This is a genomic window from Anabaena sp. PCC 7938 (genome assembly GCF_049315035.1).
In the GTDB taxonomy this organism is placed as follows: domain Bacteria; phylum Cyanobacteriota; class Cyanobacteriia; order Cyanobacteriales; family Nostocaceae; genus Anabaena; species Anabaena cylindrica.
Genome location: NZ_CP186039.1, coordinates 57,672 through 173,014, shown reverse-complemented (window position 1 = coordinate 173,014; position 115,343 = coordinate 57,672). Strand labels below are relative to the sequence as shown.

General features: G+C 38.7%; 105 protein-coding genes, 3 pseudogenes and 2 CRISPR repeat arrays (2 of these 110 cut by a window edge). Of the genes and pseudogenes, 50 read left to right on the top strand and 58 right to left on the bottom strand.

Annotation, left to right across the window (positions count from 1 at the left end):
• Positions 1-680, top strand: partial view of a hypothetical protein gene (locus ACOWPH_RS30770; RefSeq protein WP_015217685.1) — the 3' portion only. The gene continues 175 nt to the left of window position 1, outside the view; the window shows 680 of its 855 coding nt (coding positions 176-855); its start codon lies off the left edge, out of view; its stop codon occupies positions 678-680.
• Positions 681-723: 43 nt separating this feature from the next.
• On the opposite strand, the gene ACOWPH_RS30765 is transcribed toward ACOWPH_RS30770, so the two are convergent.
• From ACOWPH_RS30765 to cas2 (ACOWPH_RS30720), 10 genes are all read right to left on the bottom strand, one after another.
• Positions 724-2,448, bottom strand: a complete 1,725-nt coding sequence (locus ACOWPH_RS30765; RefSeq protein WP_015217684.1) for an RAMP superfamily CRISPR-associated protein — start codon at positions 2,446-2,448, stop codon at positions 724-726.
• A 34-nt stretch (positions 2,449-2,482) separates the two neighbouring features.
• The gene (locus tag ACOWPH_RS30760) at positions 2,483-2,944 is read right to left on the bottom strand and encodes a hypothetical protein (protein ID WP_015217683.1); all 462 of its coding nucleotides are present in this window, start codon (positions 2,942-2,944) and stop codon (positions 2,483-2,485) included.
• Positions 2,945-2,946: 2 nt separating this feature from the next.
• The gene (locus ACOWPH_RS30755; protein WP_015217682.1) at positions 2,947-3,846 is read right to left on the bottom strand and encodes an RAMP superfamily CRISPR-associated protein; all 900 of its coding nucleotides are present in this window, start codon (positions 3,844-3,846) and stop codon (positions 2,947-2,949) included.
• Positions 3,839-5,050, bottom strand: a complete 1,212-nt coding sequence (locus tag ACOWPH_RS30750) for a type III-B CRISPR module-associated Cmr3 family protein (RefSeq protein ID WP_015217681.1) — start codon at positions 5,048-5,050, stop codon at positions 3,839-3,841. Before ACOWPH_RS30750 ends, ACOWPH_RS30755 begins: the two co-directional genes overlap by 8 nt.
• Before the next feature lie 3 nt (positions 5,051-5,053).
• Positions 5,054-8,185 (bottom strand): type III-B CRISPR-associated protein Cas10/Cmr2, encoded by a 3,132-nt coding sequence (locus ACOWPH_RS30745; RefSeq protein ID WP_015217680.1) that lies wholly within the window; start codon positions 8,183-8,185, stop codon positions 5,054-5,056.
• Positions 8,186-8,257: 72 nt separating this feature from the next.
• Positions 8,258-9,049 carry an Rpn family recombination-promoting nuclease/putative transposase gene (locus ACOWPH_RS30740; RefSeq protein WP_042466342.1) on the bottom strand — a complete coding sequence of 264 codons (792 nt, stop codon included), beginning with the start codon at positions 9,047-9,049 and terminating at the stop codon, positions 8,258-8,260.
• A gap of 304 nt (positions 9,050-9,353) precedes the next feature.
• Positions 9,354-9,527 (bottom strand): hypothetical protein, encoded by a 174-nt coding sequence (locus ACOWPH_RS30735; RefSeq protein ID WP_015217678.1) that lies wholly within the window; start codon positions 9,525-9,527, stop codon positions 9,354-9,356.
• Positions 9,528-9,666: 139 nt separating this feature from the next.
• Positions 9,667-9,963: a hypothetical protein gene (locus ACOWPH_RS30730; protein WP_015217677.1), complete on the bottom strand. Its 297-nt coding sequence runs from the start codon at positions 9,961-9,963 to the stop codon at positions 9,667-9,669.
• A 341-nt stretch (positions 9,964-10,304) separates the two neighbouring features.
• Entirely contained in the window at positions 10,305-10,565 is a 261-nt protein-coding gene (locus ACOWPH_RS30725; protein WP_015217676.1) for a hypothetical protein, read from the bottom strand.
• Between the two features lie 182 nt (positions 10,566-10,747).
• Positions 10,748-11,026 (bottom strand): CRISPR-associated endonuclease Cas2, encoded by a 279-nt coding sequence (cas2, locus tag ACOWPH_RS30720; protein WP_015217675.1) that lies wholly within the window; start codon positions 11,024-11,026, stop codon positions 10,748-10,750.
• Between the two features lie 186 nt (positions 11,027-11,212).
• Between cas2 (ACOWPH_RS30720) and ACOWPH_RS30715 the strand changes: the two genes are divergently transcribed.
• On the top strand, positions 11,213-11,560 hold the full coding sequence (locus tag ACOWPH_RS30715) for a four helix bundle protein (protein WP_015217674.1): 348 nt from the start codon (positions 11,213-11,215) through the stop codon (positions 11,558-11,560).
• 226 nt (positions 11,561-11,786) lie between these two features.
• Here ACOWPH_RS30715 and cas1 (ACOWPH_RS30710) read toward each other — a convergent pair whose 3' ends face one another.
• Positions 11,787-12,839: a CRISPR-associated endonuclease Cas1 gene (gene cas1 / locus ACOWPH_RS30710; RefSeq protein ID WP_015217673.1), complete on the bottom strand. Its 1,053-nt coding sequence runs from the start codon at positions 12,837-12,839 to the stop codon at positions 11,787-11,789.
• Positions 12,840-13,111: 272 nt separating this feature from the next.
• A CRISPR array of direct repeats spans positions 13,112-15,324; the repeat unit is 35 nt; unit sequence GTTTCCATTAGTTCAACTTTCTAAGAAGTTAAAAG.
• 210 nt (positions 15,325-15,534) lie between these two features.
• Complete coding sequence (gene cas1 / locus ACOWPH_RS30705; protein WP_015217672.1) at positions 15,535-17,541, bottom strand: CRISPR-associated endonuclease Cas1; 2,007 nt, start codon at positions 17,539-17,541, stop codon at positions 15,535-15,537.
• A gap of 337 nt (positions 17,542-17,878) precedes the next feature.
• On the opposite strand from cas1 (ACOWPH_RS30705), the gene ACOWPH_RS30700 reads away from it, so the two are divergent.
• Both ACOWPH_RS30700 and ACOWPH_RS30695 read left to right on the top strand, forming a co-directional pair.
• A complete protein-coding gene (locus ACOWPH_RS30700) occupies positions 17,879-18,646 on the top strand; it encodes a DUF4384 domain-containing protein (RefSeq protein ID WP_015217671.1) in 768 nt (255 codons plus the stop codon).
• Positions 18,647-18,927: 281 nt separating this feature from the next.
• Positions 18,928-22,701 (top strand): tetratricopeptide repeat protein, encoded by a 3,774-nt coding sequence (locus ACOWPH_RS30695; protein ID WP_015217670.1) that lies wholly within the window; start codon positions 18,928-18,930, stop codon positions 22,699-22,701.
• Positions 22,702-22,972: 271 nt separating this feature from the next.
• Here ACOWPH_RS30695 and ACOWPH_RS30690 read toward each other — a convergent pair.
• Positions 22,973-23,398: pseudogene (locus tag ACOWPH_RS30690) on the bottom strand (YrrC family ATP-dependent DNA helicase); the annotation flags it as partial.
• Between the two features lie 263 nt (positions 23,399-23,661).
• Here ACOWPH_RS30690 and ACOWPH_RS30685 point away from each other — a divergent pair.
• The 4 genes from ACOWPH_RS30685 (at position 23,662) to ACOWPH_RS30670 (ending at position 27,251) form a co-directional block, all read left to right on the top strand.
• A complete protein-coding gene (locus tag ACOWPH_RS30685; RefSeq protein ID WP_015217667.1) occupies positions 23,662-24,453 on the top strand; it encodes a ParA family protein in 792 nt (263 codons plus the stop codon).
• A gap of 2 nt (positions 24,454-24,455) precedes the next feature.
• Positions 24,456-25,577, top strand: coding sequence for a ParB/RepB/Spo0J family partition protein (locus ACOWPH_RS30680; protein WP_015217666.1), 1,122 nt, complete (start codon positions 24,456-24,458; stop codon positions 25,575-25,577).
• A 373-nt stretch (positions 25,578-25,950) separates the two neighbouring features.
• Positions 25,951-26,892: a ParM/StbA family protein gene (locus tag ACOWPH_RS30675; protein ID WP_015217665.1), complete on the top strand. Its 942-nt coding sequence runs from the start codon at positions 25,951-25,953 to the stop codon at positions 26,890-26,892.
• Positions 26,893-26,966: 74 nt separating this feature from the next.
• Complete coding sequence (locus tag ACOWPH_RS30670) at positions 26,967-27,251, top strand: hypothetical protein (RefSeq protein ID WP_015217664.1); 285 nt, start codon at positions 26,967-26,969, stop codon at positions 27,249-27,251.
• Positions 27,252-27,346: 95 nt separating this feature from the next.
• Here the strand turns inward: ACOWPH_RS30670 and ACOWPH_RS30665 are convergent, their stop codons facing one another.
• The 6 genes from ACOWPH_RS30665 to ACOWPH_RS30640 form a co-directional block, all read right to left on the bottom strand.
• Entirely contained in the window at positions 27,347-28,012 is a 666-nt protein-coding gene (locus tag ACOWPH_RS30665) for a hypothetical protein (protein ID WP_015217663.1), read from the bottom strand.
• 2 nt (positions 28,013-28,014) lie between these two features.
• Positions 28,015-28,482 (bottom strand): hypothetical protein, encoded by a 468-nt coding sequence (locus tag ACOWPH_RS30660; RefSeq protein ID WP_015217662.1) that lies wholly within the window; start codon positions 28,480-28,482, stop codon positions 28,015-28,017.
• A 3-nt stretch (positions 28,483-28,485) separates the two neighbouring features.
• A complete protein-coding gene (locus ACOWPH_RS30655; RefSeq protein WP_015217661.1) occupies positions 28,486-29,508 on the bottom strand; it encodes a tyrosine-type recombinase/integrase in 1,023 nt (340 codons plus the stop codon).
• Positions 29,509-29,698: 190 nt separating this feature from the next.
• Positions 29,699-30,112 carry an HNH endonuclease gene (locus ACOWPH_RS30650; RefSeq protein ID WP_015217660.1) on the bottom strand — a complete coding sequence of 138 codons (414 nt, stop codon included), beginning with the start codon at positions 30,110-30,112 and terminating at the stop codon, positions 29,699-29,701.
• Between the two features lie 9 nt (positions 30,113-30,121).
• Positions 30,122-30,508: a hypothetical protein gene (locus ACOWPH_RS30645; protein ID WP_015217659.1), complete on the bottom strand. Its 387-nt coding sequence runs from the start codon at positions 30,506-30,508 to the stop codon at positions 30,122-30,124.
• 121 nt (positions 30,509-30,629) lie between these two features.
• Entirely contained in the window at positions 30,630-32,216 is a 1,587-nt protein-coding gene (locus ACOWPH_RS30640) for an ATP-binding protein (RefSeq protein ID WP_015217658.1), read from the bottom strand.
• Between the two features lie 211 nt (positions 32,217-32,427).
• On the opposite strand from ACOWPH_RS30640, the gene tumA reads away from it, so the two are divergent.
• Positions 32,428-32,658, top strand: coding sequence for an antitoxin TumA (tumA, locus tag ACOWPH_RS30635; RefSeq protein WP_015217657.1), 231 nt, complete (start codon positions 32,428-32,430; stop codon positions 32,656-32,658).
• A 386-nt stretch (positions 32,659-33,044) separates the two neighbouring features.
• Here the strand turns inward: tumA and ACOWPH_RS30630 are convergent, their stop codons facing one another.
• The 10 genes from ACOWPH_RS30630 to ACOWPH_RS30585 all read right to left on the bottom strand — a co-directional run bounded on the left by ACOWPH_RS30630 (position 33,045) and on the right by ACOWPH_RS30585 (position 41,334).
• Entirely contained in the window at positions 33,045-34,712 is a 1,668-nt protein-coding gene (locus ACOWPH_RS30630) for an IS1634 family transposase (protein WP_015217656.1), read from the bottom strand.
• Positions 34,713-34,942: 230 nt separating this feature from the next.
• Positions 34,943-35,056 (bottom strand): DUF86 domain-containing protein, encoded by a 114-nt coding sequence (locus ACOWPH_RS30625; RefSeq protein WP_250973254.1) that lies wholly within the window; start codon positions 35,054-35,056, stop codon positions 34,943-34,945.
• 160 nt (positions 35,057-35,216) lie between these two features.
• Positions 35,217-36,431: an RNA-guided endonuclease InsQ/TnpB family protein gene (locus ACOWPH_RS30620; protein ID WP_015217654.1), complete on the bottom strand. Its 1,215-nt coding sequence runs from the start codon at positions 36,429-36,431 to the stop codon at positions 35,217-35,219.
• Between the two features lie 120 nt (positions 36,432-36,551).
• Positions 36,552-36,818, bottom strand: a complete 267-nt coding sequence (locus ACOWPH_RS30615) for an HNH endonuclease (RefSeq protein ID WP_015217653.1) — start codon at positions 36,816-36,818, stop codon at positions 36,552-36,554.
• Positions 36,819-36,961: 143 nt separating this feature from the next.
• On the bottom strand, positions 36,962-38,245 hold the full coding sequence (iscB, locus tag ACOWPH_RS30610) for an RNA-guided endonuclease IscB (protein WP_015217651.1): 1,284 nt from the start codon (positions 38,243-38,245) through the stop codon (positions 36,962-36,964).
• A 207-nt stretch (positions 38,246-38,452) separates the two neighbouring features.
• A complete protein-coding gene (locus ACOWPH_RS30605) occupies positions 38,453-38,860 on the bottom strand; it encodes a hypothetical protein (RefSeq protein ID WP_015217650.1) in 408 nt (135 codons plus the stop codon).
• Between the two features lie 25 nt (positions 38,861-38,885).
• Complete coding sequence (locus tag ACOWPH_RS30600) at positions 38,886-39,176, bottom strand: nucleotidyltransferase family protein (RefSeq protein WP_042466298.1); 291 nt, start codon at positions 39,174-39,176, stop codon at positions 38,886-38,888.
• A gap of 87 nt (positions 39,177-39,263) precedes the next feature.
• Positions 39,264-39,404 (bottom strand): hypothetical protein, encoded by a 141-nt coding sequence (locus ACOWPH_RS30595; RefSeq protein WP_250855223.1) that lies wholly within the window; start codon positions 39,402-39,404, stop codon positions 39,264-39,266.
• 93 nt (positions 39,405-39,497) lie between these two features.
• On the bottom strand, positions 39,498-39,980 hold the full coding sequence (locus ACOWPH_RS30590) for a hypothetical protein (protein WP_015217647.1): 483 nt from the start codon (positions 39,978-39,980) through the stop codon (positions 39,498-39,500).
• Positions 39,973-41,334, bottom strand: coding sequence for an AAA family ATPase (locus ACOWPH_RS30585; RefSeq protein ID WP_171815841.1), 1,362 nt, complete (start codon positions 41,332-41,334; stop codon positions 39,973-39,975). Before ACOWPH_RS30585 ends, ACOWPH_RS30590 begins: the two co-directional genes overlap by 8 nt.
• 527 nt (positions 41,335-41,861) lie before the next feature.
• Here ACOWPH_RS30585 and ACOWPH_RS30580 point away from each other — a divergent pair.
• The 3 genes from ACOWPH_RS30580 (at position 41,862) to ACOWPH_RS30570 (ending at position 44,074) form a co-directional block, all read left to right on the top strand.
• A complete protein-coding gene (locus ACOWPH_RS30580; protein ID WP_015217645.1) occupies positions 41,862-42,485 on the top strand; it encodes a hypothetical protein in 624 nt (207 codons plus the stop codon).
• Between the two features lie 587 nt (positions 42,486-43,072).
• Positions 43,073-43,498 (top strand): hypothetical protein, encoded by a 426-nt coding sequence (locus ACOWPH_RS30575; protein ID WP_015217644.1) that lies wholly within the window; start codon positions 43,073-43,075, stop codon positions 43,496-43,498.
• A gap of 186 nt (positions 43,499-43,684) precedes the next feature.
• Positions 43,685-44,074, top strand: a complete 390-nt coding sequence (locus ACOWPH_RS30570) for a hypothetical protein (RefSeq protein ID WP_015217643.1) — start codon at positions 43,685-43,687, stop codon at positions 44,072-44,074.
• A 254-nt stretch (positions 44,075-44,328) separates the two neighbouring features.
• Here ACOWPH_RS30570 and ACOWPH_RS30565 read toward each other — a convergent pair whose 3' ends face one another.
• The 5 genes from ACOWPH_RS30565 to ACOWPH_RS30545 all read right to left on the bottom strand — a co-directional run bounded on the left by ACOWPH_RS30565 (position 44,329) and on the right by ACOWPH_RS30545 (position 48,768).
• Entirely contained in the window at positions 44,329-44,877 is a 549-nt protein-coding gene (locus ACOWPH_RS30565; RefSeq protein ID WP_015217642.1) for a hypothetical protein, read from the bottom strand.
• A 229-nt stretch (positions 44,878-45,106) separates the two neighbouring features.
• Positions 45,107-45,889, bottom strand: coding sequence for a DUF6753 family protein (locus ACOWPH_RS30560; RefSeq protein WP_015217641.1), 783 nt, complete (start codon positions 45,887-45,889; stop codon positions 45,107-45,109).
• A 296-nt stretch (positions 45,890-46,185) separates the two neighbouring features.
• Positions 46,186-46,965, bottom strand: a complete 780-nt coding sequence (locus tag ACOWPH_RS30555; RefSeq protein ID WP_015217640.1) for a mobilization protein MobD — start codon at positions 46,963-46,965, stop codon at positions 46,186-46,188.
• Between the two features lie 46 nt (positions 46,966-47,011).
• The gene (locus ACOWPH_RS30550) at positions 47,012-47,623 is read right to left on the bottom strand and encodes a hypothetical protein (protein WP_015217639.1); all 612 of its coding nucleotides are present in this window, start codon (positions 47,621-47,623) and stop codon (positions 47,012-47,014) included.
• A complete protein-coding gene (locus ACOWPH_RS30545) occupies positions 47,620-48,768 on the bottom strand; it encodes a ParM/StbA family protein (protein ID WP_015217638.1) in 1,149 nt (382 codons plus the stop codon). Before ACOWPH_RS30545 ends, ACOWPH_RS30550 begins: the two co-directional genes overlap by 4 nt.
• 694 nt (positions 48,769-49,462) lie before the next feature.
• Between ACOWPH_RS30545 and ACOWPH_RS30540 the strand changes: the two genes are divergently transcribed.
• The 6 genes from ACOWPH_RS30540 to glpK all read left to right on the top strand — a co-directional run bounded on the left by ACOWPH_RS30540 (position 49,463) and on the right by glpK (position 59,599).
• A complete protein-coding gene (locus ACOWPH_RS30540; RefSeq protein WP_015217637.1) occupies positions 49,463-49,822 on the top strand; it encodes a plasmid mobilization protein in 360 nt (119 codons plus the stop codon).
• A 160-nt stretch (positions 49,823-49,982) separates the two neighbouring features.
• Positions 49,983-51,725, top strand: a complete 1,743-nt coding sequence (locus ACOWPH_RS30535) for a relaxase/mobilization nuclease domain-containing protein (RefSeq protein WP_015217636.1) — start codon at positions 49,983-49,985, stop codon at positions 51,723-51,725.
• Between the two features lie 98 nt (positions 51,726-51,823).
• The gene (locus ACOWPH_RS30530; RefSeq protein ID WP_015217635.1) at positions 51,824-52,333 is read left to right on the top strand and encodes a hypothetical protein; all 510 of its coding nucleotides are present in this window, start codon (positions 51,824-51,826) and stop codon (positions 52,331-52,333) included.
• A gap of 322 nt (positions 52,334-52,655) precedes the next feature.
• Positions 52,656-53,378 carry a hypothetical protein gene (locus ACOWPH_RS30525; protein ID WP_015217634.1) on the top strand — a complete coding sequence of 241 codons (723 nt, stop codon included), beginning with the start codon at positions 52,656-52,658 and terminating at the stop codon, positions 53,376-53,378.
• Between the two features lie 522 nt (positions 53,379-53,900).
• Complete coding sequence (locus ACOWPH_RS30520) at positions 53,901-57,917, top strand: PriCT-2 domain-containing protein (protein ID WP_015217633.1); 4,017 nt, start codon at positions 53,901-53,903, stop codon at positions 57,915-57,917.
• Between the two features lie 188 nt (positions 57,918-58,105).
• Entirely contained in the window at positions 58,106-59,599 is a 1,494-nt protein-coding gene (gene glpK, locus ACOWPH_RS30515) for a glycerol kinase GlpK (RefSeq protein ID WP_015217632.1), read from the top strand.
• Between the two features lie 87 nt (positions 59,600-59,686).
• On the opposite strand, the gene ACOWPH_RS30510 is transcribed toward glpK, so the two are convergent.
• Together ACOWPH_RS30510 and ACOWPH_RS30505 are read right to left on the bottom strand one after the other, a co-directional pair.
• Positions 59,687-59,986 carry a type II toxin-antitoxin system RelE/ParE family toxin gene (locus ACOWPH_RS30510; protein WP_081593766.1) on the bottom strand — a complete coding sequence of 100 codons (300 nt, stop codon included), beginning with the start codon at positions 59,984-59,986 and terminating at the stop codon, positions 59,687-59,689.
• Positions 59,971-60,210, bottom strand: a complete 240-nt coding sequence (locus tag ACOWPH_RS30505; RefSeq protein ID WP_015217630.1) for an addiction module protein — start codon at positions 60,208-60,210, stop codon at positions 59,971-59,973. Before ACOWPH_RS30505 ends, ACOWPH_RS30510 begins: the two co-directional genes overlap by 16 nt.
• A gap of 149 nt (positions 60,211-60,359) precedes the next feature.
• Between ACOWPH_RS30505 and ACOWPH_RS30500 the strand changes: the two genes are divergently transcribed.
• The 7 genes from ACOWPH_RS30500 to ACOWPH_RS30470 all read left to right on the top strand — a co-directional run bounded on the left by ACOWPH_RS30500 (position 60,360) and on the right by ACOWPH_RS30470 (position 62,853).
• A complete protein-coding gene (locus tag ACOWPH_RS30500; RefSeq protein WP_015217629.1) occupies positions 60,360-60,623 on the top strand; it encodes a hypothetical protein in 264 nt (87 codons plus the stop codon).
• Between the two features lie 12 nt (positions 60,624-60,635).
• Positions 60,636-61,016, top strand: coding sequence for a PIN domain-containing protein (locus ACOWPH_RS30495; RefSeq protein ID WP_015217628.1), 381 nt, complete (start codon positions 60,636-60,638; stop codon positions 61,014-61,016).
• Positions 61,017-61,260: 244 nt separating this feature from the next.
• On the top strand, positions 61,261-61,455 hold the full coding sequence (locus tag ACOWPH_RS30490) for a putative toxin-antitoxin system toxin component, PIN family (protein ID WP_081593765.1): 195 nt from the start codon (positions 61,261-61,263) through the stop codon (positions 61,453-61,455).
• Between the two features lie 202 nt (positions 61,456-61,657).
• Positions 61,658-61,861, top strand: coding sequence for a type II toxin-antitoxin system HicB family antitoxin (locus ACOWPH_RS30485; protein WP_015217627.1), 204 nt, complete (start codon positions 61,658-61,660; stop codon positions 61,859-61,861).
• Entirely contained in the window at positions 61,858-62,082 is a 225-nt protein-coding gene (locus ACOWPH_RS30480) for a type II toxin-antitoxin system HicA family toxin (protein WP_015217626.1), read from the top strand. Before ACOWPH_RS30485 ends, ACOWPH_RS30480 begins: the two co-directional genes overlap by 4 nt.
• A gap of 217 nt (positions 62,083-62,299) precedes the next feature.
• Entirely contained in the window at positions 62,300-62,524 is a 225-nt protein-coding gene (locus tag ACOWPH_RS30475; protein WP_015217625.1) for a DUF433 domain-containing protein, read from the top strand.
• On the top strand, positions 62,521-62,853 hold the full coding sequence (locus ACOWPH_RS30470) for a DUF5615 family PIN-like protein (protein ID WP_015217624.1): 333 nt from the start codon (positions 62,521-62,523) through the stop codon (positions 62,851-62,853). Before ACOWPH_RS30475 ends, ACOWPH_RS30470 begins: the two co-directional genes overlap by 4 nt.
• 61 nt (positions 62,854-62,914) lie before the next feature.
• Here ACOWPH_RS30470 and ACOWPH_RS30465 read toward each other — a convergent pair whose 3' ends face one another.
• Both ACOWPH_RS30465 and ACOWPH_RS30460 read right to left on the bottom strand, forming a co-directional pair.
• Entirely contained in the window at positions 62,915-64,453 is a 1,539-nt protein-coding gene (locus ACOWPH_RS30465) for a phytoene desaturase family protein (protein ID WP_015217623.1), read from the bottom strand.
• Positions 64,454-64,561: 108 nt separating this feature from the next.
• Positions 64,562-66,883 (bottom strand): tetratricopeptide repeat protein, encoded by a 2,322-nt coding sequence (locus ACOWPH_RS30460; RefSeq protein ID WP_015217622.1) that lies wholly within the window; start codon positions 66,881-66,883, stop codon positions 64,562-64,564.
• A gap of 233 nt (positions 66,884-67,116) precedes the next feature.
• On the opposite strand from ACOWPH_RS30460, the gene ACOWPH_RS30455 reads away from it, so the two are divergent.
• Positions 67,117-67,590: a peptidoglycan-binding domain-containing protein gene (locus ACOWPH_RS30455; protein ID WP_150111128.1), complete on the top strand. Its 474-nt coding sequence runs from the start codon at positions 67,117-67,119 to the stop codon at positions 67,588-67,590.
• The gene (locus ACOWPH_RS30450) at positions 67,509-67,961 is read left to right on the top strand and encodes a peptidoglycan-binding domain-containing protein (RefSeq protein WP_150111127.1); all 453 of its coding nucleotides are present in this window, start codon (positions 67,509-67,511) and stop codon (positions 67,959-67,961) included. The genes ACOWPH_RS30455 and ACOWPH_RS30450 overlap by 82 nt, the downstream gene beginning before the upstream one ends.
• Positions 67,962-68,048: 87 nt before the next feature.
• Here ACOWPH_RS30450 and ACOWPH_RS30445 read toward each other — a convergent pair whose 3' ends face one another.
• Positions 68,049-68,669: a hypothetical protein gene (locus ACOWPH_RS30445; RefSeq protein WP_015217621.1), complete on the bottom strand. Its 621-nt coding sequence runs from the start codon at positions 68,667-68,669 to the stop codon at positions 68,049-68,051.
• A 62-nt stretch (positions 68,670-68,731) separates the two neighbouring features.
• Positions 68,732-68,914, bottom strand: coding sequence for a hypothetical protein (locus ACOWPH_RS30440; protein WP_311381501.1), 183 nt, complete (start codon positions 68,912-68,914; stop codon positions 68,732-68,734).
• A 287-nt stretch (positions 68,915-69,201) separates the two neighbouring features.
• Between ACOWPH_RS30440 and ACOWPH_RS30435 the strand changes: the two genes are divergently transcribed.
• Together ACOWPH_RS30435 and ACOWPH_RS30430 are read left to right on the top strand one after the other, a co-directional pair.
• Positions 69,202-69,405 (top strand): hypothetical protein, encoded by a 204-nt coding sequence (locus ACOWPH_RS30435; RefSeq protein WP_015217620.1) that lies wholly within the window; start codon positions 69,202-69,204, stop codon positions 69,403-69,405.
• Positions 69,406-69,407: 2 nt separating this feature from the next.
• Positions 69,408-69,986, top strand: coding sequence for a siphovirus Gp157 family protein (locus ACOWPH_RS30430; protein WP_015217619.1), 579 nt, complete (start codon positions 69,408-69,410; stop codon positions 69,984-69,986).
• A 183-nt stretch (positions 69,987-70,169) separates the two neighbouring features.
• Here ACOWPH_RS30430 and ACOWPH_RS30425 read toward each other — a convergent pair whose 3' ends face one another.
• Positions 70,170-70,895 (bottom strand): response regulator, encoded by a 726-nt coding sequence (locus tag ACOWPH_RS30425; RefSeq protein WP_015217618.1) that lies wholly within the window; start codon positions 70,893-70,895, stop codon positions 70,170-70,172.
• Positions 70,896-71,243: 348 nt separating this feature from the next.
• Here ACOWPH_RS30425 and ACOWPH_RS30420 point away from each other — a divergent pair, with 348 nt between their 5' ends.
• On the top strand, positions 71,244-72,404 hold the full coding sequence (locus ACOWPH_RS30420) for a hybrid sensor histidine kinase/response regulator (protein WP_015217617.1): 1,161 nt from the start codon (positions 71,244-71,246) through the stop codon (positions 72,402-72,404).
• A 95-nt stretch (positions 72,405-72,499) separates the two neighbouring features.
• Here the strand turns inward: ACOWPH_RS30420 and ACOWPH_RS30415 are convergent, their stop codons facing one another.
• Entirely contained in the window at positions 72,500-73,366 is an 867-nt protein-coding gene (locus ACOWPH_RS30415) for a hypothetical protein (protein ID WP_015217616.1), read from the bottom strand.
• Positions 73,367-73,498: 132 nt separating this feature from the next.
• Here ACOWPH_RS30415 and ACOWPH_RS30410 point away from each other — a divergent pair, with 132 nt between their 5' ends.
• From ACOWPH_RS30410 to ACOWPH_RS30395, 4 genes and pseudogenes are all read left to right on the top strand, one after another.
• Positions 73,499-73,717 carry a hypothetical protein gene (locus ACOWPH_RS30410; RefSeq protein ID WP_015217615.1) on the top strand — a complete coding sequence of 73 codons (219 nt, stop codon included), beginning with the start codon at positions 73,499-73,501 and terminating at the stop codon, positions 73,715-73,717.
• A gap of 95 nt (positions 73,718-73,812) precedes the next feature.
• Complete coding sequence (locus ACOWPH_RS30405) at positions 73,813-74,193, top strand: hypothetical protein (RefSeq protein WP_015217614.1); 381 nt, start codon at positions 73,813-73,815, stop codon at positions 74,191-74,193.
• A gap of 61 nt (positions 74,194-74,254) precedes the next feature.
• A complete protein-coding gene (locus tag ACOWPH_RS30400) occupies positions 74,255-74,677 on the top strand; it encodes a hypothetical protein (protein ID WP_015217613.1) in 423 nt (140 codons plus the stop codon).
• Positions 74,678-74,935: 258 nt separating this feature from the next.
• A pseudogene (locus ACOWPH_RS30395) lies at positions 74,936-76,162 on the top strand (PQQ-dependent sugar dehydrogenase).
• A 227-nt stretch (positions 76,163-76,389) separates the two neighbouring features.
• Here the strand turns inward: ACOWPH_RS30395 and ACOWPH_RS30390 are convergent.
• The 4 genes and pseudogenes from ACOWPH_RS30390 to ACOWPH_RS30375 form a co-directional block, all read right to left on the bottom strand.
• Positions 76,390-77,229: an SWIM zinc finger family protein gene (locus ACOWPH_RS30390; RefSeq protein WP_015217612.1), complete on the bottom strand. Its 840-nt coding sequence runs from the start codon at positions 77,227-77,229 to the stop codon at positions 76,390-76,392.
• A 6-nt stretch (positions 77,230-77,235) separates the two neighbouring features.
• Complete coding sequence (locus tag ACOWPH_RS30385; RefSeq protein ID WP_371834364.1) at positions 77,236-78,849, bottom strand: DEAD/DEAH box helicase; 1,614 nt, start codon at positions 78,847-78,849, stop codon at positions 77,236-77,238.
• A gap of 117 nt (positions 78,850-78,966) precedes the next feature.
• Positions 78,967-79,314 (bottom strand): annotated as a pseudogene (locus ACOWPH_RS30380) (SNF2 helicase-associated domain-containing protein); the annotation flags it as partial.
• Between the two features lie 1,414 nt (positions 79,315-80,728).
• Positions 80,729-81,337: a hypothetical protein gene (locus ACOWPH_RS30375; RefSeq protein ID WP_015217610.1), complete on the bottom strand. Its 609-nt coding sequence runs from the start codon at positions 81,335-81,337 to the stop codon at positions 80,729-80,731.
• 297 nt (positions 81,338-81,634) lie between these two features.
• Between ACOWPH_RS30375 and ACOWPH_RS30370 the strand changes: the two genes are divergently transcribed.
• Together ACOWPH_RS30370 and ACOWPH_RS30365 are read left to right on the top strand one after the other, a co-directional pair.
• Positions 81,635-85,006 (top strand): RNA dependent RNA polymerase, encoded by a 3,372-nt coding sequence (locus ACOWPH_RS30370; RefSeq protein WP_015217609.1) that lies wholly within the window; start codon positions 81,635-81,637, stop codon positions 85,004-85,006.
• A gap of 258 nt (positions 85,007-85,264) precedes the next feature.
• Entirely contained in the window at positions 85,265-85,798 is a 534-nt protein-coding gene (locus ACOWPH_RS30365) for a hypothetical protein (RefSeq protein WP_015217608.1), read from the top strand.
• Between the two features lie 191 nt (positions 85,799-85,989).
• Here ACOWPH_RS30365 and ACOWPH_RS30360 read toward each other — a convergent pair whose 3' ends face one another.
• On the bottom strand, positions 85,990-86,346 hold the full coding sequence (locus ACOWPH_RS30360; RefSeq protein WP_422665769.1) for a hypothetical protein: 357 nt from the start codon (positions 86,344-86,346) through the stop codon (positions 85,990-85,992).
• A complete protein-coding gene (locus tag ACOWPH_RS30355; protein WP_015217606.1) occupies positions 86,343-86,885 on the bottom strand; it encodes a hypothetical protein in 543 nt (180 codons plus the stop codon). Before ACOWPH_RS30355 ends, ACOWPH_RS30360 begins: the two co-directional genes overlap by 4 nt.
• A 626-nt stretch (positions 86,886-87,511) precedes the next feature.
• Here ACOWPH_RS30355 and ACOWPH_RS30350 point away from each other — a divergent pair.
• The 7 genes from ACOWPH_RS30350 to ACOWPH_RS30320 all read left to right on the top strand — a co-directional run bounded on the left by ACOWPH_RS30350 (position 87,512) and on the right by ACOWPH_RS30320 (position 98,842).
• Positions 87,512-89,650, top strand: a complete 2,139-nt coding sequence (locus ACOWPH_RS30350) for a hypothetical protein (protein ID WP_015217604.1) — start codon at positions 87,512-87,514, stop codon at positions 89,648-89,650.
• Between the two features lie 194 nt (positions 89,651-89,844).
• Positions 89,845-90,468, top strand: coding sequence for a hypothetical protein (locus ACOWPH_RS30345; RefSeq protein ID WP_015217603.1), 624 nt, complete (start codon positions 89,845-89,847; stop codon positions 90,466-90,468).
• 259 nt (positions 90,469-90,727) lie between these two features.
• Positions 90,728-93,964, top strand: coding sequence for a hypothetical protein (locus ACOWPH_RS30340; RefSeq protein ID WP_015217602.1), 3,237 nt, complete (start codon positions 90,728-90,730; stop codon positions 93,962-93,964).
• A 62-nt stretch (positions 93,965-94,026) separates the two neighbouring features.
• Positions 94,027-94,827 carry a hypothetical protein gene (locus ACOWPH_RS30335; protein ID WP_015217601.1) on the top strand — a complete coding sequence of 267 codons (801 nt, stop codon included), beginning with the start codon at positions 94,027-94,029 and terminating at the stop codon, positions 94,825-94,827.
• Between the two features lie 236 nt (positions 94,828-95,063).
• Entirely contained in the window at positions 95,064-96,179 is a 1,116-nt protein-coding gene (locus ACOWPH_RS30330; RefSeq protein ID WP_015217600.1) for a hypothetical protein, read from the top strand.
• 244 nt (positions 96,180-96,423) lie between these two features.
• A complete protein-coding gene (locus ACOWPH_RS30325) occupies positions 96,424-97,149 on the top strand; it encodes a hypothetical protein (protein WP_015217599.1) in 726 nt (241 codons plus the stop codon).
• A 70-nt stretch (positions 97,150-97,219) separates the two neighbouring features.
• Complete coding sequence (locus ACOWPH_RS30320; RefSeq protein WP_015217598.1) at positions 97,220-98,842, top strand: TrbI/VirB10 family protein; 1,623 nt, start codon at positions 97,220-97,222, stop codon at positions 98,840-98,842.
• A 39-nt stretch (positions 98,843-98,881) separates the two neighbouring features.
• On the opposite strand, the gene ACOWPH_RS30315 is transcribed toward ACOWPH_RS30320, so the two are convergent.
• Positions 98,882-99,862: an IS701 family transposase gene (locus tag ACOWPH_RS30315; protein ID WP_081593666.1), complete on the bottom strand. Its 981-nt coding sequence runs from the start codon at positions 99,860-99,862 to the stop codon at positions 98,882-98,884.
• A 205-nt stretch (positions 99,863-100,067) separates the two neighbouring features.
• On the opposite strand from ACOWPH_RS30315, the gene ACOWPH_RS30310 reads away from it, so the two are divergent.
• Positions 100,068-100,784, top strand: coding sequence for a hypothetical protein (locus ACOWPH_RS30310; protein WP_015217597.1), 717 nt, complete (start codon positions 100,068-100,070; stop codon positions 100,782-100,784).
• Between the two features lie 36 nt (positions 100,785-100,820).
• Here the strand turns inward: ACOWPH_RS30310 and ACOWPH_RS30305 are convergent, their stop codons facing one another.
• Entirely contained in the window at positions 100,821-102,263 is a 1,443-nt protein-coding gene (locus ACOWPH_RS30305) for a hypothetical protein (protein ID WP_015217596.1), read from the bottom strand.
• A gap of 217 nt (positions 102,264-102,480) precedes the next feature.
• Between ACOWPH_RS30305 and ACOWPH_RS30300 the strand changes: the two genes are divergently transcribed.
• The 5 genes from ACOWPH_RS30300 (at position 102,481) to ACOWPH_RS30280 (ending at position 104,880) form a co-directional block, all read left to right on the top strand.
• A complete protein-coding gene (locus ACOWPH_RS30300; protein WP_015217595.1) occupies positions 102,481-102,723 on the top strand; it encodes a helix-turn-helix domain-containing protein in 243 nt (80 codons plus the stop codon).
• Positions 102,724-102,912: 189 nt separating this feature from the next.
• Positions 102,913-103,239 (top strand): DUF5674 family protein, encoded by a 327-nt coding sequence (locus ACOWPH_RS30295; RefSeq protein ID WP_015217594.1) that lies wholly within the window; start codon positions 102,913-102,915, stop codon positions 103,237-103,239.
• Positions 103,236-103,583: a hypothetical protein gene (locus ACOWPH_RS30290; protein WP_015217593.1), complete on the top strand. Its 348-nt coding sequence runs from the start codon at positions 103,236-103,238 to the stop codon at positions 103,581-103,583. The genes ACOWPH_RS30295 and ACOWPH_RS30290 overlap by 4 nt, the downstream gene beginning before the upstream one ends.
• A 3-nt stretch (positions 103,584-103,586) precedes the next feature.
• The gene (locus tag ACOWPH_RS30285) at positions 103,587-103,925 is read left to right on the top strand and encodes a hypothetical protein (RefSeq protein WP_015217592.1); all 339 of its coding nucleotides are present in this window, start codon (positions 103,587-103,589) and stop codon (positions 103,923-103,925) included.
• A 233-nt stretch (positions 103,926-104,158) separates the two neighbouring features.
• Positions 104,159-104,880, top strand: a protein-coding gene (locus tag ACOWPH_RS30280) for an IS1 family transposase (RefSeq protein ID WP_422665768.1) whose coding sequence is annotated in 2 segments (ribosomal slippage) — positions 104,159-104,603 and positions 104,603-104,880 — 723 coding nt in all. Because the reading frame shifts where the segments join, the coding sequence is not laid out codon by codon here.
• A 25-nt stretch (positions 104,881-104,905) separates the two neighbouring features.
• Here the strand turns inward: ACOWPH_RS30280 and cutA are convergent.
• Positions 104,906-105,109, bottom strand: a complete 204-nt coding sequence (cutA, locus tag ACOWPH_RS30275) for a divalent-cation tolerance protein CutA (protein ID WP_015217591.1) — start codon at positions 105,107-105,109, stop codon at positions 104,906-104,908.
• Positions 105,110-105,260: 151 nt separating this feature from the next.
• Between cutA and ACOWPH_RS30270 the strand changes: the two genes are divergently transcribed.
• On the top strand, positions 105,261-105,632 hold the full coding sequence (locus ACOWPH_RS30270) for a hypothetical protein (RefSeq protein ID WP_015217590.1): 372 nt from the start codon (positions 105,261-105,263) through the stop codon (positions 105,630-105,632).
• Positions 105,633-105,963: 331 nt separating this feature from the next.
• Positions 105,964-109,471: a CRISPR direct-repeat array (repeat unit 37 nt; unit sequence GTTTCAGTCCCCTTGCGGGGATTAGTTATATCGAAAC).
• A 208-nt stretch (positions 109,472-109,679) separates the two neighbouring features.
• Here the strand turns inward: ACOWPH_RS30270 and cas2 (ACOWPH_RS30265) are convergent.
• The 7 genes in view from cas2 (ACOWPH_RS30265) to ACOWPH_RS30235 are tightly spaced (at most 6 nt apart) and all read right to left on the bottom strand, a layout consistent with a single transcriptional unit that may run on beyond the window.
• The gene (gene cas2, locus ACOWPH_RS30265; RefSeq protein ID WP_015217589.1) at positions 109,680-109,973 is read right to left on the bottom strand and encodes a CRISPR-associated endonuclease Cas2; all 294 of its coding nucleotides are present in this window, start codon (positions 109,971-109,973) and stop codon (positions 109,680-109,682) included.
• On the bottom strand, positions 109,970-110,947 hold the full coding sequence (gene cas1d, locus ACOWPH_RS30260) for a type I-D CRISPR-associated endonuclease Cas1d (protein ID WP_015217588.1): 978 nt from the start codon (positions 110,945-110,947) through the stop codon (positions 109,970-109,972). Before cas1d ends, cas2 (ACOWPH_RS30265) begins: the two co-directional genes overlap by 4 nt.
• 3 nt (positions 110,948-110,950) lie before the next feature.
• A complete protein-coding gene (gene cas4 / locus ACOWPH_RS30255; protein ID WP_015217587.1) occupies positions 110,951-111,535 on the bottom strand; it encodes a CRISPR-associated protein Cas4 in 585 nt (194 codons plus the stop codon).
• 6 nt (positions 111,536-111,541) lie between these two features.
• Positions 111,542-112,567, bottom strand: a complete 1,026-nt coding sequence (cas6, locus tag ACOWPH_RS30250; RefSeq protein WP_015217586.1) for a CRISPR system precrRNA processing endoribonuclease RAMP protein Cas6 — start codon at positions 112,565-112,567, stop codon at positions 111,542-111,544.
• Positions 112,545-113,297 (bottom strand): hypothetical protein, encoded by a 753-nt coding sequence (locus ACOWPH_RS30245; RefSeq protein ID WP_015217585.1) that lies wholly within the window; start codon positions 113,295-113,297, stop codon positions 112,545-112,547. Before ACOWPH_RS30245 ends, cas6 begins: the two co-directional genes overlap by 23 nt.
• The gene (locus ACOWPH_RS30240; protein ID WP_015217584.1) at positions 113,278-114,240 is read right to left on the bottom strand and encodes a DevR family CRISPR-associated autoregulator; all 963 of its coding nucleotides are present in this window, start codon (positions 114,238-114,240) and stop codon (positions 113,278-113,280) included. Before ACOWPH_RS30240 ends, ACOWPH_RS30245 begins: the two co-directional genes overlap by 20 nt.
• Positions 114,233-115,343, bottom strand: partial view of a hypothetical protein gene (locus ACOWPH_RS30235; RefSeq protein ID WP_015217583.1) — the 3' portion only. Its footprint extends 698 nt past the window's final position; 1,111 of the gene's 1,809 nt are visible here — the last part of the coding sequence; the start codon falls outside the window, past its right edge — the gene reads right to left on this strand; its stop codon occupies positions 114,233-114,235. Before ACOWPH_RS30235 ends, ACOWPH_RS30240 begins: the two co-directional genes overlap by 8 nt.

Here is a 115,343-nt window from a genome sequence, read left to right as displayed (position 1 = left end):
ATAATAGTTTTGGTAGTTTTGTTGGTGCAATTAATGTTTCGTTTGTGGTGCTGGCATTAATTTTAGGAGTAGCTGGGGCTATCAGTGTTTACCTGTTTAATCAAAGTCTTAAAGAAGCACGTCAGCTAGTGCGTCAGGAAGTTGAACGACGACTACAAACATCAGTCAGTGAAGTCGTGGGACAACAAGTTAGTAATCTTCAACAAATTTTAGACAGAGAAAAAGTAGTTGGAGGAATATCTATTGATTATGTAATTCCACAACAGCAGCCACTCATACCAGATGATTATCCAGAAGAATATCAACTATTGGCACAACGAGGATTTAAATCTGCACAAATTGTAAACGCAGCCAAACGCATTAAGCTTTCTGGCGACGTTGTAATTCTAGATTTGGTAAATTACCAATTAATTGCAGATACAGAGAAAAATGATTTAACAGAAATAGAAATCAGCAAATTAATAGAAGACAGAGTAGTTGACCAACTTCAGAAAGTTCTTAATCTACTACCAAATAGGGCTGTTTTAGTAGTTTATATTCGTCCTGGTAAGCAAAGAATTAATGCTATTGATGGGCTATCACAAAAAGTTAAATACTATGCGTCAGCAAATACTCCTGTAAATTTAATTGGTACTGTGGTTGATTCGGCTTATGTTGCTGATGCTTGGAAGAAATTTTAACTAATTCTTGGTAATTTCCCGTTCGCTTGTGCAGCAGAATAATTTATGGAGAAATACCGAATAAATGTACATTACCCTCTATTTCGTTTAAGTCTTGAAGAAACCGGGCGCGGATATGATTTGACTGAGGTGATTTTCCTCCCATAAATAAGCAAACAATTTCTTGACAATCTACTTCTATTTCATGACTGGGGATATTAATTCGCTTAATACTTGCCCATGAACAATGAGGATTTTTATCGGCTGCATTTCCTCCGATATCTGGATTACGTTTATAATTGCGCGGAGGAGTTTGTTCGTAAATGAGGTGCATACCTTCTCCACGAGTTTCTACCCCATCAGTTTCTAGCCACTCAAAATCATTCTCGTCTATGGGATTGGCATAAGGCCCGGGAACGGCATAAACAGCACAAGTACGGGGTGAAAATACCTCAGCTTCTAATGACTGATTTGCATTAGTGTTGATTCTCTCAGCCCACTGCGATCGCACAGCCGTCAACCAATTATCATAGGTAGAAGTCCAATTTTCTGGCTTAGGTGGCAGTCTGTAAACTTGTGTCTCTCGATTTTTAGTATTTGGATTAGTAATTTGGTGTTTGATGACTAAATGACTTCCCCGTGTTGCAGATCTGTTATTAGTTTCCATATAGAAAATATGTAATGGTCGTCGCCAACCTCTACCAACACCGCCTGTACTAACTGCAAATCGGATAATTGGTAAAATAATTTTGTTGAGAATTTCGCTTGGTGCAGTAACTTGTAATTTCCCCTCCCAAACATAAAAGTAGGGTTGGTTACTTGAGCTATCGCCCCAAATCTCTTCCCCCGGAATCATACGGATTTGTACACAACCTTTGTGGGTATCTGGTTCTATGATTCCCATGAGTTCCCATAAGGTTCTCTCTGCGTTATCTTTCGACATGACTCCCAATAAAAACCGCAATATCCAAGAACGCAACCAACCGCGCCAGTGGGAAGGACGTAACTCTTGTTGTTGTCGATTTGCACCAGCACAACCCTGGCTGTAGAGTTTAAACTCAAAGGTTTTAGTAGTGGAGCCATTTTCAACTTGACGCAATTCTACTGATGGTCTAAAGTCACTAGGTGCTTTAATCTGACCATATCCCGCAGATGTACGACTGCCAACTCCATGAATACTCAATGCTTGCTGTACCCATTCCCAAACTGTTTGTACTTCTTTGGGGCTAACTTCTCCGGGAATCCCTCGAATTGCTACTGTTACTGGAATAGTATCCTCACCATCTCCCAAAGTATAAATTGAAAGTGGTTTACCTTGCCCCTCATGGTAGACCTGGAAGTTTTGCTGTGGGTTAACTATATCTAAAACAAGTTTGGTTGCCGTTTCAGGCCATGCATCTAAAAATTCGATTTTGCCTTCTTTAATGACATTTCCTTGTTGACATCCCAGCAAATTCAACATTTGCTTACGAATACTGGGACGTTTCATTGCCCATGCACGCACAATTCCCCGAATTGAAGAACCAGGAATATAGCCATTCAAGGGAAGTTCTGGCATTTGAGCCAAGTTTTTATCTAATTCGCGTTTATCTCCTGGTCGTCCATTAGCAACGTACCAAGCACCACAAGGTTCTCCCGCAGAAACCATTGTTTCTACATCGGGATGAGGAAAGCAACCAACTTTACTTCTCCATTGCAGAGTAAAAATCCCTTTTTTAAATAAATTCGATATTCCTCGGCGTTGATGTTGTTTTTCTAATAAATTAACCAGTTGAGGTGCAGTGTACATAACTTCAGTTAAGGGTTAAAAGTTAAAAGTTAAATTATGCAGAATAAGCTCTTGCCCAAAAATTCCAATGGTTAGATAAAATCATAGACTTGCGCCAAGTTGCCATATATTTTGTTGGTTCTTCTTTTGCCATTTGAACAATCATCTCGCGCAGTTCTTCTTCAGAAGGTGGTGTTTCTGAATTGATCAGTTGACCAAGCAGCGATTTCCACACGGGAAGAATACGCGATCGCACTATTCCTCCTTGAGCATTTGTTTGGTTGACATAGGCAGCGGCCGAGAGTAACCCAAAAACCCGTAAATGCTGAGATAGCCTTAAAATCGCATTTAACTCTTCTTTGCTAATTGCAGGGTTGAGACTACTTTCAAGATAGTTTTGAATATGTTGATGAGCCGTCAGACTCATTTGCTCTGGTTTAATCAAAATTACGTTTTTGTCTGGTCTTTTCTCCAAGTATTCACCATCTGTCAAACTTATCTGTTGTGGTTCCACCATAATTACATCTCCACTTGCATAAGTTTATTTGTATTCAATATCACAGGCAAAGTATTATTTGTCACCCACCCTTGCACCCAACCTCGCCCGACGTTAGCCTGTCCTCCGACTTGAAATAACCCAGTCACAACATCCATCAAACAATCATGTTCCCGTTGGGCTATGGGGTTAGTTTTGTTTAATTTGTAACCCCAGGGGTAGTAGAGAATAGTATCTCTGGGAATGCAAACATCCGTCCAAAATATTTCTGCACCACCTTCAGAATCATCTTCATTATCCTCAGATTTATTAATTTTGTTGCGAATCTGTGTCCATAGCGAATGCTCCATTAAAGTTTGAAAATCACTATCAGCCAGGACAATCCGGTTATTATTCCAGGTTGACTGAATCGCATTACCAAGTGATTCTTGCCAATCCCCAGCTAGAGCGATCGCTTGTTTTTGTTCGTTCGTGAATCCAGAAACTTGCAATTGAGCATCAGCAACGTAATAACTACCCGCTTGAGTTCCTACAGGATGATTAGGCAAATCACTGATTGGTAATCCAGATAGTAGTGCATGGTCGCGGATTAGTGAATGACAGCTTACCCAGGTAAATACATTACGATTACCCATTGCCATTGTTCGCATCGGTATCCATAACAAGCGGGCATCACCAAACCAAACTTGATGAACTCCCATTTGTCCATCTGCACTTAATTCTTTACCAAATAATTTATCTGCGATAGCTGGGTCAATAGAGTTTACATCCCAGCGCACACTACCTCTAAGAGAAGAGCCGGGAATATAAGGAAAATCCGTGTGTACTTCGCGGACAATATCTAAGATATTTCCTAAATCACCTTCACCACCACAATGAACTGGTGCAAGTGCATAAAGATATCCAGTACGAAAATCACTCATTGATTAAATTCCTTCTTCCCCATAAAAGTTTTCCATAATTAAGCCTTCTAAAAGTCTGTAACCAATTTACATCCCCATTGGGTAAAACTTGCTGGTTTGTTGCTACTTCATGATTAAATAAATATACTGTCCCCGGCGGTACAAATGCTCTTTGCGGTAGTAAAGCAGATTCCTCCCTTGTTTTGTTGTTGTCTATATCTTTACGCAATGTGGAGACACCACCCCACAGTAAAGCTTTATCGGTAGCACAGCCTTTGAGATGTTCCTTCCAAGCTTGGGGATAGGCTCTGTAACTTGTTTCCTCAAATAGCCCTAGTCCGGGTGTCAGGAGATAGGCAAAGTTTGGTACTGTAGATGAGTAATCTGGTGGTATGCGAACTGCTTGCAGCAGCGCTTCGCTATCGCTCTCTAGCAAAAAATCAAGTTGGCCTTTCAATGTGTCATTTGGCTCCAGGTGTGATACTAAAGCCCGATGTCCCTCACCTCCTAACCGGACAATGCTTTCCCTTGCTAAAATATCCACACTCAAAGCCGCGATAAAACACCATCCATCTTCCAGGCGGACTGCAACTTCGGTAAAGTAACCATCAGCATCTTTAACCTGTCGCTTGTCAGGTTGCATTTGGATATGAGGTAAAACCTGTGTCTTCCAAGGATTGTGGTGAAAGTCTTTTTGATCCCAACTAGTGCTAGGTTTTTCAGAGTCTTTTTGAGCGCAATTACTGTGATTTTTTTGACCTCTAAGATAACCAAACAGTGCTTCGGCTTTGATCCAAGGTTTAGGTGGGCTAATATTACCATCCCATTTTTTATTAAGAACTAACGGGTCGATCTCTTCTTCATCAAATGCTAAATGCTTCCATGCTTCTTCATCTTTGGGAATCGTTTGTAGGTGTAGAATTTCGCTCCAATTATCAGTGGCGGTTTTGCGGTCTTGTCCTGGGGGATATAGACAAACTAAATCTTTGGGTGTGGGTAGCCATAAAGTCTGCTGACTGTCTAATAAAAATGGTCCGAGAAAACTTAGATGGCGCTGGGTACGGTTTTCATGATTAGTTTGTGGTAAAAGCGATCGCATTGCCTGAAATACTGTAATTGGCATCGGTGGAAATAAGCCTTTTGCCCATGAACCATCACCAGGGCTAAAGGGTTTACAATCTCGAAACAGGAGTAAATCTAAAGGAGTAATCTTATACCAGTGCATATATTATTTTTCACCCCATTTCAAACGTTCTACCCGCTTATCAATCCAAAAAGCGGTAAATCTCAAAATTTTACCTAAATCTTCTGGTGTAGTACCAATTGGTTCAAGATTATTTTGTGAGGCTGATTTTACCCAATCTTCCCATTTATCTAACCACTTTTCAATTTTGGCAAATGTCGGCTCAAGTTGTTTGCTGCTATCACGACTGTCCATGATGACTTTAGCTGCTTTAGAGAATAAATAGTAATTATCAGTAATGGCAGCGCGACGGGGAAGTTCTTCTGCTAACCGATACAGTAAGGGACTGAGTTTTTCTTGATAAGTTTCATATTCCTTGACCCATTCCCACCATGTTTCTAATAACTCACCCTTCATAAGAGCTTCTAATTGATTCCCACCACCGTATATTACACGGAAGCAAAGACCATCTTTACCAGGGATTTTTTTTGCCCTTTCTCCTTCTGCTTCCCATAAGCTTTCTAGAACAGTGGGGAGAGGAACGCTTTTATGAGCAATTATCACCCCCGCACTCATGGTTGCGTCCTTTCCCATTGTGAAGTGAGGACGTTTTGGTAATCCTTTTACCTTGTCGGTAGGATGCCAATAGCCAGTAACTTTGTTTTCGGTATCATTGCGAGAATTAGTAAATTCTTGATGTGGATCTTCGCCACCACACCATGCAGCACGCAGAGATAATATATATTCTGGTAAGTCTTCCAGAGGTAAGACCACTTTGACATCATCACCACCACTGTAAATGACACGACCACAGAAGCGTTTTTCAGTTAAGTAGGGGACGAGACGGTTAGAAAAGTCTAACAAAGCGCGGTTTAAACCCACATGGGTAGCTGGACCCATGCGCTTGGTTGTTTCCTGAAGAAACTGATTAAATAAATTATTGTCAAAATTGTCATGAGTTTTATCAACAGTATCTTCTTCAACATAAAATCTGTATTTTTTTAGTTTCTCTCCAGAAACGTAACTACCCATGCTATCGCCATCAGCTAGAATAATTACCCACCAATCTGCGGGACTGCTGTCACCAAAACCTGTGTCGCTGTGTGCTTTGTCAACCAAATTCTTGAGTTCAGCAACAGCGTCACCTTTCAAACCCATATCATCTGCCAACCATTTACCAGAGAACATGACACCGTTATAACTCTTCCGAAGATGGGGTAGTTTTATTTTGATTTCTGCGTCTGTATTGCTAATATGAAAGGGTCGTCGAGTTTTACTATAAAAATCACGTTTTTGCTGTTTATAAGTTTCCAAGTCATTTTTTTTGGTAACTTGCTGATCCCAATACTTTTTAAGTAGTGTGTTTAAATTTTGCCAATATTTTTCTAGTAAATCAGGACGTTCAGAAGCAAAGCGGGCAGCAGCAATTGAACTTAGATTAGGAAATCTGATTAACTGCTCGTAATCAATTTCTTTTACGTCTATATCAGTTTCAAATTCTTTAATATCTTCTTCATTTAACAAAGATTCGTCAACAATTTTTACTCCCAATTCTTCTGCAACTCCCCCATAAACCCACGCCATTCGCTTTGTGAGTTCCAAAGCGTTCAACTTTTCAGAACCATTAAACAATCCTGGAAATGCTTGAGAAATTAGTAGCCAAAATAGGCGCATTGAACTAGCATGAGTCCCGGCTCCTTCTGCAAATTTGGTATAGTTAAAACGGGGGTGAACAGCACTAAATTGTCCAGATATAGTTGAGCGTTCCCCTGGTGCGGTGGGGATTTGCCAATTACGAGTATTTTTGACTGCAATCAGACATATCCGCAATCTTTGTTGTAGGCTTCCCCACCAAGTCCCCACATTCAGAGTGTTATAAACATTGGCTTCAGCTTCGGAAGGTAAATCTATCAATGCGTAGGCGATTTCTTGCTGAACTTTAATCCAGGTTTCATCAAAAATACTATTTTCTTTATCTTTAATTAATGGTAAGTCTGGACTTCCTAAAGGAACCGCAGCCCAGTAAGGTTCCCAAGTATGCTTGAGTTGTTCATTCCAGAGTTTGTTCCACTCCCAACAGCTTTCTTGTTGAATAAGTCTCAATTCATGTCTATAGGGTTTGAGGAATTCATCTGATAATTCAGTTAAATCACCAAAAGTTTCTTCTAATATTTTATCTATATTTGTAGGTTGTTTTTTTAAATATTCAATTACTTTTTCTCTGATACAAAGTTGCACTTTTTCGCCTATCTTTACCCATTCTTCGGTTAGTTTGAGTTTTAGTTCTGTTCCCAATTTCTGTGCTGCTTCTTTCCCCGGAACCAACACTGTAATCATATTAGGAAATCCAGCAGTACTTAAGCTGGTGGATGTTTTATCTGTAAACCTTTCCACCGGGGTTTTTTTATCTTCTTGGAGACGTTCAAAATCAGATCCAAAATCTGGATATTTTTGAACAATCAACGCATCAATTATTTCTTGACTCCATAGGGAAGGTACAATCACAGCATCCGGTCCTAATTCTTGGGCAATATGCCAGCACAACCGACTGCTGAGGTAATGTAGTAGATATGAACCTGCCCAAAAATCAAGGAATTTCCGCGAGGATTTGATAAATTCCTGTACTGGTGAGAAGGAAAATATTAATAAATAAGGTGTTTTTGAGTCTCCCTCTTCCCACTCTTCTGGAAACATTGCACCTGTCAACGCTGATACCGTACTTTGGTGGCTATGTAGTGGACAGTCGGGGATAACTGTATGTGCAGGAAATAACAAGGCATCAGGTTGTGTAGCTGCTAATATTTCTGGATAAAATCTCCAAAACCACCAGAAAACTTTTTGGGGATCGATTTCATTTTTTATTTGGCTAATATCTGGTGTGTTACTTGGCGGCGGTAAGGTTGTAACTTGCTGTTTTTGTCCACTTATCGGATGACGCACAGTAACTTGTGGTGGGTTTTCTCTGCGTTCTATGTAAAATAGATTAACGCGGTCTGAGGCAGAAGCTATCGCTTGGGCATCTTCACCTTTTTGATTGCTATTAACCCCATTCCACCAAGCTTTTAAATTCTCATGGTCATTTGTCAGACATTCTAATTGAGATAATACACCATCTCCCCAATCAGCAAATTCAGGTGCTTGTAGTAGTGCATATAACTTACGTTGATAAAAATTCATTTGATTAGGTTTTGATGTATGAGAAATAATAAAAATCTTGTAGTGCTGGCAAAATGCCAGCTACAAACATAACTATTGTAATTCCTGGACTTGTTGTATAGATAATCCTGTTAGTTGGGCAATTAAATCTATGGCAATACCAGAATGGAGCATATTTAAGGCTATGCGAGTTTTTTCTTCAGCCTTGCCTTCAGCCTTGCCTTCAGCCTTACCTTCAGCCTTACCTTCAGCCTTACCCTCCAGCAGAATTTCTTGATAAATTACTGACTCTTTCATAATTTCACTCCTTAATAATCTTTGAATCACTTCTTTTTTTAATGCTAACCCAGATATAATTGCCGTAGCAGCAGTGATATTACTTTTTATCCTTCTATCTTCAATATTATCAATTAGTTTGGCTACTTGACTTAAAGTTTGGCTACAGTCGTTTGTATTAGTCAAAACTGCCAATGGCAATAGTCCTGGATATTGTTGAAAAACCTCCGTGGGTTGCTCCCATAATCTAATTACGTTAAATTCATGGCTCAGTCTGCCTGTGACAAAGCTAGTTTCAAATACTAAAGGTAAACCACTGCGCGTTAGATAAATTACGACTTGGTAAATCTCTTTGTCAGGAAATTTCCGGTATAACCGCAGGCGATAATCTGTCATGCGAAAGGGTATCTCGTCATCTGGAAGAGTTTGAAATTCTATGTGCAGTATTATTTGTGATGATTGTAAAAAGATGACGGAATCGGCACGAATTGGCTCTACTGACAGTTCTGATGGTTTGAGATTGGTAAGAGAGATAGGTTTACCTAATAGCCAGGTGGCAAAGTCAGTGGAGAAGTTTTCAGCTAGAAATTTGCAGGTATTGTCGTACATTGTGTCTGTTTGGCATGGTACAAACATTAGTAACAAATAATAAGATTCTTGTAGTGCGGGCATCTTGCCAGCTACAAACGCACCTCAATCAAATAAAAGTCACTCTGGTTATTGTAAAATAAGACCATCTTTAGATAAAATTATCTTTACATAAATACACTTAGATGAAGTAAAAAATAAGAAGTAAAAAGGCAAAAGAAAGAAAAAATCTCCAGTTATAATTTTTAACTGGAGATTTAGCACGTCTAGCGTGAGTTAAATGCCAATGTTTCCATTAGTTCGACTTCTTGTGAAGTCAAGCAATTCAGGTTTGGGAATTAAATTTCACTACAAACTTGACATTATTCGCTTGTCTTTTCAGCACTTGTAGGTAAGCAGTTGCATCATTGTAACGACGAAATCTCGCTACTACTATGCAATCTTGACTAGGTAAATTACGAACTATGCACCACGGATGTAACTGCTCAAAATAGGTCATAATAACCTCTTACAATTGCTGAAAATTGCCTGAATCATGTCTTTTGAATTGCCTAAAATCACATTAGTTTAGGAGATATATACCAAAACAGGTCTACATGATATTGACAGATGAATACTTTTGTGTGTGTAAAATACTATCAACAAGCAAAGCGCAATAAGCTTTGTATATCCTCAGGAATCTCCTCGTAATGTTCCAGTAAAAAATCCATAAATCCTAGATGAAATAAATCATTAGGTGTTGGGTAACGCCGGTTACGGCCATTTCTAAACCAGCCCCTAACAGTAGAATCAGAACGAGAACATATCAGGGCTATTTGCTCATAGCTAACTGCCCATTTAGAGTAGAATTGCTGTGGTGTCATGCCAAATTCCCAATGGCTATACATTGAAATTAGCCGTAATTCTCGCATTTGTAATGGACGAGGGTTGGGCATAGGAATAAGTTAAAAAGTAAAAAGTAAAAAGAAAGAGACAGAAGTAGGAAGAAACGTTTATATAACTAAACCCCGTCTAAGAGGATGAATGAACAAGTCTACGGTTGTATCAACATCCCCCCTTAAAAAGGGGAAAACCGGAATCAAAGTCCTCCTTAAAAAGGAGGATTTAGGAGGATCTAACGTTTTTAATACATCACCCACCACTTTTTAAACATCCTCTAAGTTGTAAACTATAGTTTTCGCCATAGAAAAAACTCAAGTTTTCAAAATCAATGGGGTATATCAAAATTTCTCCAGATGATTATCTTTTGACTTTTATCTTTTAACTTTTTACTTGATTAGTGTGAATCTAAATGTGTGACTACAATTATGTGTTCCTCCAAAAAATGCCAATAGAATCTTTTCGCCATTGATGCAGAAGAACTCCAGATATCACCACCTTTGGTTTGATAACGATGGGTTCTTAAACTGCGGTATGATGAACCAAACTTTGATAGAAATTGAAAAGCCTTATGATATTGCTTACGATCTTGATGAGCTAATGCGTCAAGTTGTTTTTGAGCTTTGGAAGTAAAAATGAGACGGAATTTGATATTCATTCTTTACGTGAATATCTAACTAGACTCAAGCGCAGATATAGTCACGCAGTAGGAAATAGTAAGTCAAAAGTGTTTGATTCATCACTTAAATTTGGTCACGCAGCAGGAGGAGATCGCTCTTTTTGCCAAGCAGTCATTTTGGTATATTAATCTTAGTAAATACTGTGTAAAACTTGTAGCGACTAAACAATAAATGCCGCATCATCAACAACAAACTCAGGTTGCATTCCTACAACTGCTATTTTGCAACGAGTGTGGGCAGACATGGGATAGAATCTTACTTGGTCTTCACCTTTATTTACAAGTCGAGTTAGGTATTTAGATAGACTTGTATATTGGTTCTCATCTAATACACACTCAAAAACAGATTTTTGCACCCGTAAACCGTAGGCTTCTAAAAGTTTTGCTACCTTGTTGCGGCGGGTATCGCTAACAATGTCGTAGCATACTAAATAAAACATAGTTACAAGTAAAAAGTAAAAAGTAAAAAGGTAAAAGAAAGACAGAGAAAGTGAAATGTAAAAAGTAAAAAGAAAGACAGAAAGGGAATTGTGTGTTAGCTTTGATTAAAGCTATATTTAAAAGCTTCAACACTAAGCTCCTATTTTTCTTGTCCTTTAATCTTTGAATTTTTACCTTTACAGTTGATGACTCAAGATATAACTGAGAGAACATTTGAATTTGCCGTTAGAGTAGTTAAGTTGTGTCAGGTTTTGGAAAAACAGCCTGGAGTTACACAAACATTAGCTAAACAATTACTACGTTCAGGAACTTCAATTGCAGCTAATGTAGAAGAGGCAAGAGCCGGACAAAGCAAGGCAGATTTTATCCATAAAAATGCTATTGCTCTCAAAGAAGCTCGTGAAACCCACTATTGGTTACGTCTGCTTATTGCCACAGAAATTATTTCATCAAATAAGCTCAATGAGTTACTACAAGAATCTGAAGAATTGAAAAGAATTTTGGGGGCTATCATTGTGAAAAGTAAAAGGTAAAAAGTAAAAAGTGAAAAGTAAAAAGAAAGAGGTAAAGAAAAATATTTAGATACAGCACTTTCTGACTTCCTGGTGTTATGAGATACATTTAATTAAGCGTCCATATTTAAGAAGCAGTGGTTTTGTTAATTTTTGCTACTGTATCTCATAAGAGTAGAAACCGCTTTAACCATCAAAATTTCTCCAGAGGCTTATCTTTTTACTTTTATCTTTTTACTTTTTACTTTCATCTTAGGACTTTTACCTTTTGACTTTTAACTTCTTCACTCTCTTCTCTTTTTACTTTTATCTTTTGACTTTTAACTTCTTCAGGATGATGTTTGAATGCAAGAGGTCGGTAGTATTCCGCATCACCTAGCAAACACGCGATATATTCACGCACTTGTAAATCCATACACTGGCGATAGCTAACTTCTCCGGCGTAAGGATGTATCACAAAAGTTCTTAATTGTGCTTCCCAATGTTGGAGAAAACGTTGCAGGATAGTTCGTGACTGGCTTTTTCCATTACCATTCGTATGAGAAAAATTTCGGACAAAATTTAGTACGCAGTCATCAACAATTGGCGCACGAAATTCTGCGGCTAAATCCCATGCCAAAGGCAATTCATGATCTGAATTACGAGATAAAATTGCGTAGTTGGGATGAAGTCCTGCACTGTCAAGCAGGGTGTAAATGTATTGGTTTAGCAATTGATAACCCAAATTCAAAAATCCATTGATGGGCTTTTGGTTAATGTGCGAACATACGTTGTAGAAACTGAAAATGGAAGTAACAGCACTTTCGTAGACTTTATCAGCTTCTTCACTGTATTCACGCAGTTCATTCAGGAATGTTGCTATTGGTAAATTATCTATCAATAGCGTCAGATAATTTAAGGCGCGTTGGGTTATATAGTTGGCATGATGACGAGTCCAACTTTGCAGAAATGTATGCTGATTATGCAATTTTGCCCAAATCATACTTTCGGCTGTCGCCCGCTTTAATTCTCTATTGCGTATCCATTGGCGTTGACAGGTGAGATATTTATATTGTCGTTGTGATGTGTTTTCCAATCTACCAATAATTTCGCCAAATGGAGTTATGTACAAGACGGGAATTTGATGAGCAACTACAACTTTAATTATTTCTTTTGGCAAGGTGATGTTACCAAAAAGAATGATTTGGCTGACGTTACTGATTCTCAGGCTTACACATTGTTTTTGTTGATGGAACACCTTTAAATAATGGTGTTGGATTTGAAGGTTTGCATCTTGTTCGGTGATATAAATTGTGGACATGGTTAGAATTAAGTAAAAGGTTAAGAAGTAAAAAGTTGAAAGATGGTGGAATATTCTTGTTTTTTGTTGGCTTTACTTTTTACTTAATTACATACTCTCAGATGGATATATAACCTAATATATAATTCAAATTCATTTGTGTATAAGTTTGTATATAACTTAAATAATGGCTAGACTGATAATTAAAAACTCAATAATTCACGCTAAAAAATAACCCCAATTTCTCAAATAAGTTGGGGTTATAGGGTTTATGACTTGTATTCTATAATTCAACTTCTAATAGTTCAACTTTCTAAGAAGTTAAAAGATTTCAATTACAAAGCAACACTTTCAACATTTTGTTGTTTCCATTAGTTCAACTTTCTAAGAAGTTAAAAGATTGTGATATTTGTTATAATTAGAGTTTCGTATTCTATTAAAAGTTTCCATTAGTTCAACTTTCTAAGAAGTTAAAAGTTGGTTGCCAAGGGCGACCAAGGAACAATCGACAATGTTTCCATTAGTTCAACTTTCTAAGAAGTTAAAAGAATGTTTTACTAAAAGCAAAGAATATGTGTCTTGAGGTTTCCATTAGTTCAACTTTCTAAGAAGTTAAAAGTTTTAGAGAGCTAAAATTTCAGTCCAACTTAGAGGGTTTCCATTAGTTCAACTTTCTAAGAAGTTAAAAGTATAGCTTATATATTGATATCTTTGTTTGTATCTGCTGTTTCCATTAGTTCAACTTTCTAAGAAGTTAAAAGGTATTGGTGGTCGACTACGGCAATGAGTGCAATTGCCTTGAGTTTCCATTAGTTCAACTTTCTAAGAAGTTAAAAGTAGTTGTTATGTTAGGCATAACAACCGGAAATCAGATGTTTCCATTAGTTCAACTTTCTAAGAAGTTAAAAGTTCTGCCTCAAAAGATCTCGCTGATTCTGCACGAAAAGTTTCCATTAGTTCAACTTTCTAAGAAGTTAAAAGTTGCAAAATGATTTAGAAACTGAATAGAATAACGCCACCGAGTTTCCATTAGTTCAACTTTCTAAGAAGTTAAAAGTGGTGGAAACGGAGGAAACTCCACCTCCCAAGGCGGCAAGTTTCCATTAGTTCAACTTTCTAAGAAGTTAAAAGTTTACAACTGGTATTTGGGTTGATACAGCCCACGTGAGGGTTTCCATTAGTTCAACTTTCTAAGAAGTTAAAAGTTTGATGAAAAAATCTTGAAAGAGCAAGGGTACCCTCCTGTTTCCATTAGTTCAACTTTCTAAGAAGTTAAAAGTTTTTATAGTTCAGGCGATGTTACGCTTGTTTTTTCGTTTCCATTAGTTCAACTTTCTAAGAAGTTAAAAGAATCCCACTGAGAAGGATAAAAGAGTTCTGGAAAGAGGTTTCCATTAGTTCAACTTTCTAAGAAGTTAAAAGTGTTTAGCTGTTTCATTAATATTCCTGGCAACAGGTCACGGTTTCCATTAGTTCAACTTTCTAAGAAGTTAAAAGTTGCTTGGCTCCATGACGCGTTTAGTTGGTGTACGAACAGTTTCCATTAGTTCAACTTTCTAAGAAGTTAAAAGAACTGATAGTCCTGCTCCAACTTTTGCGATAGTGGAATTGTTTCCATTAGTTCAACTTTCTAAGAAGTTAAAAGTTTTTCAAGTCCAGTTTTGGCTCAGTCTCAGTCTGAAAGTTTCCATTAGTTCAACTTTCTAAGAAGTTAAAAGTCAAGTTGTGGAAATTTACACAGTTAGAAAAAAAGTTTCCATTAGTTCAACTTTCTAAGAAGTTAAAAGAAGTGTCAACACTGTAACTGCATGGTTGAAGAAGCTTGTTTCCATTAGTTCAACTTTCTAAGAAGTTAAAAGATTAGTCGGAGTTGCCACCCATGCGGCTCTCGCCGGTTTCCATTAGTTCAACTTTCTAAGAAGTTAAAAGAAATAGCTTCAGCCTTACAAAGGCTCAAAAATTCGCAAGGTTTCCATTAGTTCAACTTTCTAAGAAGTTAAAAGAACATGGAACTCAGTATCGCATTCAGGTTTCCAACCAAGTTTCCATTAGTTCAACTTTCTAAGAAGTTAAAAGACTACAAAAAGCCGATGGAAGTTGTTTTATTTGAGGTTTCCATTAGTTCAACTTTCTAAGAAGTTAAAAGTAATGATGCAGTATTGGTACCAAGAGAAATTGAGATAAGTTTCCATTAGTTCAACTTTCTAAGAAGTTAAAAGCGCTTTCTATTTTGGGTTATCTTGAATGGAAAAGACAGTTTCCATTAGTTCAACTTTCTAAGAAGTTAAAAGTACAACTAACAACAATGGAACAGTTACATTGATGTAGTTTCCATTAGTTCAACTTTCTAAGAAGTTAAAAGAGAGAAAATCATTTCTTTTTTAGATTCAAAACAGAAAACGTTTCCATTAGTTCAACTTTCTAAGAAGTTAAAAGAGTTTCAGCACCCATTTTATTCATGCTGTTTCCTCGTTTCCATTAGTTCAACTTTCTAAGAAGTTAAAAGGGCTAGGCTATGAAAGCCTTACCTGGTGGAAATCCTACAGCAGATTTTCGGGGCTTGTCAAATTTATGCAAAATCAAGAGCCTAAATTGAAAATAACCCTGGATAAAAAAGCCTGAAACCATTACTGTGTAACCCTGCCGGGGCTGCCAACGAAAGAATCAGGGTTTGGGGCTTTGGGCTTCAGCCCCGAAACAAGCAAACAGTTAAGTTTTACTTATCCCAAATCATCGGACGATACACCTCAACCTCACCCATTAAACAAGCAATATATTCTCGCACCTGTAACTCGATACAACGGCGATAAGGCAATTTACAATCGGTATGAGGATGAGTTACTTCTGTTTGTAGCTTTTCCTCCCAATGCTTGAGAAACTTTTTGAGTGCATGAGGTTGAAAATACACTCCATTACGTTCATCTGGTGAGGTAAAATCGTCAATTGTAAACAGGTTTCGATTTACTAGATATATTACCAGAGAATCAACAACCAAAGCCCGAAACTCTTCCATTAAATCAGATACTAAAGCTGGATGATTATCACGGGGTACGTGCAAGTTTCCAAAGTGAGTATGTAAACCTACGGACTGAATTAACGAATGAACATTTTGACTTAATAATGTGTAACCCAAGCTCAACATACTATTAATTGGATCAGTAGGAGGTCGTTTTGTGCGTTTCTCAAACGTAAATTTTCCTGTCACCAATGAACCCAAAGCTTGAAAATATGTTGTTGCAGCTATACCCTCATAACCACGTAACATATTCACATCTTCAGAAAATGGTAATTTATCCATAAACAATTCTATTTGAGCAATGGCTTGAGTAGCTTTTTCAGATTTCACTCGTCGGTTTAATCGCATCAACATAATTCGAGAATTATGCAATTTTGCTCGTACTATAGCCTCTGCTTGCTTCTTGGTAAATTCAAAATTTTGTGAACACTCTACTTGACGCGCTAAATATTCAACTTTTGCCATTCCTTCAGTCTGTAACCTACCAAAATATCTACCCTTCTGTGACAAATACATAACCGGAATTCGTCGGTGTAGTGCAACACTCACCGCACCGTGAGAAACATTACAACAACCAAACAACACAATATTCGTCACTCGCACAACAGGAATTTTAATTCTTAATTCCTGTTGATAATAAACCTGGAACTGTTGATTTTTGGCACTTAAATAAGCACCTTGATCTGTGATATATAATGTAGTCATAGATTCCTGCCAAAGATGAGATATGGGGGCGCGGGGAAAACTTACGGGCTTGCTGATATCACAAGCCTTTGGTGGACGAGAAACAAATTTTAATGGTCGTTCCTTGGGACGAAAATAAGGCGTACCCGAAGCATTAGCTAACCATTCTCCTTCCAGCTTGGGTTCTGGTGGTGGTGGCGCATAAACCTTCCCATTAGCAAAGCGATAGCCCAAAAATTTCAGTTCTTCATTGGGTGCAAAAATCTGTGTTTTTTCAGGTTGCAAAGTGAGATAAAGTTCTCCCAACCAAGCTATGATTTTATCGAGGATACGGTTAGCTTCCTTCCAACTACTACAAGCAACCGCAAAATCATCTCCATACCTGACTAAGTTAATTCCATTACTCAGACATTTTCTATCAAAAATAGTCAAATATAAATTAGCTAATGCACCAGAAATTATCCCACCTTGCAATACACCTTTACCAAAATTAATGTGTTTACCAGCAATAATAATTCCAGCTTTTAATTGCTGTTCTAGTAACTGCAATATTCTACTTTCCAACTGCAAAGCTTCTAAATTAGTTAAAAGCAAAGCCCAACATAAATTATCAAAAAACTGGGCAATATCAGCTTTGATAATCCAAGTGGGATGATACTGATAATAAGAAAACAATTGTTGTACAGCTTGTTGAATATTTCTCCCTGGACGATAAGCGTAGCTACAATCAACAAATGTTTCTTCAAGAGGGAAATACAACTCCTCTAAAAGCAGACGTTGCACAATTCTATCTTGCACAGTTGGGATACCAACTAAACGCTTACCTCCAGTTTTTTTAGTTAAATAAAATCCTTTAGCGGGGCTAGGATGATAAGATTCTTGTTGTAACTGACGCAACAGAATAGTTAACTGTTCATCAACCGACGCTGCGAACAAATCAACACTAATTCCATCTACACCAGCACTGCGACTTCCCACACGGACTTGACTCCAAGCGAAATACAGTTGTTCGATGGTAAACATGATTAAGTCAAAAGTTAAAAGGCAAAAGTAAAAAGCTAAAAGGTAAAAGAACCAAGTAAAAGATTAAAAGTTAAAAGGCAAAAGAAAAACAGAAAACCTTTGATTGCGGATTGCGGGTGGGATAGCCACTAAAAGAAGGAATTGTACCGAGATACGTAATTCAATCAAAAGTCAAAAGTCAAAAAATAGTGACTTCATATTTCTTTTTACTTGATTCTTTTTACTTGTTCTGATTTAATTTTCACTAACAGCCATATAAACACCTGTATAACTTTCTGCTTAAGGTATATAAGTTTGTATATAATTTATGTAAAAAATCTTTTACCTTTCTCTCATCATGGCGAAACGGACATTGGTAGCATCACCAAAAGGTATTGAAAAAGCTAAGTATGCCCTGATACGTAAAAACTGGACTCAACAAACTTTGGCTAATGATGTCCATGTAGCTTCTTGGGCAACTATTAGTAAATTTTTTAACGGTGTACCTATTAGTTATCATATCTTCATTGAAATCTGCACCATGCTGGAATTAGATTGGCAAGATATCGCCATATCATCTAATCTAGATATCACAGAAATAGAAAACCAAGAACAGCCACTTACACCCCTTGCAGAAATTTGGCAGCAACTGCAATCATTGGGTTCTTCTACTGAAAAAATGGGCTTGGTGTTAGTTAAAGAAGAAACATTAGCTTGGAGTTGGCAGACTAATAGTATATATGAAAAGTCTGTATCTATAGGTAGTCATATTCGTTTTGAAATTAATCTAGAGAGTTCAGGATATTTATTACTTATACAAAAAGATACTTCTGGAAAAGTTTACTGTTTTTGTCCTTCGTGTTTTGCACCACAAGCACAATTGAATCAGGGTAAAACTGTTTTACCACAGGAAGATGCACCTATGAAGTCTTTTAAGATTGAAGGTGAACCAGGTAAAGAAATAATTTTTGCAGTAATTACAGAAGAAATACCTAATTTAAATTGGTTGCCTCAAGAAAATGATGAACCATTGGAATTAACAGAAAACCATCTCAGTCAATTATTCAATTTTATCAGTAATCATAAAGACTGTAGAGTTATGTATACAGAATATGAGGTAAAGTAAAAAGTAAAAAGATAAAAGTAAAAAGAAAATCGGTTCTTCGGGTGTTTTTATGGAAAACCTGGTTCAAAATCATTGAAAGCCTTATTGTGTAGACATTTCATTTAAAATATGGGCATAATTGTTTATAACCCTTACCCCATAAGGATTTTGTTATAATCAATCCTCAATCACCATAAAAGAGACGCAAGAGCCAGAAAATCTTCATAAATAAATTTAGGGGCTTCAAACCATTTTTCTTTTTCTTTCTTTTGCCTTTTTACTTTTTACTTTTTAAACACATTATGGAACAAATTATTAACCAATTAATTCAACTTAATTTAAAAGTCGTGGAACTAGCTGGACAAGGTAATTTAAAACACGCTATGACTGTTGCCCAACAAGCTGTAAATATAGGTGTAAATCAGCAGTTAACAGAGAATTCTGCATATTGTGACAGCTTGAATAACCTAGCAGAATTACATCGGATTCAAGGACATTATTTGGAAGCAAAGCCTTTATATTTACAAGCTTTAAATATCAGAAAAAAACTTTTTGGTGATGAACATCCTGATGTTGCTCAATCTTTAAATAATTTGGCAGCACTTTATCATGCTCAAGGTAACTATCCAGCAGCAGCAGAACTATTTTTAGAAGCTTTAGAATTGTGGAAAGTATGTTTTGGAGAAGAAGATTTTGAAGTTGCCACTACTTTAAACAATCTAGCAGAAATTTATCGAGAACAAGGACAATATTTAAAAGCTGAACAAGTGCATTTAGAAGCCTTAACGATGCGAAGAAGTTTATTTGGTGATGAACATCCTGATATTGCCCAATCTTTAACTAACTTAGCGGCTCTTTATACATCAACAGGACGCTATTCTAATGCAGAAGAAATGCACTTGGAAGCGTTGGCAATGAAAACCCGATTGTTTGGAGAAGGACATCTTGATATTGCTTCCAGTCTGAATAATTTAGGAAAAGTATACGATGCCCAAGGACGTTATTTAGAAGCTAAAAGCAAGTTTTTAGAAGCCTTAGAAATATGTCAAAAAAATCTGGGTGAGGAACATCCATATATAGCATTTATTTTAAGTAATATTGCCGGAATTTATCAAGAACAAGGATCTTACCTAGATGCAGAGAAAAAGTATTTAGAGGTCTTGTCAATGAGAAAACGTCTGCTCAGTGAAGAGCATCCTGACATTGCCAATAGTTTGGATCATTTAGGAGAAGTTTATCTAATTCAAGGTAACTATTTAGTAGCTGAACAGAAGTATCTAGAAGCTTATGATCTGAGAAAGCGTTTGTTTAGTTGGGAACACCCTGATATTGCCGAGAGTTTAAGTAATCTGGCAGTAGTTTTTACATATCAAGGACGTTATATGGAGGCCAAGGAACAATATTCACAAGCATTACCAATGCTGGAGAAATTATTAGGGAAAAAACATCTGTCAATTGCTCATCTTTTAAATAATATGGCAGGACTTGATGAAGCACAAGGAGATTATTCTGAAGCAGAACAAAAATATCTCAAAGCTTTAGAAATTCAAAAAAATATCTTAGGTAATGAGCATCCAGTTATTGCTGATACTTTAAACCAGATAGCAGCACTTTACCGCATACAAGGACGATACTCGGAATCAGAACAATTGCATCTAGAGGGTTTGGCAATGAGAAAACGCTTATTAGGAGAGCATCACCCCTTTATTGCAACTAATCTCAATAATTTGGCAGTATTATATGATGATTTGCATCAATATGATCAGTCAGAATCATTACTTATAGAAGCTTTGGAAATTGTTAAAAATGTGTTTGGGAATGAACACCCACACGTAGCTAGTAGTATGAATAATTTAGCTGTTATTTATGATTTTCAAGGACGTTATCAAGAAGCAGAAAAACTACATTTAGAAACATTAAAACTCAGAATATTATTATTAGGTGAAGAACACATACAAATTGCTAATAGTTTAAATAATTTGGGAGAATTGTACTTTTCCTTGGGACGCTACCAAGAAGCAGAACAGAAGTATGTAGAAACTTTGGCGATGAGAAAGCGTTTGTTAGGAGAGGAACATCCCGATGTGGCATTTAGTTTAAATAATTTGGCTACTTTATTAGCTGCTACTAATCGTCCTGATGAATCTTTGTTATGTCGTATCCAAGGTAGTAAAATTAACAACAAGATGATTCGGAATATATTTGCGTTTAGTTCTGAAAGCGATCGCTTGGCCTTCTTGAAAAAAATCAGAAACGATTTCGATCTCTTTCTCTCTCTAGTCAACAAACACCTATTTAATTTAGATAGTGCAAAACTTGCAGCATTCGATTTTGTCTTACAACGTAAAGCTCTAACTGCGTCTGCCTTGGCATCTCAAAACGCAGCACTCTACAGTGGACGTTATCCGCAACTACAGGTACAGTTGCATCATCTGCGTGATTTAAACACCCAACTTATACACTTAACTTTTTCTGTTCCCCAAGCCGGAGCTACGGGAGTGAATGAGTTGCCAAATTACAGAGAAAATTTAGCACAGTTACAAGTTCAGTATAATTATTTACAAAAACAACTAGCGTTGCAAGTACCAGAAATTCAGTTGTCTGAGTCAAATTTTGATCGTCAGGCTATTGCCAAAGCATTGCCTATTGACTCAATTTTAGTCGAGTTTGTCCGCTTCAATGTATTTGATTTTCCAGCAATCCAGGCACAGGGGGAAACACAATGGCATCCACCCCGATACTTAGCCTTTGTTTTCAGAAGTGGGCAACCAGATACCATACAAATGGTAGATTTAGGAGCAGCAGAAACCATTGATCAACTAATTCAGGTATTTCGCTTACAAGCATCCGACTATACCGAACCCACATTAGCTTGGAGTAAAAATAGTCAGACACCAAAGCTACAAATTAAACCCTATAATTCCACACCTGCTATTAAACTTAGTCAAGCACTTTTCCACCCCATCCGTGACTTAGTGAAAGATTGCAGACATCTAATTATTGCACCTGATAGTAATTTAAACTTAGTACCATTTCAAATTTTGCCTTTTGGTACTACAGGGTCACGTCTATTAATGGATGAGTATATCATCAGTTATCTCAGTGTCGGGAGAGAAATTCTCCGTAGCCAAGTTAAGCCACCAACAGGTTCTATTTCTGCACCATTAATTATTGCCGATCCTGATTTTGATTTAACGGCAGATTTAACAGTAGATGCAACTACAGATAGAAACACTAGCAATATACTTAGACAACCAATACCAGAATTACTTACTACTTTCATCACAAAAGGCTTGTCCCGCGCTCCTGGAACAAGGTTTTTGGGAGAAAGTGTGGCAAAAAAACTCCCAGATGCCAAACTATACTTAGGCGCAGAGGCACTAGAAACCCGCCTGACAAGTAGCGAGTGTCCCAATATCATGCTAATTGCGACTCATGGCTTATTCCAAAGCAATTCTGAGTCACAACCAGTTACCAAGAAAGGTAACTTATTAAGTATGGAACATCTGCGAAAAATTAAAGTAGAAAATCCCATGTTGCGTTCTGGGTTGGCGTTAGCTGGTGCTAATACTTGGTTATCTGGTGGTAAGCTCCCAAAAGATGCAGGCAAAGGCTTTTTGTTTGCTCAAGATATTGCTAGTTTAGATTTGTGGGCGAATGAATTGACGGTTCTTTCTGCTTGCGATACGGCTAGAGGCGATATTCAGATTGGCGAAGGTGTGTTTGGATTACGTCGCGCTTTTGCAGTGGCAGGTTCAAAAACTTTAGTTATGAGCCTGTGGCCAGTTCCTGACAAAGCTACGGCTCTGCTAATGGAGCGTTTCTTTGATAACTTGCAATCTGGTATGGATCGGGCTGAGGCTCTACATTCTGCTCAGAATTATATACGCAACATTACTGTTAAAGAATTACGAAAATCTGCTTTAGGTTTGGAAGTATTAAAAACATTATTAGATGTAAGAGAATTAACCGTAGATAGCAAAATTAGTTGTCAAGAATATGACACCCCTCTAAAGCATCCTTTTTATTGGGGAGCTTGGATTTGTCAGGGAGAAACAGATCGATTGGTGATTTAGTACAGCATGGCATAAATAAACTAACCATTCTCAATCTCTACAACCCACATTCTGCTTTATCTTACGAATAAGCAAGAACGATTACCCCGTATCCCCTCATTGTTAAAGTCTAGATTCCCAAGTCTTCAAAATATGCTTTGATATGTTTATCTAATTCCTGTAATGCAAGTTCTATAGTGCGATAACTACCTTTGCTTTCATAAACTGTTCCACCATAATCATAAGCTCTAACAAAGGAATTGATATGTTCACTTTGTCCAATTTCTATCCAACCTCGTTCTTCGATTAAACGGTCAATTTGATTTTCAATGATTTCTAGTGTTTCCGTTCCAAAATGGGCAACAATCCGTTTTGCTGTGACGGGTCCCACACCTTTAATTAATCCACTACCCAAATACTTTTCAATCCCTGTAAGTGTAGCTGGTTTAGTTTCTTTATAATTGATTACTTGAAATTGTGATCCATATTGGGGATGTTCACGCCAGAAACCCGTTAGTTGTAGTGTTTGCCCTGGTTGAATATTAGCAAAACTACCAACAATGGTTGTTAAGTCTTTGATACTGGAGCGAGTTAAGCGTGCCACTGTGTAGCCAGACTCACCCGAGTAAAAAGTGAGCCGTTCTACTACTCCCGTAATTGTTTCTTGGGGAATAGAAGCATTTATTTGTTGGTCCGTTGGGTTTGGTGCAGTGGACATTATGCGTTAAGTGGATGCCAAGTGCAGTCATGACAAAGTTGTATTTTTAAAGCAATAAATAAAAGTACAATCATAGTATATTTTTACTAAAATGTATTATGGAATTGGCTGCTGTCAGCAATTCCAAATTCAAATTTTGACAACAGGTACAGAATACCTTGAGGATAAAGGAGTATATCTTCAAGGGCATCACTTTTTTATAACAATGTACATTTTCCCTATTTCCATGTCGGATTTTAAAATACGACAGAAAAAGTCACCTTATGAAGCAGATAGTTCTTTCACTTATAGCTAACGCTGGTGGTGTAGGCAAAACCACACTGAGCGTACACATTGCCTATGAAATGAGTCGGCTAGGCTTTGATGTGGTAATTATTGACTTAGATCCACAACGTTCTTTGGATGTATTTTGTGGATTACCATCGGCTGACGTATCAACCACTTTAGTTAAGGTATTATCAAAAGATTTCCAAGGAGATTGGGATTTAATTTCGGTTTGGGAACAATCAAAAACTCAAGTTTGTCAGGGACATCCACTTTTAGCGGAAATAGCCAATGAATTAGTTATCCGCAAACGAGGAGAGTACACACTAAGCGATCGCTTAAAAAAATACCCTTTGCCCCACAATCTAGTAATTTTGGATTGTCCGGCTACTTTAGGAATGTTAAATGTTAATGCTTTAGCTGCCTCAACCCATATATTAGTTCCAGTGCAATTGGAAATGAAAGCTATTTCTGGTTCAGCAGAATTAGTAGAGTGGTGTATTTCTACAGGTGATGAATTACAGTTAGAACCTCGCCCACCAATCTTGGGATTTGTGCCAAGTATGTATGATGATACGGTGGCAATGCACAGGCAATATTTAGAGCAATTACCAGAAATTGCCGAACATTTACATTTAAAGCTTTATCCTAAAGTTCGCAACTCAAACGAATTTAAAAATGCCAGCGCTCACGGCTTACCTTTACAAAAATACCGTCCCAAACATCCTGCTTGTAGAGATTTTCAACAAATTACAGATGATTTAGCAGCATTAATTCAGGAGAACAAATAATCGTGGCATTACCTAAAATTGCTAACAAATTTAGCGGCGCAATACAAAAAACAGAGCAAGAGCAAAAAGTGGCTGAACTGCAAGCCGAGATAGAACGATTGAGAGCCGCCCAATCTCCAGATTTAGAAAATGAATTGCAAGAACTCCGAGAACAGCTGCAAAACCAATCAGGAGAATCACAAATTGATTTAGCTCTCATCGATCCTAATCCTGATCAGCCTCGGCAAACAATTACACCAGAACTTATACAAGCGAAAGCCCGGTTACTAAAAAAACATGGACAAATTTCAGCAGTAATTCTGATACCACAGGGGAATGGTCGTTACACCTTACTAGATGGACAACTCCGGACTGAAGCAGCTAAATTGCTGGGGTGGTCAACTATTCGTGCAGTCATAGCGGCAATGCCTAAAGACTTAGATCAATCGGCATTACTAACTTTTCTTGGCTTTGAAGATTTGAATCCTTTAGATAAAGCAGAGGCAGTATTTAAAGAAGTAATTAAGTCTACTGATTTGGAAATGGATGAAGTTGCCACAATGTTAGGCACGGTGATTAAAAGAGTAGAGAGAGATGGCAACAGTAAAGAACTAGCAAAGTTAATGGCTGTGAACGCTGATGAACAACAGCAAGGCTTAGAACTATTGGGGATTACAGGTCGAGAACAGAGTCTACTAGGAGTGCTGCTAGAGTTGGGATTAAATCCGAGTTCGGTGAAAGCTAATCTCATGCCGATGCTGTACCTGTCTCCAGATTTAAAACAGGCAATTCGAGAACAGGGACTAAAAGGCGCTCATGCTTTAGCGTTGGCAACTCTCTCTGCCAAGACATTAGACATATCAGAAAATCAAGCAGCCTCTGAACGGATGATGGCCACAGATGAAGTTTTAAAGAAAAATCTGACAGTAGCAGAAACTCGTGAACTCATTAGAAACATTAAGACTAAGTATTTGAAGTCACAGAAAAAAGAGTTAAAGGAAATAAAAACCATACTTCAAAAAGTTAATGGAATTTCTGAAGATTTGCTCACCAGAGCTAGTAGTAAACAACTTCAAGAAATGCGCTCTCTATTACAGCAGAAATTAGCAGAAGTTGAGAAAGTGATTGCCGTGAGTGAATGGTGAGTGATTTCAAGAATCCTTTTTAAATAGTGTGCAAATATTCACAAAACCACTATAAATTACTAACTAAAATTAATTTTGGGGTATAAGTAGGTGTTTTATAGGGGTTAAATATACCTCAAAAAGAGATTAGAGACTTATATTTATTTCCTTTAACCCCTATGTATGACCTACTTGTAGCCTTTATAGGAGTTAATTAGGGTATATATTGCCAAATAAAATTAATTTGGGGTATATGTAGGGGTTATATAGGTCATATATATACCCTAACAAGAAATAAGAAAATAATTAAACTTTTAGCCCCTATCTAGGGTATATATAGGTGATACTCAGGGTATCTTTGTGCCGCCCATTTTCTGTACCCCACTTGACCCCCATGCCCAACATTCACGCCTTACAAAAAATTTTTCCAGCAGGATTCGATAACGGTTACGGCAGCTTGAAACTTTTTGTCGATGGATTTGAAGTTGTTCGTATCCCCAGCTATATTTCCACAGCAGAGATGGAAGATGTACCAGGAAGAATCGTCTTCGATGGTGCAGCTTACACCGTGGGAGAATCTGCCTTTCGTACAGGTTATCATTTTGACCGCAACACAGACCACAACGAAAACAAAATTAAAAATGCACTGTTGATGTTATTTGGTGGATTAGCACATCTGCCACATCGTAAAGCTTGGCATTTAAAATTAGTAGTCAGCTTACATGACATAGGACTAGCAGAAAATTTAAAACAAGCACTCAACGGAGAATATCAACCAATACTGGCAGGTAAAAAATCAGATGTCACCCTAGAAATAATCAAAGTTGTCCCAGAGGGAATGGGTGCATTGTTTGGGCATCAACTTCCACCCAAGCTCACAGTTTTAGATTTTGGTAATGGCACCACACTCTATTCTCGTTACAACCAGGGAAAGCGAGAAGTTCACACCCCCTACCCAGCAGGTGTAGAAGTTCTCATCGAAGACATTGCCGAAAAAATGAAACATCTCAACGGGGGGAAAATCGGTAACGCCTCCCAGATTCGATTTTGTTTGGAAAGGGGACATACCAAATACAGTCGTGACATTGATATTAAAGATATCTACACCAGTTGTTTGAAAGATTGGTATGAAAAATTCTTAAAGAAACCCGTAAGTCTGACATTAGATGCCAATCACCAGGGGGATGAAATTTGGGCGATTGGTGGAGGCTGCTTGTTACCTGGATTTAAGAAGCTATTGGAGAAGAACGGGTTCAAAATTCTGGACAATCCGGTAGAAGCTAATGCCTATGGATTGCTAGAGATGGCAAAAGCCATGATCAACAAGACTCTCTAGCCCTCTTGATCACCCCTGGCTTGAGTAATGATGCGCGAATTTTGAATCAACCAATTTGAATGGGAACGAAGCCAATGACACCGGAAAAAGTTCGGATTAAAGATAGCTACCGAGAACGTATATTCGCCGAATCACAGCAACTAGATAAAAGTTACCTAGAGACGCTTTACTTTATCATTGATTGCTATTTTGCTTTCAAAAAGGGTGCATTCCCTATGCAACAAGTAGTTCATACCCCAGCTTTCAACCCGATTGCTACCAACCAAAGTCCACAAGACCAGCTTCCTTCAACTCCATCACCACCGGAAAATCCCAAAGATGCTGATGGCGAAACATTCACCCTTGATTTTGATTTATAACTGTTATACCTCGTCCATCTTGGAAACTGGAAATTTTCCTATCAAAAAACTACGAATTTCAACTTAGACCGGGTTTATGTCTTGGTGTGGCTTAACTAGTGATTAATGATCCAGATATTTTGGCTGTGATAAAAATCGCCGCGTTGCTCCAAGACAAACTCACCCAGCAACAGTCCCAGCCACACCTCCACCATTGGCATCTGTAACATACGTTGAAGTTTAGTTAAAGAAATTTCACCTTTGATCTGTGCAAGATAGTGAGCGATCGCACTCTGCCATTTTTGCACATCTTCATCACTAGCCAAATTATAAACATCCTCTAAACTCGTCACCTCTTCCAACATTGCCAAGACTTGCGCCTTTTCCACAGGTGCTACCATTGAATCACCTGATTCACCAGTATAAGAAAACTGATGCCGTCCATGTGGTTGAAAAGTCTGTTGTACTGGGGTTTCAATCAAATCATCCAAATCCAACTGCATCGTCGTTCGCACCAAGCCAGCAAATATATCGTTACTGATAACGGGTCCATCTGGATGATTTTGGTCACGTACATCCTGTAACAGTGACTCAGCGCGAACTTTGAGAATATCTGCAATTTGAGTAAAAGCCAGTGCTGCGTTTGATAACTGTGCTCCTACAGGTAAATCATGCAGTTCTGCATCCAAACACTTCCAAACCGTAACCAATGAAGATGTCGCTGGAGCTTCTGACATCTCATCCAAGATATCCCAGATTGTTAATTGGCGGTATATGGCCATCTTTATGACTCTGGATGTAATGGACAGGGGCGGACTGGACAATGGTTTGGGCTAATCTCAAACATATCCTTATATTGATACAGTGAGATACTGTATTGTTGAGCAAAAGCTTGTAATACCTGGTCAGTATAGGTGCGTATCTTGCCAGCCGTTAATCCAAAACAGTGAATGGATTCCAAGCGACAAATTGGTTTTTGTCCCAGCCACAGTTCTGCACCCAAGGCGTGTAATGGCTTATCTCCCGATTCCTTATATAGATATAGCACTGCAAAATATGTTGTAGGTGGCTCAACTGTTATCGCATCAATTTCTGCTGAATTATCTTCAGTTCGGCGGCGGTAAAAAGAACGGCGATTGTGACAAACTTGAGGATTCCAACATCCATCCCCTTCTGTTCCATGCAGTACTTTTGCTTTAGAAGTTGGTAATTTAGCGCATAGCTGACATTTAGGGTCTAGCGGTTTTGGCATCGTTTACTCTACTTCTGTTTCTTCGCCAATTGCGCGATAATAAGCAGAAATCGCCGCTTCTTGTTCACTACGCAGTGTATAGCGTCGAAATGCTCTCTCGCTTTGATGTCCTGTCAGCTTCCGAGCATGGGTAGGATCAATACCCAACAGTAATAAATCAGTAGCATAGGTATGACGAAAGGAGTGAGGATGCAAACCTTCAACTTCAGCAATTTCCCCTATTTTTTCGATAGCAAAGTAAATACCGTGATAACTCAAACGTTCGCCTTGATATGAAGCATGGTGTGAAATCATCAATGGACTCAGGCTAGTCAAAACCTCTCCCTGTTGTTCTCGCCATTGCAAATACTCTGTAACGACTTCCCGGCTGTCTTGACGCAACGGCACTAAGCGCGGTTCATTAGTTTTCGTATCCGGTAAAAATAGCAGCTTGCCATCAAAAGACCCAGCATTTAACTGTACAACTTCCCCAGCCCGCAGTCCATGACTGAGAATGTGAACCAGCGCCGTATCTCGTTGCTTTGTCTCTCCCAGCAACTCCAACGCTGACCATACCCGTTGCATTTGTTCTGGTGTTAAACTTTGGGCAGGTGGTAGGGGTACTTTTTCTAGTTTGATGCCTATTGTCGGATTGGTAGCAATGATATCAGGATACGTATAACACATCCACTTAAAAAAGCTTTTGAGAGCCGCAATCCCCGCATTCATGCTGCTTTTAGAAAGAGGTTTACCAGTATCAGTACGTACATTATCCCTCAAGTACTCTTTATACTGCCCAAAATGACGTGGACGCAGATCATGATAGTGCAGTTCTGTCCAAGCTAAAAACCTCTTCAGTTCTCGTTCGTAAAGCTTACGGCTGTTAGGCGCAAGGTTGTTGCTGCGTAAAAACTCCTGTACCTTGACAAAACGAATATCAGTTGGTGCGGTGGTTTTTGCACTTATTTTATTGCCTTTTGGTTTTCTTATAACTCCGGTATCTTCAATTGGAATTAATTTAATTGGTGGTAATTCGGCACTTTTCATAATTTTTTATTCAATAAATTGAATCAATAGTGTTAGTCCTTAATTTGGAATAAAACTGGAGATTTTTGGAAAATGATGTGATTTTTCATTAGCACTAGTCAAATCGATTTTAAAAAAATGTAAATACTCGATTTAAACCATCCATTAAAACTCAATTTAATCCTGACTCTATCTGTCATGTAATTAACACTTACGGATATTTTTCTTGGCTCATTAACACTTTCCTTTCTAATACCCGATTGGGAATATTAAATTGAAGTAATCTGGTAGTGGCTTTTCCCATCTGTGTTTTTCCCTCAATTCTCGCACCTCCAAAATAGAAATGGTCTGACCAAATTTGACGGCGTGGGTTAAACAATGGGACAATTTCTCCTGTAGCTGCATCGATAGTAGCGAAATCAGAACCTTTATGACGATTGCATGATAGACATGAAAGTGCTAGGTTTTCCGGCGCGGTTTCACCTCCATGTTTAACAGCGATAATATGATCTACTTCGTGAGTATAAATCGAATAATCCTGGTGCAGTAAGCAATATTCACACCGTCCTGAAGCTCTATTTACAACTAGCTTCCTAAGTTCTGTAGAAATTGAATTAGAAGGCATTTTCTTTAATTAATTTTTCATTGCACGTACCTTTAGCAAAATCATCATATGTTCTAATTGCTCGTAAACATCTAATTCTGCAATTTCTATGGGAGTAATTGTACCAAAACGGTTTTTTTCTAATAAAGATTGCAGTCGTCTTTGAGTATTAGGTGAGACTTTAAAAGCAATAATTTCTGCCGATGTGGGACGTTTAACCAAGAAATCTAGCACTTCCTGGTAAACTTCGGGAATTTCTTCCGTTGCTGTATCAACTTGAGACTGCTCACTTGTTTGTTGAGGTTCACTACCCAATAATAGCCAAAGCAATTCAGGTAAGCGACTGTGCAAAGGTTCTAAACGGTGAGCCAGTTCATCCGGTATTTGAATGTTTAGTTGTGCCACGCTTGAAACCATTAACTGATCTGTTCACTTGTATTATGCTGTAAATTACATTGTAATACAAGCTTACAATACAAAATAAGTAACTCTTATCTTTTATCCGATAAAATCTCCGATTAATATCTCCTCTCCCCTCTTACTCGAATAATTCCCGATGCTGATAAGCAAACCGTGAAACATCCTGACTTGACACAGGTTGAGCATAAATAGCCTGATTGCGAATAGCTTGCATTTGTTCTGATTCTCGCTCCATAGCCGGAGTAAATAGCGATCGCTGTTTCAACAAATCCTCAAACTCAATCTTTCCTGCTCTACCTTGAGCAAAAGCATTCTCAGCGCAACGACGCACAGCATTACCAATTTCTGCGGGAGTGCAAATTCTATACTCAGCTAAAAGCCTCCGCCATTGCTCATCACTCCAAGGCGAATCATTACCTCGAAAAGCTGGAAAATACTTAGCTAAATGTAAATTGAAAACTTCGTATCTTGCCCCCTCATGAGGTAAATCTACAAAAAAGATATCATCAAAACGGCGCACTAATTCCGCAGGTAGCATTTCTAGACGGTTGATAGTAGCAATCGTATAAACAGGTTCTTGGTGTTCCTGCATCCAGGTTAACAATCCCGCAGACAAACGCCGGGCTACACCTCCATCTGCATTCGAGTCCCAACCTGCAAAACCCTTGTCAAAGTCATCCCAGTAGAGAACACAAGGAGCAAGGGATGTTACCAAAGCAATAAATTCCTTTAAGGCTCGGTCAGGATGAGGGCTACCCAATAATACACCCCAATTAGCGGCTAACAGTGGCAAGCCCATTTTCTTGGCTGCTAACTTAGCCGACAAACTTTTACCAGTACCCGGCGGTCCCCATAACAACATTCCCGTGGGAAACTGCAAGTGATATTTTTGTGCTTCTGGTTGCAGCAAACAGGTAATAGTTGCTAACCTTGTTTCCAGTAAATCTAACCCCGCAGATGAAGGGACATCAGGTTGAGCAATGTACTCTAAACCTCGACCCTTTAATTTGTTAACTTTATGATCAAGAACTAATTGGGCGATGTCCTCAAGTTGATCTGTAAAACCTAAACATTGCTGTAGTAGCAGATTTATCTCGCCTCTGGGTAAACCTTGACAGGCACGAATTAGCAATTGTAGTGCTTGGTTTGTTGAAGTTATCTTTGAGTAAGAATAGCCATTGGCTAAAGTCGAGTCCGAACAACAATCAAAAAACTGCTGTACAATCAGTTCTACCTGCTGTTGGTTTGGCAATGGATTAGACAGTACAGGAATAAAAGGCTGTAATTCTAGAGGTAGTTGAACGTAAGTTTCCAGTAATACCCAGTAATTATCTTGCTGACTCCACAAAGATTGATGATAAGCATTCAGTAATTGATAGCTAAGTTTTTGACTGATTTGGCTACCATCTTCTTCGTTGAGCATCCCCTCCAACAAATAAATACCTGGTTGATAGTCTGACAAAAGATACTGAAGAATATCCTTATTGTTACCCCTATGAGTTGACCGTAAGATGTACTGACCTTGATGCTGAATTAATTGTTGTAGTTCACAGTAACCGGGATTCCAGAGAAAGACTGACAAAGACTGCTCCTCACCCCAATGATAAAACTGCTGTAAAATCTGCATTCTATCAGGCGTATGATATTCTACAGCTACAATTGCAGTATTTTGGTTAGCTAAATTAGGCCAGTCTGTCAACTTCATGAGTTTGATTTTAACGACTTACTTTCCCCTTGTAGAGTAAATTGATTACTAATGCCTTAGCCTTATGGACAATTATTAGTGACCAGTGGGCTATGTTTTTTATTTGAGCAATAGCGATACATTTAGCGCAACGTAGAATCAGGCGTAAAGCCAGGCATTCGGCACTAGATTTACAATATGATTAAGTTAATCAAATTAAACAGATAAATAAATGCGTAAACAAGTTATCGAATATACATCTCCACTAGATGCGTTGATTGCCCTTACTAAACAGTTAAATGTTTATGAAATCAAGTACCAAATGAGTTCTGAAGATTTTTTTGACAAATATAGCCAAGGAAAAACTTCTGATGATGAAGTGTTTGTCGAATGGGCAGGAAATTATCAGCATTATCTAGCTTTACACCAAGAAATAACCAGCAAACTCCAAGATGTCGCGTAAACTTATCCAAGCGTATTTAGATGAAATTGAGCAACTTTTACTCAATTGCTCTAATGCATACATTGAGGAATATAGCGCAGTCATTTTAACCCACATTCCGCAGATGTGACTCAGATTATTGATATTTTTGAAAAATTCTAGCTAGGAAAATTTTATCTACCTAATTTTCCTGATTGAATTTAACTTTATTTGCCAAAAAATAGAGCTTATTAAGTAAGAGAACTCCACAAGTTTTTAAAATAGATTCTCTCTCTCAATTAAAGTAGTCATTTTCGGTAAAATAAACATGACAATTAAAGCCAAGAATATTTCCGTCTTCGCTAAAAACTTCTATTTACTACTTTTACCCTTGAACTTTCTACATCTTTTAGGTCAAATAAACCACATCAAGTAATTAGATAATATTTACTACAACTCTTTCCTAAATATCTGACAATCTTTTCACGTTCCTCCGTTAAATTGCTCATTTGTTTCTGTCCATTTATGATTACCAAATGTACAGCCTGAAACATCTGAAATACCCACCTCATTGTCGGTTTATTTGTGATTTTCTTAACTTGATTTCTAATCCCATCATCAAATTTAGCTAATTCTTGCCTTAATTTTCTTTGGGCAAGGTTATAGACTAACAAACACAATCCCATTATCATTGCTATTGCTTCTACTCTTTCCGGGGTTTTGACAAATACGCTTGATGTAAAAAACAATGGGTCTTTTAAAAATCTAAATCCTCTTTCGTTAGATTGTTGGGCTTTGTATTCTTCTAATACCTGTTCATCACTCAATTCATTTCTATCTAATACATTCGTTGCTAATATAAATCTCCCTGCTTTGATTTTTTCAGTTTCTATTACTTCTCCCCTTGTTTCTATTTCACCTTTAACTTGATATTTTATTTGACTTGGTTCGGTCAATTTGCTTGGTCTACCTGCTGTTTTATATTCTGGTTTCTCTATGTATTCAATTTCTTTTATTTGGTGATATTTCCAGGATTTTGATAGCTTTTCTATTGCTATTTTAGCATCTGCCTGACAGGCAAACTCTTGCCTGGATAGTTTACTGAGTGCGGCTTTTGCTTTTGATTCCTGTTTTTTTACTTGTTTTTCTACCTGTTGGATACTTGATTTTTTTCTGATTTCACTTTCGACGATTATCCATCTTTGTTTTATGCCTCCATATTCTGATTCTTTGGCTGCTATTTTATAGCCTGGTATTTGACCATTTTTCCATTCTGATTCTTTTATATCTACGATTTTATTTTTTGCTTCTTTGATACTTAGTGGTACTCTTGTTATCCATTTCAGTTCTCTCATTGCTGCTAAGTTTTCTGTTGTATACAAGGCACTATCTGCTACACTTATTCCCTCAAATGTCCATTGTTTTTTAAATTCTTTTAATCTCTCTACAAATACACTTTTATCATCTACATTTCCTGAGTCTACTTTTAAATATAATGGGATGTCTCCATCTCCTGTTACTATCATGTCTATGATAAATTGTTTGAGGTCTGGTCTTTTATCTCTTGAGTATCCATGAACTATTTCTATTGCTTTCATTTCTTGTTCTCTTTCTAATTTATCCTCTGCTGTTTCTTGTTTTGTTTGTTCTATTTCTTCGATTTCTTTTTTGTACTCTCCTTCTACACTCATTGATGTTCCATCTAAATGGATAATATCCGTTTCTACTTGGAATTTATGGGCTGCTTTTATGGCTACTGCTGTAAATATTTTTGTTGTTCCTATTTGATGATATTTGTCTAGTTCTCTTCCTAGTTTGTCGTCATTTAAATGCTCTGGTAATACTCCTTCTCCTATTAGATGTTCTGTTGCTTTTCCTACGAAAAATTCTCCAAATAGGTATAATGGGGCGCTTAAAAACCCTAATCCATTTAAGATCATTGCTTTTACTACTTGTCCTGGTGTTAGGGTTTCTTTTGTTTTTATTCCTACCATTTTATTCACTTCTTCTACCAATTCCATCTCGTCTATTATTCCCGCTACTATTCCTAAATGGTCTATATCTAGGGTTTGTATGGCTTCTTGAGACTCTTTCATGGCTTTTCCCCTCTCTATTTGACGCTTATTATTTTAACAAATAAAAGCCTGAAATCTTTGCTAGGCAATCTTTTCAGGCTTTTCTTTCTCTCAATTTTTAATTCCTAAATTTGCTTTAGTATCTGCGGAATGTGGGTTTTAACGACAGAGCGGGCTAATCTCCGCATTAGGATACGTTTTGCGATTAGATATTTACTAGCAGTCAGTGAAACTTTTGTTGTTGTAGATAATCAGATTAAATATACTGCTTTTAGTGATGGTAAAAAAAGCTGAACCGTAGCCCATACAACCGCCACATCAACCTGCCAATATTTATATATCAGCATATTCTCTAATTCATTCATTTTTATTTAATTCCAATTGAGCAATTATCTTACGGACAGGCAGATACTCCACACGATTCACCCGCCCAATTGGCGTTAAAGGCTGAATCATACCGCTTTCTACATCAAACAAAAAATGCTCACCCCAATTATCCTTTCTCGGATGTTGACACTCTCAGGGCTAAAGCCGCTGAGATTCTTTGATCAAAGACATGACTTGCTCAGACAGGATTACTCCAACCTGAGTAGAGGACTCATCTCCTAAAGCGTTACTCATGTCTAGCATGAAGGTTTCGGTATGCCCTACCGTACCCAATCCCCGACGAAGGATATTTCTAGCTGCATTTTCATCTCTATCCATGACACAACCACACCGACAAACGTGGGTGCGAGTAGATAGAGTTTTCTTCACAATTTCACAACAGCTAGAACATTCCTGGCTAGTATATTGCGGATTAACCGCAACTGTGAGCTTCTTGAACACCTGACCAAAGTATTCCAGCCAGACACGAAACTGATACCAAGATGCGTCGTTAATAGACTTAGCTAAACAATGATTTTTCACCAAATTTTTAATTTTCAAATCTTCATAAGCTATCAAGTCGTTAGACTGAACTACGTACCGTGCTAACTTCACAGCATGGTCTTTACGTTGCCTACTTATTTTGAGATGGCGTTTTCCTAAAATCTGTCTAGCTTTGCCCCGATTTTTTGAACCTTTTACCTTTCTGGAAACACGACGTTGCGAACGTTTAAGAACCTTTTCTCCAATACGGAGAAATTTGGGATTCTCAATCATTACGCCCTCAGAATCGGTGTAGTATTCTTTCAAACCTACATCCAACCCAATTGTATTTCCTGATAGTGCTATATCTTCTTGACGGTTGACATTAATACAAAATTGAACATAAATACCGTCCGCACGTTTTACCAATCTTACCCGTTTAATTTGGTTAATTTGGTAAAAATGCAGATCACGAGTTCCTTTAAGTTTTAATCGCCCAATCCCTTTTTTATCGGTGAAGGTGATAAACTTACGGTCATCGGTTAGTTTCCAGCCAGAAGTTTTGTATTCGACAGAACGACAATCTTTCTGGAATTGAGGAAAGCCCTTTTTACCGGAAACCCCTTTTTTGCAATTATCATAAAACCGAGAGATAGAAAACCATGCTCGTTCTGCACTGGCTTGTCTTGCCATTGAATTGAGTTCATTTGCAAAGGGGAATTTAGCAGCAAGTACGGCACAATATTTGTTTAAATCATTTTTGCCTGTGTTTTTCACATCTATCCATAGCCGAATACAGCTATTGCGAATAAACTGTGCAGTCCGAATTGCATCACCTACTGCTTTTATTTGCGCTGACTTCCCGTAAGCTTTAAACTCAAAAACAAGCATCTTTTTCCCTCCCATTTTGATGCTACTCTGTCTAAAATAGCAAGCCCAGTAGAAAGATGACTGCGACTAAAGTCGCAGTAGTCGCTTATATCTCAGCCCTAAAGGGACTGAGTTTTACACTTACCCAGTTATTTTATAAAGTCTCACCGTATCACCAGATTCTGGATCAATTGAAGCAATATCACTACCTTTAGCCTGATTACATAGCGAACAGGACAGCGCCAAATTTTCTAACACCGTTGCACCATCATGTTTTTCTGCAATCACATGATCAATCTGATGAGTAGCCAAAACCAACATCTCTGGAATTAAACAATACTCACAACACCCCTGAGCGCGTTCAAATACAATTTGTCGTAAATTGCTAGGAATATAAGTTTTACTCATCTAAACCTCCATTCCTCCCATCACCAAAACTGTACTCAGTTTGGTGATGGGAGGAATGGAGGGTTAATTGTGAAACGTCCCTTGAGTAATTTTGTGCGCCAGCACAAACAATGAGAGAGACAGTTGAGCAATTAACAAATCTTTTATTTTCCATATTCGTAACCGTCCTTTTTGTGAATTGATTTACAGTATTTGTAAGAGATACCTTGAATCAGTCCAGACACTGTTGAGATATTGAAACTACCGCTAGTCCTCACCGCTACTCGTCCGATATATGCCCCAATCTTTTTACCTTTTGTGACAACAGCTTTAACAATGTCTCCGGTTTGAAAACCATTAACAAATTTGAACCTGGGGACATATCTAGAAGGAAAACCGTATTTGTCAGTTCTGCAAGATTGTCTAGTGCCGTGACCGTTAGCTGTAATTAACAATGGTTTAACACCTTTGATATTGAGAATTGGAGTTAATTGACCAACACAAGCTGCATCAATCCAGTGCGTTTTCTCTAGTTTCTGTTGACTTCTATTGAATTTTGTTAGCCCTCCTGAACCAGTTTCTACAGGTAATCCAGTCGCTTTTAAAACTTTTAGTAATGCCAATCGAGTTGTGTTGACGGAGGCCGCATCAGCTAATGGTCTTTTGGCTTGCTTCAGTATTTTTTCTAACCTTGATGGGTCTTTTTTGAGGAAATCTTTGATATCTTTTGTCCCCTTCTTGGTATTACATTTCTCGCAACTTAAAGTGAGATTTGTAATTGAATCACTACCACCTTTGGCTCGTGGATGAATATGCTCTACTTGAAAAGGAACGTCTTTCACTCCACAGTAGGCACATTGTCTATCCCACTTTTCTAGTAAGTATTCTCTGGTTTCGTAACCAGCTAAAGTTCCTTGTTGATATTCCCTACCTTGAAGATCAGGATTAGCCATTAACTGCATATCAAACCGTACCAATTCTTGACTAATCGCCCCAATTGGTGCAAATTGGCGCAACTTTTTCACCCAAGTTTTGATATTCTCAATTCGACTTTGTAAGCTCGGTGCTAACCATCCCTCTGGACGTGTTCTATTCAAGAACCTTGGTTGTCTGTAACGAGTTTTTCTTGCACGTCTAGAACGTCTTAATTGTCTTCTAGAAGTTAAAGCATCTCTAATTGCAAAGCCTCTATGTTTTAATTCAGCAGCAAATACAACCTCGCCAGTTGAATCGTTAACTAATGCCATTCCCGTAAATTTTGCACCAGGATCAATCTTTAATCTCAGCGACGATACTGGGGAGTCAGGACGCGATTCTTTGAGAATAATTGTGAACGGAAACTGTCTAAATATTGCTGCTTTTTTGTTTCTTAATAGTTGTCTGGCTTGTGCAGAATGAATTGGATTTAACGGTATGAAGTTGGTATCTAAAACAAATACTTTGGACATATTGTCCCTCCTTGCGGGTAATGTTAGCTTTGACAATGTTAGAGGTCGGTAACTATCTTAAAAGCACTGGTTTAACCCTTAAGCCTGTTTAACTTTTAAGTTCTAGAGCAGGGAACTAGCTACGCATCCCTTGATAGGTCTTTAACTCTTACCTCTAACGTAGTTCGGTCAAGAACTGAGTCTGGTCAACTAGGCTTTTACAAGCCATCACTTACCCGTTCGCGTAGCGTCTCGCAGAGAAGGGAAGTGATGGGTGGTTGACGCACCTTGTTGTAACCTGAGCAGAGCTTGAGCTTTAGCAAGACGCACTAAATGCTCAATAAACTCATAATGTTGCCACAGACACAAATCCCTTTCATCCAAACCTTGATTACGATTTTTGTCTAAAAGAGATTCAATTTCAGCCTGAACCATAGGCGAAAGACGGAGAGTTAAAATTTCTTGAGGAGATGGTAACTTTGCCAAAAACTCTAAAACTTCAGTTAGTCCAGAAAAACCCGTCGCCGGATTAGCACTAATTTCTCGCAATCCTAAAGCCAAAATTTGGGGTAAATCTTCCTTACGAGATTCTAAATTTCGCGCCATTTCATCAGGTATGTCTAAAGTAATTTGCATAATTTTTTGCTCTCAGTAATATAAATTAGGAGTTACGCATTGACAAAACACACTCACGAATCCGTGGTTTAAGCCCGTTCTTAGTAACAACATCCACCTTTAAGCCAAACAACTGACTTAAATAATCTCTAAATTCCACCAACATTATAAAAGTAGGCACTGTTTCATAATCAACCAAAATATCTATATCACTTGCTTCCGTCTCCTCACCCCTAGCATAAGAACCAAAAATCCCAATTTCTGTAATTTGATAAATTTCACAGAGAGATTGCTTTTGTAGTGATAAAACTTCCCGAATTTCATGAATACTTTTCATCATCTTTTATCGTCAGCCACAGTTAATTTAATCTTAACAAATACAATTATTTCCGCATTGCTTGCAATTTTTCCGTCCCTTCCAAGACTACACCCGACTTTCTGCTTCCATCGGTAAAACCTCTGCTCGTTGACGAATACGAGCAAGCACGTCATCCCTTTGCCCATAAAGTTTTTGCAACAAATCGCGGACTTCTTGCCCCATCGAAACCCCCTTTTGTGCTGCCAAGCGTTTAATGCGCTCAAGCAACTCATCAGATTATATTGCGAATCATAATTGTTGCCATACTACCTCCTTTGCTAGTGCTAGTCTACTACTGGCTCATGTTGGCGTTTGGTGATAGTTCTGTAAATCTCTGTCTAGCGACCAAATAAACACTTCACTCATGGGGAAAAGTTTACACGATTTATTAAATTCTTCAATAATGCTGAGATCCCCGAAGCTTGTTCCTTCTTGTTTATCAGGGGCTTTGTTTTTGCCAGCCAAATCCGGGAACTGATCAATCCACATTAATATCTCTGCGGTGTTCGGGAATGTAGTAGGTCTCCAGGCAGCTTCGCCTGTAAATGCTTCCTTAACTGCTTTAACAAAACGGAGGGCTGTTTTTCTTCGCATTGTGCCGTCCCCATTTTGGGCAATATGATTGCCTGTTTCAAGAATGGTCGCCATAGGCAACAGAAAAGTACAGCCAGATTGAGCATAGGTCTGAAAATCTTCGAGAACTGATGCTCTATGTTGATTATAGTTGGGAACGTTAAGTATTTCCAGGAATATGCTGGTATAAATCAGGCAAATACTACTCATTGTCGTACTCCTGCAAACGAGACAGCCATGCCAGAGCTTGCTGTTTTCTGTCTTCAGGTGTGTGGGGTGACTTAACGAACCTATCCACTACCCCAGCAGTTACCAGTTGTCCCAATGGTCCTTGCGATATGAGACTGGGAAAATCGTACATATCCCCAAGCCTGATCAGGCGACTATTTCCTTGATTCCCTTCCTCTGGATCTCGGTAACAAAAGACTACATAGCCTAAAGCAGCATCGGGTAAAGCATCCATTAGGGCTGGGTTGTGTGTGGAAAGCAGCACTCGTAATTTACGCTTTTCGGCAATATCTCGGATGCTAGACAGTAGATGCTTGGCACGGTTGGGATGAACACCGTTATCAATTTCTTCGATAACTACTAAACTTCCTGCGGTTGCCGATAGCATAGCAGCAGCGATCGCTAACACCCGCAATGTGCCATCTGATAACAATGCGGCTTCACAATAGCGACGGGTATTACCAAAAGTTTCCGCTAGTCGCACCATGACTTCATCTCGTGGACCAATAAGGAAATCTAGCCCTTCTATAGCCTGTTCTGGTAAACTCTGGATAAAGTTGAGAATTGCCTGTTGATTTTCGGGTTGGTTCTCCCACAAGCGATAGAGAACGCTGGACAGATTAGTACCATCTTCTTGTAATCGCTTATCAGATTTGAAGCTGTACTCGCGCATTTTGGCGGGAACGGGATCTAGAAACAGGATATTCTGTAAGACTCGTTGATATTCGCGGACTGTCTCTGGAATTATCTTTTGGGAATTTTCATATTTGGCATCAAAACGGGCAGGGCTGTCTAATTGCACAAAGATAGCCATTTGATCACTGCACGTTATTCGTGGCTTGTTCTTTCCTTGGGTAAAATTGTTATACGCGACACTAACATCAGTATTTATCCCTTCAGAAGGCTGATTTAGCTCATATAGCGGAACTGGATTTGTTGAGTCAACAATTCGCTCTCTACTGATGTGCAGTTCTCCATCACGCACATTGAGGGTTATATTGAGTTCGTTCCACTCTGTTGAGTCTAAACGGCAACCGATAGTAAAACTTGATTCTCCCCGATGACACAAATCATTGACTCGACCGCGTACAACACGTTCTGCACTATTCACCGCATATTGAATGCTGGAGAGTTTTTGCCCTTGTGCCAGCCATGACAGAAAGCGCAAACCTTCGAGGGCGTTACTTTTACCTGCGGCATTAGCTCCTATTAGGACAGTCAAAGATCCTAGAGGCAATCGGCTTTTCGACAGGTGGGACATTGAGCCTGCCGAACTGCTCACAGTTCCGCTTGTACTGTAACTTTTAAAGTTGGCGAGGGTAAATTCGGTTAGCATGGCATTCATATCATAATTATCCTCAAAATGCTCGATTTTAAAGGGAAGCAAAAAGGAGATTACGCAAATATATTCGTCAGTATTCGCTCTTGTTGCTCCTGTTTAACTTTGCATTTTTTTACTGCTTTATTAAGTATGAATAAGCACATATAGCATTTCCTGGTCTAACGGGGTACAAATTTATCTGTGTTTATCTGCGCTCATCCTTTTCCATCTGCGGTTAATTCTTTTTGCTCATACCTCACTTAAATGGGAATTGCTATAGTAATTCTAAATAAAATGTGAATGCCTTTTGTTGCTTTTTTTATCATTCAGTATGGCTACGCCTCGCCAGCTATAATAACTCAAATCGGATTGCTATATCACCAGAATAATCTGCTTGTTTATTTGGACATTTGCAAGCTTAAATAGTTATCACAGGAAAGATAGATTGGAAATCTCAATTATGAAATTGGAAGAAAATGGAGATGAAAGCCGCGATTGCGGCAAGGAGGTGAAAATTTCACTTTCTTAAAGGAGTTTGTTAAATGGCAATCGCCAAAACTCGTACTAACGGCAATACTCGCCATACAGCTAACGGTAAAACATCAGCGAAAGCAAATAACACAACCTCCGCAACTAAATCAAAAGCAGTAAAGGCTTCACCACAACAGGAAGCATTAGCCTTATTGAAAGAATTGCGGAATTTAATCTTCAAAGAATACGGGATTAAATTACAGCTTCGGGACTCCAGAATTTCTACTAAAGTCGGTCATGCAGCCCGTGAAAAACTCGGACTTGATATTGCAGCTCAAGTCAAAAAGAAAGGCGGTAATAAAAAATTTGATTGGCAGAAATGGAACACCAAATTATTTCCTAAATTATTTGGACAACCAGATACACTCCAATATACCCCAGAAGTAGTTGCCATCTTCATGAGTATGCTGTACGACACAATCAGCACCGACCCAGAACAAGCAATAGCTGATTTGGTTGAATTCAACCGTGCATCACTAGAACGTCGCAATTCTTTCCAAGAACAAGAAGAGGAAGAACTTGATGATTTGGATAACGAACTTGACGAGGACTTGGACGAAGATTTAGATGAGGATGATGATGATGAAGACTTGGATGATGAAGACGATTTAGATGAAGATGAAGATGATGATTAATTGATTCTTAGCAATTGGCATAATCACAGGGCTATTTCATTCTAAAATCTGACATTTTATGTATTTACGAGAATGCGTCATTTTGGGCTTCAGGGATTCTATCTCACGATAGCTGAAAATACCTAAATTTGTTGGTTAAATCTAGAATGAAATAGCCCTGGGCATAATCATAACTCAAAATAACCATGTATTGCCAACAATACAGGTTATTTTTTCCTGAATTTGAACAAGAAAATCCTGAAATTGAATGCATCTTATTTCGTAAAAACTTTTAGTAAGTAGTCGGATAAAATTAAATTCACTCGTTCAGAGAGGCAATTCTTAACAGAGAAATCAGTTGTGTAACTAATTCTGTCGCATTACTTAAAATTTGTGAATTTACAAACTGAATCTAGTAAATATAGTCATAGACAAGGTGATTAAAACATTAAGTGCATCCCTTCGGAAAGTATTAGGTTCTGATAAAACTTTCATTCTATCACCTACGATAATACATTGCACACAATCAACGAATTGAAATTACAGTGAATTGCATCTTTCGATGCTGTTTCTATGAGAAAAATCGAAAATATCAAGGAGTAATTCTCATGGTTAGCACTCGTAAAACCACCAAATCAGCACGTAAAATTGTCAAGCACATTCCGGCTTTAAAGCGAGTAATTACTTATCAGGAGAAAGTCCACTTGATGGTAATTGAGGTATTACGGGAAGAATCGGGTAGAGAATTAGCAGCTACCGCCCGATTTAATGAACAAGAGTTTGATTGGGACAAACACAATACTCAATTTCGTAAGGACTACATAAACACACCGTTGAAAGAATTAATCAATTATGCCCGCCTACTTTACGGCTTGAATAATCTGGACGAAATTCGAGATAGACGTGCTGCTCATAAAGCTGCTCGCTCTAAACGCATGGACGGACTTCATGGTTTAAGTAACAACTCTAATGACTGGATAGATGACGATTTTGACCAAGATGAAGATGACGAAGATTTAGAAACTGAAGATTAATTATCATGCCCCGAATTATCTGCATCGGGGCATTTTGATTTTCCACATATCTAATCCCAACAGCAGAATTGAAGACAATAATTGCCAGTGAATTCCAGCACGCAAAGAGTGAATTTTAATTTGGAAGGCATCTGTCGATGCTATCTCTGCAAGATGCAAGTAATTTGTTAATCCAAGGAAAATCGTATGCAACGTAATCACCCCCAGACCAAAGCTTTGAAAAAAGTCATGGAATCTCAGAAACAGGAAAATCCAAGGAAACGGAAACTCCAGCAGCAACAAATCAAAGCTTTAGAAAAGGTCATGGGATATCCAGACAAAGTACGGTTAATGGTACTGGAAGTTTTGCGAGAAGAAAGTGGACGAGAACTCGCTGCCAAAGCACGGTTTAATCAAGAAGAATTTGATTGGAACGAACACAATACAGAGTTTCGCCAGGACTATGCTGATACTTCCATAAATGAACTATTAGCTTATGCTAAACGTTTCTATGGATTGAAAGATTTGGATGCAGTACGCGAGCGAAGTAAGGCTCACAAAAAACAACGTACAGCTAGGTTTGCTGAAGCATCTTAAGTATCTGCTGGTGAAACCAGTAGCCAAAGAGGCAAGGGGAAGCAGTTATTTCCTCTTGCCGTTGATCTGACGACCATCCCCTTGCGCCCTTTCCTCGTATTTAAGTGGGGTAGCTTTTTTGCCCACCCACCCTGACCCGTAAAAACTCGTTATCTTAAGTAGTCGGACAAAATTAAATTCATTCGTTGAGAGAGGGAACTCTTAACAGAAAAATCAGTTGTGTAATTAATTCTGTCTCATTACTTACTGAAAAATCACTTCTTTTTCACAGGAACAGGTTGACAACCAACACCACCAAAAGTAGCAATTCTTGAACTAGAAAACTGATTGGTCATCAACCGCTCAATCTGCTGGTTAGATAGTTGAGTTTTGTTAACTTCAATTATTGGTTTCTTTCCTATCTTATTCACGGGAATCATAGTGTCTACCCAATAAAACCGCTGCTGGGAAGGTTGAGAATAAACAGGATAACAACCTTTAGAACTAATTGCAATTTTATGCCTTACAGCAGAAAGTGCTGGTAGAGAAATACCTGTTTGCACCAACTTAGCTTCTTCCACTGGTCCCCACAAACGTAGCTTTTCCTTGATACAGCGTTTCCCGTCTTTAAGTGGAGCAAGGATATTACCACAAACCTTTACTTCAACATCATACATTGGCGGATAATTAGGTACAGAGGGAGTCTGTGCTTTGGCAATATTACTTTTACTTTTGCCACTTGTATCTACAGTATCAGGAGTACAAGCTGCTAGAATTATTCCTGTTGTCATTAACCAAAACCAGTTAACTTTGCTTTTTAACATCTATTTACTCCTATTTTAAAACTGAACAACTAAGATCAAATCAAGTTAAAATTAGATAGTTTGAATCCTGTAATAACAGGGATTTTAACTTGTTTTTACTGTGCTTGTTCTAACGAATTTGAGATAATACTGTTTCACTTTTATGTTGATATAAGTAGATAGCAGGGGCAGGAGGAAAGAATTAAAAACCAATGATTTGTATCAAGCTTTTTGTGAAATGGTATAACAACTAATTTTTTGATTGAGAGACAAACTTACGTTGATTAGGAGGTTGCACCCAAAGAGTACAAAAACCTGATACTGCTTTTCTGCTGCTTGCTCCTATTTCCAGTGTCACTCCCAAGCGTTTCACTTCCTTAGTACAAACCAATTGACCAGCACTATCTCGACTCAATAAATCTCGATTCCATTCCATAAAATTGCGAGCAAACTTGCCTTCATTCGTAATTGCCCATTCCAAGGCATTAGCTTCTTGTTGAGTCAGTTGGCGTGAACCAGTTGGGTCTAAATTGCTAGATTGATACCAAAGCATTCCCCATACACTGAGAACTCCACCCACTGCTGCGGTAATCAATAAGAGTATTCCAGCTGCAATTAATGATGGAACTGAATGAATGGCACGCTCGAATTCTGTATGCTTAATTAATGTCGTGACTGCGTGAGCGATCGCTTTCTGCTGTCCTTTGACTGCTGCTTTTTCATAGTTTTGCAGATGGTCATAAAGTTGCGTTTGCCATTGGTCAAACATTGACTCCATTTCTTGAGGACTGTCTTCCAATAACACTTGTAGTCTGCCAGTAGCAATCATCATCAGAAATGCTGGATCATCAGGGTCTAATCCAGTTTGCACGACTATTTCCCAAACCCTAGCTTTGAAATTATCATCTTTACCACGAATAGCTAAATCTAGTAAAGTTGGGTAAGGAATCCGGCTTAAACCTTTACCTCTAGCAGCGACTGAATCCAGAAAATCATCATCTAAATCGAGTTCTTCAGTGTCAGAATTCCTCATAAGATAACTCCGTAATTAAGTGGAAAACGAGCCAATCTATGACTAGTACTCTATGGCGTAAGTTAATGAACCATTAAAGTTAGTGTTGGTCAAAAATCCACGATTTAAACTCCTTGTAAAAGGTACGCGTATTTACGCCGTGTTGTACTAGAGCCACGCTTTGCTATTAGACCTAGACCGGAGAGTATCGGTGGAAGGATAATTTTGCTGGAATGGCTTGCCTATGCTTCCAATTCACTTCGGCAATATTATGGGTACAACGACAGAGAGTCTCAAAATAATTCGTAATTATTCTGTCAAATAGGTGATTTTTTGGGAGTAATTCTGCCATTATTGTTAGTAACAGCAACTTTTGTTGATGGTGGAGTCATTGAAGCTGCTGGTGGGTTCCAAATTTTAGCTTTTTCAATTTCCTCACAAGCCTTTTTCAAAAAACTGTGCAGTCTCTGTCTACCTAATATCCCTAACTCGTCATAATCTTTAGCCGCAGCAAAATTTATCCGCTTGGCATCAAGGATATTCCTTTCTCGATAGCTAAACTTGGGGAAGTCAATCACAGCTACTTTGTAAGTTTTAATTAAATCCTTTAAATCCTTATTTTCATCTACGTGTTTCCAGTCATCGCATAAACCAAAGTTACGGACAAATATATGTTTAATCTTCTTTTCAAAACGTTCGAGAGATTGCATAAATAACTGCACACTGTCATATCCGCCACTGCAAACAAACCATTTGTGTATTTTGACCTTATCTTTGCCAGTAATTTCTAGTATGTGATTACGCTCAATCCAATCAGTTACTGCTGGATAGACTTGAGCAGGTAAATTAACAATCACAGAAGTTGTCAGTGCCAAATTAAAGATTTCATCAGCTTCATAAGCCTTGCGCTCTGATTCACTAAACACTGCTATTTTATGATTATTTGGATAAAATGCACCTACATCTGGATTACTTTGGTCTGCTTCCACTAACTCATAAACTAATTTATTGTCAATGCAATATTGCACCATAACTCTGGTAAATAAAGACTTGCCAACGCCACCCTTTTCACCATCAACGAAGTGAATTGTAGCCATCTTATTCGCTCCTTTTTGATTTGACTAATCTTGCATTAATGGATAATTAAATATCTGCGAACATATCGTCATCGTCATCATGAAAAGACCCTTCACCAGGAATGAAAGAGTCAGAATCAATTCTTTGTGAATCACTACTACTATTACTATTGGTGCTATCTTGATTTTTATTACTGCTATCATCACTACTGGGATTACCAACATCCAAACCAAACATAGCAGCCAGGGTTTGAGGATTAGTCATCGTACTTAGAGGTACAGGTAAAACATCACTTGATTTGTGTGGTAATCCTAATTCGATTCGTAAATAAGCTAAGTGTTGATCGAGAGCATGACAACAAATTAAACCTATCCGACGCACTTCTTGATCACTAATACCTGCACCTGATTGTGCTTTGTATGCTAATGGCAACCAACACATTCTTAATGCCTGCAATACCATTTCTTTACTAGAATGCACGTTATCTCCCTGTTGCAAATAAGAAATTAACTGCCCATCTGCTGTATTTGAATAGGGACGACAATGAAATTTGAAATCTTTACGATATCTGTTAGTTCTATTACTATCAATACCGTCAGACCTTTTGCTACTGCTGTTCTGTCTATTATGTTGTCTGTTATTGTCATTATTTGAGGGCTGTTTTTTATTGGTAGTCATGCTACTTTCTCCATTTGCGCTCTAAATCGCATAAATAAACCAAAAGCATCAATCAACCTAAATGACAAAGCTTCTTGTTCTTGGAAACTATGGTAATAATCATTACTTGCATTCTTAAAAGCTGCTTGTACCTGCTGCTGTAAATCAGTACCCCAATAAGTAGGAATCTCTTCAAAACATTCTTGTAATTCTTGCTCTAAGTACAAAGCTGCTCCACCACTCAAAATGACTTCGTTTACAGCAGGTAAAGTTGATTCCAGCCAATCGTAAAGCCTTGACCAATACTCAGATTTAGCAGTCGCAATGGCATTAACAATCATCTGCAACTCATAATCAATGTTTTTTGCGTCTCTACTTTTGACCAAAGCGCGAATTGCTTGGTTATCTGCTGTGATATCTGAACCAGCTGCATAGATAGCAGCAGTCAAAGCAGTGGCATCTTGTCCAGAGGTGCGTTCAATTACTCTCTTTACCATTTGGTGAAAGCCTAGCCCATTGGTATAACCCGCCGTCATCTTCCCTCGTTCAAATAAAAGCAGGCTGGTATTGCGATGCCCAAACATCAGCACGGCTATGGTTTGGGCGTTGAACCATTCTTTACCATTCTGGCGTTGACGAATCATGGCTAATCCCGCACCTTCAGGTAAACACTCGAATCGTTCCAGCTTGACCCGCAACCTTTGACCCCGAAATTTAAAATCCTTGAGTGCAACTTGCAACTGTTCTGCAAAGGCTTGGCGATTTTGATATTCGCCATAGGGTAGTAGTGAAGTAAGCGATAGTGAAAATCGGTTGGGCAGTTTATTGTGTTGAGCGATCGCACCAATTACTGCTAAAGCTTTGTCAATTGAAGTTTCGTACTTGAGTTTATCTAATCTGGCTGATGCTGAAAACTGGCGTGCTAGGAATCCAACTACCGTACATTGTGTATCACCATCTGCTGTACAAGATACCCAAGCTTCATCTACTGGTTTAGGAAATTCTAGACCCTTGCGACTCGACATATAAGCATTAATCGAACTTTGGGGCAACTTCAGCATTTCTGGTTCCATTGTCATCAAACATGGTTTACCTTCAGTTGCTAGTTCATAAACAATCTTGGTCAAAGAAGCACCAGGGTCAAAACTAACAATCAGGTTTGACATTGATCGTGGTTCACCTAAAAGCTTTCTTTTAACTTAAGTGCAAATAGAAATCATGCCTATCTACCTACTGACTATTTTTATTCAGCAATTTTTATCCAGTTGGCTATTTTTTTCACAGCAGTTGATCAAGTCGTTGCTTTTATGCTCAAAATTTTCGATTCCAAAAAGTGCGCCAATGAACCACCACCAAACCACCATCTAACAGACACTGAGCTACCATGCTACCGCCAGACAGCAACCATTAAACAGCCTTCCAACCGCCAGTCAGTATTTTGCATATAAATAATTACTATCAATAATAAGCATTATTGACAATAAATGTGCCAACGAACCACCATCGAACTGCCAACATACAACCATTGAACAACACTAATATTTTTGATTCGAGTAGCCCAAAAAAACGTTTGGCGCGTAGCAAGCTATGTCGCAATGTGCATCTCTATGATGCAAAAATTGGTAATTTTCAGAGAAACAGCGACAAACTTGCCCTCCTTTCACGGTTCCCCTACCTCAGTAGGTTAACCACCGTGACGGAGGGAAAGATGATACGAAAAAAATCAAACTCAACGAAAACAAGATTCACTTTCACCAACTGTCGTAAAACGCAAAGAAAAAATATCCACTTGGCTAATGACTGATTAGCTTAGATATTTCAAACTAGAAATACAACATAATCTTTGTAAGAAATTCAGCCATGCCTCCAAAAGAGCGCACAATTAGGTTTCATATCTGCCTCACACCGCAAGAAAAGGAACAGGTGCGACAAATGGCAGCAGAAAACAGCTTGACGATGGCAGAGTTATTCCGTGCCAAGACAATCAAAAATAGATTGCCCAGGCGTGTCACCAAAGTGGCAGGTCAAACTTACTGGGAGTTGGGAAAAATCGGTAATAACCTTAACCAAATCGCTAAAGCTATCAATACATCGGTATTGATGGGTGAGCCAGTGGTTGTTGATCGAGGATTGTTGGAACAGGTAAAAAATTTGGTCAGACAAGTGAGGAGAGAAATTGCTGAAATTGATTTAATCACTGATATACAGGATGAAGCGTAAATTCAGCAACGCTGAGGAACTTCCAAGAAATATCCCATTGTTTTAATAGCAAGGGAGCAGGGGAGGAACAGTTGTGCTGATCACAGAAACTGGATGTTTTATTTTCTGGAGTTCCCTGCTGACACAACTGAGTATAAAGAAAGACTACTAGGAAATTAATATGATTGGCAAACACGTCAAAGGTAAAAGTTTCCGGGGACTGCTAAACTACCTTTTTGGTAAAGAGGGAGCAAAACAAATCGGTGGGAATATGGAAGGAACAAACCCACGGGAATTAGCGGCTGAATTTGGTATATCTCGTAGATTAAATCCAAAGGTGAGTAGGGCTGTTTATCACGCTTCTCTCAGCTTGCCTCACCACGAAAGTTTAGATGATGATACTTGGCATGAAATCGCCCAAAAGTATTTGCAAGCAATGGGTTTTGATATGAACCAATATGTTGTAGTCCGGCATACTGACAGGACTCATGAACACGCACATATTGCCGCCAGTCGCATTCAATTAAATGGCATTACAGTTTCTGATAGTTGGGACAATCCCAGAAGCGAAGCTGTGATTCGCAAATTAGAAAAAGAATACAATTTGCAATCAGTACAACCAAGTCGGAGAAAAGATAGCCGTAGTCCTTCTACTGGGGAACGCAGACAACTTGCTAGAACTGGAGAAGAAAGCGTTAGAGTGAGACTTCAGCGATCGCTCGATAAAGCAACCCATGACCGCCCAACTATGCCAGAATTGATAGAGCGATGCCTTCTCTACGAGACGCTACATGAACGAACAGCTTTGCCAACGCAACAACAAGGTATCAATGTCCGTATCGGTTATACTCGTACAGGCAGAGTCAAAGGCATTAGTTATCAACTTGATGGTGTGGCTTTCAGCGGTACGCATCTAGGTAAAGCATACACTTTTCCTGGCTTACAAAAGTATCGAGGTGTAAGCTATATTCCCAAGCGTGATGATCAACGCATCCAGAAACTGATGGAGCAAAATGTTGATAATGCTACATCCAATCAGTCAAAACCGGATGAGCAAAGCGTTCAAATTAAATCAAATGTTAAAAATAGCACAATAAAAGTTTCTTCACCACTGGATAACAAACACATTGAAATCAGGCAACCTGTTGAAAATTACACTCCAACAGTTGCTCGAAAACAGAATGACAAACATCTTCAAAGTCAGCAAACTGTTGACCGTTCAACATCAACGGTGGGAACAAAACAAGATGATGAACCTATTCAAAAACTAACAGCGCAACTTGTTGAAAATTCAACACCACCTATCAACCGACCAAATTCTTTACCAACACCAGAACCCACAAACTGGAAACAAATACGCCAAAATTTAAACCAGCAGTACAATTTACCCAATTCTCTGCTCGATGAACTGTATCAAAAAGGTTGGCTCTACGCAAGTATTACAAATCAACCAGTATTTCTAGAACGCACGCTTGATGATGTTCCAACTCAAGCCAAACAACTAGAACCAACAGGTGACTTTACTGCTATTCCTCTCAACTCTGAAGCACCGAAAAATGGTAGTTTTTGGATTGCTACGAATACCACTGTCACAAGAGCAGTGTTACTCAGTGATCCCATCGAAGTTCTCTCTGTCATTGCCTTAGAATCAACTATTAACAAAAAACAACGACAACCAACATTGTATTGGAGTGTAAGTGAAAATGAGCAAATACCTTTAGAATTTTTGAACTCCCTTGATACAGTGGTCATCGCTTTTAAAGATCATGAGGAAGTTGAGGACTTGATATCTGACATATTGGTTGAACTACCCCAAGCCAAACGAGTGTCTCCCGGTCAAACCAGTTGGAATCAGGTGTTAACTGACAGAAAACAACCAATCAAAAAGCAGCAAATCACACAAACTCTAGATTGGGAACTTTAAGTCTATGCAGGGTCAGTTACTGAGCAAAAACGAGAGAATAACTGATTAGAACCTAAAAAACCAACAAAATAGCTTAAAAATAATCAATAGAGGTAAATATGTCAAATTCTTTGAATAATTACCGCAAAAAAACAAGTTACGGCTTTCAAAAAGTGAATTCTTTTCAGTATAGAGGAGTAAATTTTAACTCACAACTAGAAGCGAGGTGGGCAGCATATTTTGATTTATTGGATCGTGATTGGGAATACGCACCCGATTGTCAAGAAGGATTCACAGGTTGGTTTCCTAAATTTAAAGTAGGAATGCGATTCGTCCGTAATGTAACAAATAAATGGTTGTACTTAGATTTTTACTGTGAGGTAAAACCAATAGATATTAGCTGCAAGTTTCCATCTGAAATAGCCAAGAAAATCATGTGCGCCCATCCTTTCAAGCATGAATTCGTAGACTTATCAGAATTATGTTCAGAATTTCTCCCTGGACAAGCTGTGATCACAGAATGTTCTTACGACCGAACCATGATCTTGGGAAATAGTCCTATCTTTCCCTGGACAGATAATTGTTACAGAACAAAATTTAAAACGGTTTCACAAATTGATACTCTCTGAGAGCCGCAACCACCAGTAGAAAATCCTGGATATTTTTCGGGTTGGTATTCAATAGGACTGCAAAGAGACGCTCGACTCTGGTGTACAATGCTTTTAGGCACTTATAATCAAGAAGAAACTCAAAAATTATGGGAGCAAGCGTTAGATATAATCAATCGCGTTTAATCCCTATTAAAGAGTAGATTTCTTGCATAAATGCATTTCCTTGGGTAACTATTAAACAGGATAACCATGAAATAATCATTGGTTCAAAATGCCATATTAGGCATTAGTATTTGGAAAGAAAGTGCCAATTTCACACCACTAATTGTTGATATCGCCAATGTTGACCGTGAAAGACCCACCAACCGATTTTCAGCTACCGCCGCACAACGAAGCGGCTTTAGAGGGACTTAGGGAAGCAAAAAACGTTGACTCCACTATTGCTCTAGCTGCTAGTGGTTCAGCAATTGCTACAAGCACAATTAGCCCCGCTGGCTGGTTGCTTTTTGGTTTGGCTTACAAACCATTGGTCAGGGTAGAAAAAATTGCGCGGTTAGAAAAATTAACAACCTTATTGTTAGAGGAGTTTAAAAGCAAGGGAATACAAGTCTTTCCCGTCCTTCAAATTGAGGACAAGAACCCTATAGACTTGTTTATCAGGTTTCCGCGCAAAACTCACCTGTTTATCTCTATTCGTTCACGAGGAGATAGAGAGGTTGTTTACAACGAAAGCAGAGAAGCTTTGCAAATTAGAAGAAAAGATAAGCATGGACTAAAGGTATGGACACCCTGCCCTCTAGTTGAGTTGGCAGATTATGAAAAGTGGCTTGACAAAAATAGAGCCTTATTTGGGATGTCCTCCCGTGAAGCTCAAAAGACTCCCACAGCCAAAGTTTTAGTTTTATGGCCTCCTACCAAAGCAGTGGAAAGTCACAAAGACCATCTTTATACTGAAGTAGGAAATATGAAAATTCTAGCTCTTAGGAGAAAAGGCACTGCGTTTGTGATCCAAAAAGAAGAAATAACCGAGTTTATTACAGCTTGGTTAGCGAAGTACGAATAGATTAAAAGGCGAAAACCTCACGTCCCGGTGGGACAACGAGGTTTTCAAAATAAATTCCGTCATGGAATTGGACATTGGAATTGGAGCAGGGGTATTGGGTTGACGACCTAATGTTTATATCCCTGTTAGTAATCTTATCTCAAAAAGTTGAGATGTAAAACCAGAAGAACACTGATTTTACAAAAAAATTAGGATTTACGCAATTACAATGCCTTCGGTGTACCCCTTTGGGGAAGCAAGCTCAAGCTACGCGCAGCGTCTCTTAACGCTAAATCGTTAGTATAGTGTGCCGCAAACACAAGCTCCGCTAATACACACCGTCTCCAATAGGAGAAGCAAAGAAAGCTTAGATATCGCCGGAAAACAATCTCAAACCCATATTGTTTGTACCTCATGCGTAAATCCTAGTAAAAAAGCAATTCAGGAATTTTATCTTCTTATCTTCCTGAGTATGTGTGTAAAAGATTACTGATACGGGATAGCTTCAATTCCTCCAACAAACTTACTGGAGGATTGGCTATCATGTCACAACAGCAATTTAACAATTCATCAGAATCACAAAACCCAAACGCTCAACAATTTGGTATTGATTTAGAACAGAAACAGCAATTTAACAACTCATCAGAATCACAAAACCCAAACACTCAACAACAATTTAATAACCAATCAGAACCACAGCAGCCCAACGTTCAACAGCCATTTCACAACGAGTCAGAATCGCAACAATCAACATCCGCACAGCCTTTTCATAACCAATCAGAATCACAAAACCCAACCGTTCAAAAGACTGAATCCAGTAGCGAGATCAAACAACAGCTAGAACCCAAAAACCCAATCACACAACAGCCTCAATTTACACCAGGGTTAGAACCAGAGCCTATCCAAAACAACAAAATCAAATTCGCGTTTAATGCCACTGGTAAAAATAAAGACTGGGACTTTCGGAAACTAGCAGCCAACTTCCAAGATAGAACAGGCACAATTTGGGATGTGATGAGACACGTAGGAGCAGGACACGCCTTATGTGCTGGCTTACTGGGTGGACAATGGCGAAGTAAATCTCATGTTATTGGTTCTCAATGGTTACTACTAGATATTGACAACACACAAACATGGACAGATGAAAATGGCAATCCATTAGATGAAAATGGTAGACCAATCAAGATTAATAAAGCTTGGGTAGATATTAACGGTAATGTCATTGAAAAATCAGATGGTAGACAAGCAAAGAAAATCTACCAACATCAGCTAAACTTAGACGAAGCTATAGAACATCCATTCATCAAACAATATTGCGCTTTAATCTACACCACAGCCAGCCATCAACCAAACTGGGACAAATTCCGCTTAGTATTCGTACTACCTGAATATGTTCAAGGTGCAGATACAGTAGAAGTATTAACACGCTACTTAATGAAGCATCTACCCCATGACCCCGCCTGTAAAGATGCTTCACGGGTGTTTTATGGCAATACTCAAGCCACATTCCCATTAATTCAACCTCATGTCACACTACCCCAATCTTGGATAGATGAAGCTGTAACCACCGCTTATCAAGAAAAAATCGAATATGAGAAACGGATAGCAGAAATTACAGCCCGTCGTCTACAGTTTCAAGAACGGGCAGAAGCTAACAATTGGGATATTGATCAGCTAATTCAACAAGCATTAACTTATATTCCTTCACGTAGTCCTGGTAGTAACAACTATAAAGAGTGCATAGATGTATTAATGGCGCTAAATTCTCATTATGGTGCTGTAGATGCGGAAATTATCGGAGAACAGTGGAGTCCATCAATTAAAGGAACTACTTGGAATATTAGAGCCAAAATTAAGAGTTTTCGCGGTCGTTCCGGTATCTCCATTGGCACACTATTTCACATTGCTAAACAGTATGGATTTAGATTTCCAAAAGTTGAAGGTACAACTTTTAATAGTAATTACCAGGATGACGAGTATAACAAATACCAAATAAAGAGATTCAGCAATTACCAACAAGAAGAGTTAAACAGTTATCAGAGGGAGATATTTAACGATTACCACAGAAAATACTCCGGTAATAACCTACACCCCACCGTCGCAGATCCGACAATCACCAAAGAACAATGGCAAGCTAAATACGGTATAAAGAAAGACTTTCAAGAGTTCCTGCAAACCTTAATCACTGTTACTAATAAAGCCAAACAGTTTATAGGTAACGTTATTTACCAACCAAAACCAACCATACTTTTACCAACCAATAACCTAGACGTTGATATCTGGTTTGAACCGAAGAATCGCACCCAAACTTACCTAGATGCAGCTAAATCAGGTAAAAAATTCATCCTAGATTTATCACACGCTGGTGCTGGTAAATCTCACACTGTGGGTGAATTTATGCCAGAGCAGCTAGGAGTCAATACACTTTTCTACCTCAGCAATGAACACCGTAATCCCACTGTAGCAACTATTGAACAGTGGACAGACTTACCAGTACGCCACAACGGATTAGTAGCAGATTGTAACAAACTCACACCATTGGGCAACCCACAAATACACTGGCCTCAACCAGGGGAAGAACCCAATATTGAGGGAACTTGTCCTCTCACAGATTTTTTTAATGCTCTTGCAAGCAAAGGATACAAAAAAGAAACATCCGCAGAAGCCAGCCTCAATCCCATCTGCAATGGTTGTAAACTCAGGGCTAATTGTGCGGGTAGAGATGCTGCTGGTAATGCCCTCCCGAAAGTCAATGGTGCTACCTTCCGACGTGATAGGAGGGATGCACTAGCATCTCAGCGGATTCGTGCCAATATCAACTCTTTACCCCAAGCTACAGATATTATTAATATGAAAGCAAGTGCTTTTGTTGACGAAGCTTCTAGACAACTACAACCAGTTGACTTTATTAAAGTTAGTTTACGAGATTTTGACTCCTCAATGATGGAGGTGCAAACTAAGCTACCCGCAGTATATGACAAAATTAGGAGTTTAGTTCTACCTCTGCGGGTACTGCTAACTGGTGAAATTCCCCCTGTTGAGGAAACATATCATGGGTACAATGATGAGTTAATCAGGGCTATATTAGGGGCAATTCCCACAGATTTACCGGAAATCATTGCTGAACTGGAAACTATTGCTCCAGATATTGAGGAATTGGTGCAGCAGGCTGATAGTATTACATTAGATGGGGTTGATAAGAGCGATCGCATTTCTTTCAGCAGAAAAACTTTAAAGTTTATCCGTAGTCACCTCAATAAACAAGCTGCTCAAGAGACTTACAGGAATATCGACAGTTTACCTGTGAGATGGTTGATTCCCCTTCTAGAAGTTATCGGAGACATTCAACCAGGGGCTTTACGAGTTAAGAACAAACATTTAATTATTGCTACTAAAAACAGCCGTCAAGTTGATGTTCTCAAAGCTTTTGAGTTTGTTTTCTTGATGGATGCTACTGCTAATCGTGACAATGTGGCTATGCAGTTGGGCATTAATCCAGAGGAAATACTGGTGATTTCGGAAATCCCACCAGATTACAGTAATCTGACTATTCACCAAATTACGGGCTTTGGATTACTTAATAAAGACCGAGGTGACAAATTAAAAGAACGAATTGCGGCATTGCGTGAAGAATTAAATCAGCGTCATGATGGCAATATTGCTTACATTGACCACTTAGCACATAAAAATAAGGGTGATGGACACTGGTTTGCTGATAATCGGGGGAGTAATGCTTATCAAGATAAGCAAGCTCTTTGCAGTTTTGGCACTCCTTACCAGGATATTGGTGCATCTGGGCAAGTTTATATAACTTTAACAGGAGATAGATGTGTTAGTAAAGAGAATAAGGCTTTTCAAGATGTAATTAACTTTTTGGTTCAGACTGAGGTTGTTCAATGTGCAGGTAGGACTAGAGCTAACCGCAGGATGGAAGAGGTTACTTTTTATGTCGTTAGTGATAAAGATTTATCCTATTTAGCGGATTACTACCCTAATGCTAGGTTTATTAAATCTGATGCTTTTGATATTTGTCCAGGAGCAGGTACTGAGATACAACAAACACGTAAGGGCATATTAACAGGTTTCAAGTTGCTGGTAGCAGATGGGGTGACGGATTGGCAGAAAGTTACTCAAGAGGTGCTAGGTAAAGCTGCTGGTATTTCTCAAGAATGGTTAAGTCAGGTTGCTAAGAAGTATTTTGGGGGGTGGAATAGTTTTAGAAAATTATTACTACTCCTATATAACTCTCTATATAGGGTTAGTAATAATTCTCCAGAGGTTTTGACTAAGGAACAGCAGTGGTTTATTGATGAGTATTTACCTCTGTTGCAGCAGGATAGGGAAGCTGGTTATGAATCTGCGGATTTGGTGATTGAATATTTGATTACGTTTGGTGAACATCTTGGTTGGCAAGGGTTCTCTCAGGCTGTGAATGCCGCTACGATGGAAGTTAAAGCTTTTTTAATGGATTGTTTGATCTCTGTTTTGCCGAAGGAGGTTCATGATCACGTTAAGTGCAATTTAATTTCGTACTTAGCTCAGGTAGAACCTGATTACTGAGTTTATACTTAGATTTGCTGATTTTTTATAGTTGAATAAAAGCAATACAATATTGCGGTGTAGCTTGCTGCTTTTTTTAGGAGTAGGAGCAATTTCTTTTGTCAACAATATTTGTCTTAGTATATGACTGGTATTCACATAGCGAAAATTTTGTGACACTAATGTGCATAGCCAAGTAACATAAACCCATGACCAAATACGTCGCTGCAATTGACCAAGGAACGACCAGCACCCGCTTCATCATCTTCGACAAGCAGGGTAAAATTGTCAGCTATGCCCAAAAAGAACATCAGCAGATTTACCCCCAACCAGGTTGGGTAGAACACGACCCTCTGGAAATTTGGTCATGTACTCAAACTGTAATTAAAGATGCCTTGGAGCAAAGTAATATTACTGTTGCTGAGATTACAGCCGTTGGCATTACTAATCAGCGGGAAACTATAGTAGTTTGGAATAAACACACAGGCGAACCCTACTACAACGCCATTGTTTGGCAAGATACCAGAACTGACTATATCTGCAATCAACTAGCAGCAGATGGCGGGATAGACCGTTTTCGCGCCATAACAGGTTTACCACTGGCTACTTACTTCAGCGCCCCCAAAATTAAATGGTTATTGGAAAACATACCAGGATTAAAAGCCGCAGCCAAAAATGGAGATGCTCTTTTTGGCACAATTGACACTTTTTTGATTTGGCATTTAACAGGTGGTACAGCAGGCGGTTTGCATATCACCGATGTCACCAATGCCAGTCGGACGTTGCTGATGAATTTGAATTCTCTGGACTGGGAACCGGATATTTTGGAGATTATGGGCATTCCCCGGCAAATGTTACCAGAAATTCGCCCTTCCTCAGCTATTTATGGTCAAGCTACAGGTATTTTGGCAGGAGTGACCATTGCTGCTGATTTAGGTGATCAACAAGCCGCATTAATTGGACAAACTTGTTTTCAGGTAGGTGAAGCCAAAAATACTTATGGTACTGGTTGCTTTATGCTGCTGAATACAGGCCAGCAAAAGGTGATTTCCCAACATGGTCTATTGACAACGGTAGCTTACAAGTTGGGTAATGCTCCGGCGGTTTATGCTTTGGAAGGAAGTATAGCTATCGCAGGTGCTTTGGTTCAATGGTTGCGTGACAATTTGGGATTAATTCAAAGCAGTGCAGAGGTAGAAACTTTAGCGAGTACAGTTACAGATAACGGCGGTGTTTATTTTGTCCCTGCTTTTTCTGGATTATTTGCTCCCTATTGGCGCAATGATGCTAGAGGTGCGATCGTGGGGATGACTCGCTACACCAATAAAGGACACATTGCCCGTGCGGTGTTGGAAGCTACAGCATGGCAGACTCGTGAAGTTTTAGATGCGATGAGAGAAGACGCGCAGGTAAATTTAACGGCTTTGAAGGTAGATGGGGGGATGGTGTACAACAACCTGCTGATGCAATTTCAAAGCGATGTGTTAGGTGTGCCTGTGATTCGTCCCCAGGTAGCAGAAACTACAGCGTTAGGGGCAGCTTATGCTGCTGGGTTGGCGACTGGTTTCTGGAGTAGTTTGGAGGAATTATCTGATAATTGGCTTTTAGATCAGACTTGGAAACCGAAGATGGATGTTGTGGAGAGGGAAGGTTGTTATAAGCTTTGGAAGAAGGCGGTTACTAAAACTTTTGATTGGGTATAATCAACTAATGCAAAATCTACAGTACATAAATTGATAATTTTTACGGGATATGCTTTGATATAAGGTGCTTTAGGAATAAGTAAAATTTTATTCAATTCTATCTAACCACTGTTTGGGATCACGTTTTGCATGGAAGCAAGCAAATACAAAAACAGTATTTTGCTCAAAAACGTAGAGAATTACATAAGGGAATCGGCGGATTAATACTCTTCTTACGTGTTTGTAGATAACTTGGTAAGCAAGGGGTTGTCTTCCAATTCCTGACAGACAAGCATCAACAGCACGAACAAATTCCGAACCTAAACCTGGATTTTGGGATTCGTACCACTCAAAAGCATTCTGGATATCGTGTTCTGCTTCTGGCTGAATAATCAGGTTATAGTTAATTGGGAGAAGCCTAACCGTTTTTTAACGTCTTCCCAACTAGAACCATTTGTAGGGTTTTTTTTATAATTTTCTAACCGTCGATCTAATTCTTGTTGTTGTGCTTGACTCAAGGGAAGTTCTTCTTGCTGTTCTAAGATGCTGTCCCATAAATCTTCAGCCAGTTGGATGCGTTCTGCAATGCTGAGTTCAGAAATGTCAACTTTCAATAGGGGATGGAGATTCATAATTAAAGAGTTGGGGTTGAGCTTTTATCTATTTTATAATATTAGGGGGTTTGAATGTTGTGGTTATACTGATGTCAGGAAATATACAGAATATATTGTGAGATAAGTTTAATCAATAAATGAGAATCAAAACTAAACAAAAGAGCAAGATGAGTATTAACTTGAACCTACCACCCGAACTAGAAAACGAACTTCACACTGAAGCTTCTCAACTCAATTTACCATTATATGAATATATTTTACGTATTTTATCTACCAGAAAAGTTGTAGATAATTTACCTAAAACTGGAGCAGAACTTGTTAAATATTGGGAAAATGAAGGTGTAATTAATTCATGTCCTGATATTATTACTGATAGTCAAGCTTATGCTCGTGAGTTACGTCATCAAGCTGAAACACGGGAGCGAGGGTAGGTAAATTTCATCATGTACTTGTTAGATACAGATATTTTGATTGATATTCAGCGTGGTCATGCTCCTGCAATTGCTTGGTTTGCCAGTCTTTTAGCAATACCTAGCGTTCCTGGCCTGGTGGTTATGGAACTCATTCAAAATGCTCAAAATAGCCAACGGTTGCGCGATACTCTCAAGCTGGTTGCTCCTCTACCTGTAATTTGGCCTACTGAAATTGATTGTGCTTTGGCTCTATCTAATTTTACTACCTATCATCTATCAGATAATTTAGGGTTACTTGATGCTTTGATTGGTGCTTGTGCTGTGGGTAGAGGTGCTATCCTATGTACTTTCAACGTCAAGCATTACAGGGTTATACCAAATCTTACTACAACACAACCTTATAAAAGGTGAAATAAAAATTAAAGAATCAGATTATAAAAGGTGAAATAAAAATTAAAGAATCAGATTTGATTGAACAATTTAGTATTTTGTAACAGAATTATCTCAAAGACTTGAAATATCTATATGAATCCAATCTCTATGCAACCGCCCAAAATTCCAGTTCTAGGTCCTTATGAGGTAAAATGTTTTTACAAATACTTTAAAGGTGTAGACTTGCTGTTGGCTAAGAGGTTTTCATTTGGATTTGTACCGGATGAGGAACATTGAAATAGTCCAGAGGATTAAAGAGTGTAGAGATCCAAAAGATGACAAATTTCTAGAAGTTGCTATTAATGGTAATGCAACTCATATCACTACAGGAGACAAAGATTTATTAGAACTTCATCCCTTTAGAGGAGTTGATATTATTACAGCCACGCAATTTTTAGAAATTTTCTCAGCTTTATAATAAAATGCCATTGCCTCCGGCATTGCGCTGAGTCCTACTCCTTCGCAGAAGGCTTCGCCAACAGACACACTACGCGTTCGCGCGATTCCTACGGAGCGCTGAGTGCAAGGCACTCCCGTCAGGGATACGCGATCGCTACCTTAAGACTAACTTCCCATGAATTACCCTAAAATTAAATTACCACTGCAAAGGAGAGAGCATAATGAAATGGCGTGTTGTGCTGGAGGCCGATGCGGAAACGGGAGACTGGTCTGTTTGGTGTCCAGAATTACCAGGTTGCGTTTCGGCTGGAGAAACCGAAGAAGAAGCCTTAGAAAATATTCGTGAAGCGATCGCACTCTATCTTGAACCAGATCCCATTGAATTAAAATCAGGAACAATTGTGCGGGAGGTTTTGGTTGGATGACCCGCAACCGTCGCATGAATGTAGATGAAGTTGAGCGTATTCTGGAGCGTTATGGATTTGAATTGATTTCTCAAAAGGGTAGTCATCGTAAGTGGAGAAATCTTGATCGCCAACTACAAGTGATTGTGCCTTATCACAAAGGACGTAATTTGCCGATGGGTACACTACGCAATATTATGACTGGTGCTGACATTCCAGAAAGTGAATGGAAAACGGAATGATGTAATTATGGCTAAGATTTATTATTGCGATAGCTGCGCTCTCTTCGAGACGCTTCGCGAACGCCGAAGGCATCGCTCTTTCCTTTCTCTCTGAATAAGCGATTGCCTCTGGCACTGCGCTCCGCGCGATCGCTACCCTAACGCTACTTATTCCATCTATCACCCTATGAATTATCCTAAAATTATATAAACTAAAGATTAAACCGCAGGAGAGATCATGAGTTATCAAGACATTATTACAATTGAAGCTGGAAAACGCAGTGGAAAACCTTGCATTCGAGGAATGCGTATTACTGTGTACGACATTTTAGAATATTTAGCAGGTGGGATGACAGAAACCGAAATTTTGGAAGATTTTTCAGAACTGACATCTGAAGATATTAAAGCTTGTCTTGCTTTTGCTGCTGACCGAGAGAAAAAGTTATTTGTTGCATCTCTATGAAACTGCTATTAGATGAAAATTTGTCAGATCGCATTGTTGATAAAATTCTTGATTTGTATCCTGATTCTCAACACGTTAAAACTTTAGGACTTATAAATACTGATGATGCCATTATCTGGGAATTCGCCAAAATGAATAGTTTTGTGATTATTTCCAAAGATTCTGACTTTCATCAACGTAGTTTACTTTATGGTCATCCACCAAAATTTATTTATCTGCGTATTGGTAATAGTCCCACATCAAAGATTGTGCAGATTTTGAGAGATAATTTGTCCACAATTACCCAATTTGATAGTAGTGACACGGAAAGTATTTTGGTATTAACTTAATCACACTCCCAGATATTGGAGATTTATATTTTCTGATATATAAATCATCCGTAAAGATATTTTAACCAAATGTCTCTGAAATATATTGTAAATGTTTCTGTACCGGAGCGATCGCATTAGCAACAATCATCCCACTCGCAGCCACAGCAGGCAACCCAATTCCCGGAAAAGTCGAATCTCCACAACACAACAACCCCGACAAAGGTGTATTCCCACCAAGAAATAAACCCTTCCCTGCCGCTATAGCTGGTCCATAACTACCATGATGACGACGCAAAAATCGCCCATGAGTAAGGGGAGTACCCACCAAACTAACTTCGCAACGGGAACGAATATCAGGAATAATTCTTTCCAAAGCTTGCCACATCACCTCCGCACGTTCTTGTTTTAATAACGCATATTCTTCGCTATTGCGTTCCTTTCCTTGCCAAATAGCATAAGGTTCATTACCAGGAGTATAAACGTGAATCACGTGCTTACCCACTGGTGCTAAAGACGAATCAAGAACTGAAGGAATAGATACAACTACCACATTTTGCGGTGCAGTTACGCCTTTGTCCCAATCGTTAACTACAATGTAGTGAATACCTAGATTCTCAGGTAATTCTGCTGCATCAATACCTAAATGCAGGTGCATAAAACTATCACATTCAGGAGTTGCTTGTTGCTTTTCCACATACCGTTTAGGGACAGCACCTTCAGGAATGAGTTTGAGAGTATCCCAAACAGAAGCATTGGAAACAACAGCTTTACTAGCTCGGATTTCTTGACCACTCCGCAGACGTACCCCGACAGCACGGTTGTTTTCTACTAAAACTTGCTCCACATGAGCATTTAAAATTAACTTACCACCATGTTTAGTCAACCCCCGTACCAGTGCATCAACCAATGCACCACTTCCCCCAAGGGGATAATCTAACTGGACATTGGGACGATACCAGTCTGCAAACATAAAAGCCACTTCTGCGGCAATTGTCCCATCTGCGGGTAATCCAGATAAGAGGAAGCAAAGTAAATCTAACCAGTTGCGAATAAAAGGGTCTGTGATTACACCATCAATAATGTTAGAAAAAGACCCTGTTAATTTGATGACGTTAGCGGCCTGTTGCAGTAAAGCTGGGGCAAATTTACCCATAGTTAACACCGCACCTAAATCGTAGCGCAAGGCAGATGGTGGGAGAGCAGTGGCACTCTTACCCAAAGGTGTCATAATTTCCTGGAGTTTGCGCCATTCTGCTACCGCTTTATCTCCCCGCAGTTTTTGCAAGATTTCACAGAATTGGTCAGCACCAACTTGAGCATCAAAGTAGCCTTCTGGTAAATAACAACCCCAGGTATCGTAATTGACGCAGGGTAAATCTTCCCCAATGGCATCTAAAACTTGGCGTAAGGGATTAGGTGAAGGGGTATAAGATAAACCAGAATATAAAGATGGTCCAGACTCAAATTTGTAACCGTTGCGTTCAAAAGCATGAGCCGCACCACCGGCAATAGAGTGGCTTTCTAATACTGTGACATCAATTCCATAGCGTGCTAAGAGTGCAGCGCAACTCAATCCGCCAATACCGCTACCAATTACGACTACTTCTGTGTTATTCATGAATAATTGTTGATTACTGGGCTTTTTTAAAAATCATAAATGTTGAGGTCAAGTCAATAGGAAGAAAACTTAATCAGTTTCAAAACTGACGATCAATACTCACCTGAGTTATGGAGAATCAAGTAAAAATTGCATTTCCTGGGCATCTTGTATCATCCCCAGATGCTTAAAACTATCCATAGCCTTAGTTGACAATTGACGGGCTTTATCCAAGCTGCCCCACTTTTTTTCCCAGCGAGCCAGAGAACGTTGATAGCGAGCTAAACGCCGTTTATTTTTGCTGCTTTGAGCTACAGTTAAACCTTTAATTAGAAGCTGTTGAGCGCGATCGCGATCGCCTTGTTCGATCGCAATATCAGCCAGCCAATTTTGAGCAGAATTGATGACTCGATACCAGGCAATTTTTTCTGCACTGTGCATCACTTCTTGAAAGAGTGTCTTAGCCTCAGTATATTTATGTTCTCGATAAAAGATTACCGCTCGATGATAAAGAATAGGAACATAGTGACGGATGTGCTTTTGCTCTTCCAGATTAGCCTGATTCACCAATTGCTGTTCTATATCGAGCCATACACGTGCGTCTGTATAGTCATTCTGTCTGATTCGCAGCCGAACAATATTCTCAGCCAAGTCAGCTTGAACACATAAGTCTGTATGTTCGCGTAAAACCCATACCTGCTGTAACATTTCATTTGCATCTTTCAAACTTTGCGGTGAACACTCCCGAATCAACAGCCAGGTTTTGCGAATCATGATTTTCACTAAAGATGACCATTCACCTCGTCGTTCTGATTGTTCTATAAGCCATTTTAACCAATCCAGGCGATCGTCCCAATAGGCATAGAGATTTGCATAGTGGTTCAACAGCAGCCATAAATCCCTGACCTCTTGATAGTGGTCTTGGTCTTTACACCAATAAAGTACAGCCCGGAGATTCCCTTCTTCTTGCTCTAACTTATTGTAATGTATCCACTTTTCCCAATCTTCCCCAGCATAACTGTGGGCAAAATCCAGATACCATTTCACCCAACGCTGTCTTGCCTCTTTCTCAAAATCTGGATAAGCAGCTAATTCTGCCAAGGCATACTCACGAGTCAGAGAGAGCATTTCATACCGCTTTTTGTCTGGGTTTAAATTCACTAAGGAAAGTTGTTGTAAACGTGCCAAACCATCATTGACAGAAACTGGAGCAGCTGTCAGTCCAGCCACCTCAACTAGGGCGGTTTGAATTGGAGAATCAGGAAAAATCGCCAGTGCCATTAATAACTTGTGGGGTGGCTGTTCCTTCATTCCTTGCACTGATTGCTCAAAACAGAAACGAGCCACATCACCTGTAGCTGAAGTTAACTTCTCCAAAACAGAGTTCAGAGAATAGCCACTAGATACTTGACCGATTGCATAAACAATGGCCAGGGGAATTCCTCCAGTGCGATCATAAAGTAGCTCAGATTCCTCCTTGTTAAGGACTATACTTTTTTCTTCTGCTTGTTGCTGAATCAACTGCAAACCATCATCTGGGGGTAAGTTTCGCAGACTAATTGGTAGCAAAGCAATCCGTTCGCGAGTCGTAATGACTACTTTGACACAAATCGGCAAATTGTATAGAAACTCTATAACCTGATCCCGATCTTCTATAGTCTCCATATTGTCCACAATCAGTAGTGTTCGCTGTTTTGAAAGACTTTGGCGTACACGGTCAAATTGGTCATTGGGAGGAGATTGAATAATCGTTGGGTCGCCCAAAGCATGGGCAATCTCTCGAAAGATATCGCGCAGGTTACGCTGTCCTTGTTGCCGTCGCAAAATACTATCAGGGATAAGTTCCTGTTGTTTGGCAGAAGTGAAAATAATCGCATTAAATCTGGGTAGGCCAACAAGGTTTTCACGACTAGCTTTTAAGCATACGTAAGCAGCTTCTAATACCAGCGCCGTTTTACCTACACCACCAATGCCATGCACCGTAATCATGTGAGCGCCATGATCTGGTGACAGGCGTTCCAGTAGCTTCTTCATATCCGCCTCGCGGCCAATAAATTCTGTGTAGGTTGGTGATGGCAAATTTTGGGGAATGGAACGGCTTTGGATAGCGGATACAACATAACCTCTGCGATAGCCATGTCTCTCCAGAACGTAAACGAGGTTACTTGACTTGACAGTGTTATTTGGCTCTCCTGTTAAAGTTTCAATATCTCGATATATGTTGCTCAGAACAGTTCTGACGGCAGCGTTACCCTTGTGTAAATCCTTGCAAAGCTTCTTTAAGCTATACCCACACAGCAACCCCAGTAACAAGTCTTTCTTGCTATTTTGCCTGTATCGCTCTTGAATTTTAGCTTCCAAGTCCGTCAGTAACCGATCTACATCCCAGTCCTTCAAAACCTTGCGATACCAAGTTTTGGGCATATTCCACCCATCTGACTGACTTGACATAAATATCACCCAATAAGTCTGTCATCAATGTCATATTAGCAACATTTTAACCAACAAGGCTTTAACAAATTATTGACAATTTGTTAACTTTGCTAATTGTCTGTTTGTAGTCAATTCAGTAGTTTAATCTTTAAACCACTTATTCTCAGTATCCAGCAGGGTGCAGACATAAGGAACTGCTCAATGCCCTACAAAAAATCTGCTTTTGACACTTTACTACGTAGGAGCGCCAAATGAATAGACTACTTAAATCCTTCAATATCTTGTTTCGGATCAAACAACCCCGACTTTATTTCCCAGCAGAAAAACAAGTCTGTGTATTCAATAAACGTCCTATAATTTACCGAGGCTTTACGCCCAATTCTGTAGAAGATTCAATCATTGAATTGCAAAAACGTTTATATGCTCAGGGTCTTCTGGCAAATATTAGTGGTAGATTTGATTTAGAAACAGAAGAAGCTGTTAAAGAATTCCAGAAAATAAATAACCTTCTAGTTGATGGAATAGTCGGTTCATTGAGTTGGGCTTGCCTTCTCTACCCAAAGCTTTATCTCCATCAGAAAAATATATCTCCAGAATTACAAGATGCAGTTAAAGAAGTGCAAAATATCCTTTATGAAGAAGGATTTTCTCAAAAAAACCTGATGGATATTTTGATAGAGAAACAGAAAAAGCCGTTAAACGCTTCCAAAATATCTATGGCTTGAAAAACGATGGCATTGTTGGTGCTGCAACTTGGTCTGTGTTATTGGGAATGCGACAAAAAATCGACCAAAGCTTCCCCCAATTAATTTATTTGTTATCGCCTCAATCCTGGTTTTTATGGAATCAATTTTTAATGATATCTTGTATTCTACTGGGTATTTATTATAGTCCTCTACCCGGTTCTGAACCTACATTTAGTAAAGCTTTAGCGACTGCTTATGGACTTACCTGTATAGTACCTTTTTTGTTAGATTGTTTACCATTAAAGCAGTCAAAACAACCAATTTTCCCGGTTTTGCAATATGCTCCGTATGTATTAACTGGTATTTTTTGGAAGCCGATTCTCAATTTTGTCGGTACATTGTTTAATTAATCATTTGGCACTAGAATAAAAGATGAGCGTTCGTCTCATGCGGGCGCTCTGCTCCGCGAATGCAATGACAATTGGGCATTTTTTTACTTAAAAAGCTTTTTTTAGCAGATAAGACTGACGATAATTGTTCTTTGCCATCAGCCTAGCCTCACGCCTTGTCCAGCATTTTTGTAAAGGTACATCAGCCAATCTTTGCAGCAGCATAAACACACTATTATCTCCTGTCAATTTAGCAATTGTTTGAGCAATAACTTTACAACAATTCCAAGGATGACGCACCACCTGAATTTCTGCAAACCTAACTACACCCCAATTATGCTCTAAGAAAAAACGGTTACGAATTTTATCATCATCAACATCAATACAGTGATGAGGTTTCCCTGTATTTCCAGCATAAGGTTCATCAATTTCAATATCCAAAGCTAACCCAGATGAGTGATGATAAAAGATAAAATCAGCCGAATAGCGGAGAGGATAACCTGGAATTTCAAACTCAACCGCTTGACAAATCAAATTTCCAGGAAAAGCTGCCAGTAAATGCTGAAAAAACTGCTTTTCACTCACACCTTGCTTGGCTATACTCTTATCATCTGGTAATGCCACACATCCTTGAAACGAAGCTTTGATATGCTTCTGTTCTGAATTACCATTTCTTAACCACCTTGCTAGAGGTGGATAAAGAATTATTGGATAATAAGCACTAGACATAAATCTAATTTTTGTTAATCTTACATAAGAAAAAACCGTGGCATCCACTAATCAAGTAATAATTAAAAATTATCCAATCTAATATCTTTACAAATATCAGAAACCTGCCATCCCGTCTTGCCAACAGAGTGAACTATGGGATTATATCGTAAAGGAACATAATTAGGTTCTTGATACTCTATCCCTAATTTTTGCTGTTCTGCCCCTGTTAGTTCTCGTATTTTATTTACAAAATCAGCTTGCAAATTTGGTTCTTTAGTTTCCTTTTTTCGTTTCCCTCGTTATTTTTGTTTCTTGGACGAGCTTTTCAGATTTTTTGATGAGTTTCATATCTCTAGTTTTAATTCTTGATATTGACAAAATAACGAACAGAGGACACAAAATTAACTTAAAAAAGTGGGATACAAATACAGATAAACCCCGTCCAAGTTGAAACCTATAGTTTTTCTATAGTGCAAACTCAACTTTTCAAGATGGATGGAGTTTAGATGCGCTACCGCGCTCAAATTGATGGCGTTATGCAACCCAAACAATGCAACAACTAATAGTAATTGTAACAGAAAGTGTAACCACACTCAAACCTAAGTTGACTGCCGTAATTGACCAAAATAATCAAGTTACACAAAAGGTGATTTCCGATTTATGCCTCGATGCTAATTTAGATTCAGGCACGATAGCTATTCTCAACCAAATTGAAGCTGAACATAACTACTATCAAACTTGTGGCAGGTGGTAATCATGGTTTTATCACTCGCTCAACAATCTTTAGCAGGATTATCCCAAACTGCTGCTCATCTCTGGGAACAGTTAACCAATTGTCAGACTTCTGAAGAGGAAGCTGCTATCATCACCGCTATTTGGGAAACTCAAGAAGTACAATCAGAAGCTGTTGATATCCAAGCCGAATTGGCATTGCAACTAGATGCAGAAATAGCAGCTATTAAGCAACGATTAGAACATCTCAAAGCCGTGCATCAATCAGCACTATTAAGACTAGAACGCTGGCGACAGAAATTAGATGAAACCATTTTAGAACATAATGCCACAGGAATTATCCCTGAGCAAATAGTTGGTAATTTACTGCGGATCACAATTAAAGAAAATCCACCGAGTTGTGATGTACTTGTAGAGGCAGAAAAATTGCCTTTAAAATACCGCAGAGAAAAGACTGTTTACTCAGCAGACAAGAAAGCAATTATTGCTGCTTGGAAGAAAGGAATTCCTGTGGATGGTACTTATGTTGAACGTAAGCGTCGGGTTGTTTATGCTTTAACAGCAACAGCGATTCAAGACTTCAAAGATTCACTATTACCTTAGCTGTCTACTCAACTAATTCAGGACTTACGCAGCTATTGTTGTTGAAGTCAGGAATAGGGCATAGCGCATTATGGTATTGGAGATTTTTCAAATTGCCGATGCCCAGCCCCCTGATTTCTCTAACTCTGAGCGTAAGTCCTATCATTAAGAAAAGTGCTGTAACTAAAGAGCTAAACAGTGACTTCAATCAAGCAAACCAGCCCGTAAGGCGATGACAGCCGCTTGAGTGCGGTGATTGGCAGAAAGTTTGTTCAAAATACCCCGCACATATACTTTTACACTTCCCATGCTGATATAGAGTTTATTGGCAATCTCTTGATTGGTGAAGCCTTGAACAATTAACTCCAAAACTTCCGTTTCCCGTTCTGTCAGTGGATTGGCTTCTAGAATACTGGCTTGCTCTGGGTCAATCGCAGAGATGGTAACTGTTTGAGCAGCATTCGATTTCGCCGCCGTCACTGCCGCTGCCAATTGACGAGTATGCTTGAGAACAATTCTAGCGATCGCTGGATCAATCCAAGAATAACCCTCATAAGTCATGTACAGTGCTTCTAACAGCAACTCAAACTTAATAGTCTTGACACAGTAAGAATCTGCTCCAGATGCGAAAGCTGCTAAGACCATCTTCTCATGAGCAAAAGAAGTGAGCATAATGATTTTCGTTTGCGCTGCTGTTTCTGGTGGCATAGATTGTCGAAACCTTTGCACCAGTGCTATCCCATCTATATCTGGTAAGTCAATATCAACAATAGCAATATCCGGTTTAGTATTTTGCAGTAGTTCTAGACCAGCAGCAGCAGTTTCTGTGTCTCCCACAACTTGAATATTCTTTTGCTCGTTTAAACAACTACGGATACCTACCCTAGTCAAATGGTGGTCTTCGATAATTACCGCTCTAATATTTGCCATCATTTACCTCAACAACTAGCTAAATGTACTCTCTCTAATGTGGGAAATAATTGACTACAAACGGCTCAGTCTATCGGTTAAATTTTTTTAGCATTCTAGCAAAATCTATCTACTGAGATATGCAAAATAAAATATCATAGCAAAAATTTACCTATTGACGTAGGCAAAATAAAGCAGAATAACAAAAAACCTATCTATTGACGTAGATAAAGAAAATCACTGTATCAAAAAATATGCTTATTGACGTAGGTAAAATTTAAAGTTTTAGTGAAGAAAGTCTATTTAAGTGTTAAGATTCATTAAAGAAAAAATAGCAACCTTGATTTAAATAAATCTACTGGTATCTGTATGACACCTTTCTCTTGGAATTCAAATTCAACAGAAAGTATCCTTTTGGTAGATGACTCAACCAAAAATGTTTGCTTGTTAAAATCTACTCTCAAGCAAGAAGGATACAGGGTAACAGTAACAGACCGTGATAGTGAAGCCTTAATTAAGATTGTCGAATCTCCACCTGATTTAGTCCTATTAGATACGTTCAGCCCAAGTATTGATGGCTATGAAATCACTCGACAGATCAAGCAGAATTCCCATTTACCTTTCATACCTGTGTTACTCGTTACCAATTGTGACGAGTCCTCTTTCATTCAAGGGTTACAAGCTGGTGCTGATGACTTTTTGATTAAGCCTGTAGAACAAAATGAATTGTTGGCAAGAGTGCGATCGCTCCTCCGGCTAAAACATAGTATTAATCAACGAGATCAAATCGCTCGTCAGCGATGTGAAGATTTTATGATTAAGCTGACTCACGATTTACGAACTCCTTTGACATCAGCAATTCAACTACTGCAAATGATTCAAAAAGGCAATTTTGGTTATAATTTCTCAGAAATACGGAAACATCTACAATTACTGACTGAAAGTAATCAAACGCTACTGTCAATGGTTGAAAATATGCTAGAGGTTTATCAGTATGAAACCGGATGTAAGGACTTGGAATTTTTTCTCGTTGATTTGTGGGAGTTAGCGCAAAAAGTAGTTCGGGAACTCAAACCTTTAGCTGTTGTTAAAAACTTAGCTCTGAATGCTAAATTAAACAACACACAACCATCTGCGGTGAAAGTGCGGGGTGATAGAATAGAACTTTACCGACTGCTAACCAACTTAATTGGCAATGCTATTCGTTTCACTGATGCTGGGTCAGTAGAAATTCGCCTCAGTTCCACTGTTCAAGGAGTAAAAATTGAAGTAGAGGATACAGGTATTGGCATAAGTCGGTCAGAAAAATCATTTTTATTTGAACGCTTTCGACAGGGTAAGCATCAGCGTCGGGGTAGTGGTCTTGGATTATATTTGTCCTGTCAAATTGTTGAAGCCCATCAAGGTAATATCTCCGTTTCATCGACTGTAGGAAAAGGCAGTATATTTACAGTGTATTTACCCAAGTCGCACCAATCATATCAAATCCGGTTAAATGAACATAGTTTAGATCTTGAACAGGGTTTGTAGCTTGTTTTTGGTGTGGTTATTCTAAGGGATTTGATACAGAACTTCCCGATCTCAATCAATAATCTACCTGCGTAATTCCTGATGTACTTAGACAATTAGATCAGTCCAAACTCTTCTTCAGCTATCGTCAGAAACTTTTCTTGCAGTGGGGTCAAAAATGGCTGATATCGCTTACCTAAACCAGTTAGTAACCAACCCACAGCATCATCAAGATTTCCCACTTGATGCAACCTGACAAGACGCTGACACAAGTGCTGCATATATTTACACTCAGTCTCATCATAATCCAAGGACTTAAGGTTTTCTATCTTAACTAGATACTCTCCGTTCCAGGTAGTAATTCTGCAACTATAACTACCAACATGAGTAATAATTCCCCAACAACCATTTTTACCCTTGAGTTCTGGAATGTCTTTAGGTAGGATTTGACACACTTGTCCTAGATAGTAGGGGTTGGGTAGGTTCGTTTTCTCGCGTAATTTGTCCACAATACTTTTAACAATCCGTCCTGATGGTACTTTACCACCAACTGCTGCTACTGCTTCCTGCCAACAGCTAACTTGTTCCTCAGCTTCCAACTTTGTCAGTGGTCGCACCTGTCCTTCAGCGGTTGGTAAAATGTCCACAATTTGTGGACATTCTTCCAGGTTGTCCACAACATCGGCTGCGTCGATGAGTTGATAGGAACGAGAACGATTATAACTAAACCTATCTTTGCAGTATTCCTCAAAGGTTTTGTGAGTGCTGCGATATAGCTTTCTATCTCTCAGTTGTCTCAAGGCTTTCCCCGCTGCGGAAAACGCTCTCTCCACTTGACGCTCTAAACGGAAGCGATCGCGCTCTTCTTCTTCAGTTAATTCTTCCGTCGCAAATATTGCTATTGTAGTATCACCATTTTTAGCATCAACAGCCAAATTGTCACTGATAGTGGTGATAATGTTGTCAAGCGGCGCATCAATCATCTTACTTGCGCTCCTGGTTAGTTATCATCAAAATTATAACGTAGTACTACGCAATTAAGGTATCTGATTTAGAAATATTTGTCTGATGCTAATTGCGATATAATTTAGATTGTCGTTACAAGTGTGGAACTAATGGCGAGACCTGGTGGTAATCCCGATTTTGGAACCAAGTATCGCTTTGACTATGGCAGAGATGAGCCACTTTCAGAACAAGTGAAAGTATTGATGCATCCACAGATGAAGCAGCATCTTAAAAATCTGGCTGATCTGGAAAAATGTACAGTACCCGATTTGATTCGTGAAGCCATCGAGCAATATTTGGTTGCTAAACAAACAACTAAAGTAAGTTAATAGAATTGATATCATCGTCCTGTTCGTGTGAATAACGTATAGATTCTTGCAACAGTCAAATTTTGTAAAGGGGCAAAAAAACCTAAGTAACACTTATGAAACTATCAGATTTATCACCTGAAACTTTAGAAAAAATCAAACTGGTTAGGTGGGATAGGATTATTGAAAAACATGAAGGACCAGAAGATTGGTCATCTGTTTTGCAATATGAGGAACCGGAATTTATGGAAATTGATGGATATCCAGTATTATTACCTGTGGATAAATCTCATCACCCCAATATTTCCATAATCCGTTCTATTTGGGCTGAAGATAAAAAATCACTCACGCTATTTTTATCGGATACCACCTATGAAGATGATCCATTCTTTTCTGGCTTTATGACAGTTTGCGACCGTCTAAAAAATGAAAACTTCTTTCTAGCAATTTTGTATCATGAATGGTTTGTTATTGAAAGGACAGAAATCTTTGATTAATTGACAATTGTTTCGTTTTATTCAAGGTTTTAAACCTCGCCTTTCAAGCTCATTTTATATTATGACGGAAGTGAACAACGACACTACTGGAAGTATTACAATCACAGTACAGCCTCAAGACAATGGACAGTACATTTGCCAGATGTCATCGTCTTTGGATGATACCAGACAGAATTGGCAATGTTATGGTCAAACAAAAGAACACGCCATCGCCATTGCCTTAGAACAACTAGCTGATGAGTATCGCCGAATAGCGGAAGAAAGACAAAATATAAATTGGGAAACAGTGGAGCGTTCAGACTCTGGAGAACCAATTGCCAAGCATTATCATGTCATTCTGCACTACGAACGCATTGCTGAAGAAGAATCGAAGTTTGAGGCAATGCACAATACAATTATGGGAAATACGGTGGTGGAGAATGCTAAAATCACCGTGATTGCGATTGATCCAAATATACCAATTGATCCATTAACCCGCTCTTGAGATTGATTTACTAAGTCAAATCGTAAGTATTCAGCCGTCAGCTAATGCCTATAGCTGGCGTGACGACGTAAGAGTCATACGGCACGCTATGCTAACAGCTTTAAAGATTAAAATACAAAAAAACGTAGAAAGGTAAAAAATCAGGAGTGTTTAATTTGTATGAAATTAATAATTAACAATTTTTGCTTTTGCTGTATTGTTGAATATTGAGCCATTCCCAAGACCATGCAGGTAGCAATTTTGTAGACAAAACAAATCATGGAACAGACAAAAACTCTGGCAGCAAAATTACTTTTCGGCATGGTCTTAGTAGGAATTTCAGCTTGCAACTTAGCAACAACTGAGTCCGCAAACACTAATAATCAACAAACACAAACAGCCAAACAAGTCAGCCAACAAACTGCTACTATCAATCAAGCCTGTACCTTAGTAGAAAATGGCTTCGGTTCCCAAGGACAAGTAAAACTGCGGGTAGAAGAAGTGGTAACAGGTCTAGAAGTTCCTTGGGGAATAGCTTTCCTGCCAAATAGAGATATGTTAGTTACCGAACGACCTGGACGAGTCCGCCTCGTGCGGAATGGTAAACTTATTCCTAAACCAGTAGCTACTATCAATGTGACAGAAAGTGGTGAAGATGGTTTACTTGGTATTGCCACTCATCCTAACTTTGCTAAAAACCGATTTTTTTACATTTACTACACTGCTGATCGAAATGGATCACAGGTTAATCGTGTGGAAAGATGGCAACTATCGCAGAATGGACTCAGTGCTTCCCCAGATCGAGTAATTGTTGATAATATTCCCGTAGCACAATTTCATAATGGGGGTCGCATTCGCTTTGGACCAGATGGAATGCTTTACATTGGTACTGGTGATGCTAGAGAACCGCAAAGTTCCCAGGATGTAAATAGTCTTGCTGGTAAAATTCTGCGTGTGACTCCTGACGGACAAGTACCCCCAGATAATCCATTTGCTAAAAATCCTGTCTATATCACTGGGATTCGCAACACTCAGGGGTTTGATTGACGTGATCAATCCACATTATGGGTAACAGACCACGGGCCTAGTGGAGATTTGGGTAGAAGGGGTCACGATGAACTCAGTTTAGCAAAAGCAGGAGACAATCTGGGTTGGCCTACTATCTACCGTTGTGAATCAAAGAAAGGAATGGTTACTCCGTCGATTGTTTGGCGTGAGGCTTTACCTCCTGGTGGTGCAGCAATTTATACTGGCAATTCTATTTCTGAGTGGAAAGGTAGCTTAATTATTGCTACCCTGCGTTCCCAACATTTGCAGCGTGTCGTTTTCAACCCCCGGTCTTTCCAACAAGTTGAGCGTCATGAGGTGTATTTGCAAGGTCAATATGGACGACTGCGAGAGGCGATTATGGGTCTAGATGGTGAATTATATGTCACTACCAGTAACTGTGATGGACGGGAAAATTGCCCTCCACAGCGGGATAAAATTCTCCGCATTACCCGATAAAAACCTGAGAATGCGATCGCTAGAAGGAATAGGATCTTGCGTAGGTTTTGCTTATCGTCCACAAATTGTGGACATTTTTGCGGGAACTAGCACCTAACCCGGTTGTGAAAGATTAAGAACTTCGATTTTTGTCCACAAATTGTGGACATTTTTTTAAAAAATAGTAAGTATCTCTATGTGGTATTTGTCCACACTTGCTGCACCAAAAACAGTTTATGCTGCTAAAATTAAAGTAAACTTTGATTTTTCGTTTTCACCCGTTGATAAAGTTCCTCCATCGTTTCAATAAAAGAATTATCTTTATGCCAAAAAGCCGGAAAATCACCCTGTTTCTTGACAAGAATTGCCGATATACCACTAGAACTTGGCACTTCTATAGTTTGGGGTAAACGCTTTTTCCCTAACCAAAATTCTCTCACACTTGGCTTTTCATCAACAGATTGTTTTTCTAGTTTGGTATAAAACGAAGTAGAAGATTCTAAACTAACTTCTTGAGTATTCAATTCCTGTGAAAGTGCTTTACCTAAATTAGATTTAGCTAGTTTAGTCTGAAGTTCCTCTTTTGATAATCCCCGCAATTCAAATAACAGAAATGGATTATTATCCAATTGGGACGCAACTAAATAATAAACACCAGCAATATGTTTACAGGGATTAGCATAATCTGGACAGGAACATTTAGTTTGAAAGTCTTTACTGCTATGGGGTAATAAATTTAGTCCCAATTGTTTAAAAGTATCTTCAATATTCTCTGGGACTTCATTCAGCAGCAATCTAGAAACAATACTAGCTTTAGATGATAGCTTGTCAATAGCTTCATTCCAACTGCTTTTAGGAATTGATTTAATTTCAATGGAAATATTGTAAGTTGGTTCTTTATACACACCAAAGTAAGGATTAACTGAACCTTTAACTCTAGCAGTAATGTGATTTTGTTCAATTTCAAAATTCAGAACTTTACCACTACTTGCATAGGAACGTCCTCGTTGCAAGCGACCATCATCAGTAAAATTTTCTAATGCTTTAATAAACCTATCACCCCACCATGTCCGACTAAATTTAACCATAATATTTTACTCCAAAATCGCACTTTTATTTAAAGCAATTAATTGTTTGAAAGCATCATTATCTAACTCAGTTAACCAAGATTCATCATTGCCAACCACAGCATTAGCAAGTTTTTTCTTATCTTCTATCATCTGGTCAATTTTCTCTTCTAAAGTACCAATAGCCACAAATTTATGCACAAACACATTCTTTTGCTGTCCAATCCGAAAAGCTCTATCTGTGGCTTGATTTTCCACTGCTGGATTCCACCATCTATCAAAATGAAAAACGTGATTAGCTTTAGTTAAAGTAATCCCTACACCACCTGCTTTTAGTGACAATATAAATACAGAAGCTTCTGTGTCGGGTTCTTGAAATTCCGTAATCATCTTTTCTCGACGTGGACGACTTGTGCCACCATGCAAATAGTAAGTATTGCAACGTAAATTGTGTTTAATGTATTTTTCTACTTGTTCGCATACCTCCGTAAATTGACTAAATATCAATAAACTTTCCCCTTCAGAAACAGCCTCATCTACCATTTCTACTAAACGGCTAAGTTTGTGAGAGCGTTCTGTTGAAAATTCGCTATTATCCTGTAAAAACTGAGCAGGATGATTACAAATTTGTTTCAACTTCATCAAAGTAGAAAGAATCAAACCTTTGCGTTGAATTCCTTCCACTGTTTGTAATTTCTCTTCTACATCTTTAACAACTACTTCATACAATGAAGCTTGTTCTTTGGTCAAATTGGTGTAGAGTTTTTGTTCAACTTTATCAGGTAAATCGTTAATAATAGATTTATCTGTTTTAACGCGACGTAAAATTAAGGGTTCAACTAATTTCTTCAGGGTACTTGATTTTATTCTGTCGTTATCTTTTTGAATAGGAATCTCAAAAGATTTACGAAATTGTGCTTCTTTACCCAAGTAACCAGGATTGAGAAAATTAAAAATTGACCATAAATCTAACAAACGGTTTTCCACCGGAGTTCCTGTTAAAGCCAGTCGGTGTTTAGCTGAAAGTTTGAGAATAGCTTTGGTTTGTGCAGCTTTAGGATTTTTAATATTTTGCGCTTCATCTAAAACAATTCGTTGCCATTTTATACTATGCAGTAGTTTTTCATCTTTGCGAGCTAAGGTAAAGGAGGTAATGACGACATCATTTTGTTGACAAGCGGTTTTGAACTCAGGAGCAGTTTGGATGCGATCGCTTCCATGATGTATCATGCTCTGAAGATGCGGAGCAAATTTAGCAATTTCCTTCTGCCAGTTACCAACCACAGAAGTAGGTGCAATTAACAGAGTTGGTGGCACATTAGATAATTTTGTTTGTCTGTCCCCCCTGTTGCGTTTCTCCCCCTTATTCCCTTTATTTCCCTTATTTTCCCCATCTCCCTCATCTCCCCCTCTTTCTATCTCCTCCTCAGAAGCAAGCAATTCTCGCTCCTGGACAAGTCTAGCAATTACCTGTACCGACTTACCTAAACCCATATCGTCCGCTAAACAGCCATTTAAACCCAAACGTTCCAAATATTCTAACCAAGCCACACCACGCTTTTGATATTCGCGCAGATTACCTTGCAGATTTAACTGGTCAGAAATTGGCTCTAAACTACTTTTATCTTGTAATTTCGCCATCATATCTGACAAAATCTCATCATGTTCAATATCCCAATCTTCCCCAGATTCAGCATTACGTTGGAGAAATTCCAGCACAGACATCTCTGGTTTTTCATCACCATGAGATTGCCAAAATTCTAGTAATTGCTGCATTTTATCACGGTCTAATTCCATCCACTGACCGCGAAAATGTACTAAAGGAGCTTTAGCATTAATTAATTGCTCCCATTCTTGCTTAGTAACAGCTTTTTCACCAATTGCTAATTCATATTCATACTGCACCAAAGAATTCAAACCAAAATAGCTTTTGTTTTCTCCCTTAGTTGCAGAACGACTTTTACCAGAAGCCTTGAGTCGCAGTTTAGCACGACGACGACCAGCAGGGGTATACCAAGCCGGAACAGTAACTTTAAAACCTGCATCTTCTAACACCCAAGCACTTTCTTGGAGGAATGAAAATGCCTCTTCTAATGTTAATTGCATTCCCACGGGAGTATCTGTTTCTAATCCTTGCCATAACTGCGGATACATTCGTGCTGCATATCCTAAATTTAACAGCAAATTAGTTTCAAAGTCTTTACCATACTCCTTCTGTACACCTGTTTTAGACTTTTGACTCATTGGCCAATAATCTGCTAAAGGTAACTTGAGAGAAGGATCTTGTTTACTAGATACCAAAAACTGCATTTCCCAGTTATCTATTTGTTCAGCAGCAGGTGAATTTAATTGAAAACAGAGATGAAAAGGTAATTCTGATTGGGAGCGAGTAATTTTACTTTTCCATGTCTGCCATTGTTTGTATTCCTCTAAAGTTATATTCGCTGTGCGGGGATTATGTTGTTGAGAAAAACAATAGTAAACCAAGGAATCTGTAATTTGTTTATCAAAGGCAGCAGTAGAGGGAGTGTGAGCAACTATATTATTGAGGATAGATTCAGAAAAGTGACGTAACAGCGTTTTTTCATCAAAAAACTCAATATTTTCATTTTCTACGTTTGAACCTGCCACACAAATCAAGGGCATATATTCAATATATTTTTGAATATTAGCTTCATACTGCTCAGAAATAATTGACCAACCAGCATAGATTTCAAACGCAGGTGGAATCGGTTTTTTACTTTTACCTTTGGGTGGAGGAGTTTCTAATTGGCGATATTTGAGAGTCGGGATATATTGGTCTTTGAGAATTATTTGTTTAAATGATTGCGTATAGTGATACCAAAATAATAAATCAGAACCGAGTTGAATATCACTTCCTTTATTAATTGCTAAAAAATGGATATCATTGAGCAGTCTAATAATATTAATTGCAGGCGTATTGTTTTTAACAGAAGTTAAGGTTTGATAACAATCCACTTGCCAATATTGAAATTCTGTATATTCTTCGGGGATTTCTATTTCTAGATACTTAATTAATTCTGGTGAAGGCAGGGGTTGATTATCGGCAGTTGGTAAAGCCAAATATTTAGCAGATATGCGTTGACTTAATTGGGGCGCTGGTTCTTTAATGCCCAATTCCTGGACTAAGAAGTTGATTAATTCACCCTTGGCTAGATGTCCAGGATGAATCTGTTGTTTATGATTGCGGCTACTTTTTGGTACAGGCGTTTCTACCCACAGATAAAATGACCCTGACTGAATAAAGTCGGTTTCTGTGTGAGGTATCCAAGTGCCATGAACGATTTTCATAGCTTTATTTCCATCATTTATAAAGATAAACTTTAATATTTAGCATACATGGATTTGGTGACAATATAACAACCAAAAATTACAATTTGTATATTTATAGAAGATGAGTATCAAAAACGGTTGTTTCCAAACAACGATATTTAGCGATTAGATATTGCTTTGTCATAACGAAAATTTTTAACGCTAACAGAATTTAATTAGACGCTAATTATTGTGGCAATGGATGATATAAATCATCTTCTGGGTGGTATTCCCAACCTATACTTCTGGGATCTCTGTTTCTTGTCCAGCTAATAAATTCTTTAGTGGTTAATTTTTCTCTTTCGGCAGATAGAGAAGATGCAGTCAAGCCTAAACGCTGTGCTAAATTTTGGGCGGGAAAGGGTTGAATTGTTACTTCTTGCTGTTGGTATGGGTAAGATGATCGACGAGGTTTTTGGGAACCACCATATTTACCAGCAAGTAACGCTTGTTCTAAAATATCTAGTCGCCTAGCTAATGTTTCCAGATTCTGTTCTAAGTTACTCAACCGCTTTGAGTCTTGCCCTGCTTTGATTTCTACACTGCTCTCTGTACGGGCTTCTATATTGTTAGTCAACTTCTGTAATTCGGTTTCGAGTTGGTGTAGACGATTTTCTAGATTATTTTCTATACGTTCACCTGTCTGCTCTTGAGTTAAATTAAGAACATAGTCTAGTCCCTGGATAACTAAATCTGTGGCTGTGGTTTCGAGTTCTCTGGCTTTAGCCCTCAGCGCATTAACTAAAGGCTTTGGCAGTTTAAAGTTTATTGATTCGCGTTCGATTTTTCTCGTCATCTCGCACCTTCCAGGAGACACCTACTACACCCGTCAAAATTAGTGGCGAGTAGATATTAAGTCTACACTATCTTATGTACTTAGGTATAGATAGTTTAGGACAGCAAATAGGCTATTGAAGGAGGCAAGAGGCAGTCTTGCTTTTCCTCCTGCCCTCTGCTTCCTGCCTTCTTTGATAAACAATTTTGGACGTGTATAAAATATCCACTTGGATGATTTCACTGGGTGTAATTCCATGCCAGGATAAATATTAGAATCTCAAGCTTGCTAGATCAGCTATCTAATAGATTACTGGTAATGGATTTAACTACTAAAGTCATAGAAGGTTCTGGACTGAGTATACCTATCTTTGATGGGTCGTACAACAATGGCAAGGGCAGATATTTATCTGAACCAGAAATTATCAAAAATTCCCTATTAGCACAAATATTTGAACCATCAGAATTGCCATCTCTCCTCCTGGTGAAAATTGACAGTAAAAATCCAGATGCCAACCATTTAAGACAAAGAACATTTACAGACGGAATTAAACGTAAATTAGCCTTTAGTTCAGGCGATAATTATTACTTCGCTGATGATGCACTGCGGAAAAAAATTAATCGGTTATTTACTACCGAACCCGATACCGCTTGTCGTTATGGTTCATTATTAGTTAGTAATTGCTACAAAGGTTCAGAAACATTTACAAACTTACGAGTCAAAATCGTAGATTTTACAGACCCACAATATGCTGATGACAAAACCGGAGACTGTCACGGCAAGATTTCACCGCGACTAGCCAAACAACTGGGAGGAGAAAGCAACTGTCCACTGCAATTTCGATTTGCGTGGATGAAATGTTGGGCTGAAACTGATAACTCGCAAACTCCAAAAACCAGCTTTTTAGCGAAAGGAACTTTTTTACCAGATGCTAAATTAACAGATGCCGAGGGTTACGATATTATTATAGATCGTTCCTCAATTAAAGGCATCAAAAAATCTCAACTTCAAGACTTAATCCCTTGTGGTGAATATCAACTTCCCCAAGCAGTAATAGGTAATCGTGGTAATGCCAAAGCCACCAGTTACGATAATAGTTGGCAGTTTACCATCTGGTACTCAGAAGCAGCAGTTCAACAAGATTTAAGTCAAGCAACTGAGGCAAAAGCTCAGGAATTAGCCAAGTTACAAAGTAATCCCTTGATGTTGGCAAAATACATCATTCAACAATATGATAAACAACAATCGCAACAAGAACAAACAGAAGAAACTGTTAACGGAATAGATGATAATACTAACAATCAAGTACAGGAATCTCGCTGGATTTCTCTACTCCGCAGCGATAAATATGGTCAATTAATTGAAACACCAAAATTTCGCAAATTTGCTACTGATTATATAGCCAATCAATGGCGTGACTTAGCGATTAAAAGTGGATACAGCCATAATTCAGGTATGGCCATGCCATGCGACACTTTACCACGAGGGACAATTTGTGTCCCCCATCTACCAGAAGGAGATGTGATTCTCACCCGTTACCCTATTGTCAACTCAGACAATATTCGTCTTTACAGCAATGTCCATGATCCAGAATTAAAGAAAACTCGCAATGTAGTTTGGATTCACCCCAAAGATGCTGAGGAATATCACCAAGCCGACTTTGACGGCGACCAATTAATGGTTAGTCCTGCCAATAAACTGCCGAATATTGCCAAAGAAACACTCCGCGCAGGTGAACCCGGACATTTTAAACCAGTTAAACAACGTCCGAAGTTGGCATATACGGAAATTACAGATGAAGAGGGCAATTTAAAATACCGTGATTTATCGCAAATTGCCGCTGCCAGCAGTCAAAATAAAGTAGGTCTAGTAGCGACAAACATTGGGCGTGTCCAGTCCTCAACGCCGCGTGAAGGTGAAAATACTGAACGATTTGTCAGACGACAAAGGAAGCTGCTAAATCGTCTTTTTCAGGCACTGCAAGTAGAAGTAGATTCACCCAAAAGTGCTGAAAGATTAGAAGACATCAAAGAAATTGATGGTGCGAATTTATTAGCAGATGCTAAAAAATGGTCAGAATCCCATCCCAGTTACTTCTTTGATTTTAAAAAAGATGACCGACTTTATCGTTCCTTTGCTATGCCAGCAGATGCCCCAGGAGCAATAAATGTTATTGCCAGAGAAGTAGTAAATCCCTTGTGGGAACCAACTCGTATCCGTAGCAGAGATAGACATGAATTTCGTTATTTGTTTCCCAAAGAAACCTTATCTGTAGATGCTTTAGAATGGGCAGAAGAATTAAAAACCAGGTTTCAACAATCGAGAGATGAAATTAAAGAACGGGTGGGAGATGATAGAGAAGCATTTAATGAAGAATTGGGCAAACTTTACGATAGTTATAGAGCCGAAATAGATGAGTTATTCACCACTTCAGAAGATAGATTTGAGGGTGCAGCAGCACTGTGGCACACCCAACACACCCGTCCAGAATTAGACCGACATCGTAAGGAATGTTTACAGTTGGCAGCACAGATGGAAATTACGTTTTCGTTTGAGCATAATTATGAAATGCCTAGTGCAGCATTACCACAAGATACTTATGTTTTGACTGTTCCGTTTGGGAAAGATGCGATTAAATGGAAGGAATCTTTAGAAGACAAGGGAATTACATTTGATGCCACTATTCATCCGCAATTACCTGTGATTGAATTTGCTTTTAAAGATTTATCACCTAAAGTAGCGGAAAAATTAGCAGCTAAATTTGGTGACAACATTTACGATTCAGATGAACTGAATATCCCCAAAGATTTGCGAATTATTGCTCCCGTAGATCATAGTTGGGCAACATCACGTCAGGATGCGGGTGTAGGGGCTTTGGCATATAATTTATTTACAGAAGAAGTATGTCAACAGCTTCAGGATTTTCAGTTTGCAGAAATTAAAGTGTTGGGAATTAAATACAATGATTTTGCTGATGAAAACTTTGCCAGTCAGCAATGGAGAAAACGGAGTGTGACTCTAGAAGTAGGAGTTTTTGAATTACCAGAATCACACCCAGATTTTTATCGTTATAACGGGACACCAATATTACAAATTGATGGTCAGAATTTAGGAACTTTTGCACCTGATAGTCCAAAGTTGCCTGTTGGAACTACATTTGCAGCTACGTTGAAACCGGAAGGTTCTAGTATTATCCTCAAGGTTAATGCTGATTCGATAGAGTTACCAGAGGTGACATTAGTGGAATCAGAACCAAAGTTAAATAATGCTGGGGAATTGCGGGCTATTCACCGGGAATTTTGGCGGCAGGAAATGTTTGATAATTTGGTAGAAGCGATTGGTATTACCTATGAACAGCGACAAACCAATCAATCTGAAAGTAAGGAAATTGAGCAATTCAAAATTGGTGGACAGTGGACGGCTTATGTTCAGCGTAGTGGTGATTTTATTGTGCGAAATGAGAATAAGCGAACGATTTGTAGAGGGAATATTCATACGGGTGAGGAGATATTTCCACTGTCAGAAGCAGCCGCAAGTGAGTTAGAAGAGATGATTTTAGAGAGGGAGCGATTATCAGCAAATATATCCTTTGAGAAGTCGCTATACTCAACCCAGGCATCGCTAAATCATAAACAGGAAATATCAAATAATAGAAACCAGAGTCGAAGTCAAAATATAGAATTGAACTGATAAAGTTGGTACAGGTTGTACAGAAGCGGTAGTAAATCTTGTCTATTACACGTAAGGATTATCAACTATTAATGATACTATTTTAGTCTGTTATCACAGTCATTTTCACCAAAAAGCAGTAACAAGTGCAACTGTAAGTTCAGCTGATTCGTCGTGAGGATAGCACTTTTGTAAATGCGTATTTAGTGGAACTAGCACTTTGGTTTATTTTGAGTACGGTGTATGGCATTCTTATAACAAAAGCAGTGAGGGTAAGTAATGAGTCAGCAAGAATCTAATTATATTTCGTTCACCTCTAACCAAGAATTAGCAACCCCGATGGATTTATTTCTGAAGGAAGAATGGTTAAGAAAAAGTATCCAAGTTGAGGAAGAAGTAAGTGGTAATCTTGGTGCTGGTTTAGATTGGGGTTCTAGTTTTGATAAACTGTTGCTGAATTCTGAATTGTTTTATCGCTTAAAAACTTTGCGGATTTCGTTGAATCGAGAAGTGCGTTTGTTACTCAAAGATTGGAATTTAGGAACTGCGACTTCTACAGCATCTGCTACCGTCAGAGAGAAGTTGCTGAAAAGATTCAGGCTACCTCCACCTAATGTTAAAGAACATATTCAAGCTGTGTTGCAGAGGGATGAACTTTTTGGTGAAGAGTTTATTTCTAATCATCAGGTGTTACGCGAACTGCTTGGAGTAATGTTGACGCAGGAAGATTGGGAAATGATTGCTTCAGTAGCAGCGGATGTGTTAAAGCAGCAAATTATAAATCAAGTTCTAATTCACAAAATTTCAGCATAGTGATACAGCAGACGACAAGTTAATGAAGTATAAACTGACAATAAAAACATAGCATACGTCAAGCTGTGATATCAAACTGATTTCACTTTTAAATTAGGCTGTATTAGTTTGACATTATCGCTTAGAATCAAAATAAAAGTGAGGTTTTTTATTCAAGCTAATTTTAGCTAAGAATCTGAAGTTTAGCTTCATCAAATACCAAACCACGACGGGCGAAAATATTTATGAATATTGATTTGCACAAATAAATCCTTGAGTTCTTCTGCGATTTCAGTTGGCGGATTTCCTGATAAAGCAATTGCAATTAAATGTTCTGCACTGTGAATTTCTCCACAGTCAATCGCTAAGGTTGCGGCACTACGATACAATATGGAACGGGTTGGTTCTGCTGCCAAATCACCTGCTATTAATTCTGCGGCTAATCGTTCTTTTTCAAAAGCTTGTCGGGATAATTGAGAAGCTAAATCCGAGTGATTTTTAAGTTTAGCAACTTGTGCCATTTCGGCTAAATCCATAGCTTGTTGATGTAACTCTTGAATCTGACTCATTTTTTGACTATGAACGCTAAAGGGTTACTAAATTCAACAACCACGATGTAAGCTGGGAGTGTGCCATCTGTGGGGCTGACTTGCTCAAGTTTCTGTTTAATTCTAGCTTTTATTCGGCTGTCGTCGCCTTTACGGATGCCAGAAACTTCCAACCGCACTGCATTTTGAAATGGTAGTTCATTGTTATCACCTTTTTTACCTAACCAGTAATCAAATCCTGTTCCTCTGCGAGAGCGTTCGATAACTGTATAGTCCGTAAGTTCTTGTATAATTAAAAAAGCAATTCCATAAGCTGCCTGTTCTGTAGTATATTCGCTATCGTTCCAACAACGCAGCATTTGGTCTGTTACCTCTTGCCAATATAGTTGAAAGACAGCGGTAAACTCTCCTTTGACTGTGAGTTCTATCCCCTGAATATAACCTTGACTGTTTAAACAAACAGCACAGGCTTCTGCTAGTGTTGCACCAAAAGCTGGAGTGATAGCAGGTAATCCCTTTTTAAGTTTAGTGATTACCAATTCTTTTGAGTTGGAATTCATTAATTAATATTTTAATCTTAATATCCTAAAGTAAAGTGCGATTGTTTCTTCTTTTAGTTTAGCTGTTTGAGTCGCAATTTTGGCTTTTCTTTCTGAGGAAAAATCTTTAGTAAAATTGCTAATTTTCTGATGTCCTGTCATATTAAACCCTGCCAACTAATTTCTTGAATATATTCTTCATATCTCTAATTTGTCAATTTTCATAACTCATAAAATTTGGCTCTTCGGTACTTGTTATGCCAAATATGAGTTTATTTACCCCACAACTCTTTATTTATAAGGTTTTTATGATTTTTGATGCCAAATTTACGTCAAATCAACCGATGAAGTTATTTCAAATCCTTATATGGCAATGGTTTTATGATTTGTCCAAATAATTTAGCATAGTAATTATGGAAGAACCTAAAACGTTTTGCTTATATTGAGGGACTTATTTGACAGGCGTAGCAATACCATCCTCTAAAGGCTACAACTACGCATTCGCTCCATGTGATGGTAGCCGATTGCTCAACCAGCAACTGTCAAAATTAGCCAGATGGACAAAAAATAAATAGCCAATAGGACTAGGACATCTTACACAAAGTCCTGTTAGCTTAAGTGCTAAGGCAATCAGAGTTGAGTACATAATGGCTACAAAAACGCTGACAAAACCGAAGCGACAACAAAGCTCTCAAAATCGCACCTGGGAAAACCTGACAGACCGCCGTAAACTCCGCCATATAGAAAACACACTCGATAAAGCGATAGCATCCTCAATTCAGAACGATTCTATCCAGTCCCACGAAGACTTTAAAGAGTGTGTAGAAAATTACAGCCAGGAATCAGGTAAAGCCCCCATAACCGTAGAACTCTGCGTAGGAGGAGACGATGATGACGAGATTAGAGGCTATCGCTTCTACCTCACCAGTGACCCTGGACACAGAACCAGTGGTAAATACCTGATTAAAAACCTGGAAGGAATTACCAACAAAGACGAAAACTACTTTACCCCTTCTAACATTGCGGAAATCTGCGGTTTTGCAGAAACAGAACTTGATGATTTAGATGATGAATTAAAAGATGACCTACTCGATTTAGATGAGGAAAACGAAGAAATAGATGATATTGAAGACGAACTAGACGACCTGTTAAACGACGATTTCAACAATGAACTAGATGACCCAGACGACTTAGATGAAGAAGACGAATTACCTCAGGGTCGTGTTAGTGTAGCCTCAACTAAACCTCAAGCCAAAACTGTAACTAAACCCCAAAGTAAGTCCCAGCCGAAAACACCAACTAAAACTCAAGATAAAATCCCAACTAATAAAACTGCTACCAAAAAATCCAAATCCCAAGAACCACTAGACGAAGCTTCCCGTTTAAGTGCCACAGCAGCCACCAATGGACGAGAAGTAAACGGGGTAAATTTGGGAGGATTAGCAGGACAATTAGCAACTTTGGGAATTGCTGTTGGACAAGGAGTTTTAGAACAACTAGCAGCCGAAGCTGATGAAAAGCGGCTAGAACGCATTCTCAAACAACTACAAAAACAGAATGACCGAGTAGATAACCTCACCAGTCGCTTACAGGAAATAAAACCTGATTTATATGAATTTCAAGACTCTATAAATTCACCAAATTCTTCAAATTTTCAAATTTCTCCAAATTCTCGAACTTCTTTAAATTCTCAAATTTCTTCAAATTCTCGGACTTCTTTAAATTCCCCAAATTCTCAAGTTGTATCTGAAGCATCCACAGCAGATAATCCAGTGGCTGTAGCGGCCATGAAAATCGGCTCTAAAGTAGACAAATTGAGTTCTCAATTAGATCCCAATAATCAGTCGCCACCTTTTGAGTTAGATCAAGATGCCAGCATTACAGAACAACTCCAGCAAATTGAAGATTACTTGCAAATTATCTCCAAGCGACTTGACCGTTTAGAAAAGGTAGTTAGTCGCTTAGAAAAGCAGATATCAGCACAACAAAACAGTTCTGTAATTGCATCAGAAACTACAGAAGAAACTATCCAATCTAACTCTACTAACCAACCAGAAAATGATGTTTTAGGACATCTGACAAAACGCCAAGCCCAACAACAACAAATTGCTTGTGCTAATGCTTTAGTTGAATTTGCTGATGTTGCCAGTGAGTTATTTGACGAAACTCCTGAAAATATTACCATTTCCAGTAACAAAACTTTAAAAGTGAAACAACAGGGTAAACAAACAGAGCAAACAGGGATATCTGCGGACGTAGCTATTGCCCTACAAAATACCCAAGGGGAAACACTTTTTGCGGGTACTTGCACTCAGGGACAGTGGGCGATAGCCCAAGATAATCTCACGGCTGATGAAAAAATTGGTATCTGCAAACTGCCACAGTCAAAAGAAGAATACGCTCTTAAAGCTACCACCCAGGCATTAATTCAAAAGTTTCAAGCACAACTGCCCCACAAATTTAACGGTGATGATAAACCAATATTTACCTGGGCTGAAAAAGGTAAAGCCAAGTACGACTTTGAAGTGGTGCAACTGCCTAATGAAAAACAGACACAGCTACTGCAAGGATTTAACCCCAATCGTCACAATGAACTAGTGCTTGATGCTGTTTTAGTACCAGGAGAACCCCCTGAAATTAGGCAATGCAGTATCCCTCTCCGAGAAATGGAAGCATTACTAGACAATCAGCAATCAACTCGTTCTCAACAAGCTGATCAAGATACCGCCAAACAACAGAAAAACAAAAGTAAAACCAAAGCTAACAAATCAGAAATGCAAATTTAGTTCAGCAGAATACATCCGTCAAAGCAGAGGACAAGGGGCAAGGTGCAGGGGGCGGAGGAGAAAATTCCATACATGAATGTAGGAGTTTGAAACAAGGGCGCATTATTTCTTGCGCTTCGAGTCTCAAAAGACAAGTTTTTATTCTGAGCGTAAAAGAATTGTTGAATCAGTTAAATTTTACCGAGAAAAGAAAGATGAATCACCCAAAATCTCCCAATTCTCAGTTTAAACTGCTGCCATCTGCCAAAGTTGCCACCAACTGGAAAAACCAGAAAATTAACCGCACCGACTTAATTTTTATTGTCATAGCTCTGGCGATGGGAATTTATTTGTTGGCGACTAAACCCATATTTATGACTATTTTGGGATGTGCCAGCATTATTTTCTTGAGTATGGAGTACGTAATCCGCACAGTACCAATTTTAGAACATTATTTAGGCAGAAAAATTCGCTTTTGGCATCTCGTTACTGCCATTATCGCTGTCACCGCTGTACTCGACACTTTTGCAACTCCAGCCCATGCCATTTTTTTAAGTGGATTAGAACAGTTTTTTGTCACTTTAGCCCAACAAAGTTCACAAGCAGGAGGTGGTACTAACACATTGGATGCCAACGTTGTTGGTTTAACATTTAACCTAATTAGAGGTGCATTCTTACTGCTGGTTGCTGCTGCTTCTTTATTTGCCTATAACCAAGCACAACAAGGTAATGATTGGCGGCCAATTGTGACTCAAGTTGGTTTAGCTTTTGCAATTGTCATTGCCATAGATGTAATCACTTTTATATTTATTGGCAATGGTACAGGAGGAGGTGTGTAAGGTACAGCAGCTAATTTTAAAAGTAAAAAGGCAGGAGTTAGGAGGCAGAGGGCAGGAGGTGGAAGTATCAATAAAAACTGTCTTTTCTGGGTCTAAAGCCGAGTTTTAAAAAGGAATTATACCGAGACGCGTAGCGCCAGGTATAAAGTGTCCTTACCTCAATCCCATTCTTTTAAGGGTGGGTTCCTCCAGCAAAACTGCCTTCGTCCTCCTGCCTCCTGAAACCTGTATCTGTGTTAATTGAAAATTATCATCAGTTATGGAAAATAATCCACGTAACGAATTTATCAAAGTTAATCAGATTTTAGGTAAACAAGCCAGCATTGGTCCAATACCAGCAGAGCAACTTGTCCCTTGGATTGCCATCATCATAGTTGCTTATATCATTACTAATGGGTTACTCAGCTTAGGAATGGGTTGGTTTTTCGCCACATCATTCTGGCTAATTGTCAGTTGGTGGATATTAACCGGCAACCAACCCCATCAATTTCTAGATAGATGGCGTAAACCACCCGGAAATGAATGGTATAACTGCAACAATATTTACATTTCCCCATTACCAGAAAACCGTCCTCCTTGGGTACGTCGTCGCTACAGTGACTCACAAATCAACATCCGAAATAAACCCCTAATTGTACCAAATCAGTATGGAGGTAAAAGTAGATTTATGCCCTTCCAAAATGAAGTCAATATCTGCTGTATTGCAGAAATTAAAAAGGATGATCGACAAGTTGCCGCCTTATTATTAGAACAAGGACAATCGCAATATCAACTAGTATTTGGTTTTCAGATTGCTGGACTGCACAACATCTTACATGAAAGTGAAGTTAGTGAATTTGCTCATGCTATTGAAGAGGGGATGAAAGATTTACCAATTGGAGAACGCATCACTTTTTGTACAGGCTGCTACAGTGATGATACCCAACGCCAAACCCAACTCAATGTTTTGGCAAATGATTGTCACCTCAAACCCATTTCTGTTCTCATTCGCAATGAACAACTGCGAGTAGAAGAATTGAAAAATGCAGGTACACGCCAACAATGGCAGCAAATAGCCTTTTGTACCTGGACAAGTGATCAACAAGGTAGTTCCCAGCAAAAAGATTTTGTCGGTGCTGTGATTGAAAAATGCCGTAATTTCGGCTCTTGGGTAGTAGAATCAATCACAGGCAATAAACGCATATACCAAGAAACATTCTTCAAAAAGCTATTACTGCAAGGCTTTCAACAGGGATTTATTCAATGGGAGGTATTACTAAATACGAAAATTTGCTTAGAAGTCACACCTTGTAGCGCAGGTGATTTATGGCAATGGTTGTGGAATAGATTTAATGAAGGTGCTGCACCTGCCATTCCCCAAGTTATCACCCTAGAAGAAACAGCCACAGGACTACAACTCACAGAAACTGTAACCACAGACAAACATATCTGCACCTTACTAATTGAAGGTACACAAGGGCGCTCTGCAAGTCCAGAACATCGCTCAGATCATGACCGAGTTTATCTCACAGGCAAGGGTAAAGTCTGCGGTGTAATGACAATGACAGACCCGCCACTGGGTTGGACAAATACCCAAGAACAACTCAAATGGGTATGGAAAATACTGTCTTCCAGTTATGTCCATGATACAGAAGCATGGGTGGAAATCAGTCGTGGTAATGACTTTTTAATTCAAGACAATTTAGCCCGTCAAGCAAAGCAGTCTAAAGTCGCCCGCACCGTAGCGATAACTAAAGGACAGGGGCGTGACATAGGTGCAGAAATTAAGCAGGAAGAATCTTTTGAAGCACAAAGGCGGTTGTATGAAGGTACAAAAGCTCTACATTGTGCGCCAGTCTTTTTAGTATACCGTCATAGTGCCGAGGAATTAACTCATGCTTGCAATCTACTGGCTAACAGTTTTGAAACCGCCAAGGTACTGAGAGAACGCAATATTGCTTGGGAAATATGGTTACAAACTTTACCTATCACCTGCAAACGCTTATTACATGATGGTAATTTGAGTGAGCGCCGCTTAACACTTGATACCCAGACAATTGCTGGATTGATGCCTTTGACCATTCCTAAAGATATTGATCAGCAAGGTGTAGAGTTTTTAACTAGTCGTGGTGGTAAACCCATTTACGTAGATTTGTTTCATCAACAAATTGGACGGGCTTTAATTACAGGTACTTCTGGCTCAGGCAAGAGTGTTTTAGGGTGGCGATTTGCCCAAGAAGCCTTAGTGAACAATATTCCCGTAGTTGGTATGGATATCTCAGCAGGTGGTAACAGCACTTTTAAAACAGCGATTGAATTACTGGGTGAACAAGGTGCATATTATGACATTTCTAGTGGTAGTAGTAATCTGCTAGAACCGCCGGATTTACGTAGGTTTGACAAGTCAGAACGGGAACGACGGATGGAATCTTGGAAGGACTTTATTCGTAAGGCTTTGGTAGCTATTTCTATGGGTAAAGTCGAAAATCCCCATTTAGCCCAAAGAGTTGATGCAATGCTAGTCAAAGCTTTGGATGTGTTTCTCAAAGACGCAGATATGATTGCTCGTTATAACCGTGCATTTGAGATGGGTTGGCTTTCAGCAGAATGGCAGGAAATCCCCACATTGCCAGATTTTATGAAGTTTTGTACGAGAGAACGTCTGAATTTGAGGTCTTTTGAAGAGATTGACCGACAAGCACTTAATCAAATTCAAAATCAGGTGAGTGCATTACTAGCGTCGAGGTTAGGGAAAGCGATCGCACGTCCGAGTACATTTTCTCCTGAACCAGCGATTAAATTCTTTGCTCTGAGTGGATTAACTAACGAACAAGATGCGTATTTGATGGCGATTAATGCCCATACTGCCTGTATCCGCAATGCTTTATCCCATCCCAAAAGTTTGTTTATTGGTGATGAGCTTTCAGTCCTTTTACGTAAAGATGGTTTTGCTCAAGTGATAGGAGAAACTTGTGCTACAGGACGTAAAGAAGGTATTGCTGTATTGCTACTATCTCAAGACCCAGACACTATTTGTGAGTGTTCAACTGGCGCTCAAATCATGCAAAACATGACTTATCGAATTACTGGACGTATTACCAGTACAGGGGTTACTTCTTTTCAACGTTATCTGGGTTATCCTGCTCATATCATTAGCCAAAATGCCACGGAAGCATTTTTGCCCCGGATCAGTGACCTTTATTCCTGTTGGTTAGTAGAAACAGGTGGTAGATTTTGGCGTAGTCGTTTTTACCCAGGGGAAATGATGTTGGCCAGTGTTGCTAATAACCAAAATGAGCGAGAAGCAAGAACACGGGTAATGGCACAGTATCCAAATACCCCTAAAAGTAGACTGTTAGGACTTAGAGCCTTTGCGAATGCGTATATTTCAGCTTTAAAGGAAAATAAAGGTTTTCAACATATTGGACAGGATGTATCTACTGTGCAACCTAATCAATTTCATTCTCAATCTAACTCTGATGAACAGGCTGAAAATCGACCTTTAATTGCTAGTTAACAAAGTCGTTTTCCTTCCTTGCCTCAAATTTTTGCTCTCCACAAGCTGAAGGAAGTTTGATTATGAAATTCAAATTCTTTTCGATTCAATTCATCAGCATGATATTATTTTTGAGTATTAGCTCAATCAATAAACCAGCTTTAGCTAATACTCAAGCTAACAATACAGCAAACAGCAATCAAGTTAACAGTAGCAATATTTTTGTAGAGAATACTGAAAATCAAATTAATGATTTTCTAGGAGATGTAAAAAACTTTGTCCAACAAGACTTGTTCAATCCCATAACAGATTTGATTAATTCGACAATTGGCGCATTCCAAATTCCCGATATTTCTAAATTGTGGAATCAGATTTTGGGAGGTTCAGCCAGTAAAAGCCCTGGAGCAATATTATCGGAAATCTTGGAAAATAAAACCAATGGTCAAAGGTCTTACGGTATTCGACAGGATATCGGCAAGGATACTACTAGAAATGTTGTAACTGAAATTGCTAATCAAGCAACTTTAGGAGATACAGCCCAAACTCAAATGGCTCAAATTAAGGAAGCTAATCGACAAGACACTCAAGCAATTGTCAATTTAGGTGAAGAGTCTCAAAGCTTGGATGTTACCCAGCAAATTTTACAAAACTTGTCTCAACAAACAGCACTCAATAGTCAAATCAATGAACGAATATTTCAAGAAGCACAGCAAGCAAGAATTGACCGTGCCTTAAACAATACTTTGTTTACTCAAACTGCTAAAGAACTAGCAGCTATTAACACTGCTGACCGACGTAAAAGTATAGCTGCTGGTAATGCCATGACTCAACAAGCTGGATTACTAATGATGCCTGGTGGTGTAACTTTGGGTGACGAACAGTAAATTTCAATTTCCTATTGTGGTTAAAAGTTTGCGTCAGAATAATTCGTAATTGATAATAATGCCTCCGGCAGGCTACCGCCTACGTAATTGCAATCAGTGGAGGCTTGAACCTACCACTGATTGTAGACCACTAAATCTTTGATTTAGTGGGGGCTTGTACCCTCTTTAATTACGAATTATGAATTACGAATTAGTAATTATTTAGTCATTTTTAGTTTTCAAAGCTGGTAATTAATATGATATACCTAATTGCTCAATCACTTCCAGCTACTGGCGGAGAATCTCAAGCTTTAGATATTGTCTCCAGTGCCTTAGAACTATCTCGTGCCACCGTTGAATCTTGGAATTTAGTTTGGCAAGTTACCTTAGATCCTTCATCTATTTTATGGTACGGCTTAGTTGATTTAGGTATCACCTTGGGAGCAGCTAGTATTTTATTTGTGGCACTAACAACAGGCAAGGAAATTATTGAGAAACAATCTTGGTCAGAATTAGCAGCTATCTTTGTTTGGCCACTTGTAATTATGATATTTCTTGGTAGTAATGGTAATTTCCTAGCTAAAACTATTTTTTTTATCCGAGGCTTTGCTTATAGCCAAGTGCAAAATGTGCTGAAAATTCAAGTTAGTGAATTAACTTTCAAGTCGGCGATTACTAATGTTACTATTAGTAGTATTGCTAGACAACAATTAGAAAATCTTTACAGTGAATGTCAGGGACAAGTTGGAGAGGAGTTAATTGAATGCTGGGATTCAAAACGAGAACAAGCCGAAGCTATTATTACCGCAGCTGAAGAGAAAGCCGAATCTCCACTTCAACCACTCAAAGATTTTGCTCAATTCCTTTGGAATCGCACATTGCCTGGTCAAATTGGTACTACTATTCAATTTGTCAATGACCCAGGTAGTGTATTTCGAGATACGGCTATTCCCATTATTCGCTTAATTCTTTATGCCCTACAATGGGGATTTGTCAACATTTTAGAAGCAGCATTATTACTAACTGCTTTATTTGCACCTATTGCTGTTGGTTTATCACTTTTACCATTGCAAGGTCGTCCTATTTGGGCATGGTTAACTGGGTTTATTTCTCTATTTGGTGTCCAACTGGGATACAACATTTTAGTAGGTCTAACAGCCGTTGTCTTGGTCAAATCAGGTGCAGCATTAGCATCTGATGTCGCATTCATGTTTTTCCTAAGTATCTTTGCACCAATTTTAGCGGTATTGATAGCGGGAGGTGGAGGAATGGCAATTTATAACGGTATTTCTGCCAACGTCAAAGGCTTTGTTGATATCTTTAGTAGTGCTATTGGTACTGCAACTAGCGTTGCTTTGCTCCGCAGGGGGTGATTCTAATTAGGGACTTCCAACTAAAAAAATATCCAATCGTGTTTAAGGCAGGGGGCAGGGAGCGGGGAGCAGGGGAGGACAGTCGTTTTGAAACAGTAAAATTGGATAATTTATTTTCTGGAGTTCCCTTAATTGAAAACATCAATAATTGAGTTGAGTTCAATTATTAACAGTATTTTCATTACTTGGTCACTATGGCTACGCCATGCAAGCTATCAGAAATTCAATCTGACTGAATCTAGCTATGGAAATCAAACGAATTCAAGCACCGCTGCTGCCAGAATCAAAAAACTTATTAGCTCTGTGTTTTTTATGCTTGACTGCATTTAACGGGCTAATTCTATTATTAACATTGTTCACTGCTTTCAAAATTAATAAAATTGCTGAACGCAAAACAACCTTTGCTCAATTGGTAAACGGTGAAACAATTTACGTTTCTGAGCAAGAGCGCAACTGGCGCTATGCAGCAGTTATTCAAAAGGTTGTTAGTGACTGGACGATTCTCACATTTAACTGGGACGACAAACTCACTGCTACTAATCAATCGGATCAAGGTATTCAAGTTGGTAAAAATGGGCGTATCCCTACTAATACTTGGTTTGCTTCCCTGTTGCTAGAACCAAAATTCGCCCAAGCTTCTTTACCGAAGATTGCTGAATTAGTTCCGACCGGGGTTTTCACAGGACAGCTTCGCAGTACAACTATTATTTCCTATCTTTCAGAACCAAGAGCAGTACGACTAGGGGAATGGGAAATAGACATGGTTGCTACCCGCATTTTAGTTGACCGCACTACTGGCAGAGATGAGCGTATTTCTTTCAACCGCACATTTACTGTCCAAGCAGTGGAAATTCCTCGCTCTCCGTTAGGAAAAAATGCCCCGCTGGTAGAGCAGAAAATTTATGAAATGCGCTCGTCTGGGTTGCAAATTATCAGAATGGTTGAGTTCAATCCTCAGCAACGACGTTAAGCGATTACTTAAACGTGGGTTCCCTTCTGCCTCCTGAATTGACCTCTTCATCAAGGAAAAAACTAAAATCATGGACAATTCCCATCAAAACCACGAATTTGACTCCTACGAAAATTCGGCTAATTATTCCTTAGAATCACATACTAATAATGGTAATCATCGTTCTACCCAAACCGCTGTAGATGAGGAAAATATCAGTCCTGAAGAGGAGCAAAAGCTGGCAGGCCATAACCCTACTACAAATCAACTTATCTCTCAAGAATATCGCTTGAAACAAGATCAAGAAGCAGCAGTAGAGCGACCGTTAGCAGAAAAACCAGGTGTCCGTCTGGTATCAGTAGTCACTTTGGTAGGAATAGTTATTGCTTCTGGTTCAACGCTCTGGTTTGGATTTCTGCAACCGAAACCTCCTGCTAAACAAGTAGCAAAAACGAATGATTCTTCTCCCAGTAGTGAACCAGTTTTAGATGAATCTGCTGAACTCAAAAGCCGATTGGCGTTTCAAGATCAACAGCAACAAATCAATGTCAAACCAGTTCCTACTATATCTCCCAGTCCAGCATCACCAGCTAAACCACAGCCATCACCACAAGTTCGTGCAGTGCGGCAGACTGTTGCACCGCGCACTACTGCTGTTAGAGTTGCTGAACCTGCACCCAGAGTGATGCGGTATTCTTCCCCAGCTTCTGTAAATTCGCCTGTGAGTCATACAGTCCCACGAACAATTCAACAACCAGTACAACAAGCTGAAAATGATGTTGATCCTTTACAGCAATGGAAGCAATTAGCTAGTCTCGGACAGTCACAAATTAGCAACTCAACTCTGTCAACTCAGGAAAAACCGACAGCATCGACAGCAAGTAATCAAACTCTCAAAACTTTAAAACCCACTACACCCCCTCCTCAAGAGACTGAACTGCGAACAGTTTTAGTTGGTTCTAAAAGTGTTGATAGTCAAACTGAATTAACTCCAGGTATGATGGGTATCCTCAATCGTACCCCTGTAGATTTAGTCAATTCCAATGTAGGCAGCAATAAGGATGTAGCACTGGGTACATCTGTGCGGGGTAAAGTAATTATGCCAATGATATGGGACGAGGGTGGTAATAATCCTAATGACCGCTTTGCTGTGGAGTTAACCGAATCTCTCAAAGCTACAGATGGTACAGAGGCACTTCCGGCTGGTACTGTTGTCGTCGCTCAAACTACAGCTGTAGGTAAAAGAAATAATTTGGTTTCGGCTAGTGCGATCGCATTGGTTTATCCTAATTCCCAAGGTACGGTTAAACAGGAAACGATACCAGCTAATACGCTATTAATTCGGGGTGGAAACAAGCGCCCATTGATTGCTCAAAAGCTCAATGATGTGGGGTCAGAAATTGCTCAACAAGATTTATTGGTGGGATTACTCAGTAGTTTGGGGAAAGTGGGTAGTATTGTCAATCAACCCCGGACTCAATCTAGCACTGTTGTTGCCAATGGCACTTTTAATCAAAGTACTGTTTCTAGCACCGCTGACCCGCAAATTTGGGCGGCTGCGTTGGAAGGATTTTTCAGCCCAGTGAGCGAACGTTTATCGAGACGGTCTGACCAAGCAGTGCAAGAATTATTACAACGTCCTCAGATTCAATTTCTAAGAGAAGGTACGGAAGTCTCAGTTGTTGTTAATAATTTCTTGAAAATTGAACAATGATAGGACTTACGCATTGACAAAAAATAGCATCTATGTAGTCTAGATAATGGCATCCTTGCGAAGGTTGGCAAAAATATGCTCACGGACAACAGAAGTAAACAGATTCCTCTGTACTTCATACCAGTTGCTAATTATATTTTCAGAGCGCATAAACTCCAATTTCACAAATGCTTGAAGTGAACAAAATATGTGAGTTTTGATTGCACAGGTATCTCTAACCATGAATCGACAAATTCCACATACTTGTTTTATGGCTCGATGAAATGTTTCAATACCCCAATGGGTATCATGAATTGTGACGAAGGTACTTCTGGTTATGTCTTTGATTTTTTCCTCATCTGGCAGATATAAAATATAATGTCTAGAGTCTTCTTTTTTAAAGTCTTTCCTAAACAACTTTATAAATCCAAATTCTTTCAGATGAGTTCTTAATCCTTCTTCAGGAATATCCAAAATGCCTACTTGGCAATACTTTTGCGGCTCATTTGAAACAGTTCTATTTTTTTCAATTCCGAATAGGAAACCCAATTTCTGGTTTTTTAGAAATTTTAAGTTTTCTACTCCTGAGTACCAACTATCTCCTGTTACCATTCTGGGTTTGACTCCCCAGCTTATTATTTCACTTACCATTTCTCTAAAATAATCGTTTTTTGTTTTTCCCTCCTTTTTATCATATATTCTGTAATTAATTGGCACTGAATTACCATTAATATCGCTGTAATATAGAGTGATTAAATTTAAGCCAATAATAGTTTTATGGGCTTTCCCTGACCAAAAATAACTGATTAATTCCGCATTTTTAGGGTCGCTGTAAATCTTTTCTATGACTGTATCATCTACACTTAATATCCCCCCTACCAGATTGATAATTTTCTCTATTATGCTGAATAAATCTTTTGGTTCATATCTCTCTCTCAATAAAAAGCGATTGACACTATCATGTGAAACATCTCCCAATATCTCGGCTAACCTACTGCACCCTCCATACTTTGGCTCTGACAGCAAAAATAAGGTGTAGATGTCTAGATTGCATTGTGCTGTCGTTCGCGTTAGCGTTGCGTAGCAAGGGTTTAGTAATTTCTCTCATTTTTCCATACCCATTACTAGACAACCCTTATTTATCAATGCACTATTTTGTTATTCTGTCAATGCGTAAGTCCTAAATGATAGCAATTTGGTATAAATCAAATTTTTAATCCAAAATCTAAACAAAATCTAAATTGGTATGAAACCATTTTTTGCTTACGTCATTGCCACTAACACATTAATATCCGGTGTGACAGCACCTATTGTTCAAGCACAAACTTCTGCCTATCGCGTGCTAGAAAGGGATACAGCTGCAAACACTCTTATTCAGGTTCAAGTTACTCCAGGACGTGCTACACCTATCAGCTTTAATCAAACTGATGAAACAATTTCCTATATTTTGGTAGCAGACCCTTCACGACTGGTCTACACCACAGATACAGATTTAAAAACCGGACAAGCTACAACCATTTTTTTGAGGGTAATTAAACCGCTGAAATTTCCTCAAGCTACCACTACTGCTATCACTAATTTACTTGTCCAAACTGTAGATGAAGAAGGACAAAAGCGACTCTACAATTTTGATATTATTCCCCAGCGGGGAAAATCTGGGTATGTCGGTATTCAAATTGCCAATGCAATTCCTGGACAGCAAAAATTATTAATAGATAAAAATCGTCAAGTTACAGTTGATGATATTGAAACTGGACTAAAAACTGCCATTAACCGTGGTTATACTCACAGCAATGACCCTATTGTTTCTAAAGTACAAAAGTTTTTAGTTTTGTTACGCACTCACAAAGTCACTATTCCCGAAGTAGCTAAATCTGTTGATGTGCCACTAGCAGTAATTTCGGAGTTAGGAAAAATGGCAATTAATCAACGCTATTGCCAAAAGCTTATTCCTGGTTGTTAACTTTAATGGCTACATAAAATATCCAGAGAATATTACTTAAGTGATAACCTCATTGATTTTCATCTCCTGAAGCAAAGTTTTTAATTGTACAAATTGCTCGACAATTTCTGTTTGGTTTGAATTCATCTCGTTTGTATTAGTGATCAAATTGACAATATTCGTTAATTCAGCTTGTTGCTTGTGGTTAACAGCTTTGAGTTGTGCAACTTCTTGTTCTCTAGTTAAAACCACTTCATTTAATCGCTCAACTTCTGACATCAATGGCGCAATTGTTGCTTCTAACTCTGAATTAACTACCGTTGCTGCTTGTCCAGAAAATGTGTTCTGCCAACTGTTTTGACCTGCTCGTTCTAATGCTTTCTCTAATTGAACTACCCGTTGTTCTAATTGCTGGTTTTTAATAGAGAGATTCTGCACTGTGACCAACTGTCTGTCTTTTTCAATTAACTGCTCAATTAATTTCTCCTTGTCTTGCGCCATTTTTTGTGCGTGTTCCTGAGCAGCTTTTAACTCTACTGCGGCAGCTTGAAGAGCAGCATCACGAATTTCAGTAAATCTAGCTAGTTCTACTTCAGCTTGTTCTCTTTCTTGTTCTGCTAAAGCTTCAGCAATCTTTTGTTCTACCTGTCGTGCGGTGAAAGTCTCTTTTGGACTAGTCTTGCTCCCGCTCTGATTCGATAGCACTTCTAATTGAATTTGTTCTGGTTTAAACAATGTTTTGGTGAAAGATCCCTGGGCAACCACATGGTCTAATAGCACCCACCAAGATTCATTGTCATTTGCCTTCCATTTGGCGGTAATAATGCCTTTGTAACCCTTCCAATCTCCATTAACCACAACAACTATCCGCATACCAGGAGCCAATTCTGGTGCATCTATTCTTTCGTTACTGGCAGTAGCAACAATGGTGGAATTAGTTTTTTTGGCACTGGTTGCAGTTTTCTCTGTTGTTGCCTTGACTTGTGCCGCTGTTTTCTTGCCAGAATCTACCAGTTCTTTGATGAGGTGATGAGCTACTTTAGTCAATTGGCTCAGGGCTGCAACGCTCCAATTTTGGACTTTTTCTCGTACCAAGCGTTGGATTCGCTCTGGTAGTTGGTCAAACCAAGTGTAAATTTTCATTGCTGAGGAAGCAATATAGCGAGATGCGCCAAAATCGTTACTTTCAAGCCAAGTGTGAAAAACTTGTTTACCGTTTGGGCAAAAAGCAAGGCAGTCGTAGTAAAGATCCTGTAATGCTTTACCACTGGCTAGTAATCCATCAAAGGTCTGACGGACAAAGCCGATAAAGTTAGCTAGGGTGGTTTTGGCTTTGTTTTGCAGTGCGGTTTCTGCAAATTGGTTGTAATCAAAGCTGTAATTGAGCGCAAATGGGGCAATGGTATCAGCTTGTTTATCAATGTATTGCTCTAATTTTTGCTGTGCATTTGCTTTGATATCGGCTAGAGCTACCCTAAAAACCTGATTTTGTGTCATCATAGTTTTGACCTCAAATGTTAGGTCTGGTTTTTAAAAGGCGATCGCGATCTTTGGACGGAAGGCGATCGCCTTTGTTTTGCATAACTATATTATACAAGCTATAGCTTAACTTTTACAAAAGATGGTTGTATTAATATACAAAAACTTGAATTTTTATAAGCCAAGCTTTGAATTATTTATACCTGACAGGAAATAGTAAAGTTAAGATGTTGAGTTTATGATTAAAACTTTGATTCGCTGGAAATTGAACGAGATTATGGCTAGACACCGAGTCAAGGGTAAAGACCTGGCTAACTACTTGGGTATCAGTGCTAATGCAGTATCTGCGCTACGAAAAGCTGAGATTGTGCCAGAAATTGGAGGTAGCAGATGGGAACTCATCTGTCTGGGTATCAACGAATTATCTAAAATTGATGAAACTATCAGCCCATTGGACTTAATTGAATACGTTCCTGACTAAGTTGATTTTCTCTTTCGCCAAGTATCCTTTAAGAATTTCTAATGATATTGGCGATAGTTTCTCTTTTCTTATGTCATCTTATTTTTGATATTATTCTGAAATTTTACCATTTCAATAACTGCTATAACTATTCTATTTTTTATGCAAAAACTTCAATAAATTAAGGTAATAATACAGGAGTAAATTTAATTGATAGAGATTATTCGTGGTCGTGCCACACCAGAGCAAATTGAACAGATGTTACAAGAGTTAAAGTTTTATATAAAGGTAGCCGTAGACCTTGAACGTCGGGTTTTAGCTGGTGGTGGTGAAATGCACTTTTACTGTGAACAAGCACTATTAGAAGATGGTAGTCTACAACAGGATATCTGGGCAGCTAGTTTTAGACCAGAGAACAAACAAATAATTTATGAATCTATGGTGAATCTACGTCCTAGACAAAACCGTTCAATGGAAATTCAGGACGCTAAAATTAGAAAACAAGTTGCTTTAATTATTATGGAGTTCCTGGGATGACTAAGTTCACTACTTTACAAGCCACATTTATTAAGGATGATGTTTCTATCAGGTTAAATAATTTAAATAATCACTTAACACAGATTCAAGCGTTATCACAAGACCCTGCTAATAATGAAACAGTTAAAGCTTTGATTAGAGAGACAATCTATTTTATAGAATGGATAGCCCCTGATATAGAATTTGACCATGCTTTTGAGTTGGCTAACTTAGCACGGTTTCTAACTCGTTGGTTATTTAACGTAGAAGCCTGGAATCACACAAAAACCGAAAATCAATTTACTCACGAATTAGAGAATTGGAATAACAGGATATTACAAATATCACAATTATTAGGTGCATAAATTATGACTCAACCATCATTACCTCAACCAAAATTAGAACCTAGTGGAATTACTTCAGACCAATATTTTGAATTTACTCCAGAAAAACTAGAAATGAGTAACGGATATCTAGGTTACGGTGGACAAGATAATTTAGGGTTTCATTTAGCAGTGCTTACCAATATGGGGTTATTAACAGCAATACGGAATACCAATTTATCATTGTGGGTAGAAGCCCTGGACTGTGTGATGAGAGAAAAATTAGCAAAAGTTGATGCTGAACCAGAAGTAGCAGAAGCGATGTTAAATAGATTCAATCAGGCAATGTTAGACCTAGAAGCAATAATAGATTATTTAGAATAAAAATACACAAAAATATGGAATAACTGAGTTGGTAGTGGTAAATATGTAGTGAAATCTTATATTTTCTAACTCAAATTATTCATTTGTAGCCGTTGCAATTTGAATTACATTTAACCAACTAATTGAAACTCCTCCAAAGTATAAAGTTTCTAAATATATGATTTAGCGAGAACGTGTTAAGTGTTATATGTAGTATAGTATCAGTGTTTTTAAATTCAACTATTTCAGTATTGATGTCAATCTCCAGACCTACTTGCCCCAATTGTGGTTCTCAACACATTGTCAAAAATGGGAAGATTCATAATCAAAAACCAAAATACCAGTGTCAAAACTGCAAAAGACAGTTTATAGAAAATCCCACTAATAAAGTTATTAGCAAAGATACTATAGAACTGATTGATAGACTTTTACTTGAGAAAATACCTCTCGCAGGTATTGCTCGTGCTGCTCGTGTTTCAGAGACTTGGTTGCAAAAATATGTGAATAATAAATATGCCCAGATTCCGACTCAGGTAAATGTTTCAGCCAAACCAAGAGGTAAATTGACTATTGAGTGTGATGAGGCTTGGTCATTTGTAGGTCATAAGGGTAATAAGCAATGGATTTGGTTAGCTTTGGATAAAAAAACTAGAGAAATAGTTGGAGTTTACATAGGCGACCGCAGTGAAGATGGCGCTAGGGATTATGGAATTCTCTACCACCAGTTTATCGTCAATGTGCTGTTTGCTATACAGATTTTTGGGCAGCTTACGCACAAGTTATTCCTAGCAAACGTCATCAGGCAGTAGGGAAAGAAAGTGGCAAGACTAACCATATTGAACGCTTTAATAATACAATGCGTCAAAGAATTTCTCGTTTGGTTAGAAAGACTTTATCCTTCTCTAAAAAGTTAGATAATCATATTGGTGCTATCTGGTATTTTATTCATCATTATAATTCTTGTTGTAGCGCCTAATTTTATTATCACTACATATTTACCACTACCCTTCAAATAAATCACGGCGCGATTTCATAATTAAAATAGCTTCTTTTTCCACCTGTAATTCACCGTTCCACCAATAAATACTGTCCATACCGTCAATTATGTTGGCACAGGCAGCAAGACGGGCTTCTACTACGGCTTTACCTACATTAAGGGCTTCAGCACGGTCTTTACAAGTGACGTAAACAAAAATATATTCCATCTTTATAACTATTAATATTAGTTCGTCTAAACAGTTATTATATCTGCTAGGGGTGGTAATTTAAGAACGAGGTAGAATGCGATAGTGTGGAAGTCCCGCCATAAGTGATAGCAAAGTAAAATAGATTGAATAACAACATTAACAGTAAAGTATGGCAGACTTGAGTGGTGCATGGCTGGGGACTTACTGGCAGCAGGGAACGCCGACCCGTTTTGAAGCAACTTTTATTCAATCTGGTAATACACTAGCTGGTAATATTCTGGATAACAGTTATTTGGGGGAAGCTTGTTTAAATGGTGAGGTAATTGGACGACGGGTGCAATTTACCAAACAATATCTGCTTCACAAACAAATGCCAGTAAATTATCAGGGTACTATCTCAGGAGATGACGATTTTATCCAGGGAATATGGGATTTAGGTAACTTTGGCTCTGGAAACTGGGAAGCTCATCGCAGTGGTGAAAACCTGAATCTAGAACTGAAAAATCGTTTGGAAAATCGAGTTCCAGTATCAGTAAAGTAATGCTCAATTTTTTGATGATTTTGATGTTGGGGCGATGCCTACGGCGTATCCCTTAAGGGACTCGGTCGCGGCGCGTGTCGTAGACAGACGCTCCGCGAACGAAGAGAAGAGAGCGAAGCTATCGCTAATTTTAAATACTGTGCTGCAACTATGGTTCTAATCGTTTGATTAACTTAGCAGTAGCAGAGGTAGCCCGGAAAGATTGACCATTGTACAAAAATGTCAGTTGATGTAATTTTGATTTAGGTAATTGTGATTCACACTGGTCATCACTGCTTCTGGTAAGACCTTTTGCTAAACATGGCAAACTCCTTTGGCAATAGTGAAAGCCGTTTCAGTCCCCTTGCGGGGATTAGTTATATCGAAACAAGATGAGTTATTTATTTCTGTTCTTAATTGGATTGTTTCAGTCCCCTTGCGGGGATTAGTTATATCGAAACTTTTGATAACTAGTGCCTTTATGTTGGGACTTGATTGAGTTTCAGTCCCCTTGCGGGGATTAGTTATATCGAAACTAGTTACATACAACATAATCAATTAGATAGATAATGTTTCAGTCCCCTTGCGGGGATTAGTTATATCGAAACCTACAATGATGGATTCATGTTGTCTATTTTACATTGTTTCAGTCCCCTTGCGGGGATTAGTTATATCGAAACCAATCACTACTATTTTGATAAGGCAATTAATAGGATAGCATGTTTCAGTCCCCTTGCGGGGATTAGTTATATCGAAACCCGACAGCCGCACCAACTTCTTTAGCAACTAACTTTTGTTTCAGTCCCCTTGCGGGGATTAGTTATATCGAAACCGCTAGGCTTGAAAAATCTTCTAAGTCTGCGAGTATTGTGTTTCAGTCCCCTTGCGGGGATTAGTTATATCGAAACTCTTGATTGCTAATGCTATTGCAGATATGGCAAGAAGTTTCAGTCCCCTTGCGGGGATTAGTTATATCGAAACAAGTCATGCTTGACAAGGGTTATGGGTTTATGTTAGTTTCAGTCCCCTTGCGGGGATTAGTTATATCGAAACTACTGAAGCTTTTAGATCGATAAAGGAAGCTTATTAGTTTCAGTCCCCTTGCGGGGATTAGTTATATCGAAACTATAGGTGGCAAAGACTTCTCAGATTGCTTTGTATCTCGTTTCAGTCCCCTTGCGGGGATTAGTTATATCGAAACCGCCAACGGTGGCAATAGTGTTGTCTATGGCTGTTTGGTTTCAGTCCCCTTGCGGGGATTAGTTATATCGAAACCATTGGACTTAGCAGAAAGAAACCGCTTCGATAGTTGGTTTCAGTCCCCTTGCGGGGATTAGTTATATCGAAACTCACCTGTATTGCAATAATTAGTCATATTCTTAAGTTTCAGTCCCCTTGCGGGGATTAGTTATATCGAAACTATTTTAAATGCCAGAGCAGCATAGTACATTTAGTTTCAGTCCCCTTGCGGGGATTAGTTATATCGAAACTTTCTGCGACATTCATCTTGACAAACAACAAGCTTTTGTTTCAGTCCCCTTGCGGGGATTAGTTATATCGAAACGGTTGGCGGTGATTCTAAAGATGTTTGGATTCTCTGGTTTCAGTCCCCTTGCGGGGATTAGTTATATCGAAACCAGGGTTTTCCACCATAAACCAACCCTGGAAGAAATGTTTCAGTCCCCTTGCGGGGATTAGTTATATCGAAACTAAATTTAATTATTAAAGATCATGGCTGATTTTAAGTTTCAGTCCCCTTGCGGGGATTAGTTATATCGAAACTTCTTAAATCATTTGTTGGCAATCTTTCTGAAATTGGCGTTTCAGTCCCCTTGCGGGGATTAGTTATATCGAAACTATATCGCTATCCTCGCGTATTACTATATAACGATATGTTTCAGTCCCCTTGCGGGGATTAGTTATATCGAAACGGCAAGGGTCAAGACATAGAGAAACCCGAACCATTGTTGTTTCAGTCCCCTTGCGGGGATTAGTTATATCGAAACGCTTGAGGGGGATTTAATAGGCTACATTTACGCCAAGTTTCAGTCCCCTTGCGGGGATTAGTTATATCGAAACATTAAAAGTTCTTTTGCTTGTTCTTCTGTCATTTTCTCGTTTCAGTCCCCTTGCGGGGATTAGTTATATCGAAACCCGGTTACGACGGTTTGGGGGATTATTTTTTTAGTGTAGTTTCAGTCCCCTTGCGGGGATTAGTTATATCGAAACATTGATTGCTTGTCAGCAAGAATATCTTTTGATTTTTGGAAGAGTTTCAGTCCCCTTGCGGGGATTAGTTATATCGAAACTGAAGAAACTAACCTACAAAATGAGTTAAATTCCTGTTTCAGTCCCCTTGCGGGGATTAGTTATATCGAAACCTGCTATTTGGCGATCGCACTCAATCCCCCAGATATTAGTTTCAGTCCCCTTGCGGGGATTAGTTATATCGAAACTATAGCAGCGAATAACAGAGAGCTTGGAATCAGAGATTTAACGTTTCAGTCCCCTTGCGGGGATTAGTTATATCGAAACTTATGTTGAGATCTTCGCCATCGGTTAGTAGGATGTTTCAGTCCCCTTGCGGGGATTAGTTATATCGAAACTACGCACAAAACGGTAATCAGCAGCTACCTGACTAGTTTCAGTCCCCTTGCGGGGATTAGTTATATCGAAACATAGCTCATCTAGTAGAATTGCCAGACAGCGAGGGTGTTTCAGTCCCCTTGCGGGGATTAGTTATATCGAAACATTTAAGAGATATTGCCACCATTGTACTTGATTGAGTTTCAGTCCCCTTGCGGGGATTAGTTATATCGAAACCCCCTATATCACTATCTATAGTCGTATCTATAGTAAGATAGTTTCAGTCCCCTTGCGGGGATTAGTTATATCGAAACTAAAGCTGGACTTCGCCTATTGTTGTATTCCAACTGAAGTTTCAGTCCCCTTGCGGGGATTAGTTATATCGAAACTCGTCCAGAAACTTGTACCTTGCGCGCCATATGCGTTGAGTTTCAGTCCCCTTGCGGGGATTAGTTATATCGAAACACTCGCATCACCCCCTGATCCTCCTCCTCCAGAACGTTTCAGTCCCCTTGCGGGGATTAGTTATATCGAAACATCAAAAGATTACAGAGGAAGATTGATAAAAAGAGGTTTCAGTCCCCTTGCGGGGATTAGTTATATCGAAACATCTAAATTCTATAACATCCAGAAACAAGAAGAATTGTTTCAGTCCCCTTGCGGGGATTAGTTATATCGAAACTTTGGATCACTCTAACCCTTATAAACTATAGACAAAGCGTTTCAGTCCCCTTGCGGGGATTAGTTATATCGAAACTGTTGGTGTGTATCCTTTTAATTCCTGCATTGTCTTGTTTCAGTCCCCTTGCGGGGATTAGTTATATCGAAACGAAACCCTACCCCAATTCATACGGGAAATATTTACGCTTGTTTCAGTCCCCTTGCGGGGATTAGTTATATCGAAACCAAGAAAAAAGGTAGTTGGTCTGGTAGCAGTGGTGAAACGTTTCAGTCCCCTTGCGGGGATTAGTTATATCGAAACTTGGCTCATCTGCCACAGATGAATATTCTGATCTAATGTTTCAGTCCCCTTGCGGGGATTAGTTATATCGAAACTTAGGTCAATAAAAATTTTTTCTGTGTGATTGTAGCGTTTCAGTCCCCTTGCGGGGATTAGTTATATCGAAACAGCATCGGTCTAACCGCAGAACAAGACGATAAGAGTTTCAGTCCCCTTGCGGGGATTAGTTATATCGAAACTTAGAAAGCTTCGCGAAGTACGTAGCTGAATTTGATTGTTTCAGTCCCCTTGCGGGGATTAGTTATATCGAAACCCCGCCATCTGAAACACAGTCTAGGAGCAGACTGTAGGGGGGATTTTGGCAGACCTCTCAAAAAACCTCATTTCCGGCTTTGGGTTAACTGCCAACTGAAACTAATGAAACGCTGAAAGTATTCAATTATCAAGGTTCTGGCGATTTGGCGGATCTCCAGGGTTTTTGACCCCGCTCTAGGTCTGCCAAAATTTAGCTGATGTATTCATCATATAATTATTGCTTGTTCTTGTCTAGGTACTTCCGAACCATAGGTGATAGTTCTTTTCACACTACCAGCATCTAGTACATACATCCTAATAGAATCTTCATCAGGCTTAATCAGTTTTTCTATCTTTGTTTGTAGTGTAGCAAACTGTACCGCACTCAAGAAACATTCAAACACACTATATTGAGTCCACTTACCATAACCACTCAGCATTTTATGTAAGCGAGTACGCCGCTTATTTGCAGCTTTATTATCAGGTAAGTCGTAAATAATCAGATAAAACAGTGTAGTCATCTTAGTGATAAAGGTTTGTAGGGAATACCTTCTTGTAAATGACGACTCAGCAACCGTGCTTGTAATTCTATCGCTCGTCGGTAGGTGCAACGATAATCAAACACAGGATGTTTAAATTCATCATTCATTTTTTTATCAAAAGCTTGCAAAAAAGTTTTTCTCGCATTGTCCTTCAACCGATAAGCACCCAAACTTTCGTGAAAATCTTCGGGTTTAATTTCGTGTTTATGCAATAACGACAGCACCAAATTATCAGCAATTAAAGCCCGAAATTCTTCCATTAAATCTAGCACCATTGCCGGTTGACCATGATGAACTTCATGCAAATAACCGATATAGGGATCTAAACCAGCGATATGTACACCAGCCATAACTTGACCTTGCAATAAAGCATAAGCAAAACTGAGTAAAGAATTTACAGGATCTGTTGATGGACGACGATTTCTGCCATTAAAAGTCCATTGTTTACCTACCATACGCTGCCAACAAGCAAAATATTCCCTAGCAGCTAAACCCTCAACACCCCGCACCTGATCTAGAGTTTGTTGAGTTTTTACTAAGTTTTTACGTTCTTTGAGAGGATTATCTTTTTCATTATGTCGGTACAACACATTATATTGATTATGAATTTTGGCGCTAACAATTGCCTTCACTAATTCCAAACGACGCACAGAATCGTGATAAACTGCATACTGTGCTAATCTCAGTTGACCGTTACGAGAAGACTTAGGTAAAGCCGAACCCAAGTATTTACCAAAACTAGAAAGATAATGCACTGGCATTCCTAATTCTAATGCGTAAACAAAAGCATCGCCGGTAACTTGGGGATTACCCATCAAAATAACTTCGTTTACAGTTTGAGCAGCAACCTTTCGTTTCTTCCAAGAACCATCTTCTTGTCTCAAAGCAACTTGAAAAGCTTCATAGTCTTTGCTTAAAACAGCATCAGGTTGAATAACATAAAGAGTAGTCATAATTTAATAATCTTGACTTTGTAATTGTTTGACTTCAAAAGGTAAGCAAATGCCTTGCAAACTGCATGATTCACATTTTTTGGTATGATCAATAGGTCTAGGCATTTTGTTTTGACTAGCAACATGAGCTAGAGCGATCGCTTGTTCTGTCATTTGCCGCAGTTGTGGTGTAAAAGCTACAGTCTGTCTTCTGCGGTTGGCATGGTAAAATATATCGCCATAGGTAATAGTGCGTCCCGTGCGTTCTTCTAGACATAAAGCCGCCGCACAAAGTTGAAAATGGTCGTTTAGGTGCTGTGCCATTTTTCCCTTCTTGTATTCCACAGGCACAAGTTGACTATCGTATTCTTCTACAGCATCAATGATACCGGAAACGTGCAAGCGATCGCTCCACACCCATTGTTGTTGATGAATCAGTGTTTCCCCATCCTGAAAAGTGCCTTCTTCATTGATATTACGGTGGACATGACGACCTAAAATAATATGTTCATTGTCTTCCATTTCACCTAATACATATTCCAGGTAAAATCGACGTGGACAATATTCCCAAGCATTCAAGTAAGCTAGAGGTAAATAATCTTCATTCATTGCTAGTTATTGGTTTTTTAAAGCAGTTTGTCCCATACCCATAGCTGTTTTTCGTCCCACTCCAGAAAAGACAGCAAAGTTAGCTAAAATAGTAGCAATTCTGGCTTGTTCGGGGTCTGAAAACCGATATTTAACCCAGCCTTTAGTACCAATTTCTGCACCAGCTTCCATCTTCAAAGCATGGGTTTTCAGTTCAAAAGCAGAAACTAAACCTTGCCATTCAACTTGAGGAAATTGCAGTTCTACTGGTGCAAATTTGTTCCAACGACGTAAAAGATTACCAAATACTAACTCTGGCAGTGGAAAAGGTTGAATATTCTGATTCTGTTTGAAACTTGTAGGAGAAATAAACTGTAATTCAATTGTATTTTGTAATGGTATTTCTGCCAATTTTTCAAAACTACGAGACTGTATAATATTTATCCATTTACCTAATTGACAAGGGACTCCAGCTAAAGTAATTTCACCACCCAAATTACTACTTAATCCCCAAAGTAGCGGTGCTAAAAGTTCTGGTTTTAACAGCGTAATTCTCAACTGCATTCTTTGCCGTGAACTGTATTGTATTGCCACAGTCATTGGCAGAATATTGTGTTGATGTAAATATTCAGCTAAAGCAGCGTCAGCATGAGCAACCCATTGAAAAAATTGAGCATGAATAGCCCTTCCTAATGTTGCTGGTAATGGTGCATTAGCGGAAATTGAAACCAGAATTATATGCAGGGCGTTAGAATCGACTTCCACACCTGTCGGTTGATATGGCTTGTTTTGCCACTCTAAAGACGGGGAGACTCTGCCCCTACATATATGTTGACAGATTGATTCCATTAATTGCGGATATAATTTTGAGTCTGGCAGCACAGGCATGATTTTAGTAATGCCATTATCAATCTGTAAAGGTATCCAAATTGGGACAAGTTGAGTATCTGATAACCAAGATTCTAAAGTGACAGAATTGATTAATTTTGCATCTTGTCTCAGGATTAAAGTCATGCCAGCAAACGTAGTTTCAATATCTTTGGTAAATGTCATAACGGGCGCTGGTAGCGACGAGTTTTAATGGTAAAAACCCTGATTTAATTACTCGGTCTTTATCGAGTTGAGCTTTATCAGTGGAAAAAGGATTAATGCGATTAAAGGTAGTTTTTTCACCTAAATCATCCATTAGTTGGATTGTAAAACCAGTTGCAAAATTTGGTTGAAATAATGGTTCTGAAGTTTCTTGCTTGAAATCAGGTAAATATTGAAAAAAGCAACTGCGTTTACCAAAATAATTAATTTGAGCAAATAACTGTTCTAGTTCCGATACGTGACTTCCCGCACTACAACAAATTTGCAAATGTCCTTGTAAAAATACCCATTCCCGAAATACAAAACCATCTTGCATAGGGATAGTTGGACGAGTTTTATCTGCTTTATCGGCAGTTTGGTCGTAATAACGCAGTTTATAACCATTGCGATTGACAACCAATTTTTCTGGAGGCCAGATATAAATTGTTAAATCTCGAATCCAGGTAAATTCGGTTTTAATCCATTGGTCAAAGTCTCTTTGATGATGTCTCCCCTGACTTTCTAACAACACTTTCAACAATGCCATTTTGATAGCATAGGGAGTAGGTACTAAATTAGACCTTGCTGCCATGCTAGTAGCATCAGAACGTTTGAGAGAAAATAGGCTAACAGGTTGATATGTTACAGTTAGCCATGTAGTTACGGTTTCTGATATTGGGGAAGATTTTGATTTAGGAGATTGCTTCGGCATTTTCACTATCCCAAGGTAGAGTTTGAGCAATCAAAATTTCAATTTGGTCAGCAAATTCAGCCATATTTTCAAACTTAAAACAACGGATGGTATCAGCACCATTGATGTTATTTAACGTAGCTGCTAAACTGTCAATTTGGGTTTTATAACTTCCTTCTAGAGAACTAATCATTGGTGCAGGACAACGACGACTACTAACAGTAATTACACCTTCAAAGTTATCAGGATGGGGTAAATGTGTATTGCGTTTTGCACCATTAGGTTGTAAATAAGTATAAAGCACACTTTTGAGCAAAGCGTCAAGACGTTTTTTACGTTCAGAAACATCAATGCTGTAATTAAAAGTATGGGGATTATAACCAATCCGAAAAGCCTCAATATTTAAGACGGTGGCATATAAACCGGAACTGACTTGCACGTTATAGGGAGTAGGATTATCTACACCGTATTTAGCATGGAAGTAACTTTGAGTTTTGACCAAATTCGGTAAACCAACAACTGCCCCAAATTCAATTACAGAATCGCGTTTTAGGGTTTGTCCACCTTTAACAGTCACCATGAAACCTTCTAAATCGCTGATGGTGCAGAGTTGAAGAACCTTGCCAGTTTTGGCAGCTAAATCAGTGTCTTTGTCTGTAAAAACTGAGAGATTTTTTTCTAGATCATAACCAATTCTATCTGGATTAAATTGTTTACCACCCTCAGATAAACTCAGTTCAGATTCTAAAGCAACACGGTGTAGATGTTCAGATTGAATATGTTTGAACATATCCCCAGAAATACCATTTACATACTCAGGTTCATCCATGCCATCCTGAATAATATAATAACGTCGAGTTAGGGATTGATTACCCTCGTTACCTTCGTTATTTAAAGCATGAAGCTGTAAAGATAGTAAACCACTAATTGAAATTGAGTAAACGGGAAATTTTGCCTTAGTCATTTTCGGATTCTCCTTCTTCAATATTATCTACTTCTGTTTCTGATTCATTAGTCAAATTGGTTTTATCTGCTTCTTTAGATTTACCCCAACCTTTAGCATAACCATAGGCAATTAATAAGTTAGCCACTAAACTAGAACCATGATTTTCAATGAGAGTTATAACTCTATCTAAATCATCTTTTGTAGTCCAAATACGGCGGGGTTTACCTTTCTTTTTGAGTTCTTCATCAATGCGGAGATTTTCGTTTTCATAACTGGCAATAAAGGCTGATAATTCAATGATAAAATCCTTTTTAGAACCTGCTTGACTGCTCAAACGTTGTGCTAAACCATAGATTCTATCCCAACCATGTTCATCTTTTCCTGCATAGACAGTGGCACTATTAATAGCCTTAGCAATGCGTAAAAAACCAGGGTCTTCAGTGATGTCTGTTAAATTTAATTCTTGGTCATTTTGACGATGCTTAAAATTCTTCACCATGAGATTTAATCCATTGAGAGAAAATAAACGGGGAGGTCTAGCTTTAGGGTCTGCTAAACGTTTCACAACATAATCGGCATAACTAACTTGAAAGCGAAAGAAATTTATGAGATTTGTACCAGTGAGAAAATCCCGATAAGCTGCTAATAATTCACTGTGTCCTTCTTCCGCAGATAAGGTAGTGATAACTGATAAATGTTCGTTTAAAACATTGTGATAATCTGTGAGTTCTTGAGAGTTTTTAGGACTAATCCAACCTGGTAAACCTAAACTAAAAACTTCTTTGACACCATAAACTTGACCCTTTGAACCAAAGTGAGTACCAATAAAGTTACTAACAAAGTGATTAACTGGTTGCCAAATATCAAATTCATCAGGTTCTATGTCTGTTTGGACTTGATGATGATTAAGTAACTCTCGACAGAACAGCAATATTAATTCAGAATCAAATCTAGCAATGCCATGACCTCCAGAAGGTGGGTTAAATTTACGAAGTTGATTCAACACCTCACGATATTTATTTAACGGAATATCTTGTGGTTCAAAGGCAACAACACGCCAATCATAAACTCGTTCTGCTATTTTTACCCGTTCCGCTATACCAAAGGTAAATAAACCCCCA

Coding starts and splice junctions, on each gene's coding strand:
- ACOWPH_RS30310 (WP_015217597.1), top strand. CDS start 100,068: ATGAAACCATTTTTTGCTTACGTCATTGCCACTAACACATTAATATCC.
- ACOWPH_RS30625 (WP_250973254.1), bottom strand. CDS start 35,056: ATGAATGAATTAGAGAATATGCTGATATATAAATATTGGCAGGTTGAT.
- ACOWPH_RS30325 (WP_015217599.1), top strand. CDS start 96,424: ATGGAAATCAAACGAATTCAAGCACCGCTGCTGCCAGAATCAAAAAAC.
- cutA (WP_015217591.1), bottom strand. CDS start 105,109: ATGGAATATATTTTTGTTTACGTCACTTGTAAAGACCGTGCTGAAGCC.
- ACOWPH_RS30420 (WP_015217617.1), top strand. CDS start 71,244: ATGACACCTTTCTCTTGGAATTCAAATTCAACAGAAAGTATCCTTTTG.
- ACOWPH_RS30670 (WP_015217664.1), top strand. CDS start 26,967: ATGACACCGGAAAAAGTTCGGATTAAAGATAGCTACCGAGAACGTATA.
- ACOWPH_RS30405 (WP_015217614.1), top strand. CDS start 73,813: ATGAAACTATCAGATTTATCACCTGAAACTTTAGAAAAAATCAAACTG.
- ACOWPH_RS30615 (WP_015217653.1), bottom strand. CDS start 36,818: ATGAGTAAAACTTATATTCCTAGCAATTTACGACAAATTGTATTTGAA.
- ACOWPH_RS30655 (WP_015217661.1), bottom strand. CDS start 29,508: ATGAAAAGTGCCGAATTACCACCAATTAAATTAATTCCAATTGAAGAT.
- ACOWPH_RS30435 (WP_015217620.1), top strand. CDS start 69,202: ATGCAACAACTAATAGTAATTGTAACAGAAAGTGTAACCACACTCAAA.
- ACOWPH_RS30640 (WP_015217658.1), bottom strand. CDS start 32,216: ATGAAGTTGACAGACTGGCCTAATTTAGCTAACCAAAATACTGCAATT.
- ACOWPH_RS30700 (WP_015217671.1), top strand. CDS start 17,879: ATGGCGAAACGGACATTGGTAGCATCACCAAAAGGTATTGAAAAAGCT.
- ACOWPH_RS30500 (WP_015217629.1), top strand. CDS start 60,360: ATGAGTATTAACTTGAACCTACCACCCGAACTAGAAAACGAACTTCAC.
- ACOWPH_RS30520 (WP_015217633.1), top strand. CDS start 53,901: ATGTCACAACAGCAATTTAACAATTCATCAGAATCACAAAACCCAAAC.
- ACOWPH_RS30600 (WP_042466298.1), bottom strand. CDS start 39,176: ATGAAAAGTATTCATGAAATTCGGGAAGTTTTATCACTACAAAAGCAA.
- ACOWPH_RS30425 (WP_015217618.1), bottom strand. CDS start 70,895: ATGGCAAATATTAGAGCGGTAATTATCGAAGACCACCATTTGACTAGG.
- ACOWPH_RS30550 (WP_015217639.1), bottom strand. CDS start 47,623: ATGACTACCAATAAAAAACAGCCCTCAAATAATGACAATAACAGACAA.
- ACOWPH_RS30765 (WP_015217684.1), bottom strand. CDS start 2,448: ATGTACACTGCACCTCAACTGGTTAATTTATTAGAAAAACAACATCAA.
- ACOWPH_RS30345 (WP_015217603.1), top strand. CDS start 89,845: ATGAATCACCCAAAATCTCCCAATTCTCAGTTTAAACTGCTGCCATCT.
- ACOWPH_RS30350 (WP_015217604.1), top strand. CDS start 87,512: ATGGCTACAAAAACGCTGACAAAACCGAAGCGACAACAAAGCTCTCAA.
- ACOWPH_RS30470 (WP_015217624.1), top strand. CDS start 62,521: ATGAAACTGCTATTAGATGAAAATTTGTCAGATCGCATTGTTGATAAA.
- ACOWPH_RS30480 (WP_015217626.1), top strand. CDS start 61,858: ATGACCCGCAACCGTCGCATGAATGTAGATGAAGTTGAGCGTATTCTG.
- cas6 (WP_015217586.1), bottom strand. CDS start 112,567: ATGACATTTACCAAAGATATTGAAACTACGTTTGCTGGCATGACTTTA.
- ACOWPH_RS30695 (WP_015217670.1), top strand. CDS start 18,928: ATGGAACAAATTATTAACCAATTAATTCAACTTAATTTAAAAGTCGTG.
- ACOWPH_RS30575 (WP_015217644.1), top strand. CDS start 43,073: ATGGTTAGCACTCGTAAAACCACCAAATCAGCACGTAAAATTGTCAAG.
- ACOWPH_RS30445 (WP_015217621.1), bottom strand. CDS start 68,669: ATGTCTAGTGCTTATTATCCAATAATTCTTTATCCACCTCTAGCAAGG.
- tumA (WP_015217657.1), top strand. CDS start 32,428: ATGCGTAAACAAGTTATCGAATATACATCTCCACTAGATGCGTTGATT.
- cas1d (WP_015217588.1), bottom strand. CDS start 110,947: ATGACTACTCTTTATGTTATTCAACCTGATGCTGTTTTAAGCAAAGAC.
- ACOWPH_RS30755 (WP_015217682.1), bottom strand. CDS start 3,846: ATGAGTGATTTTCGTACTGGATATCTTTATGCACTTGCACCAGTTCAT.
- ACOWPH_RS30465 (WP_015217623.1), bottom strand. CDS start 64,453: ATGAATAACACAGAAGTAGTCGTAATTGGTAGCGGTATTGGCGGATTG.
- ACOWPH_RS30240 (WP_015217584.1), bottom strand. CDS start 114,240: ATGACTAAGGCAAAATTTCCCGTTTACTCAATTTCAATTAGTGGTTTA.
- ACOWPH_RS30565 (WP_015217642.1), bottom strand. CDS start 44,877: ATGTTAAAAAGCAAAGTTAACTGGTTTTGGTTAATGACAACAGGAATA.
- ACOWPH_RS30490 (WP_081593765.1), top strand. CDS start 61,261: ATGAGGAACATTGAAATAGTCCAGAGGATTAAAGAGTGTAGAGATCCA.
- ACOWPH_RS30330 (WP_015217600.1), top strand. CDS start 95,064: ATGATATACCTAATTGCTCAATCACTTCCAGCTACTGGCGGAGAATCT.
- ACOWPH_RS30525 (WP_015217634.1), top strand. CDS start 52,656: ATGTTGACCGTGAAAGACCCACCAACCGATTTTCAGCTACCGCCGCAC.
- ACOWPH_RS30650 (WP_015217660.1), bottom strand. CDS start 30,112: ATGCCTTCTAATTCAATTTCTACAGAACTTAGGAAGCTAGTTGTAAAT.
- ACOWPH_RS30715 (WP_015217674.1), top strand. CDS start 11,213: ATGACTCAAGATATAACTGAGAGAACATTTGAATTTGCCGTTAGAGTA.
- ACOWPH_RS30370 (WP_015217609.1), top strand. CDS start 81,635: ATGGATTTAACTACTAAAGTCATAGAAGGTTCTGGACTGAGTATACCT.
- ACOWPH_RS30620 (WP_015217654.1), bottom strand. CDS start 36,431: ATGCTTGTTTTTGAGTTTAAAGCTTACGGGAAGTCAGCGCAAATAAAA.
- ACOWPH_RS30400 (WP_015217613.1), top strand. CDS start 74,255: ATGACGGAAGTGAACAACGACACTACTGGAAGTATTACAATCACAGTA.
- ACOWPH_RS30390 (WP_015217612.1), bottom strand. CDS start 77,229: ATGGTTAAATTTAGTCGGACATGGTGGGGTGATAGGTTTATTAAAGCA.
- ACOWPH_RS30355 (WP_015217606.1), bottom strand. CDS start 86,885: ATGAATTCCAACTCAAAAGAATTGGTAATCACTAAACTTAAAAAGGGA.
- ACOWPH_RS30740 (WP_042466342.1), bottom strand. CDS start 9,049: ATGTACGACAATACCTGCAAATTTCTAGCTGAAAACTTCTCCACTGAC.
- ACOWPH_RS30320 (WP_015217598.1), top strand. CDS start 97,220: ATGGACAATTCCCATCAAAACCACGAATTTGACTCCTACGAAAATTCG.
- ACOWPH_RS30675 (WP_015217665.1), top strand. CDS start 25,951: ATGCCCAACATTCACGCCTTACAAAAAATTTTTCCAGCAGGATTCGAT.
- ACOWPH_RS30730 (WP_015217677.1), bottom strand. CDS start 9,963: ATGCCCAACCCTCGTCCATTACAAATGCGAGAATTACGGCTAATTTCA.
- ACOWPH_RS30485 (WP_015217627.1), top strand. CDS start 61,658: ATGAAATGGCGTGTTGTGCTGGAGGCCGATGCGGAAACGGGAGACTGG.
- ACOWPH_RS30540 (WP_015217637.1), top strand. CDS start 49,463: ATGCCTCCAAAAGAGCGCACAATTAGGTTTCATATCTGCCTCACACCG.
- ACOWPH_RS30360 (WP_422665769.1), bottom strand. CDS start 86,346: ATGAGTCAGATTCAAGAGTTACATCAACAAGCTATGGATTTAGCCGAA.
- cas4 (WP_015217587.1), bottom strand. CDS start 111,535: ATGAATGAAGATTATTTACCTCTAGCTTACTTGAATGCTTGGGAATAT.
- ACOWPH_RS30645 (WP_015217659.1), bottom strand. CDS start 30,508: ATGGTTTCAAGCGTGGCACAACTAAACATTCAAATACCGGATGAACTG.
- ACOWPH_RS30555 (WP_015217640.1), bottom strand. CDS start 46,965: ATGGCTACAATTCACTTCGTTGATGGTGAAAAGGGTGGCGTTGGCAAG.
- ACOWPH_RS30590 (WP_015217647.1), bottom strand. CDS start 39,980: ATGAGTAGTATTTGCCTGATTTATACCAGCATATTCCTGGAAATACTT.
- ACOWPH_RS30605 (WP_015217650.1), bottom strand. CDS start 38,860: ATGCAAATTACTTTAGACATACCTGATGAAATGGCGCGAAATTTAGAA.
- ACOWPH_RS30545 (WP_015217638.1), bottom strand. CDS start 48,768: ATGTCAAACCTGATTGTTAGTTTTGACCCTGGTGCTTCTTTGACCAAG.
- cas1 (WP_015217672.1), bottom strand. CDS start 17,541: ATGTTTACCATCGAACAACTGTATTTCGCTTGGAGTCAAGTCCGTGTG.
- ACOWPH_RS30455 (WP_150111128.1), top strand. CDS start 67,117: ATGAATAGACTACTTAAATCCTTCAATATCTTGTTTCGGATCAAACAA.
- iscB (WP_015217651.1), bottom strand. CDS start 38,245: ATGTCCAAAGTATTTGTTTTAGATACCAACTTCATACCGTTAAATCCA.
- ACOWPH_RS30460 (WP_015217622.1), bottom strand. CDS start 66,883: ATGTCAAGTCAGTCAGATGGGTGGAATATGCCCAAAACTTGGTATCGC.
- ACOWPH_RS30290 (WP_015217593.1), top strand. CDS start 103,236: ATGACTAAGTTCACTACTTTACAAGCCACATTTATTAAGGATGATGTT.
- ACOWPH_RS30560 (WP_015217641.1), bottom strand. CDS start 45,889: ATGAGGAATTCTGACACTGAAGAACTCGATTTAGATGATGATTTTCTG.
- ACOWPH_RS30415 (WP_015217616.1), bottom strand. CDS start 73,366: ATGATTGATGCGCCGCTTGACAACATTATCACCACTATCAGTGACAAT.
- ACOWPH_RS30495 (WP_015217628.1), top strand. CDS start 60,636: ATGTACTTGTTAGATACAGATATTTTGATTGATATTCAGCGTGGTCAT.
- ACOWPH_RS30685 (WP_015217667.1), top strand. CDS start 23,662: ATGAAGCAGATAGTTCTTTCACTTATAGCTAACGCTGGTGGTGTAGGC.
- ACOWPH_RS30745 (WP_015217680.1), bottom strand. CDS start 8,185: ATGAATTTTTATCAACGTAAGTTATATGCACTACTACAAGCACCTGAA.
- ACOWPH_RS30535 (WP_015217636.1), top strand. CDS start 49,983: ATGATTGGCAAACACGTCAAAGGTAAAAGTTTCCGGGGACTGCTAAAC.
- cas2 (WP_015217589.1), bottom strand. CDS start 109,973: ATGACTACACTGTTTTATCTGATTATTTACGACTTACCTGATAATAAA.
- ACOWPH_RS30365 (WP_015217608.1), top strand. CDS start 85,265: ATGAGTCAGCAAGAATCTAATTATATTTCGTTCACCTCTAACCAAGAA.
- ACOWPH_RS30340 (WP_015217602.1), top strand. CDS start 90,728: ATGGAAAATAATCCACGTAACGAATTTATCAAAGTTAATCAGATTTTA.
- ACOWPH_RS30410 (WP_015217615.1), top strand. CDS start 73,499: ATGGCGAGACCTGGTGGTAATCCCGATTTTGGAACCAAGTATCGCTTT.
- ACOWPH_RS30270 (WP_015217590.1), top strand. CDS start 105,261: ATGGCAGACTTGAGTGGTGCATGGCTGGGGACTTACTGGCAGCAGGGA.
- ACOWPH_RS30570 (WP_015217643.1), top strand. CDS start 43,685: ATGCAACGTAATCACCCCCAGACCAAAGCTTTGAAAAAAGTCATGGAA.
- ACOWPH_RS30660 (WP_015217662.1), bottom strand. CDS start 28,482: ATGCCAAAACCGCTAGACCCTAAATGTCAGCTATGCGCTAAATTACCA.
- ACOWPH_RS30375 (WP_015217610.1), bottom strand. CDS start 81,337: ATGACGAGAAAAATCGAACGCGAATCAATAAACTTTAAACTGCCAAAG.
- ACOWPH_RS30430 (WP_015217619.1), top strand. CDS start 69,408: ATGGTTTTATCACTCGCTCAACAATCTTTAGCAGGATTATCCCAAACT.
- ACOWPH_RS30475 (WP_015217625.1), top strand. CDS start 62,300: ATGAGTTATCAAGACATTATTACAATTGAAGCTGGAAAACGCAGTGGA.
- ACOWPH_RS30305 (WP_015217596.1), bottom strand. CDS start 102,263: ATGATGACACAAAATCAGGTTTTTAGGGTAGCTCTAGCCGATATCAAA.
- ACOWPH_RS30245 (WP_015217585.1), bottom strand. CDS start 113,297: ATGCCGAAGCAATCTCCTAAATCAAAATCTTCCCCAATATCAGAAACC.
- ACOWPH_RS30735 (WP_015217678.1), bottom strand. CDS start 9,527: ATGACCTATTTTGAGCAGTTACATCCGTGGTGCATAGTTCGTAATTTA.
- ACOWPH_RS30580 (WP_015217645.1), top strand. CDS start 41,862: ATGGCAATCGCCAAAACTCGTACTAACGGCAATACTCGCCATACAGCT.
- ACOWPH_RS30300 (WP_015217595.1), top strand. CDS start 102,481: ATGATTAAAACTTTGATTCGCTGGAAATTGAACGAGATTATGGCTAGA.
- ACOWPH_RS30750 (WP_015217681.1), bottom strand. CDS start 5,050: ATGCACTGGTATAAGATTACTCCTTTAGATTTACTCCTGTTTCGAGAT.
- glpK (WP_015217632.1), top strand. CDS start 58,106: ATGACCAAATACGTCGCTGCAATTGACCAAGGAACGACCAGCACCCGC.
- ACOWPH_RS30585 (WP_171815841.1), bottom strand. CDS start 41,334: ATGCTAACCGAATTTACCCTCGCCAACTTTAAAAGTTACAGTACAAGC.
- ACOWPH_RS30760 (WP_015217683.1), bottom strand. CDS start 2,944: ATGGTGGAACCACAACAGATAAGTTTGACAGATGGTGAATACTTGGAG.
- ACOWPH_RS30385 (WP_371834364.1), bottom strand. CDS start 78,849: ATGGCGAAATTACAAGATAAAAGTAGTTTAGAGCCAATTTCTGACCAG.
- ACOWPH_RS30530 (WP_015217635.1), top strand. CDS start 51,824: ATGTCAAATTCTTTGAATAATTACCGCAAAAAAACAAGTTACGGCTTT.
- ACOWPH_RS30725 (WP_015217676.1), bottom strand. CDS start 10,565: ATGAATATCAAATTCCGTCTCATTTTTACTTCCAAAGCTCAAAAACAA.
- ACOWPH_RS30335 (WP_015217601.1), top strand. CDS start 94,027: ATGAAATTCAAATTCTTTTCGATTCAATTCATCAGCATGATATTATTT.
- ACOWPH_RS30630 (WP_015217656.1), bottom strand. CDS start 34,712: ATGAAAGAGTCTCAAGAAGCCATACAAACCCTAGATATAGACCATTTA.
- ACOWPH_RS30505 (WP_015217630.1), bottom strand. CDS start 60,210: ATGAATCTCCATCCCCTATTGAAAGTTGACATTTCTGAACTCAGCATT.
- cas2 (WP_015217675.1), bottom strand. CDS start 11,026: ATGTTTTATTTAGTATGCTACGACATTGTTAGCGATACCCGCCGCAAC.
- cas1 (WP_015217673.1), bottom strand. CDS start 12,839: ATGTCCACAATTTATATCACCGAACAAGATGCAAACCTTCAAATCCAA.
- ACOWPH_RS30665 (WP_015217663.1), bottom strand. CDS start 28,012: ATGGCCATATACCGCCAATTAACAATCTGGGATATCTTGGATGAGATG.
- ACOWPH_RS30285 (WP_015217592.1), top strand. CDS start 103,587: ATGACTCAACCATCATTACCTCAACCAAAATTAGAACCTAGTGGAATT.